Source organism: Streptomyces sp. NPDC058246, from assembly GCF_042881985.1.
Classification (GTDB): domain Bacteria; phylum Actinomycetota; class Actinomycetes; order Streptomycetales; family Streptomycetaceae; genus Streptomyces.
Genome location: NZ_JBHVWZ010000006.1, coordinates 1 through 93,058, shown reverse-complemented (window position 1 = coordinate 93,058; position 93,058 = coordinate 1). Strand labels below are relative to the sequence as shown.

Sequence of the window (93,058 nt, the reverse complement as noted above, 5' to 3'; positions counted from 1 at the left end):
GTCGGTGGGCGCACGGTGGACCGTATGCCCGTACCTCTAAGAACGCGAAGGCTTAGCGCGCGGTTGCCTGGATGGTGGCTTCGAGGGCCGCGTGCTGGATGGCCGCCAGTTCGTCGCAGCCCGCGACGGCGAGGTCGAGGAGCGCGTTGAGCTCCTTGCGGTCGAAGGGCTCCGCCTCCGCCGTGCCCTGGACCTCGACGAAGCGGCCGTCGCCGGTGCAGACGACGTTCATGTCGGTGTCGGCCTTCACGTCCTCCTCGTAGCAGAGGTCGAGGAGGGGGACTCCGCCGACGATGCCCACGGAGACGGCGCTCACGGTGCCGGTCAGTGGGCGTCGGCCCGCCTTCACCAGCTTCTTGCCCTGTGCCCAGGCGACGGCGTCGGCCAGCGCCACGTAGGCGCCCGTGATGGCCGCCGTGCGCGTGCCGCCGTCGGCCTGGAGGACGTCGCAGTCGAGGACGATGGTGTTCTCGCCGAGCGCCTTGTAGTCGATGACGGCGCGCAGGGAGCGGCCGATGAGGCGGCTGATCTCGTGCGTACGGCCGCCGATCTTGCCCCGGACCGACTCGCGGTCGCCGCGGGTGTTGGTGGCGCGCGGCAGCATGGAGTACTCGGCGGTGACCCAGCCCTCGCCGCTGCCCTTGCGCCAGCGCGGGACGCCTTCGGTGACGGAGGCGGTGCAGAAGACCTTGGTGTCGCCGAAGGAGACGAGGACGGAGCCCTCGGCGTGCTTGCTCCAGCCCCGCTGGATGGTGATGGGGCGAAGCTGTTCGGGGGTGCGGCCGTCGATTCGAGACATGCGGATGAGCCTAGCCGTATACGGGTGAGGGGCCGCCTCCGGGAAGGGAAGCGGCCCCTCAGGGGTGAGCCACGGGGTCCTCTGCGGGCCGTGACGCCTGCGAGCCGTGCGGCCTGCGGGCCGTCGGCCCGGTGAGCTCCGGCGTCAGTCGTCAGCCGGTGAGCCCCGGCGTCAGCCGGGTGAGGCCGGCGTCGGCTCGGTGAGCGTCGTGGCTCACATCATGTCTTCGATCTCCCCGGCGATCGGGTCGGCGTCCGTGCCGATGACGACCTGGATCGCGGTGCCCATCTTGACGACTCCGTGGGCGCCGGCGGCCTTCAGGGCGACCTCGTCGACCAGTGAGGGGTCGTTGACCTCGGTGCGGAGCCGGGTGATGCAGCCCTCGACCTCTTCGATGTTGTCGATGCCGCCGAGCCCGGCGACGATCTTCTCAGCCTTCGTGGCCATGTCCTACTCCCTGATCCGAACCGCTTTGTCGCAGTAACCCACAGTTGGCCCATCTTCGCGAGCGGTCATGTCGTACGTATCGAATGATGGCGATCACGACAGAGCGACCGGTCGTCAACTGGTCTACACCAGTGTGCGGGCCGTCGCCAAACCGGCCCCGTCCGGAGGACGCCGATGACCGCCGACAGCGCCCCCGCACCCGCGCGCATGCGCTGGAACAACCTGTTCCAGGGCTTGCAGAAGATGGGGCGCAGTCTTCAGCTCCCCATCGCGGTGCTGCCGGCGGCGGGCATCCTCAACCGGCTCGGCCAGCCGGACGTGTTCGGCGCGGACGGGCTCGGCTGGGACAACGTCTCCAAGGTGATGAAGGGCGCGGGCGGCGCGCTGCTGGACGGTGAGCTCGGACTGCCGCTGCTGTTCTGCGTCGGTGTGTCCATCGGTATGGCGAAGAAGGCGGACGGGTCCACGGCGCTGGCGGCGGTCGCCGGGTTCCTTGTCTACTTCGGGGTGCTGCACCAGTTCCCGGAGGGCTGCGCGCAGCAGGCGAAGGTCATCCAGAACATCGGCTGTCAGGCGCCCGACAACACCGTGGCGGCGTTCACGTACCAGAATCCGGGGGTTTTCGGCGGCATCGTCATGGGGCTGATGACCGCGTACTTCTGGCAGCGCTTCCACCGTACGAAGCTGGTGGACTGGCTCGGGTTCTTCAACGGGCGCCGGCTGGTGCCGATCATCATGTCGTTCGTGGCGATCGTGTTCGCCGCGTTGTGTCTGTGGATCTGGCCGCCGATCGGCGACGGTCTGGAGAACTTCAGCGACTGGCTGGTGAGTCTGGGCGCGTGGGGTGCGGGTGTGTTCGGTGTGGCGAACCGGGCGCTGCTGGTGATCGGTCTGCATCAGTTCCTGAACGTGCCCATCTGGTTCCAGTTCGGCAGCTTCACCAAGCCGGACGGGACCGTCGTGCACGGTGACATCAACATGTTCCTGAACGGCGACCCGAACGCGGGTCAGTTCACGTCCGGGTTCTTCCCGATCATGATGTTCGCGCTGCCGGCCGCCGCGCTGGCCATCGCGCACTGTGCGAAGCCGCATCGCCGCAAGGAGGTGGGCGGCATGATGCTCTCCGTGGCGCTGACCTCGTTCGTCACCGGTATCACGGAACCGATCGAGTACTCCTTCCTGTTCATCGCGCCGGTGCTGTACGCGATCCACGCGGTCCTCACCGGCGTCTCCATGGCGGTGACTTGGGGGCTGGGGGTCCATGACGGCTTCAGCTTCTCGGCCGGTCTGATCGACTACGTCATCAACTGGAACCTGGCGACCAAGCCGTGGGCGATCATCCCGATCGGGTTGTGCTTCGCGGTCGTGTACTACGTGATCTTCCGTTTCGCGATCACCAGGTTCGACCTCAGGACTCCGGGGCGGGAGCCGGAGGAGGAGGTCGAGGACACGACCAAGGCGTAGGCACTCCGCCGACGCCGCGACACCAGGCCCTTGGACCCATGGTTCCAGGGGCCTTTGTCGTGCCTGGAGCCGCTTCTTCCGGTTATGACTCAGGCCACAAAATTCGCGGGTTCCTTATCCAGCCTTCACCGTGCTACAACAGGTCTACACCACTGAGTGGTGTAGACCACGCCGTCCCCCAAAACCCCTTGTCCCCCGGGCGGCGCCTTGCCCACTGGAGGAAGTTGTGACCACGGCCAGCGCCGCTCCCGCGGCCGACAAGAAGAAGGGCGCCGGCGCGATGGCTGTTCTGCAGCGCATCGGCCGCAGCCTGATGCTGCCGGTCGCCGTTCTGCCCGCCGCCGCGCTGCTGGTGCGCCTCGGCAACACCGACATGCTCGGTCGCCCGTCCTTCCCCACGTTCCTTACCAAGATCGCCGGCTTCATGTCCGCCGGCGGCAACGCCATCCTCGACAACATGGCGCTGCTGTTCGCCGTGGGCATCGCGATCGGCTTCGCGAAGAAGTCGGACGGCTCGACGGCGCTGGCCGCCGTGGTGGGCTACCTGGTCTTCAAGAACGTGCTCGCCACGTTCACCGACAAGAACCTGCCGAAGGTGGCCACGGCCGTCGACGGCAAGGTGGTCATGGTCAACGCCCCGGTGGACGCGAAGGTCCTCGGCGGTGTGGTGATGGGCATCGTCGTCGCCCTGCTGTACCAGAAGTTCTACCGCACCAAGCTGCCCGACTGGGCGGGCTTCTTCGGCGGCCGCCGGCTCGTCCCGATCCTCTCCGCCTTCGCGGGCCTGCTGATCGGCATCGTCTTCGGCTACATCTGGCCGGTCCTCGGCACGGGTCTGCACAACTTCGGTGAGAAGCTGGTCAGTTCGGGCGCCGTCGGCGCCGGTATCTTCGGTGTCGCGAACCGCGCCCTGATCCCGATCGGCATGCACCACCTGCTGAACTCCTACCCGTGGTTCCAGGCGGGCGAGTACCACGGCAAGAGCGGCGACATCTCCCGCTTCCTGGCGGGCGACCCGACCGCCGGGCAGTTCATGACCGGCTTCTTCCCGATCATGATGTTCGCGCTCCCCGCCGCCTGCCTGGCGATCGTGCACTGTGCCCGCCCCGAGCGCCGCAAGGTCGTCGGCGGCATGATGTTCTCGCTCGCGCTGACGTCCTTCGTCACCGGCGTCACCGAGCCGATCGAGTTCACCTTCATGTTCATCGCGCCGGTCCTGTACGCGATCCACGCGGTGCTCACCGGTGTCTCCATGGCGCTGACCTGGGCGCTCGGCATGAAGGACGGCTTCGGCTTCTCGGCCGGCGCGGTCGACTTCGGCCTGAACCTCGGCATCGCGACCAACCCGTGGGGCCTGGTCCTGGTGGGCCTCTGTTTCGCCGCGGTCTACTACGTCGTCTTCCGCTTCGCGATCACGAAGTGGAACCTGCCGACGCCGGGCCGCGAGTCCGACGAGGAGCTCGCGGAGCTGCAGAAGGCCGAGGCCAAGTAGGCCGCACGCCGGTACGCCCGCACACGACGGGGCCCCCGGAACCAACCGACTGGTTCCGGGGGCCTTCGTGTGCGCGGGAGCGGTCGGGACTCGGGCCGGAGCGGCCGGGACTCGCGTGCGCAGAGCCGTCAGATCTCGGCCGCCGGCACTCGCGTGCGCAGAGCCGTCAGATCTCGTACGACAGCCGCGGCATCGCCAGTTCCGCCGGGCCCGAGTACGCCGCGCGGGCGTCCGCCAGGTTGACCTGGGAGTCCGTCCACGGGGGGATGTGGGTCAGGAGGAGGCGGCGGGCGCCGGCGCGGGCGGCGGTCTCGCCCGCCTCGCGGCCGTTGAGGTGGAGGTCGGGGATGTTCTCCTTGCCGTGGGTGAACGCGGCCTCGCACAGGAACAGGTCCGTGTCGCGGGCCAGTTCGTCCAGGGTCTCGGTCACGCCCGTGTCCCCGGAGTAGGTGAGAGAACGCCCCTCGTGCTCCACCCGGATGCCGTACGCCTCCACGGGGTGGCGCACCCGATCCGTGTGCACGGTGAACGGGCCGATCTCGAAGGTGCCCGGCTTGACCGTGTGGAAGTCGAAGACCTCGCTCATCGAGGAGGCGGTGGGAGTGTCCGCGTAGGCCGTGGTGAGACGGTGTTCCGTGCCCTCCGGCCCGTAGACCGGGAGCGGGTCGCAGCGGCCGCCGTCGTGGCGGTAGTAGCGCGCGACGAAGTACGCGCACATGTCGATGCAGTGGTCGGCGTGCAGATGGCTGAGGAAGATCGCGTCGAGGTCGTAGAGACCGCAGTGGCGCTGCAGCTCGCCAAGGGCACCATTGCCCATGTCGAGAAGCAGCCGGAAGCCGTCGGCCTCGACGAGGTAGCTCGAGCAGGCCGATTCCGCGGACGGGAACGACCCCGAGCAGCCGACGACGGTGAGCTTCATAAGAGCTGGAACCTCCGCGCTGGCAGGAAGTGCAGAGAGTAGATGCGGGGTGCAGATACTCGGATGCAGATACGGAAACGGGGGTCGTGCGGTCCGTCGAGCGTAAGGCGCAAAAGGGCCGGTCGCTCCTCCGCCCAGCGCCGTTGTGGGCGAACTCACCTGTGCTGTCACCGGTTCGGATGGACTTGACGGCGGCTTCGGGTGGACGTGGCGGCGGCTTGGGGTGGACATGCCGGGAGCCTTGGGCGGAAATGGCGTCAGCTCCGGGTGGACATGTCGGCAGCCTCGGGCGGAAATGGCGACGGCTTCAGGTGCACATGTCGGCAGCCTCGGGCGGAAATGGCGACGGGTTCGGATGGGCAGGGCGACGACGAGGTCGGGTGCAGCGCGGGCGGCGGGACATGCGCGCCGGTACCTTCTTTGGTATGGACACGTCCTGGTGGCTCGCGCTGGCGGCCGTCGTGCTGCTCGCGCTGGTCGCGACGCTGGTGGACGGCTGGGGGCGCCGCGGGCGCCGGCCGGCCGGGCGTACGCATCCGCCGGGGCGGCCTGGTGGGCGTCGGCGGGGTGCGCCGGGGCCGCGGGCCGCGGAGATCTGGTGGGCGAACGTTCCCTACGAGGACGCGCCGGGGACCAAGGACCGGCCGTGTCTGGTGCTGGCCGTGCGCGGGAATCGCGCCACCGTCGCGAAGATCACCAGCAAGTATCACGATGAGCGGGCCGGGGTGATTCCGTTGCCGCCGGGGGCCGTGGGTGATGCCCACGGGCGGGCCAGCTTTCTTGAGACGGATGAGCTGAGGGAGGTTCCCGTGGGGGACTTCCGGCGGCGGGTCGGGGTCGTGGACCCCGTGCTGTGGGATCAGGTGCGGTATCTGGCGGGCTGAGGGTTTTTTCGCCCCCGCCGCCCCTGCCCATTCCCGTCAACTGGGGGCTGCCGCCCCCCAGCCCCGCTTTCCGGCCTGGACGGCCTCGGCCTCGGCCTCGTCCTCAAACGCCGGACGGGCTGGAGATCGCCCCTCCGGCGTTTGAAGGCGCTACGCCCAGAGCTGCCCGTGCAGCGTCTCGATCGCTTCCTCTGTCGTCGCCGCCGTGTAGACGCCCGTCGAGAGGTACTTCCAGCCGCCGTCGGCCACGACGAAGACGATGTCGGCGCTCTCGCCCGCCTTGACGGCCTTGTTGCCGACGCCGATCGCGGCGTGCAGGGCGGCGCCCGTGGAGACGCCCGCGAAGATGCCCTCCTGCTGGAGGAGTTCCCGGGTGCGGGTCACGGCGTCGGCGGAGCCGACCGAGAAGCGGGAGGTGAGGACCGACGCGTCGTACAGCTCGGGCACGAAGCCCTCGTCGAGGTTGCGCAGGCCGTAGACGAGGTCGTCGTAGCGCGGCTCCGCGGCGACGATCTTGACGTCGGGCTTGTTCTCGCGCAGGAAGCGGCCGACGCCCATCAGGGTGCCGGTGGTGCCGAGGCCCGCGACGAAGTGGGTGATCGACGGGAGGTCGGCGAGGATCTCGGGGCCCGTCGTCGCGTAGTGCGCGCCCGCGTTGTCCGGGTTGCCGTACTGGTAGAGCATCACCCAGTCGGGGTGCTCGGCCGACAGCTCCTTGGCGACGCGGACCGCCGTGTTGGAGCCGCCCGCCGCCGGGGAGGAAATGATCCGCGCGCCCCACATGCCGAGCAGGTCACGGCGCTCCTGCGAGGTGTTCTCGGGCATCACGCACACCATGTGGTAGCCCTTGAGCTTCGCCGCCATGGCGAGGGAGATGCCGGTGTTGCCGGACGTGGGCTCCAGGATCGTGCAGCCCGGCGTCAACCGGCCGTCCTTCTCCGCCTGTTCGATCATGTGCAGGGCGGGGCGGTCCTTGACCGAGCCGGTCGGGTTGCGGTCCTCCAGCTTCGCCCAGATGCGGACGTCCGCGGACGGCGACAGCCGCGGCAGGCGCACCAGAGGGGTGTTGCCCACCGCGGCCAGCGGGGAGTCGTAGCGCATGAGAGATCAGCGGCCGATCAGACCATGCCACCGGCGACGGCCGGCAGGATCGTGACGCTGTCGCCGTCCGTCAGCTTGGTGTTGATGCCCTCGAGGAAACGGACGTCCTCGTCGTTCAGGTAGACGTTGACGAATCGGCGCAGTTCGCCGCCGTCGACGATGCGCGCCTGGATGCCCGCGTGCCGGGTCTCGAGGTCGGCGAAGAGCTCGGCGAGGGTCGCGCCGCCGCCCTCGACGGCCTTCTCGCCGCCGGTGTAGGTGCGGAGGATGGTGGGGATGCGGACCTCGATGGCCATGGTTGCGGGCTCCTGTCGGAAGGAAAGTCAGGTCGGTGGGGCGCGGCAGCGCGGTGAAGCAGAAGGCAGGGCGTACGCCGGTTGCGGAGCCGCGGCTCACGGCCGTACGGCGGCAGGGGTCAGCGCGTACAGATGGCGCTCTGCAGCCTGCACAGGTCGACGTGCAGCCGCGCCACGAGCAGCATGCCCGGCGTCTTGTCGCTCACGTCGTGGGAAACCATGGGCTCATCGTATCGATTCCCGGCACGGGTCCCGGGGTGTGATCTCGCATTCCGGACGCTTTTCGGCCGACAGGTGAGATCAGTAGGCCTCTACGACCTTGACCTCCTCCTCCGTGACCTCGCCCTCCACGATCCGGTACGAGCGGAACTGGAAGGGGCCGGCGTCGTCGGTGTCCGCGGTGGAGACGAGCACGTAGTGCGCGCCGGGCTCGTTCGCGTACGAGATGTCGGTGCGGGAGGGGTAGGCCTCGGTCGCCGTGTGGGAGTGGTAGATGATCACCGGCTCCTCGTCGCGGTCGTCCATCTCGCGGTAGAGCTTCAGCAGGTCCTGCGAGTCGAACTCGTAGAACGTGGGCGAGCGGGCCGCGTTCAGCATCGGGATGAAGCGCTCGGGGCGGCCCTCGCCCTCCGGGCCCGCGACGACGCCGCACGCCTCGTCGGGGTGGTCCTGGCGCGCGTGCGCGACGATCTGGTCGAAGAGGGCCTGGGTGATGGTCAGCATGCTCGTCAGGATAAGCAGAAGGGCTGTCCCGTACCGAAGCGTGGTACGGGACAGCCCACATGGTGAACCGGGGAGGTCGGCCGACCTCGGTCAGGAACGCCGGCCGACCTCGACCGGTGAGGTCAGCCGACCTTCTCGAGCGTCGGCTCGCGGCGCTCGGTGACCTCGGGGTTGCGTGCCTTCAGGATGGCCCAGCCGACGGCCAGGACGGCGGCCCAGCCGGCCATGACGTACAGGCAGATGCGGGAGTCGGCGTCGTATGCGATCAGGCACGTGACGAAGAGCAGGAAGACGACCGCGATCCAGCTGCACTTCGCGCCGCCCGGTGCCGGGAAGGAGGACGCGGGCAGGCGGCCCGCGTCGACCGCGCGGCGGTAGAGGATGTGGCTGATCAGGATCATCAGCCAGGTCCAGATGCCGGCCGCGGTGGCCACCGAGGTGACGTAGCCGAAGGCCTTCTCCGGGACGACGTAGTTCAGGAGCACGCCGATGCCCATGAAGAGCACGGAGACCGTGATGCCGAGAGCCGGGGTCTTCGTCGAGGAGAGCTTGTTGAAGGCCTTCGGGGCCTCGCCGTTGTCGGCCAGGGTGCGCAGCATGCGGCCGGTGGAGTACATGCCGGAGTTGCAGGAGGACAGGGCCGCGGTCAGCACCACGAAGTTGACGATGCCCGCGCCCGCCGGGATGCCGATCATCGCGAAGGCCTTCACGAACGGGCTGACTCCCGGTGCGAACTCCGTCCACTTCACGACGCAGAGGATGACCGTGAGGGCACCGACGTAGAACAGGGCGATGCGCCAGGGCAGGGTGTTGATCGCCTTGGGAAGGGTCTTCTCCGGGTTCTCGGACTCGCCCGCCGTGACGCCGACGAGCTCGACGGCGAGGTAGGCGAACATGACGCCCTGCAGGGTCATCAGGGACGAGCCGATGCCCTTGGGGAAGAAGCCGTTGAACTCCCAGAGGTTGGTGACCGACGCGGTGTCACCGGCGGCGCTGAAGCCGAAGGTGAGCACGCCGAGGCCGATCACGATCATGCCGATGAGGGCGGTGACCTTGATCATCGAGGCCCAGAACTCGATCTCGCCGAACACCTTCACCGAGATCAGGTTGGCGACGAAGAGGATGACCAGGAAGACCAGGGCCGACACCCACTGCGGGATCGACGGGAACCAGTAGTGGATGTAGATCGCGGCGGCGGTGAGCTCCGCCATGCCGGTGACCACCCACATCAGCCAGTACGTCCAGGCCGTGAAGTAGCCGAAGAACGGGCCGAGGAACTCGCGGGAGTACTCCGCGAAGGAGCCCGAGACCGGGCGGTAGAGGAGCAGCTCGCCGAGCGCCCGCATGATGAAGAAGATGATGACGCCCGCGAGGGCGTACATCAGGATGAGGCTCGGTCCCGCCTTGGCGATGTTCGCCCCGGCGTTGAGGAACAGGCCGACGCCGATGGCGCCGCCGATCGCGATCATCTGGACCTGACGGCTGCCGAGCCCGCGCTCGTACCCCTCTTCGGGGGCGTCGCCGCCCACGGCCTCACTGCCGTCGTACTGCTTGTCGACCTGCGATGAGGTCATGTTCGTGCGCCTTTCTCCATGCCGATCCGAGCCAGTCCCTTGGCTTCGGATCGGTTCCCGATCCCCCCGGATGGTGGAGCTTTGTGCCTGGCCGGCGATCCGCCGGCTCGGTGGCGCACCCGACCGGACATGGGTGGTGTCCTGTCGGGCGGTCGTGAAGATTTATCACGGCTGCAATGTTGATCGACTGGGGCTTACGTGGCACACACCACAGGAAGAACCGGACAAAAGTCTGACCGCGCCCCAAAGGGCGCGGTCATGGTGACGGGATCGTTATTCGGATTTGAGCGTCCTCTGAGCGAACACTCTGCCGGCCGCCCTGTCGCCTCATGTCCGGAAAGGCCGGGGCAAAAGGGCCCCGATCCCGGTCGTTCACGGCATCAGCGTCCCGGCCGTCACGGCATCAGCGTCTCGACGAGCGTCTCCTGGAGCCCGCCCAGCCACAGGTACGCCATCACCATCGGCTTGCGCGGGTCCTCGTCCGGGAGCCGGTAGAGGAGGTCCGTGTCCTCCTCGTCGACGACATCGAGCCGGGAGCCGATCGCCAGGCGCAGGTCGTTCAGGGTGCGCAGCCACTGCTCGGACTCCTCGGGGGACAGCTTGAGGACGCCGCCGCCGTCGCCCGCCGTGGTGAGCGAGTCGAGGGAGCGGATCACCGCGAGGGCGTTGTCGCGCTTGGCCGCGCGCAGGTCGTTCTCGGTGAAGCGGCGGAACTCGGCGGAGTACGCGCGCTGCTCCTCGGCCTGTTCGGGTGAGTCGGCCTCGACGTCAGGGCCGCTGTAGGCGTCCGGGAAGAGGCGTTGCAGCACCGGGTCGGAGGGCGGCTCGCTGGGACCCTCCGCGAACAGCTCGGCGAGCGGGTCGTCGGGGGCGTTCTCCGCGGGGCCGGGACCGATGAGCTCCAGGAGCTGGACGGCGAGGGAGCGGATGATGGAGATCTCGACCTCGTCGAGGGCGACGGCCGCGCCGCCGCCGGGGAGCGGTTCGAAGTGTCCTGGCATGGAGTGAGTTCGCTACTTCCGGTCCTGCGCCAAAGGTGCGGGCTGCTTCGGGTCCTGCCGGCCGTTTCCGGCTTCCGGGGGGCTCGGGCTACTTCCGGTCCTGCTGAAGGGTGGCCCACAGACCGTAGCCGTGCATGGCCTGTACGTCGCGTTCCATCTCCTCGCGCGTGCCGCTGGAGACCACCGCCCGGCCCTTGTGGTGGACGTCGAGCATGAGCTTGGTGGCCTTGTCCTTGGTGTAGCCGAAGTACGTCTGGAAGACATACGTCACGTAGCTCATGAGGTTGACCGGGTCGTTGTGGACGATGGTGACCCAGGGGACGTCCGGCTCGGGTACGGCGAAGACCTCCTCCGCCGACTCGGTCTTCTCGGTCTCTAGGGGTGCGGGAGCCGTCACACGGCCCATGCTGCCACCAGAGGGGGGCACCCGCACAAACGGCCCCCCACGGTCCCGGTCCCGGTAATAGGGCGGCCCCACAAATCGTCAGAGTGACGAGATGGGGGTACGATCCCGTCATGAACACAGGGGACCTCGGGCTGCCGGTGGACGTTCCGTCGACGGCGCTCTTCACGGACCAGTACGAGCTGACGATGCTGCAGGCCGCGCTGGCCGCGGGGACCGCCGAGCGGCGCTCGGTCTTCGAGGTCTTCACGCGGCGCCTGCCCGAGGGACGGCGGTACGGCGTCGTCGCGGGCACCGGACGCGTGCTCGACGCCGTAGAGAACTTCCGCTTCGACGCGGACGTCCTCGGCTTTCTGCGCGAGCGCCGGATCGTGGACGAGCCGACCCTGGACTGGCTCGCCACGTACCGCTTCGGCGGCGAGGTGTGGGGCTATCCCGAGGGCGAGGTGTACTTCCCGGGCTCGCCGATCCTGCGCGTCGAGGGCTCCTTCGCGGAGTGCGTGCTCCTGGAGACGGTGATCCTCTCCATCCTCAACCACGACTCGGCGATCGCGGCCGCCGCCTCCCGGATGTCCTCCGCCGCCGGCGACCGGCCGCTGATCGAGATGGGCGCCCGGCGCACCCATGAGCTGGCCGCGGTCGCCGCCGCCCGGGCCGCGTACGTCGGCGGCTTCACGACCACCTCCGACCTGGCCGCCGGGTTCCGCTACGGGATTCCGACGGTCGGCACCTCCGCGCACGCCTTCACCCTGCTGCACGACCATGAGCGGGACGCCTTCCAGGCCCAGGTGAACTCGCTCGGCCGGGGCACCACGCTGCTGGTCGACACCTACGACGTCGCCGAGGCCGTACGGATGGCCGTCGAGGTCGCCGGGACCGACCTCGGCGCGGTCCGCATCGACTCCGGCGACCTGCTGCTCGTCGCTCACCGGGTACGGCAGCAGCTGGACGAGCTGGGCACGACCGGGACGAAGATCATCGTGACCTCCGATCTGGACGAGTACGCGATCGCCTCGCTGGCGGCGGCGCCCGTCGACGCGTACGGCGTCGGCACCCAGCTGGTGACGGGATCCGGCCATCCGACCTGTTCCATGGTCTACAAGCTGGTCGCGCGCGCCGAGTCGGCGGACCCGAAGGCGCCGCTGGTGGCGGTGGCGAAGAAGTCCTCCGGCGGCAAGACGTCCATCGGCGGACGCAAGTGGGCCGCGCGTCGGCTCGACGAGCGGGGGGCCGCCGAGGCCGAGGTCATCGGCACCGGTCCGGTGCCGGGCGAGCTGGCCGACCGGCAGCTTCTGGTCGAGCTGATCAAGGGCGGCCAGGTCGTCGCCCGCGAGCCCCTCGACGTCGTACGCGACCGGCATGCGGCGGCCCGCGCCAATCTGCCGCTGTCGGCGACACAGCTCTCGCGCGGGGAGCCGGTGCTCCCCACCGAGTACGTCTGAGCTCCGGGGAGTACGTTCGAGATCCACGCTGTACGTCCGGGACGCGGGCGCCTCCCCCGCCCCCCTGCGAAGGGCGGCGCCCCACCGGCCCCACGGGTGCCCGCCCGTGCGGCCACGCATGAACAACCGGTGAGCGGGAATGCAACGGCAGCGTGCCCGCGCGGCCCGCGGAAGCCAAAAGCCCCCTCCCGTATCGCACTTGAAGTCTCTAGGCTCGGAAGTTCATCCGGCCGGGCCCGCACCCTCCCCCAAGTTCTCGGCTTCGCTCGAACGGGGGGGACCCCCACTGCCGACCCCATAGTCGAAGGACACCGACCATGCGCCGCGCCTTGATCGTCGTAGACGTGCAGAACGACTTCTGTGAGGGTGGCAGCCTCGCGGTGGCCGGGGGTGCCGATGTGGCCGCCGCCATCACGGAGCTGATCGGGCAGGCGCCCGCCGGCTACCGCCATGTCGTCGCGACCCGCGACCTCCACATCGCCCCCGGCGGCCACTTCGCCGACAACCCCGACTACGTCCACTCCTGGCCCGCGCACTGCGTGGCCGGCACGGAGGGCGTGGGCTTCCATCCGAACTTCGCCCCGGCGGTCGCCTCCGGCGCGATCGACGCCGTCTTCGACAAGGGCGCGTACGCGGCGGCGTACAGCGGCTTCGAGGGAGCCGACGAGAACGGCGTCTCGCTGGCCGACTGGCTGCGGGCCCGCGAGATCGACGAGGTGGACGTGGTCGGTATCGCCACGGACCACTGTGTGCGCGCGACCGCGCTCGACTCCGCCCGCGAGGGATTCCGCACGCAGGTCCTGCTCGACCTCACGGCCGGAGTGGCCGAGGAGACGACCGAGCGGGCCCTCGAGGAGCTGCGGACGGCCGGGGTGGAGCTCACGGGCAAGCCCGTCGTCTAGGGCCACCGGAGCGCCCGGCAGGCCCACGAAGCGCCCGGCAGACCCACCGGAGCACCCAGGGGCCTCCGGCGGGCCGGGCTGTGCGGGGTTGGTTATGCCTGCGCCGCCGGGCGTCTCAGCAGAGCCCTGATGGGGTGCCACAGCTCCTGGGACAGTTCGGCGACACCGTTGTCAGGGGCCGTACGCCATATGAGGCCGTCGGGGTGGTGCAGGACGGCGGTGATCTCGTCGGGGGTGGGCGGGGCCGCGTTGCCCCGCAGGTAGACGGCTCGCAGGCCCAGGTTGCGCAGGCGCGTCAGGGCGCGGGCGCGGTTCTGGGCGAGCACCAGGACCCGCACGCAGCCGCTGCCCGAGCCCGCGGGGCTGGGCAGGTTCAGTGCCACCACCACACTGCCGTTCGGCAGCTTGCAGAAACCTCCCGCGGCCATGCAGTCACATCCCCGTTTCGTCCGGTGTCAATAAGAGAGCCACAGGACGCACCTAAACACGATCGGCGGCGACCCGCCAGGGGGTCACCGCCGATACGCTTCTGACCTGCGAAAACGCTGACTACTTCACTGCGGGGCCGACCCGGAGCGAGATCGTGGAGCCGTCCTTGGCCTCCTTGACGATCTGGATCTTGGTGTTGGTGTCAGTGATCTTGACGCCGCCGGTGGGGTTCCTGTTGTCGTAGTAGTCGCTGGTGTGGTCGTTGAAGACCGACACCCCCTTCGACGACGGGATCTTCGTCGCGACGTCCGCGTTGTGCAGCGTGATGCCGTCCGTGCGGTAGAGGCTGAACGTCGAGTCGTAGGCCTGGACACGGTTGCGCTGCAGCGTGCCGTTGGACCACCACAGGGCCTTCGGGTGCGAGTCGACCGGAAGCGCGAGACCGACACCCGGGTGCTGGCTGGTGTTGTTGTCCGCCTGGGAGGTGTCCCACTTCCAGATCAACAGGCCGTTCTGGTACGGGTAGTGCTCCACCCAGTCCGGACGGGTCGTGGAGAAGCCGAAGTTGTACGGGCCGACCTTGAGGGTCTTGTCGTACGAGACGTACTGGCGGTTCTCCGCGATGTAGTACTGCGCGTAGTCCTTGGTGAAGGACGCACCGATGCGGGAGAAGCCGGTGGCCGTCCAAGCGGCGTCGGCCGACTCGGCGTTGTCCGAGAAGAGCGCCGAACCGTCGGCGGTGACGGTGATCTCGTCGGCCGCGAAGCCCTTCAGGGCCACGCCACCGTCCGTCTGGTAGCGGAAGCGGATGTCGATCTTCTTGCCCGCGTAGGCGTCGAGCGAGTACGACAGCTTCTTGTAACCGTCGACCGTGCCGGTGAGGACGGGCTTGTCGCTGCCGTCGCGCGGGATGGCGGCGCCGTCCACCGTGCCGTCGAGGGCGGTCCAGTTGGCGCCGCCGTCGGTGGAGACCTCGGTGTAGAGGTAGTCGTAGTTCGCCTCGATGTCGTACCAGCCGTCGAGGGTCAGCTTCGCCGCCGACTTGCCCGTGAGGTCCACGGAACGGGTCAGCGTGTTCTTGAGGTTGTCACCGCTGCCGCTCCACCACTGGCTGGAGCCCTGCGCCGGGGTGACGACCGTGGTGGTGACTTCCTTGTCGGGCAGCGTGACGAGCAGCGCCTGCTTGTTCCACGTGTTGTACTCGGCGACGCCCAGCTTGTGCGTGGACTGCTTGCCGGCCTTGGCGGTGTCGTAGTTGAGCCAGCCGAGCTGGAGCTTGTCCCAGGCGTTGAAGTCGCCGGGGAGGTCGCCGATGGACTCCTTGCCGGTGCCGAGCCAGGAACCGGAGGACATCAGGGTCCAGAAGCCGGTGGAGTTCTCGCCGCCGCCGCTGGTGTCGTAGTGGTCCGGCAGACCGAGGTCGTGGCCGTACTCGTGGGCGAAGACGCCGAGTCCGCCGTTCTCCGGCTGGATGGTGTAGTCGCCGACCCAGATGCCGGTGTCGCCGATCTGGGCGCCGCCGAGCTTGTTGTCGGCCGGACCCGTGGCGCCCGCGTCGGTGCCGAACGCGTACCAGCGGTGGGCCCAGATCGCGTCGGTGCCCTGGACACCGCCGCCCGCGGACTCGTCCTCGCCGGCGTGCACGATCTGGAAGTGGTCGATGTAGCCGTCGGGCTCGTTGAAGTTGCCGTCGCCGTCGAAGTCGTAGCGGTCCCACTGGTCGAAGTTGGCCAGGTCCGCCTTGATGGCCGCGTCGGTCTTGCCGGCGGCCTTCTGCTGGGCGACCCACGCGGTGACGCCGTCGCTGACGACGTTCCACACGCTCGGGCAGTTGGTCGAGCCGCAGGCGTTGTTGCCGTAACGGGCCTCGTTGTAGGGGACCTTGACCCAGTCGGCGACCGCGCCGTCGACCGAGTAGCGGCCCGAGGACTGCTTCTCGTAGAACTTCTTCATCGACTCGACGTTCTTGCCGGTGCCGAAGTAGAGGTCCTGGAAGTGCTTCTGGTTGTAGTCCGCCTGCCAGGCCGTGCTGTTGTCCTTGGCCCGGTCCGGCTCGGCTATCTGGTTGTGCAGCGGACCGGCCGTGCCGCCCGCCGAGCTGTCGGCCTTGTCGCCGAACTCGACCAGGATCGTGAAGATCTTGTCGGTCTTCTCGCGGCCGAGCTCGACGTACTTGCTGCCGCCCTTCTTGCTCTTCAGCTGGACGACCTGGGAGCCATTGCGGTCCTGGACCTTGGCGCCACCGGATATGACCTGGTTCAGGGCCTCTTGGCGCTGTGCGTCCTGGGTCTTGCTGAGCGGGCCGTCGAGGTCGTGTTCGACCTTCGTCCTGGCCGGCTGCGGATCGTGGCGCTCCACGGTCGCCGACGACGACGCGTCGTCGGCCTGCGCCACGGCGAACGTAGAGAACGTGGCGGTGGCCGCCGCGAGGGCGACGCCCACCGCGGTTGCTCTGAACGTCCATGGTCTGCTGGTCACTTGATGTCCTCCCCCGCGCCCGCTCACGCGGTGGAGGGATCCCGGTCTCGGATGGTCCGCGCGCGGTTACGCGATTCAAGTGACGACATTTGACCGGAGTTACTAAAGAAAAGACAGACCTTGACTTGAACCTGGCAAGTGCATTATGCGGAGCAGATGTTCGCCATCCGAACGCTCCGGGAGACCCTCAACGGGCGCGCTCGTCTGTCCACTTGGTGGACGTGATGACTCCGTGCGCCCCCTGTGCTTCGGCACCGTGGGTAAGGTCACGCTTACCAGTCGTTCCACTCGGGCATGCAGGCGAATAGAGTCGATTGGCGGAGCGCCGGACGTCGGTGGAAAGCCAAGCCGACACCGTTGTCTCACCCCCGATTCTTATCCGCACCTCCCCCATCGCGAGAGGCACCGGGGGGAGACCCCCACCCGAGGACACGATTGCCATGCCTCGTCCGACCGCCGCACAGCTCGCCTACGGTTCCTGCACCGTGATCTTCTCCACCCTCGCCATGCTGCTGCTGTCTCAGACGAGTTCGGGCCTGGGGATCGCGGTGATCACCCTCTCGGCGCTCGCGCTCGGACTGCTCGTCGCGCTGACGGTCCCGCTGCCGAGGCGCACGCCGTCCACCGCCGCTTCCGCGCCCGTCGTGGAGGAGCGGGTGCCGGTGCAGCGCGAGACCGCGTCCGTCTCCGCCTCCGCGGCACCCCAGCCGGTGCGCGAACCGGCCGGCCCCTGAAGCCTCGTACGCGAACCGGCCGGCCCCTCGAGACCTCGTACGCGAACCGGCGGCCCCTCGAGACCTCGTGCACGAAACCGGCGGGCCCTCGAGACCTCGTGCACGAAACCGGCGGGCCCTCGAGACCTCGTGCACGAAACCGGCGGGCCCTCGAGACCTCGTGCACGAAACCGGCGGCCCCTCGAGACCTCGTGCACGAAACCGGCGGCCCCTCGAGACCTCGTGCACGAAACCGGCGGGCCCGTGAGACACGGACCCGCCGGAAGTCGGAGCGTCGCCGCCGCCCTGACCTGCGTCAACTGGTGCTGACCACCACCGTCTTGGCCGCCTTGTCGTGCAGGCCCTGTTTGTAGGGCTTGTCGAAGAAGCTCCAACCGCCCGCGATCGCGGTCCAGATGCACGCGCAGCAGAAGGCGAACGGCAGCCACAGGACCAGCGAGCGGACCAGCATGGTCTGCACGGAAGGCGTGGCGCCGTTGGCGAGGTCGGCCACCCTCAGATGGAGCAGCTTCTTGCCCACGGTCTGGCCCGTCCTGCTCATCATCACGGTGTCGTACGCGATGTAGAGAATGGCGGCGACCACTTCCTTCCCGAAGGAGTCGCCGAACTCCATCTGGTCCGTGTTCACCGTATACGGGTGGAACCCGAACGCCCAGGACAGCAGCCACACCACGATGCCCACGAGGATCATGTCGAGGATTCTCGCCAGCACCCGTTTGCCACTGTCGGCGAGCGGGGGCATCCCGGCGAGCGGATCGCCGCCGTAGGGGCCGCCTGCGCCGTAGGGACCGCCGCCGCCGTGCGGGGGTGGCTGGCCGCCGCCGAACGGAGGCGGCTGATCCCCGTACGGCCTGTCGTAGGGGGAGCCGCCGCCCGGGGGCGGTGTGGGGCTGTCGTACGGGGAGCCGCCGCCCTCGGCGGGCGGGGGCTGCTTCTTGAACGGGTCGTCGTCCGGGGGCTGGCCCGAGCCGGGGGGCGGCGGTTCGCTGCTCATGGCCCGAGTCGACCGCGAACCTTCCGGCTCCGCATCCGGCGAGGGCCGTCCGGGGGAACCCCCGGACGGCTGCGCCGACGCCGCTACGAAGCCACTACGAGGCCGCTACGAAGGTGTGCGCCGCCTTGTCGTGCCAGCACTGGCGCCACGGCTTGTCGAACAGGCACCACAGGACGCCGATGACACCGACAGCGAGCAGGCCCGGCACGCTGTAGACGAGCCAGCGGCGCAGGGCCGCGCCGAAGGCCGGCGGTTCGTGGCCCTCGATGTCGCGCACCTCGATGCCGCACAGCTTCTTGCCGAGGGTGCGGCCCCACTTGGCGGTGGGCAGCGCGTCGTAGAGGACGCCGAAGAGGAGCAGGACGGCGAGGATGACGCCGAGGTAGCCGGTGGTCGTGCCGTCGAGCAGCCAGACCGTGACCTTCTCGCCGGACAGCTTGGCCGCGTCGATCTTCTCGTTGATGTGGTCGAGCGCCCTGGTGCCCAGCGGCACGGCGGCCGCTGCGGTGACACCGGCGAGGACGACGGTGTCCACGAGCCGTGCGGCCAGCCGCTTGCCCAGGCCCGCGGGCCTGGCCGCGGACTGCCGCCGCGCGGCCGCCTGGAAGACGTCGTCCACCGGCGGCTTCCACGGCACGACCGGCGGCTGTCCCTCGTCGGCCCCGGCCCCCGCGAGCCGGTGCACCTGCTGGGCCCAGGAGGGCTGGCCGCCCCCGGGGCCGCTGGTCATGGGGGTGGGGCCGGCCGACTGCTGGGGCACGGACGGCGTGGCGGGGGCGGAGGGAGTGGCGGGGGCGGAGGGGGCGTTGCGGGCGGCTGCGGCTGCCTGGGCTGCCTGTCCGGCGCCGAAGCCGGGTGCGGCAGCGGGTGCGCCGGACGCGCCCGCTGCCTGGCCCGTGCGCCCACCCTGCTGCGGCGTGCGCGGGGAGAGCGCACGGAAGGTCATGGTGCCCTCGGAAGGAAGGGGGTCCGGGGCGCCGGGCGTGGCGGAACCCGGCTTCGCGGGAGTGCCCGCGCCGCCAGAGCTCTCGCTCCCCGCGGGGCGCACCGGTCCCGTGGGACGCCGGAACACCACGGTGCCGCCGGACGCCGGGGGCTGCGGGCCGTTGCCGGAGTCCGCGGGCGGGATGGTCGCCGTGCCGTCCGTACGGGAGGACGTGCCGTCGGGCTGGACGACCGCGTCGCCCGGCGGGGCCGCGTGCGGCACCCGCGGGTCGGTGCCCTGGGGCTTGCCCCAGGAGACCCGGCGGTCCTGTTCGCCGCCGAAGCCGGACTGCCGGGAGCGGTCGGCGCCCCACGCGGCGGCGGGTTCGGGCCGGCTGCCGTGCTGGGCGTCGGCGGGCGACACCGGGGGCTGCGGGTCCTCGTCGAAGAAGTGCGGGCCGGTCTCCTCCGCCGGGGCGGCCGCCATGGGGGCGCCTCCCCGCTCGGGCGGAGCCGAGAGCTCGGGGGAGGGCACATGGGCGGGGCGCACGCCGGGCGGGGGCGCGAGCCCTTCGCCGTCGGACGGGGCCGGGCGGCTCGTACCCGGTACCCAGGCGGCACCGTTCCAGTACCGGACATATCCAGGAATGGAGGGGTCCGGGTAATACCCTTCGCGGGGCCTGTCGTCACCGGGGGCCGGGGTTGGGGCGCTCATGTCCGTCGTCCCGTATCTGCTCGGGGGTCTTGTTGAGGCTCCACATCTATCAGACCGGCGCACGGGTCACGGCCGCTCCCGCCGGACCCACCCCTTTCGAGCAAGGTTCCGACACCTACGGACACCGCCCGGAAAAACTTCCCGGAACCCGCGTAATGGTTCCGTGCCCACCCCCCTCTCCACTCGTACGGGCCCGCCCCAGGGCCCCGTACGCGAGAGGAAACGCACGACATGCACACCGTGGTGGAACGCGAACTCGAACTCAAACTCGTCCTGTCGCCCGAGCGCAGCATCCCCGTGCCGGCCCGGCTCAGCTACCGCACCGACGATCCGTACGCCGTCCACATCACCTTCCACATCGGCTCCGACCATCCCGTCAGCTGGACCTTCGCCCGCGAGCTGCTCGTCGAGGGGGTGTTCCGGCCGTGCGGGCACGGTGACGTGCGGGTGTGGCCGACGAAGGTCGCCGGCCGCGGCGTCGTGCTGATGGCGCTGAGTTCGCCCGACGGCGACGCGCTGCTCGAAGCGCCCGCCGCGCAGGTGTCCGCCTGGCTGGAGCGCACCCTGCGGGCGGTTCCCCCGGGCTCTGAGGCCGAGCAGCTCGGCATCGACGACGGCCTGGCCGAGCTGCTCGCTCCCACCCCGGCCGACGATCTGTGGCTGCGGGACCCCTGGCCGTCGGACGAATCCAAGGACGGCGGTGAGTGAAGCCACCCCAGCCGTCAATTGAGGAACCACAACGGTGATCGGCCGGCTTTGCGGGAGCGGCGGCGGGCCGGCCGCGAAGATGCCGGTCAGAAGAGCTTGCCCGGGTTCAGGAGCCCCAGCGGGTCGAACGCCGCCTTGATCGCGCGCTGCATCTCCACGCCCACCGGGCCGATCTCGCGCGCCAGCCACTCCTTCTTCAGGACGCCCACGCCGTGCTCGCCGGTGATCGTGCCGCCGAGTTCCAGGCCGAGGGCCATGATCTCGTCGAAGGACTCGCGGGCGCGCCGGGACTCGTCGGGGTCGCCGGCGTCGAAGCAGACGGTGGGGTGGGTGTTGCCGTCGCCTGCGTGCGCGCAGACCCCGATGGTCAGCGCGTACTTCTCGGCGACGCGCTCGATCCCGTCGAGCATGTCGCCGAGCCGGGAGCGCGGTACGCACACGTCGTCGATCATCGTCGTGCCCTTGACCGCTTCCAGCGCGGTGAGCGACAACCGCCGTGCCTGCAGGAGGAGTTCGGACTCGGCCGCGTCCTCCGCCGGGACGACCTGGGTGGCGCCGGCGGCCTCGCACAGGGCGCCGACGGCGGCGAGGTCGGCCGCCGGGTCGTGGGTGTCGAAGGCGGCGAGGAGGAGGGCCTCGGTGGTCTCCGGGAGGCCCATGTGGGCCAGGCCGTTGACGGCCTTGACCGTCGTACGGTCCATGAGTTCGAGGAGGGAGGGGACGTGTCCGCCCTCCATGATCTGGACCACGGCGTCGCAGGCGGCCCGCGCCGACCCGAACTCCGCCGCCAGGACCAGCTGCTGCGGCGGCTGCGGCCGCAGGGCCAGGATCGCCCGTACGACGATGCCGAGCGAGCCCTCCGAGCCGACGAAGAGGCGGGTGAGGTCGTACCCGGCGACTCCCTTCGCCGTACGGCGGCCGGTGGACATCAGCCGTCCGTCGGCGAGGACGACTTCGAGGCCGAGGACGTACTCGGCCGTCACCCCGTACTTCACACAGCACAGGCCGCCGGAGGCCGTGCCGATGTTGCCGCCGATCGTGCACATCTCCCAGCTGGAGGGGTCCGGCGGGTAGTACAGGCCGTGTTCGCCGACGGCGCGCGAGAGCGTGGCGTTGATGACGCCGGGCTCGACGACGGCGATCCGGTCGACCGGGTTGATCTCGAGGATCCGGTCCATCTTGACGAGGGACAGCACGATGCAGCCGTCGGAGGCGTTGGCGGCGCCGGACAGGCCGGTGCGGGCGCCCTGCGGGACGACCGGGACGCGCAGGTCGGTCGCGACGCGCATGACGTGCTGGACCTGCTCCACGGTGCGGGGAAGGACGACGACGGCCGGGCTGCCCGCCTCGCAGAAGCTCGCCATGTCGTTCGCGTAGGCGACCGTGACGTCCGGGTCGGTGAGGACGGCCTCGGCCGGCAGGCCGCTCAGCAGACGGTCCACGAGGTTGCCGGTGACCTCGTCGCGCGGGGCTTCGATACGGCTCATGATCACAGCGTCGCACTCGGGGCCATCGGTGTGAACCCCGTCCGTGGAACCCTTCGCGTGCCGTGATGTGGTCTTCGTATTGACGCACAGTGAGCGGCATGGTGATCCACGAGCGACAGCCGGTCCTCAGCGGGCTGCATCCTCAGGAGCCCCCCGGGCCGCGTCTTCCCCGCGCCGTGAAGGGCGCGCTGATCGGTGTGGTCGTGGGGGGCGTCGTCGTCGGCGGTGTGCTGGTGCTGCTGCCCCCCGTGCGGCACACCGTGGCGCCGCCGCCCGCGCCGGGCCCGGTGGCCCGGGCGATGACGGCGGTCGGGGCCGGGGTGCCCGTCGCGCTGCCCGATCTGGCGGCGCTGATCGGCGATCGCGAGGCCCATCTGCGGGCCCATCCGCGCGACGCGCAGTCGTGGGCGGTGCTCGGCGGCGCGTATGTGGAGCAGGCGCGGCGGACCGCGACGCCGGCGTACTTCCCGAAGGCCGACAAGGCGCTGCGCACCTCGCTGCAGACCACGCCGCGAGGGAACGTGGAGGCGCTGGACGGGCTGGCCGAGCTCGCCAACGCGCGGGGCGACTTCCAGGCGGCCAGGAAGTGGGGCGAGGAGGCCCTGAAGCAGGCGCCGAAGCGGTGGACGACGTATCCGCTGCTGATCGACGCGTACACCGGGCTCGGCGACTACAAGGCCACCCGCAGCACCCTCGAAAAGCTCCAGGCGCTGCACTCCGGTCCCGCGGTGAAGGCATCGGCCGCGCGCGTCTACTGGGACCGCGGCTGGCGCGAGGACGCGGCGGCCTCGATCGCCGACGCGGCGGCGGCCGCGGCGACGCCGCCCGAGCGGGCGGCCTTCCTCCAGCAGGCCGGTGAGCTGGCGTGGCAGCGCGGCGACCGGGAGCAGTCGCTGCGCTACTACGAGGCCGCGCTCGCCGCCGACCCCGACGAGCACGCGGCCCTCGCCGGGCAGGGGCGCGCGCTGGCCGCGCTGGGGCGGGTGTCGGAGGCGCTGCGCGCGTACCAGGAGGCGCTCGCCGGGCGGCCCGCGCCGCGCTACTCCCTGGAGATGGGCGAGCTGTACGAGAAGCTGGGGCTCGGCGGGGCCGCGCGTGCGCAGTACGACCTGCTGCGGGAGCGGGTGCGGCAGGCGGAGACCGGCGGCGTGGACGACGAGCTGGTCCTCGGGCTCTTCGAGGCGGACCACGGCGACCCGGAGGAGGCGGTGTGGCGGCTGCGCGCCGAGTGGAGCCGGCACCCCGGCATTCCGGTCGCGGACGCGCTCGGCTGGGCGCTGCACCGGGCCGGGCAGGACGAGGAGGGGCTCGAGTTCGCCACGAAGGCCACGGACAAGGACCACGGCGGCGGTGTGCGCAACGCGCTGTACGCCTACCACCGGGGCCAGATCGAACGTGACCTGGGGCTCGACGGCCCGGCCCGCCGGCACCTCGCCGACGCCCTGCGCGTCAACCCGTACTTCTCGCCGCTGCTCGCCCCCGTGGCGCAGGAGGCCCTGACGGCCTTGGGCGAACCCCCCGACGAGGGGCCGCCGCCGGAGGAGCCGGAGCCGGCCGTGCTGCCGGTCGCCCCCGTCGCGCCCGGCACACCGCGCACCCAGCGCCAGCCCAGTAAGCCCGTCACGCCTGCCCCGAAGCACTCGGCGGCGCGCTGATCCCCGCTTCGTGGCGCGGCCTACCCGTACTCCTTGTAGTAGACCGAGAACCTGCGGGCCCCCACCGCGCCCGAGGCGAGGCCGATGCACAGCCGGGGGCCGACGTCCCGCCGGACGGCGAGCCCTTCGGGTTCACGGTGGTCGAGGGAGTAGCCGGCCTCGGTGCGCGTCTGCTGGACCAGGGCGCCGGTGCGGATGTCGAGGCAGGAGACGTAGGCGTTGCCGTGTCCGGAGGGCGGGTTGGTGGCGTCGTCGTACGCCGTGCCGGCCAGCTGGTAGAGGAAGTCGCCGTGCAGGGCGTACCCCTGGAAGGGGATGCCGGGGTCCGGGTGGGCGCCGGTCTGCGGGAAGTCGGCGAGGTGGGCGGTGTAGTCGCCGGAGACGAAGGTGTCGAGGTCGTAGACGCGGTAGCGCGGCACGTTGTCGACGCGGTGGCGTACGGCGATCCGGCTCGTCGCCATGCAGAGGGCCGGCTGGTTGTTGGTGGAACCCGGGACCGGGCGGCGGACGTTGACCTGGTCCAGGGTGCGGGAGGCGCCGTCGGCGAAGTGGAAGCGAGTGACGCCCTGGCCGTAGCCGCCCACCGCGGCGGCCTCGGTCCAGATCCAGACGGAGCCGTCGGCCCCGTTCTGCACGCCCATGCTCACGCCGTGCCCGAAGCCGCGCAGATACATGTGGCCGAGCCGGTCGCCCTCGAAGTCGAGCTTGTTCAGGCACAGGTCGCCGGCCTCGGCGCCGCCCGTCGTGACCTGGAGGACGTACAGGTGCTCGTTCGTCTCGTCGAAGGCGAAGGACTGCGCAACCGTCGGCTCCTGGAGCGTGTCCTTCTTCCACAGCCACCGCTCGGACGGTGTGGACAGATCTATGCGCGCCACGGGCCCTCCCCCGGGTCCTGTGGGCGCCCCCGTGGCGCCCACAGGACCTGAGAGCGTCAACCGGCGTTCGCCGGTTGCACGTTCCGCGGGTCGCTCCGCTTCCTACAGGTTGCCGCGCTTCTCCTGCTCCCGCTCGATCGCCTCGAACAGGGCCTTGAAGTTGCCCTTGCCGAAGCCCATCGAGCCGTGCCGCTCGATGATCTCGAAGAAGACGGTCGGACGGTCCTGGACCGGCTTGGTGAAGATCTGCAGCAGATAGCCGTCCTCGTCGCGGTCGGCGAGGATCTTCAGCTCGCGCAGGGTGTCGACGGGGACGCGGGTGTCTCCGACCCACTCGCCGAGGGTGTCGTAGTAGGAGTCGGGGGTGTCGAGGAACTGGACGCCGCCCGCGCGCATGGTGCGTACGGTCTCGACGATGTCGTTCGTGTTCAGCGCGATGTGCTGGACGCCCGCGCCGCCGTAGAACTCCAGGTACTCGTCGATCTGGGACTTCTTCTTGGCGACGGCGGGCTCGTTGATCGGGAACTTGACCTTGAGCGTGCCGTCGGCGACGACCTTCGACATCAGCGCCGAGTACTCGGTCGCGATGTCGTCGCCCACGAACTCCTTCATGTTCGTGAAGCCCATGACCTTGTTGTAGAAGCCGACCCACTCGTTCATGCGGCCGAGCTCGACGTTGCCGACGCAGTGGTCGACGGCCTGGAAGGTGCGGCGGGCGGGCGGCTCGACGATCGGCTTCGCGGCCACGAAACCGGGCAGGTACGGGCCGTCGTAGCCCGAGCGGTCGACGAGCGTGTGGCGGGTCTCGCCGTACGTCGCGATCGCCGCGAGGACGACCGTGCCGTGCTCGTCCTTGACCTCGTACGGCTCGGCGACCGACCGGGCGCCGTGCTCGACGGCGTAGGCGTACGCGGCACGCGCGTCCGGGACCTCGATGGCGAGGTCGACGACGCCGTCGCCGTGCGCGGCCACGTGCTCGGCGAGGAAGTGGCCCCAGGGGGTGGCGGGCTTGATCACGGAGGTGAGGACGAAGCGGGCCGAGCCGTTCTCGAGGACGTACGACGCCGTCTCGCGGCTGCCGTTCTCCGGTCCGGAGTAGGCCACGAGCTGCATGCCGAAGGCCGTGGAGTAGTAGTGCGCGGCCTGCTTGGCGTTGCCGACGGCGAAGACGACCGCGTCCATTCCCTTGACCGGGAAGGGGTCGGCCTGCCGGGCGGTGTCGGGAGTGTGATGTGTGGTCTGCGTCATGGCCGCAGGCTCCCTCCGTTCCGCAAGGTGCGCAATAGTTCGTGTATCGGCTGGGCAATATGCTCAGGCGATCCCGCGTTTCGGCGGGCGTTCTGTACAGGATGACCATCCCGGAGGCCCTCGTGGCGATCGATCATCTGGACGGCCGGCTCCTCGTGCTGCTCGCCGAGGAACCGCGCATCGGCGTCCTGGAGATGTCCCGGCGGCTCGGGGTCGCGCGCGGCACCGTGCAGGCCCGGCTCGACCGGCTTCAATCGAATGGAGTCATCCGGGGGTTCGGGCCGCAGGTGGACCCGGCCGCGCTCGGCTACCCGGTCACGGCGTTCGCCACCCTCCAGATCCGGCAGGGGCAAGGAGCGGACGTGCGGGCTCACTTGACGACCGTGCCTGAGGTGCTGGAGCTGCACACGACGACCGGCAGCGGAGACATGCTCTGCCGGCTGGTGGCCCGCTCGAACGCCGATCTCCAACGTGTGATCGACCGGGTTGTCGGTTTTGATGGCATCGTCCGGGCCTCCACGGCGATCGTCATGGAGAACCCCGTTCCGCTGCGGATCATCCCGCTGGTGGAGCAGGCGGCAACCGAGCACTGAACGACGACCGGGGTGAGGTGGCGTGAACTTCTGGGAGTACCTGAGCAGCCGCCACCAGCAGCTGCTCACGGACGCCTACCAGCACGCCAGCGCGGTCTTCCAGTGCATGGTCGTCGCCACGCTCATCGGGGTGGTGATCGGCGTGATCACCTACCGGAGCGACTGGGCGGGCAGCCTCGCGACGACCTCCACGTCGACCATCCTGACGATCCCTTCGCTCGCGATGATCGGTCTGCTCATCCCGATCGTGGGCCTGGGCGTCCCGCCCACGGTGATCGCGCTGACGCTGTACGGGCTGCTGCCGATCGTGCGCAACTCGATCGTCGGTCTGCGCGGGGTCGATCCCGCGCTGGTGGACGCGGCGACGGGCATCGGGATGTCCCGCCTGGCCCGGCTGGTGCGGGTCGAGCTGCCGCTGGCCTGGCCGCCGATCCTCACCGGGATCCGGGTCTCCACGCAGATGCTGATGGGGATCGCGGCGATCGCGGCGTACGCCTCCGGGCCCGGCCTCGGCAACGAGATCTTCCGTGGCATCGGCTCCCTGGGCAGCAAGAACGCGCTCAACCAGGTGCTCGCGGGGACGCTCGGGATCATCATCCTGGCGCTGCTGTTCGACGCCGCGTACGTCCTCATCGGGCGGCTGACCATTCCGAGGGGGATCCGTGTCTGAAACGGCCGGGAAGGGCGGGAGCAGCGGAAGCGGTGGGAGCGCCGGGGGCAGCGGAAGCGCCGGGAGCGGCGGAAACGCCGGGGGCAGCGGAAGCGCCGGGAGCACAGCGGCCGCCGCGCCCGCGCACACCTCCACTACCGGCGCCACGATCGAGCTGGAGCACCTCACCAAGCGCTACCCCGGCAGCCACGACCCGGCCGTGGACAGCGTCAACATGGAGATCAAGGCGGGCGAACTCGTCGTCTTCGTGGGCCCGTCGGGGTGCGGGAAGTCGACGACGCTCAAGATGATCAACCGGCTGATCGAACCGACCAGCGGCCGCATCCGCATCGGCGGCGAGGACGTCACCGACATGGACCCGGTCAAGCTGCGCCGCAAGATCGGGTACGCGATCCAGGCCTCCGGGCTCTTCCCGCACATGACGGTCGCCCAGAACATCGCGCTCGTACCGAAGATGGTCGGCTGGCCCAAGCCGCGGATCCGGGCGCGGGTGGAGGAGATGCTGGACCTGGTCGGGCTCGACCCGGCCGAGTTCCAGGGCCGCTATCCGCGGCAGCTCTCCGGCGGTCAGCAGCAACGCGTCGGCGTGGCACGGGCGTTGGCGGCCGACCCGCCCGTCCTGCTGATGGACGAGCCGTTCGGAGCCGTCGACCCGATCACCCGCGACCATCTCCAGGACGAGCTGATCAGGCTCCAGCACGAACTGCACAAGACGATCGTCTTCGTCACCCATGACTTCGACGAGGCGATCAAACTGGGCGACCGGATCGCGGTCCTGCGCGAACGCTCGCACATCGCGCAGTTCGACACCCCGGAGGCCATCCTCACCAACCCGGCCGACGACTTCGTGTCGGGGTTCGTGGGCGCGGGGGCGGCCCTCAAGCGGCTCAATCTCACGCGCGTACGGGATGTGGAGGTCACCGACTATCCGACGGTGACCGTGGACGACCCGCTGCAATCGATCTTCAACCTGCTCCGGGCGAGCGGTACGAACGAGATCCTGCTGCTCGACAAGCGGCGCCGCCCCTACAAGTGGCTGCGGCGCGGCGATCTGATGCGCGCCAAGGGCTCGCTGGCACGCGCGGGCACGCTCGTGCACGACACGGTGACCCTGGACGCCACGCTGCGGGACGCCCTGGAGGCGGTGCTCACGGACAACACGGGCCGGGTCGCGGTCACCGGGCGGCGCGGCGAGTACATCGGCGTCGTCGACATGGAGACGCTGATGAACTCCGTGCACGAGCTCCTCGAGGCCGACCGGCTGGAGGCGATGGAGCACCAGCACGAGCTGCAGGAGGCACGCGCCCAGCAGACCCACTTCGAGCAGGAGGGCACGGGCAGCGGGGAGGCCAAGGCGTGAACGGCGGGGAAGCGGGCGACGGCGTGAGCGGGTGGGCAGCGGGCGATGGGGTGAGCGGCCGGGATGCTGGCGACCGCGTGAGCGAGTGGGCAGCGGGCGATGGGGTGAGCGGCCGGGAAGCCGGCGACGGCGTGAGCGAGTGGGAAGCCGGCGACGGCGCGAGCGGCCGGGAAGCCGGCGACGGCGTGAGCGAGTGGGAAGCCGGCGACGGCGCGAGCGGCCGGGAAGCGGGCGACGGCGTGAGCGAGTGGGAAGCCGGCGACCGCGTGAGCGGGTGGGAGGCGACGGGGTGAACACACCGCCTACGGATCAGCGGCCCGAGGGCGAGCACGACGTCAAGGGGCTCGCGTTCCGGGACGACGGCGAGGCCGAGCAGGAGGCCCCGCCGCCGGTCGTCACGCTCAAGCGCCGGATCACCTGGCAGAAACTGACCTTTCTGCCGGCCGTCCTGGTGGCCCTGCTGCTCGCGACCTGGCTCTGGTTCCAGCAGGCGAACCTCGACGCCATCTCCGAGAACGCCCTGTCGAACGGCCAGGTGTCGAAGGCCCTGTGGCAGCACGTCCAACTGACCGTGATCTCCACCTTCTTCGTGCTGATCATCGCGATCCCGCTGGGCATCCTGCTCACCCGTAAGGCGTTCCGGAAGGCCACGCCCATCGCGATGACCTTCGCCAACATGGGGCAGGCCACCCCGGCGATCGGCCTGCTGGCCCTGCTGGTCATCTGGCTCGGCACCGGCCAGAAGGCGGCCCTGATCGGCATCATCATCTACGCCGTCCTGCCGGTCCTCTCCAACACGATCGCGGGCCTGAAGGCCAACGACCCGATCCTGCTGGAGGCCGCGCGCGGCATCGGCATGTCACCGCTCGGCGTCCTGTCCCGGATCGAACTCCCGCTGGCCGTCCCGCTGATCCTCGCGGGTGTCCGCACCGCCCTGGTCCTGAACGTGGGCACGGCGACCCTCGCCACCTTCGGCGGAGGCGGCGGACTCGGCGTCCTCATCACCACCGGAATCACCACCCAGCGCATGCCGGTCCTGGTGCTCGGCTCGATCCTCACGGTGGCACTCGCGCTGCTCGTCGACTGGCTGGCCTCACTGGCGGAACTGCTGCTGCGCCCGCGCGGGTTGGAGGCGGGTTCATGAGGCGTACGTGTCTGACGCTGGCCGGGATCCTGGTGCTGGCCTCCGGCTGCGGCCTGACCAGTGGCTCCCCCATGGTCGACAACGTCAGGCCCGGCTCGATCGGGCAGGGCGAGCCGCTCAAGGGCGCCGACCTCACCGTCACCTCCAAGGAGTTCACCGAGCAGCTGATCCTCGGCGCGATCATGGGCATCGCCTTCCAGGCGGCCGGTGCGCACGTGCTCGACCGCACCGGCATCCAGGGGTCGATCGGCGCCCGCGAGGCCGTCAAGAGCGGGGACGCGGACGCCATGTACGAGTACACGGGCACGGCCTGGATCACGTACCTCGGCAACAGCAAGCCCATCCCCGACCCGCAGCAGCAGTGGCAGGCCGTGCGCGAAGCGGACCTCAAGAACGGCCTGACGTGGCTGCCGCCGTCCGCTCTCAACAACACGTACGCGCTCTCCATGAACCAGGCCAACTTCAAGAAGTACGGCACGAAGACGCTCTCCGACGTGGCCGCGCTGGCCAAGAAGGACCCCGGCGCGGTCACGCTGTGCGTCGAGAGCGAGTTCGCCAACCGGGCGGACGGACTGCCGGGCATGGAGAAGGCGTACGGCATGAGCGTGCCGGCGAAGAACATCACGCAGATGGACACCGGGATCATCTACACCCAGGTGGCCAAGGGGAGTTGCACCTACGGAGAGGTCTTCACCACCGACGGGCGCATCAAGTCGATGCACCTGGAGGTGATGCAGGACGACAAGAAGTTCTTCCCCAACTACAACGCCGCGCCCGAGATCAACTCCAAGGCCCTGAAGAAGTATCCGGCCATCGCCGAGGTCATCGACCCCGTGACGAAGAAGCTGAACAACACGGTGGCCCAGGAGCTGAACGCGAAGGTGGACGTGCAGGGACAGGACCCGCACGAGGTGGCGTTGGACTGGATGGTGGCGGAGGGGTTCGTGACGGCGGGCTGAGGCGCTGCGGGGGGACTCTCTGCAGGACGACGTCTGGACGTCTGGGCGACTGCTCGCCGATGTGGCGTACCTGTCCCCGCACCTGGCCGGGGCTCAGGCTCAGCAGCCGTCCGCACCTGGCCGGGGCTCAGCAGCCGTCCGCACCTGGCCGGGGCTCAGCAGCTGGGAACCGAGCCCTTTCCCTTCTCCAGGGACACCAGGGAGTCCACCGCCCCCTTGAGCGTGGTCACCGGGATCAGGCGGAGCCCCTTGGGGAGTTCCGACTTCGCGTCCGAGCACTCGGCCTTCGGGACCAGGAAGATCGTCGCGCCGTCGCGGCGGGCGGCCTGGGTCTTGAGGGCGACGCCCCCCACCGCGCCGACCGTGCCATCGGTGTCGATCGTCCCGGTACCCGCGATGGTGCGACCCCCCGTGAGGTCGCCCCCGCTCCCGTCGCCGTCCAGCTTGTCGACGATGCCGAGCGAGAAGAGCAGCCCGGCACTGGGGCCGCCGACGTCGGCAAGCTTGAGGGTGACCTTGACGTCCTTCTTCTCGTGGAGGTACGAGAGCGCCGCCTCGGTGGCCGAGTCCTGGGACTGCTTCATCTGCTCGGCGTTGTGCTGCTCGATCTCCTTGACGCTGTTGCCGCTCGGGTAGACCGAGTCGCGCGGCAGCACGGCCCGGTCCGTGGCGAACCAGCCGCTGAGCACGTCGCCGAGCGAGACGTGCGCGTCCGGCCCGGTCGCCTCGATCGTCGTCATCCGCAGCTGCCCCTTGGTGTCCCGGGTGGGCGCCCCGCTGATGGTGATCACCGGGTCGCCCTTGTTCTCGCCGAGGACGTTCGCCGTCATACCGGGCTGCGCCACGGAGAACGGCAGCGGCGCGAACACCGCCGTGGCGAGCAGGGCCACGACGGGAACTGCGCAGACGGCGAGGGCCTTGGGGCGCGTGAGGCGAGAGAGCACGGGATCAATCTAACGGCACCGCGCCGCGCGGCCTCCGTACAGGTCCCGCCGCGCGGTCGTGAAGCGACACGGCGCCTCCGGAAGCGGTCCGGTGCGGCGCCCGGGGTGCCCGGCCCCGCAGAGACCGTCCGCACGGACGAAGGGCTTCAGCGGGCCTCAGCCAGGCAGCGGGCCGCAGCTAGACAGCGGGCTTCAGCCAGGCAGCGGGCCTCGGCTTCAGCAGGCCACGCTTCAGCTGTCCTCAGCTACAGAGGGCTCGGCTTCAGCAGGCCTCAGCTACAGCGGGCCTCAGCCAGGCAGCGAGCCTCAGCGCAAGGCGTCCGCGACCTCGCGGGCCGCGTCCACTACGCGGGGCCCCACCCGTTCGGGGACGGCGTCGGCGAGCATCACCACGCCGACGCTTCCCTCGACCCCCGTCACGCCGATCAGGGGAGCCGCCGCCCCACTGGCCCCCGCCTCCAACTCCCCATGCGTCAGCGTGTACCCCGGCTCCCCCGCCGACGCCTGCCGGGCGGCGAGGATCGCCCGCCCCGCGGCCCCCCGATCGAGCGGATGCCGGAACCCGGCACGATAGGCGACGTGATAATCCGTCCACGTCGGCTCCACGACGGCGACGGCCAACGCCTCCGTCCCGTCGACCAGCGTGAGATGAGCGGTGGCCCCTATGTCCTCGGCCAGCGATCGCAGCGCGGGCAGCGCGGCCTCCCGTACCAGCGGATGCACCTGACGCCCCAGCCGCAGCACCCCGAGCCCGACCCGGGCGCGGCCACCCAGATCACGGCGTACGAGTGCGTGCTGCTCCAACGTGGCGAGCAACCGGTACACGACGGTCCGGTTGACACCCAGCTTGTTCGAGAGCTCGGTGACGGTCAGCCCGTGATCCGTGTCGGCGAGCAGCTTGAGGACGCGCAGTCCCCGGTCGAGCGTCTGAGAGGTCTCCGCGGTCACGACGCCCACTCCTTAGTGGTGAGGTCGACGGCCCCCTCGCGGCGGTTGCGCCACCGAGTCCCGTCGGCGACGCGCCTCAGAGGCCGCCGGTCGGCTGACCACCCGAGTTCCTCCCGGGCGGAGTCGCTACACGGCTGCGCTCCGCGGCGGCGCTGCCACGGGGCGTGTGCGTACGCGGACAGTAGCGAAGCCGGTCCGCTCAGCGGAAGTCTCCGTCCAGAATCCGGGCAGTGGCCGGTACGGACTCCTTCCCTTTGCCCCGATACGCACGGCACCCGCCACGCGGCGCGCGCTCCTCATGCACACAGCGCACATGCCAGGGCGCGCGCGGGTACGCGCGCGCCAACAACCGGAGCGGACCGGACCGGACCGCAGCGGAATGGAGCGGACCGGGCCAGAGCGGAGGGGGCGGACCGGAGCCGAGCGGACCGGAACGGAGCCGAGCGGACCGGAGCCGAGCGGGGCGGACCGGAGCCGAGCGCAGCGGACCGGAGCGGACCCGCATGGACACTCCCCGTACAGGCACAGCGCCCAGCGTCACCGCATCCGGGTGGCCCACTCCTGCACCTTGGCGATCCGCTGCCGCAGCTGCCCCGCCGTCGCCTCCGCGCTCGGCGGCCCCCCGCACACGCGCCGCAGCTCGGTGTGGATCACGCCGTGCGGCTTGCCGCTCTGGTGGACGTACGCGCCGACCATGGTGTTGAGCTGCTTCCGGAGCTCCAGCATCTCCTTGTGGGAGACCACTGGGCGCCGCTCGGCGGGGAGTTCGAGGAGGTCGGCCTCGTCGTCCGGCTTCTTGCGGCTGTGCGCGATCTGCCGCGCCTGCCGCTTCTGGAGCAGCAACTGGACCTGGTCGGGTTCGAGGAGCCCGGGAATGCCCAGGTAGTCCTGCTCCTCCTCGCTCCCCGGGTGGGCCTGCATGCCGAACTCGGCGCCGTCGTAAAGGACCCGGTCGAAGACGGCCTCGGACTCCAGCGCCTCGAAGGAGAACTGCTCCTGCTCGCCGGTGTCCTCGTCCTGCTCCCGGTTCGCCTCCTCCATCTCCTGCTCGGACTCGGCGTACGGGTCCTCCTCGCCCTCCTTCTTGGGCTTGTCGAGGACGTGGTCGCGCTCGACCTCCATCTCGTTGGCGAAGCCGAGCAGGTCGGGGACGGTCGGGAGGAAGACGGAGGCGGTCTCGCCGCGCCGCCTCGACCGTACGAAACGGCCGACGGCCTGCGCGAAGAAGAGAGGAGTGGAGATGGTGGTGGCGTACACGCCGACGGCGAGCCGCGGCACGTCGACGCCCTCGGACACCATGCGCACCGCGACCATCCACCGGTCGTCGCTGTGGCTGAACTCGTCGATGCGGTTCGAGGCGCCCGCGTCGTCGGAGAGGACGAGCGTCGCCTTCGTACCGGTGATCTCGCGGATGAGCTTGGCGTAGGCGCGGGCCGAGTCCTGGTCGGAGGCGATGACCAGGGCGCCGGCGTCCGGGATGCCCTTGCGGACCTCGGTCAGCCGTTGGTCGGCGGCGCGCAGCACGCTCGGCATCCACTCGCCGCGCGGGTCGAGCGCGGTGCGCCAGGCCTGCGAGATGGCGTCCTTGGTCATGGGCTCGCCGAGCCGGGCGGCGATCTCGTCTCCCGCCTTGGTACGCCACCGCATATTGCCGCTGTAACTCAGGAAGATGACGGGCCGCACGACTCCGTCCCCCAGAGCGGACCCGTATCCGTACGTGTAGTCGGCGGAGGACCGCCGAATCCCGTCGTTCCCCTCCTCGTAGGCGACGAAGGGGATGGGGTTGGTGTCGGACCGGAAGGGCGTACCGGTGAGCGCGAGCCGGCGGGTGGCGGGCTCGAACGCCTCCAGGCAGGCCTCGCCCCAGGACTTGGAGTCACCGGCGTGGTGGATCTCGTCGAGGATGACGAGGGTCTTGCGCTGCTCGACCCGGTTGCGGTGCAGCATGGGCCGCACGCCCACCCCCGCGTACGTCACGGCGACGCCCTGGTACTCCTTGCTGAGCGGACCCGCGCTGTACTCGGGATCCAGCTTGATCCCTATCCGCGCGGCCGCCTCCGCCCACTGCTTCTTCAGATGCTCGGTCGGCGCGACCACGGTCACCTGCTGCACGACATGGTGGTGCAGCAGCCAGGACGCGAGCGTCAGTGCGAACGTCGTCTTGCCGGCGCCGGGGGTGGCGACGGCCAGGAAGTCACGCGGCTGCTCCTGGATATACCTCTCCATCGCCCCCTGCTGCCAGGCACGCAGCTTGTTGGCGGTGCCCCAGGGGGCGCGGCCGGGGAAGGCGGGTGAGAGGTGGTGCGAGGAGGAGGCACTGGCGGCGGTGGTAGTCACGGTCTCCGTTGGTGGTCGAATGGTGGTCGAATCAAAGGGGCCGCGCGCGGCGCGTCGGGTAGGGCGGTGGCGGGAGACGGGCGGGCGGCTCGGCTACGTATGACAACCGGGCCACCCTACCGGCGCCCCGGACGCGTCAACGCGCGGACGGCACCGGCTCACCCGCGGATGGGATCCACCTCACAGAGCCCGCAGCCACCCCGCGATCACCCCGATCCCGCTCTCCTCCCCGGCCGCCACATCGATGACCAGGCCGTACGCCGCCGCCTGGTCGCAGGTCGCCCAGCGCCTCGGCCGGATCAGCGCTCCCGCAGCCGCGTCGTCACCCAGGCGCCCACCAGTGCCACCCCGGCCATCGGCAGGAACACGGCGGCGAAGGCGGCGGGGTGCGAGCCGGAGGCCGAGGCGGCAGCGTCCGTGACCGTGCCTCCGCCCAGGGCCGCGAAGGCCGCGCCGCCCGCTGCGAGCAACGCCCGAGGATGGACACCCACATCACCCCGGCCGTCCCGGACAGCAGCAGCCCGGCCGCGAAGGCCCCGATCCCCGCCGTCAGGGACGCCAGCGGCCCACCCCGGTCCGACCACTGCCCGGCCAGCACCATCCCGAACAGACTCGTCGTGAAGTACCCCGAGAACGCGAAGGCGTACGACGAGACCCCGTCGAGGTCCCGCGCCGCCACGGGCATCGCCGTCCCGACGGCCGTCGCCTCGAACGCGATCAACATCACGACGGACACGATCCCGACGCTGAGGCCCGGTAGGGCCGGCTCAGCACACCGCCCTCGGCCTCGGCCGGGACCGTCGTGACATCACGCTTCCAGGGCTGTCATGGCCGTCAGCGTAAGGGGCACAACCGACACTGGCTCCTGTCCGAAGACGGTGATCGCCTGAGCCTTTGGTCGTACGACGGCCCACGCCCAGGCGCCCCTGCCCAGGCACCCCTGGGGATTCATGAACGGCGTATGGCAGTCCCATTGCAGCCCCCGCACACCCCTTGAGCCCCACCCTCGCCCCGCCTACGGTCAACTCATCAGGTTCGGAACGAGTGAGCCGTGCCGCACCTGAGACTGGCCGTGTGCCCGAGTGGTTCAGGGACTCGCCTGCAAAGCGAGTTACGTGGGTTCGATTCCCGCCACGGCCTCAACTGCCTTGACCAGGCCAAACGAAAGGGCGGTACCCCTACCAGGGTGCCGCCCTTTGGGCCGTCCGTCCCAGTTCCCGTCTCAGCCTCTTCTCGCGGAGAGAATTCCCACGGCAACGTCTTCGGGCAGCTCGGCAACGGCAGCACCACCGACAGCTCACGCAGGCCGTGTCCGAGGGGCCTCCGATCCCGCCAAGCGCGTACTTCTCGGCTGTCGGGTAGCTCTCGTCGGCCGTGGCCGGAGGGCTCCGGTCGCGGGCAGCGGGTCAGGGGGATGTGGTCCGGCGTGCCGGGGCCACTTCGGCGATGACGGAGTCGAGGCAGGTGCCGAAGTCGGTGGTCGCGATGTGGCCGACATAGCCGTCGGGACGGATCAGGACCAGGGTGTCCTCGGTGACGCCGTACGCGTCGAGGATCGCTTCATCGGCTGCGCTCGCGGGCACGGTGGTCTTGGTGGCCGTGTGCCGGTGGAGTTCGGCGCCGTCTGCTGGCCAGTCGATGACGGGCAGGGCGGCGTCGGCCCGCTCGCCGAAGGCCAGAAGGGTGAAGTGAGAACCGCGGTACAGGTCGAAGAGGCGTGCGGACGTGCCCGGTACCAGGGAGTCCGGTGCCCGGTCCCCGACGCGCAGCTTCGTGGTCCGGGCGGCGGAGGTGGGTGCCAGAGGGCCGCCGTAGTAGGAGATGGACAGCTGCCGTTCGGCGTCGCCGCGCTTGATCTTCGACAGGCTTGGCCGCTTGAGCCCTTCGTACAGTTCGGACGAGCGGCCCAGCACCTGCGCGGCGATGGGACGACGCTCACCCTCGTAGGTGTCCAGCAGCGCTTCCGGCGCACCCGCCAGGACCTGGCCGAGCTTCCAACCCAGGTTGTAGGCGTCCTGGATCCCGGTGTTGAGGCCCTGAGCGCCGGCCGGAGTGTGGACGTGGGCGGCGTCGCCGCAGATCAGGACCCGCCCCTCGCGGTAATGCTCGGCCAGCCGCACATTGGGCCGGAACAGCGAGGACCAGGTGATGTCCCGCAGCTTCAGCGAGCCGCCGACCAAGTGGTCGAAGAGCGTGACGAGAACCCGGTCCGTCAGGTCGACGGGGTCTTCGGGACGTAGCTTGAACATGATCTGGAACTGCTCGCCGCCCGGCAGCGGACACGCACCGACGAAGCGCCGGCTCAGGTGCGGCCACACGTGCCAGCGGTCGCGCGACAGGCCGTCGACCGCACCGTCCGCGATGATCATCCGGTCGGATTCGTCGGTGGTGCCCTCGAACCGGATCCCGCAGGACTTGCGGACGGTACTGCCGCCTCCGTCGGCGCCCACCAGGTAGCGCGACCGCACTCGCTCGCCGTTGGACAGCAGCGCGGTCACCGACTGGGCGTCCTGCTCGACCTTCTCCACCCCGAGACCGAAGCCGATCCGGACCGAGTGGGCTTCCACGGCCTCGCGCAGGATCGCCGTCGTGGACGACTGAGGCAGCAGCAGGATGTCGGGGTGGGGAGTCGTGGGCTCCTCGGGGCTGGACTTCATCATGGCCGGCTTCATGGTGAACGGCCCCAGATGCACACCCATCGGTGGGTAGGGCCCGCCCGCGGCCCGGGCGGCCTCGAGAACACCGAGGTCATCGAAGACCTCCAGGGTGCGGGGCTGTACCCCCTTCGCGCGTGAGCCGGGGAAGGTGCCTTCCTCCCGGTCGACCAGCATCACCCGCATGCCGCGGCGCGCCAGGTCGAGCGTGAGCGTCAGCCCGGCCGGCCCGGCGCCCACGATCAGCACGTCAGGCACCGCACCGGTCACCGCACCCGTCTCCTTAATGGCGTTAAGTTCCATGGCGTCAGCCTGCACTTAACGCCGTTAAGCTGTCAAGCGGACGTCCACGAGATGCCGGACCCGGCAAACGCGCAAAAAGAGGGGCGGCACCCTTTCCGGGTACCGCCCCTCTTTGCGTCCGGACCACGGCGCGGGGTTTGCGTCCGGGCTACGGCGCGGGTTTGCGTCCGGGCTACGGCGCCGGGCAGGCGTCCGGTCCGCCCTTGTCGAACGCGGCCTTGGTGCAGTAAGTGATGGTCGGGTAGTAAGGGCCCATGACCGTGGCCGGGTCCTGGCCCTTCTGAATGCTCTGTACGGCGTTGTGGAAGTCCCCGGCCGGGAGCATGTTCCGCAGAAGCAGGATGCCGTTGACGTTGGTGGGTCCCCAGGAGATCCAGGTGATCTGGTGGGACGTGGTCGCCTGCGCGGGGCGGTCCTGGGGCGTGGAGACCACATAGGTGTACTTCCCGTCCTTCAGGGCCGTCTGGAAGTCAGCGGCGCAGGAGCTCGACGGGTAGGGAAGCTGCCACTGGTTCTGACACAGCGACCAGTACCTGAGTTGCGTCTTGGTGAGCACCGACTGATCGAGGCTGGTATTGGGGAACGTCGGCGCCTTACCCCGGATAACGGCAATACGGCCGGATTTGTACTCGATCGGGGTGCACAGGTATTTGTTGTACGGGTTGGGGAACAGCCCCCCGACCTTATTGGGCACGGCGAAACCCGGAGCGCTCGGAGTGGACTTCCCGCATCCTTCGAATCCTCCCGGAGGTGCGTTGCTCTTCACCAGCTGCCGTAGGAAATCGGCCAGTGGTCCGGCAGGGCCCTGCGAAGAACCGGCTGCGGGACAGGTCGCGATGTTGCTGGTGCTGCCGCCCTGGTGCTGGATCGCGAGAGTGGGAAGGGGAACGCCGCCGGTGGGATCGGACGACTGGTCCGGCACATAGATCCTCAGCGCGATGAACCCGGATCCGGAGGCGGCGCTGTTGGCGGTGGCGGCCAGGGTGTTGTGACCGGAGCCCGCTTTGACGCCACTCCGCGCGATGACGCGATACCGGTGCTGCGCGGGGTCGGTGCCGGCGTTCGCCTGACTGAAGGGGTTCTTGCTGCCGGCGCTCGGAGCGATCGCGTTGTCGGCGAGCGAGTCGATCGGCGACCCCTTGGTGTCGTACGTCGTCAGCGAAGTGAACCGGGCCGATGGATATGTTCCCTCCGCGACCAGCTGGTCCCCCTTGGCCAACTGGTACGGCATGACCCAGTAGGTGGCGTTCGTCTCGGGGAACGCGAAATTCAACCTGCTGGGACTGACCACGGCCGGCCACCCGCAGGAGACCTTGGGGACACTCGCCCCGCCCGTTCCCGCCGGGACCGCCGGGACCGCCGGGACCGCCGCATTGGCCGACGGAACGGCCAGCACGGCGAGGATGCCCACCGCGAGGGAACAGGCTCCGAGCCGTTGCCTCAAAGAGTGCATGGCTTCGAAAGAGTGCATGGCTTCGCTCCGTCCCAAGGACGCCGAAGGTGGCGGAGGCCGTGCGCTCATGGGGACGTGGAGCATTCGGCGTGCTGTAGGGGTTGAGATTCAAAACCCCGGGCCCAGCGGGCAGCCGGTGGCCCCTCACGGTTTACTGCACGTGTTTTCCGTCGCCGTTTCGGTACTGCCGTTCGGTCCGACGAGCGCCTTCCTGCCTCGCGCTCCCCTGAAAAAGGCACCCACAGAACAGTCTCACGCCGTCACCGGCGTCACGCAATGTGGCAGCGGCCGGGCACATGCTCGCTGCGTCCGCGCCGATCCGCTGTTCCATTGCCGTACCGCCTCAAGTGCGGGCCGGGGCCCAGGCGTACAGCGTTCCGCCGGCCTCGTCCTCGAATATCTCCGGCCAGTAGCGCCAGCCGTCGTCGCCGTCGAGCAGCGGGGTCGGGTCGCAGGCGACGGGGTCGATCACGGCGAGGGTTTGGGTCATGGTGGCGGCGAGTTGTCCGTAGGCGTCGCTCAGGCCGTGGGTCGCGTCGAGCGTCTTCTCGCGGTGGAGGAGCCAGAGGGTGAAGGCGAGCGTGGAGATGTCGGCGTTGAGAGGGCGGAGAGTGAGGTCCGGCTCGCTCCAGGCGAGGACCGCGCCGGTGGTGCCGTCCACGACGAGGCTCGTGTCCTCCAGGAGGTGGCCGAGGCGTATCAGGCGGTGCGCGGCGGCGGGGAGTTCGTCGGCGGTGAAGTCGCCGGGGCGCTCGTCCGCGTAGTACTCGCTGAGCGCCGGCAGCGGCACCTCCGTGTCCAGCTGGAAGAGGAGGCCGTCCTCGGGCAGGCCCGTCTCCCGCAGGAAGCGGCGCGTCGGCTCGTGCACGAGCGCGGAGGGGAAGTCGACGTCCTCGAAGCGCATGATCCCGCCCGCGCCGAACTCCTCGTCCAGCAGCCGCTTCGACAGGTCCAGGACGAGACCGTCACCGGGACCCGCGATCCGGGCCAGCGGGCGGATCAGCGCGGCCATCCGCCAGTACGGCGGCACATCCGCGCCCGCGCCCGCCCCGAAGACGGTGGACAGGCGGTCCGACGCCTCCGTGACCGCCTTCGGTCCGAACTGACCCGACGTGCCGAACCGGCCCCGGGACGTCGTCAGTTCCTCCGTGGCCGCCGCGAAGCGCAGCAGCGCCTCCAGGGAGGGGGCCAGGGGGGACAGGTCCATCAGGGCGGGGTTCCGGTGGACGTACGTCGTGGAGACCTCCCCCGTCGTGCCGTCCAGCACGATCGACTCCAGGTCCCTGTCGAGGCTCCGGAGCGCGCCTATGACGAGTTGGTCCCGCAGCTCCTCGGCGAGCCGCTCCGCGTCGCCGGCCAGGTCCGCGAGCCGTCGCAGGCCGTGCTCCCGCAGTGCGCCGAACCCCAGCAGCGCGCCGCCGGACGGCAGTCCGGGGCCCGTCAGCCATTGCCGCGTTCCCGCGTGCGTGATGTACGGATCCAGCTCGTCGTCGGACAGTGTGAACGCGCCGCCGACATCGGTGTCAGTCGTGCTCATGGCTCCCCCGCGCTGATGAACGCATCGTGCTTCCCCCGGGCGGAACACCGCGGCGTCCCGCGGCAGTTCCCCATTGACGCAGAACCATACGCCGCCCCACTGACAACGCCGGAAACACGCAGAAACAGGCCTCCCACAGCAGGGACATACGCGGCGCACGGATGGCTCTCAGGCCGTGGGCGGCTTCTCGGCGGCGCGTCTCGGCGGCGTCTCGGCGGCGTCTCGGCCGAACCCGTGTCTTCGCCCCCGCCGCCCCTACCCGTCCCGTCCCTGGTGGGCGCAGCCCTCCCCCGGACCCCCGCCTCGGCCTGAACGGCCTCGCTCTCACACGCCGGACGGGCTGGGGACAGCTGCCCCTCAGCTCAAGTACACGCCGCCCACGACGACCACCAAGGCCGCCAGGACGAACAGCAGGACCCAGAGAAGGAGCTTTCCGGCGCTGGGCGGGGGTTCGTAGCGGGGCTGGTCGGGCGTCTGGGTCGGGAGGTCGTCCGGTGGGGTCATGAGCTCGTCACCACTGCTGCCTGGGGGCGGATCGGGAGGCGGTTGACGGGGCGGCCCGTCGCCGCGCGTACGGCGGACGCGATCGCCGCCGGGGACGTCACGACCGGCACCGCGCTGACCGCCTTCGCGCCGAAGGGGGCGACGACGTCGCGCTCCTCGACCAGTTTGACGATGCGGATGTCGGGGGCGTCCAGGGAGGTGGGGAGGGCGTAGCCGGTGAGGTCGGGGTGGCGGACCAGACCACGGGCCGTGCGCAGGTTCTCCGTGAGAGCGGCGCCGACGCCCTGGGTGACGCCGGCCTCGATACGGGCCGTCAGCTGCGCCGGGTTGAGGATCCGGCCCACGTCCTGGGCGAGCGCGAGTTCCACGACCCGCACCGACCCCAGTTCGATGTCGACGTCCACCACCGCGCGGATCGCGCAGAAGGCCAGGCCCACGAAGGCGTCGCCCTGGCCCGCGGCGTCCAGCGGTTCCGTCGGGTGCGGGCGGCACTGCGCGGTCGCCCACAGCTCCTTGCCGTCCATCGCCTCGGTCACGGTCGTGGAGAGCACGCCGTCGTACGACGTGATCTTGCCGTCCGTGATCTGCAGCAGTTCCGTGGACATGCCGAACTTGTGCGCCAGCGGCTGGAGCAGTTGTGTGCGGACCATTTTCGCGGCGCGCTCCACGGCTCCGCCCGACACCCACGTGTGGCGGCCCCGGCAACTCCCGCCCGCCGGGGGCTGGTCGGTGTCGACCGGCGCCACGTGCACCTCGTCGATGCCGAGCGTCTCCTGGACGATCTGGCGGGCCAGCGTGGTGAAGCCCTGGCCGGTCTCGACGGCCGCGCAGAGCACCGTGGCGACACCGTCGTGGACCTTCACCGTGGCGGTGGACACCTCGTCCGCGCCCTCGGCACCGAGCATGTGCACCATGCCGACGCCGTAGCCGACACCACGGCGGACGGCACCGGGTTCGCCCGCGCCCTCGGGACCGCCCGGGAGCAGCCAGTCCTCCTCGGGTGTGTCCTTGGGGAGGGTGGGGAGCGGGAAGTCCCGTACGGCCTGGAGCAGTTCGGCGACCGGGGCGGGGCAGGTCACCGTCTGGCCGGTGGGGAGCACGTCCCCCGTCGCCATCGCGTTGCGCAGGCGCAGTTCCGCCGGGTCGATGCCGAGCCTCTTCGCGAGCTTGTCCATCTGGGCTTCGTAGGCGGCGCACACCTGCATCGCGCCCTCGCCGCGTACGTGGCCCGAGGGCGGGTTGTTCGTCCGCACCGCCCAGCCCTCGATGAACGCGTTGGGGACGACGTACGGGCCGCAGGCGAAGGAGACGGCGGCGGCCAGGGATTCCGCGGAGGTGTCGGCGTAGGCGCCCGCGTCCAGCAGGATCTGTGCCTCGACCTTCACCAACCTGCCCTCGGCGTCCGCGTGATGCCGGTAGCGGAGCAGGGTGGGGTGTCGGTGGGCGTGGCCCAGGAAGGACTCCTCGCGCGTCGCGGTGAGCTTCACCGGGCAGCCGGTCTTCAGGGCCAGCAGGCCGAGCGGGAGTTGGAAGCCCTGGTCCTCGCGGTCGGCGGTGGCGCCGGGGACGCCGGTGACGACGACCTTCACGCGCTCGGGTTCCAGGCCGTAGCAGGCGGCGGCCGCGTCGCGGTCGGTGTGCGGGTCGGTGGAGGCCACGTAGAGCTCGACTCCGCCGTCGGGGCGGGGCACCGCGAGACCGGCCTCGGCGCCGATGGGGGCCGGGTCCTGGCGGCCGATGCGGTACTGGCCCTCCACGACGATCTCGCCGGCCGCTTCCGGGTCGCCGTGGCGCAGCGGGATGTGCCGGATCAGGTTGCCGTCGGGGTGCAGGGGCTCGGCCTCGAAGGCCTGCTCGGGGTCGGTCACCGCGTCGAGGACTTCGTACTCGACGATGACGGCGGCCGCGGCCATCCGCGCGGTGTCCGGGTGGTCGGCGGCGACGGCCGCGATGGGCTCGCCGTGGTGGCGTACGACCTCGGAGGCGAAGACCGGGCGGTCCGCCCTGCCGCGGCCGTGCAGCGCGCTGCCGGGCACGTCCTCGTGCGTGACCACGGCGTGCACGCCGGGCATCTCGCGCGCGTGGCTGGTGTCGATGGACACGATGCGCGCGTGCGGGTGCGGCGACCTGAGCACGGCGGCCCACAGCAGGCCCTCGGCCCACAGGTCGGCCGCGTACGGGAAGGTGCCCTCCGTCTTGGCACGGGCGTCCGTGGCGGGCAGCGAGACGCCCAGCCCGTGCGGGAGGGGTTCGGGGCCGGTCTCGGATGCCGTCGGTGTCGCGGTCGCGGCTTCGTTGGTCACGCCTGGCCTCCGTCCTGGCCGTACGGCTGCTCATGCGGCGCTTGGGGGTCGTACGGGGAGTCGTACGGAGAAGTGTCCTCGTACGGGGCCTGCGGCGCGGCGGATCCGGCCGGACCGGCCGAACCGTTCGATGCCTCGTACGCCGACGCGTGGACGCCGCCCGCGCCGGGGCCGGCCTGGTGCGGGATGCGCGCCTCGTCCGCGCCGGGCGCGGCCTCGGCGGCGGCAGCGGAGTGCGCCTCGCGCTCGGCGACGACCTCGCGTACGGCGTCCAGGACCCCGCGGTAGCCGGAGCAGCGGCACAGGTTGCCGCACAGCGCCTGGCGGGCCTCCAGCTCGGTCGGCGCGGGGTTGCCCTCCAGCAGGTCGTGCACGGTCATCGCCATGCCCGGTACGCAGAAACCGCACTGCACGGCACCGCACTTGGCCAGCGCGCGCTGCACGTCGGAGGGCTGCCCGTCGGCGGCCAGGCCCTCGACGGTGCGCACCTCGCTGCCGGCGGCGGTGACGCCGGGTACCAGGCAGGAGGCCACGAGCCGGCCGTCCACCTGCACGTTGCAGGCGCCGCACTCGCCCTGCGAGCAGCCGTCCTTGGCGCCCGCGAGACCGAGCCGCTCGCGCAGGACGTAGAGCAGCGATTCGCCGATCCAGGCGTCGGTCACGGGGCGGTCGGCGCCGTTGACGCGCAGGACGTAGGAGGCGAGGGGGTGTTCGTCGCGCGGGGGCGGGGCGGGAGTGTCCGCGTCCCGCGGCTCTTCGGCGTCGTCCCCGTCGGTGGACTCCGGACGGCCCTCGGGAGCCTCGGAGGTCTCCCGGTTCCCGGGCGCCGGGTCCGGTTCGTGCGCCTCCGGAGCCTCAGCGGCCCCGGGGGCGGGCTCGACGACCGGCCCGGAAGGCTCGTGAGCGGGCTCGGCGGCCCGCTGGGCGGTCTGCGCGGGCGATTCCGTGTGCGAGTGCGCCGACGGCTCCGGGAGGGGCTCAGTGGCCGTTTTCCCGGGCTCGGCGGACCAGGCCTGTCCGATGGTCTCCGTCGCCCAGGGGGCGGCCGCGCCGCCGGGGAGCGTGGCGGGGGGCGTCCCGCCCCACTGCTCGACGAGCGCCGACGTGGTGAACTCGCCCGATTCGTCCGGAAGATCACCACCGGCCACCGGAATCGACCACTGCCCGGTCACGTCGTGCCCGGGCACGTCATGCCCGGAACGCGCCGACTGCCCGGAGGGCGACGTGTGACCGGAAGGCGCCGAGTGACCGGAATGCCCATCCTCGGCGGCGCCTTGGGCGGCAGCCTGGTTGAAGTCCCACTGCCCCGTGGCTCCCGGGTGGTACCCGAACCTGTCGCCCGGGGCTCCCTGAGCATCGCCGCCCTGGGGCGCGGCACCGTTCGGATCCGGCCACTGGACGGCCTCGGCGGGCACCCCCCAGGTCCCGGTGGCCGCCGGGTCCGTCGCGGCGGGCGTCGTGGGCGCGACCGTGATCTGCGGGGGCACGTAGCCGTGCCCGGGGGCGGCGAGCGGGCTGTCCCGGTCGGCGAGGAGGGCGTCGATGCCCCCTTCGGGGAGCTGGACGAAGGCGGTCGCGCTGTCGTCGTAGTCGCCCTGGGGCAGGGGGTCCCATCGGCCGCCGCTCCGCGGGGCGCCCTCTCCGTGCTGGTCGTCGGTCACGACAGCGCCCTCCCCAGTGCTCGTCGGGCCAGCGCGGCGACGGTGCGCCGCAGGTGCAGTACGGCGGGCGGCAGCGGTTGCACGGAGCCGTCCGCGGCGGGGACGGGGTCGGGGATGCAGGCCGCGGCGACGTACTCCCCGAAGGCGTTCAGCGCCTCGGGCACGAGCGTCCGCTCCCCGTCCCAGTCGATCAGCTGGGCGACCCACGCCTCGGCGTCCAGCGGCCGCAGCGGCATCGGCGCTATGGCGCCGACGGCGCACCGCACTCCGCGCCGCGCGGGGTCGAGGACCAGGGCCACGGAGGCGACCGCGCGCCCGGGGCCGGTGCGCCCGGTCGCTTTCAGGAAGACCTGCGGGGCGTGCAGCAGCGGCACGCGCACGTAGCCGATGAGTTCGCCGCCGCGGAGCATCTCCACGCCCGCGAGCAGGTGCGACACGGGGATCTCACGGCGGGCTCCGCCCGGCCCCGCGATGATCAACGTGGCTTCAAGGGCCGCCAGTACGGGCAGCGCGTCCCCCGTCGGGGCGGCCGAGGCGACGTTGCCGCCCAGGGTGCCCGCGTTGCGGATCTGCGGCGGTCCGGCCGCGCGCGCGGCGGCGGCCAGGGCCGGGATGAGGGCGGCGAAGTCGGGGCGGCCCATACGGGCGTGGGTGAGGCCCGCGCCGAGCAGCGCGTGGCCGTCCTGGTACTGCCAGCCGCGGATCTCGCTGATCCGGCCGAGGCCGACGAGCGCGGCGGGCCGAAGCTGTCCGGAGTTGACGGCGGCCATGAGGTCCGTGCCGCCGGCCACGGGGACGGCGGCGGGCATGGCGGCCAGAGCCGCCACCGCCTCGTCCAGCGAGGCGGGCAGCGTCACGGCCTGCGCCGCCTGCGGTGCGTGCGTGGTCAAACCGGCTGCCCCTTCCCGCTGCCCCACCTGGTCCCACCTGTGCTGCCGTACGGTACGTGCTGACAGGGCGGACGTGGCAACTCTGGCACATCTTCCCCGACCCTCGACGCGGGGGTCCGCTAGGAGGCATTCGCCCCCTCACCAGGGAGATGGTCCGTTTTCGTACGGCATCGCCGGTGAGCGCGTATTGCCACTCTTCAGTGACGCTTGGGCGCCTTTTCCCTTGTGGGGCCACGGTCCCAGGGTGAACACCCCGGGACACGCGGCTTGGGAGTCAGCTCACACGTTTGGGGGCGCCCCCTCGATAGGGCGTCCGAGCACACCCGGTCGCCTCTGCCACGGCAGCGGTCCCGCGGGCGGGCGATAGGCCACCCCGAGGGCGTCGAGTCGCCCGTAGTGGGCGGCCATCCGCCGTTCGAAGTCCGCGAAGTCCCGTTCGGCGGGGGCGGGCAGGGCGCTCCAGGCCACCTCCGCGAAGGCCGCGAGCCGCGGGTACGTCTGGTAGTCCACGCGCGCCCGGTCCTCCATCACCTCGGTCCACACATTGGCCTGAGTGCCCAGCACATGCCGCGCCTCGGCCTCGGTGAGCTGCGGCGGAACGGGCTCGAAGCGGTAGACGTCCTCCAGGGTGCGGACGTAGCCGATGGGCACCGGCTCGCTCTCGCCGGCGTCCTGGCGGTGGTCCAAGTACACCTGCTGCTCGGGGCACATGACGACGTCGTGGCCCGCGCGGGCCGCGGTGACGCCGCCCTCGTAGCCGCGCCACGAGGACACCGCCGCGCCGTCCGCGAGCCCGCCCTCCAGGATCTCGTCCCAGCCGATCAGCCGACGCCCGCGCGCGGAGAGCCAGTTGTCGAAGTGCCGGACGAACCAGGACTGCAACTCGTCCTCGTCCGCGAGCCCGAGTTCCTTGATGCGCGCCTGCGCGGCCGGTGACCGTTTCCACTGATCCTTGGCGCACTCGTCGCCGCCGATGTGCACGAACTCCGAGAAGGGCGCCGCGTCCGCCGGGAAGAGCTCCAGGAGTTCCTCGAACACCCCCTCGTAGAAGCGCAGGGTGCTGTCAGTGGGGGCGAGTACGTTTTTGGAGACGCCCCAGGTGTCCCAGACGGTCAGGGAGGTCGTGTCGATGACATCGGTGTTGCCCAGTTCCGGATACGCGGCGATGGCGGCCTGCGAGTGGCCCGGGATGTCGATTTCCGGGACGACGGCGATATGCCGGTCGGCCGCGTACGCGACGATCTCGCGGATGTCGTCCTGCGTGTAGAAGCCCCCGTGCGGCTTCTCCTCCCACAGCGGCGAGGCGCGATGGCCGAATTTCGTGCGCGCCCGCCAGGACCCGACCTCCGTCAGCCTCGGGTAGCGGTTGATCTGGACACGCCATCCCTGGTCGTCGGTGAGGTGGAAGTGGAAGACGTTGAGTTTGTGGGCGGCGAGGAGGTCGAGATGGCGGAGCACTCCGTCCTTGGGCGTGAAGTGCCGGGAGACGTCGAGCATCAGGCCGCGCCAGCGGAATCGGGGCGAGTCCTGGATGTGGGTCACGGGGAGTCGCCACTCCCCGCCCCCGATCGGAGCACGCCGGTACGCGTCCGGGCCGAGCAGTTGCCGCAGCGTCTGCGCGCCCCAGAAGAGCCCCGCGGCGCCACCGCCGACGAGGTGCACACCCTTCGGCATGACAGCCAGGCGATAGCCCTCTTCGCCCAGGTCCCCGGTGACCATCGGGTGGATCGACAGGCGGATGACGTCGTCGTCGCCCCCGTCGCCCGGCGGCAGCGGGAGGCCGGTGGCCGCGCCCAGCGTGCCGCGCAACCAGCGTTCCGTCCGCGCCGTGCCGTCGCCCGCGGCCAGTCTGGTGCCGGGCCCCAGCTCATAGAAGTGGGCACCGGAGTCCGCCACATGGCGCGGCTTCGGGATTACATCACTCACGTCAGTCCTTTACCGCTCCGCCGAGACCGGAGACCAGTCGTCGCTGTACGAGTACGAAGAAGATCAGCACCGGAATCGTCATCACCGTGGAAGCGGCCATCACGCCGCCCCAGTCCGGATCGTCCGGCTTGTAGAACACGAGGAGGGCCATCGGCAGGGTGGACTGCGAGGTGTCGCTGATGATGAAGGACTTGGCGAACAGGAAGTCGTTCCAGGCCGAGATGAAGGAAAACACGCTGGTGGCCACCAGCCCCGGGAAGACGAGGGGGAAAAGGATCTGCCAGAGGAATCGCGCGCGGCTCGCTCCGTCGATGTACGCGGCCTCCTCCAGCGCGTCCGGAACGGCCTTTACGAAACCCCGCAGCATCCAGATCGCGAAGGGCAGCGAGAAGGCGATGTGCGGCAGGATCAGCGAGCCCAGCGTGTTCAGCTGACCGACGTCCCGCATGAGGAAGAAGAGCGGGATCGTCAGGGCCTCCACGGGCACCATCTGCGCGACCAGGAACATGATCAACAGGGTGGTCCGGAAACGGAAGCGGAATCGTGTCACCGCGGTGGCCGCGAGAAACGCGATCAGCGCCGAGACGACGACCACGGAGCACGCCACCACGAGGCTGTTGAGAAAGTACCGGCCGAATTCCTGCTGCCCGAAGACCCGCCGGAAGGAATCCAGGGACGGGGCGAGCGTCCAGGGCCGGGGCTCGGTCGACTCGATCTCTCCGGCCGGTTTGAAGGCGCTGAGCACCATCCAGTAGAGGGGGAGGGCGACGACGGCCGCGATCAGCAGAGCGGACGTCTCGGCCGCGAGCCGCCACGGGCGCCGTACGACACCCTTCAGGAAGTTCGTCCTCGGGAAGTTCGCCCGCAAGAAATTCACCCTCAGGAAGTTCGCCCCCGGGAAGTTCACAGTTCCTCCCCCTGTCGGCGCAGCAGCCGCAGATACACCAGCGTGACGGCGAGCAGGATCACCAGCATCACCACGCCGATCGCCGAGCCGAGGCTGTACTGCGAGGCGGCGAACGCCTTCTGGTAGGCGTACACGTTCAGCACCAGGTTCTGTCCGGCGATGCCGCCGCCGTTCGTCATCACGTAGATCTGCGTGAAGACCTTGAAGTCCCAGATGACCGACTGGATGGTGACGACCACCAGGATCGGCCGGAGCATCGGCGCGAGCACCGAGCGCCAGATCCGCCACTGCGAGGCGCCGTCCAGAGCGGCCGCCTCCAGCACCTCGGCGGGCACGGCGCGGATCCCCGCGTACACCGTCACCATCACGAACGGGAAGGAGCACCAGACCACTTCGAGCAGGACGAGCGCGAAGGCGCTGAAGCGTCCGTACGTCCACGAGTGGTCACCGAGCCCGAGGACCCGATTGACCGGGCCGAAGTCGGGGTCGAAGAGAAGCAGCCAGACCGTCGAGCCGGTGACCGCCGGGGTCGCCCACGCCCCCAGCGCGGCGAGCATCAACGCCAGCCGGGGCACGGCCCGTACGCGCGTCAGCAGCACGGCGAGCGCACAGCCGACGGCCAGCGTGGAGACCACACAGGCCGCCGCGAACACCAGGGTGGCGAGCAGCACCTGCCAGAACTGGTCGTCGCCGAAGAGCGTCGCGTAGTTCCCGAAGCCCTCGAAGGTGGTCGGCTCGCCGCCGCTCACCTGGGCCTGGGTGTACTGCAGGACCGAGATCAGGCCGAGCTGGTAGATGGGATAGACGAGCAGGCCACCGAGGACGACGAGGGCGGGGGCGAGGTAGAGCCAGGGAGTCCAACCGGCGCGCCCGCCTGGGGAGGTGACGCGGAGAACCCCGCCGGCACGACGTCCGGGCGACCGCCGCGGGTCGACGGGCGCCGGCATCCGTGCCGGCATCCGTGTCGGCTTCCGTGTCGGCGCGGCACCGCCGCCTGCCGACGGCAGCCGGTCCACCGGCGCCCGGCCGCGCACCACCGAATCCGTCGCGCCCCGGCGGCCGGAGCCGACGACGCCGGTGTCCGGGTCCCGGCCGGCGCCAGAGCCCACACCGGTATCCGGGTCCCGGCCGGCAGCAGAACCCACACCGGTATCCGGGTCCGGGCCGGCACCAGAACCCACACCGGTGTCCGGGCCGGCGTCAGAACCCACACCGGTGTCCGGGCCGGCGTCAGAGTCCGCGTCGAGGTCGCGGCCCGGGATGTCCGCGGGGACGGGGCGGTTCTCCATCCGCTCAACCCGCGGAGCTGAACGCGTCGTTCATCTTCTTCGCCGCGTCCTTGGAGGCCGCCGCCACGTCCTTCTTGCCGCTGACGATCTCCTGGAACATCGTCGGCAGGACGAGCGAGGCGTCGATCTGGGCCCACGCGGGCGAGGCCGGGACGAACTTGGCGCCCGCGGCGAGCGTCTTGACGAAGGGCGCGACGAACGGCTCCTTGGCGGCGGCCTGCTCCCGCACATCGGTGTACGTCGGCAGGAAGCCCATGGCGTCGAAGAGTTCGCCCTGGGTCTTCTTCGACGCCAGCTGCTTCATCAGGTCGACGGCGAGCGTGCGGTGCGAGGTGCTCTTCAGTACGCCGATGTTGTTGCCGCCCGCGAACGCCGGCGCCACCGAGCCCGGCCGCACACCGGGCAGCGGCACGACGGCGTACTTGCCCTTGACCTTGCCTGCCTCGATCGCCGCGTGGCTGAAGTCGCCGCCGATGGCCATGCCCGCCTTGCCCGAGGCGAAGGCGGTCACCGTGTCGTTGCCGCCCATGCCCGCGCACTTGGCGGCCGGACAGTTGGTGTCGCCGAAGAGCGAGGTGTAGGCCTTGATGCCCTTCTGGGCGTCCGCGCTGTCGATGCTCGCGGCGTACGAACCACCCTTGCCCTGGGCGAGTTCGCCGCCGTTGGACCAGATGAAGGGCATCGCGCCGTACGTGTAGGCGCCGCCGACCGCCAGCCCGTACAGGTCGGGTCTGGCCGCGTGGATCTTCCGGGCCGTCTCGGCCAACTCCGCCTGGGTCTTGGGCGCTTCGAGGCCCAGGTCCTTGAAGACGTCGGTGCGGTAGTACAGGGCACGCACTCCGACGAAGTACGGGGCGCCGTAGATCTTCCCGTCCACCGTCACCGACTGCCGGGCCGTCGGGTCGGTGTCCTTGGCCTCGCTCCAGCCGCTGAACTCCTTGGTGACGTCGGCGAGTCCGCCGTCCTTGACGTAACCGGCGGTGTCCGTGTTGCCGTACTCGATGACGTCCGGCGCGCTCTTGGGGTCGTTGAAGGCGGCCTTGACCCGCTGGGCGCGGGTCTCCACGGGGATGTACTCGACGGTGACCTTGGTGCCTTTGTGGGCCTTTCTGAAGGTGCCGACGGCCGCGTCGACGACCTTCTGCTTCGGCGCGTTGTTGACCTCCTGGAAGAGCCAGACCCGCAGAGTGCCGGTCTTCTCGTCCTTGCCGGAGGAGGAGTTGTCGGAGGTCTGGGGGGCGCAGGCGGTGGCGACGGCAAGGGCCGCGAGGGCGGCGGCTGTTCGGGCCAGGCGGGGCGTGGGAGCAGAGAGCTTCATCGAGCATCCTCCGGTGGGGGTGCGCGTTGCAACATGCGCAATGGCGGTTTTGCTCTGCACAACACCCCGGAGGCTATGGAGTACATGAACATGCCCACAAGAGGTCTCAACCACTCTGTGACCACGGGACGCACTCCGTGCAACGGCAGCAGACGCACTCCGTGCAACGGTCAGACGTCGGCGCCCTTTTCGCGATCCTCCCGGACGCCGTCCCGGACCGCCGCCGCCAGGGGCGTGCCGATCGACGCGAGCACGAACCACCCGACCCCGCCGAGGACCAGCACCCTCCACTGCCGCTCCCCCGCGTCCCCGAGCGCCAGCAGGAGGATGCCGCCGAGGAGCACACCCGACGCGACAAGGTGCACGCGCACCAGGACGTCCGGCGCGAACACCTCGCGCAGGAACCGCTCTCCGTACCACCAGCGCACCCAGCGCCGGGCGGCCACGAGGAGCAGGCAGCCGCCGATCGGCACGACGGGCAGCGCGACCCACAGGGGAAGGGGATTCCCGGAGGAGCCCAGTCCGGCGAGCAGCATGGTGCACCCGCCGACCGCGGCCCCCCACGGAGCGAGCGCCTCCGCGGCCTTCATGCTCGCCTCACGGCCTCCGCCGCCGTACAACCGCTCGTTGGCGGCGCGCATCCCCGCCGTCCGCGCCCGCCAGGCGAGGCCGGCCCGCCGAGGGGCTCTCAAGAAGATGAGGAGGCCCAGGAACGACACAGCGCGCAGGATCTGGAAGGCGCTCTTCAGCCCGTCCGGCCAGTCCCCCACCAAGGTCAGGACGCTGAAGACCACGAACACCGCCAGCACGGCGAACCCCCATGGGCTCGGCCGCCCCGGCATCAGCAGCGCCTTGCGGCCGCCCCCGAGCTCCTTCGCCCGCCTGAGCTCCTGCCGGGCCTCGCGACCACAGCCGAGCACCTTGTTGAGGGCGGCTCCCAGCGCCCGGTGCGGCGCCGCCTCGTCCGGTACCAGCCGGACGGCGACACGCGCCGCGGCCACAGCCGCGTCCACGCGCCTCAGCAGCAGGTCCGCGTCGGCGACCGCGACCCACCCCTGCCAGTCGTCCGGCGCCAGCCGCACCGCCCGCTCCGCCAGTGGCAACGCCGCCTCCGGATCGCGGAGTTGGATCAGGACCGAGGCGGCGAGGCTCAGCTCCTCCGCGCTCTCCGGCTCCGCCCGCTCCACCAGCGCCCGGCTCTCGCGGTACTTCCGCGCCGCCGCCAGTTCCCGCGCCCGCAGCAACACCTCCACGCCCCACCCCCAGGTACGACATGACCGCGGCGCCCCTGACCTGGGGCGCCGCGGTCATGCTCGGTCTACGCGGCGTACTGCGCCGGGCGACCCGGGGGCGTTACTTCTTGTCGCCGCCCTTGCCGTCCTTGCCCTTGTCGCCACCGGCGCCCATGGACTCGTAGATCTCCTTGCACATGGGGCACACGGGGTACTTCTTCGGGTCGCGGCCCGGGACCCACACCTTGCCGCAGAGGGCCACGACGGGCGTGCCGTCGAGGGCGCTCGCCATGATCTTGTCCTTCTGGACGTAGTGGGCGAAGCGCTCGTGGTCCCCGTCGCCGTGCGACACCTGCGGCGTCGGCTCTACGAGGGTCCCCGTCCCCGTGCCTCGCTGGGGCTGGGTCTCAGGCTCAAGAGTGCTCATGAGTGCAAGGGTACTGAAGCCCACGCGCAACAGTGGAGAGAAGGGTCGTCCATGCGTCGCGGCCGTGAGTGCACGCAAGGGCCGCCGCCCTCCTCAGTTGAGCGAAGGGTCGTCGGGGTACGTCGCCACCATCGCGAGTTCGTTGCGCTGGCGGCGCAGGACCTCGCGCCAGAGCCGTTCGGGGGACGGGGAGGAGACGTCTCCGGGTTCGGACTCGACGACGTACCAGGCGCCCTCGACGAGTTCGTCCTCCAGCTGGCCTGGGCCCCAGCCGGCGTACCCGGCGAAGATTCTCAGCGAGCCCAGGGCCGAGGCGAGGAGTTCCGGCGGGGCCTCCAGGTCGACCAGGCCGATCGCGCCGTGCACGCGCCGCCAGCCGAGTGGTGCGCGCTCGCCGGACGCGCCGCCCGGGATGACCGCCACGCCCAGCGCCGAGTCCAACGACACGGGGCCGCCCTGGAAGACGACGCCGGGCTCGCCGGCCAAGTCGGCCCAGGCCTCCAGGATGTCGCTGACGTCCACCGGGGTCGGCCGGTTGAGGACGACACCGAGCGAGCCCTCCTCGTCGTGGTCGAGGAGCAGCACCACCGCGCGGTCGAAGTTCGGGTCCGCCAGGGCGGGCGTGGCCACGAGCAGCCGCCCTGTGAGCGAGGACACCTCGGTCATGCCAGACATGATCCCGCATCTTCCCCGCCCACGGGGAGCCAATACCCGTACCCGAGTGAATGCAGCTCAGGGCGCAGAGGAGCGACCCCCGCGCACGCCGTTACCGGTGACCCCGTGTGCCCGATTCGGAACGGTTCGTGTTGTGGCCAAGCTATGACGTAGCTGAGTGGCACTTGGGCTTACTGAAGGGGGGTAGGCGGCCATTACGCTTGCTCTCCGGCTCCCCGCGACAACGGCCTGCCGACCGCTTACACCTGCCCAACTCATCGGAACGCGAGATACATGACCGTCAACGACGATGTCCTGCTTGTCCACGGCGGAACCCCGCTTGAGGGCGAGATCCGTGTCCGCGGTGCGAAGAATCTCGTACCGAAAGCCATGGTCGCCGCCCTGCTGGGCAGCGCGCCGAGCCGGCTGCGCAATGTCCCCGACATCCGTGACGTGCGGGTCGTGCGCGGGCTGTTGCAGCTGCACGGTGTGACGGTCCGTCCGGGTGAGGAGCCGGGCGAGCTGGTGCTCGACCCGTCGCACGTCGAGAGCGCGAACGTCGCCGACATCGACGCCCACGCGGGTTCGTCGCGCATCCCGATCCTCTTCTGCGGCCCGCTGTTGCACCGTCTGGGCCACGCCTTCATCCCGGGCCTCGGCGGCTGCGACATCGGTGGCCGCCCCATCGACTTCCACTTCGAGGTGCTGCGGCAGTTCGGCGCGAAGATCGAGAAGCGGGCGGACGGGCAGTACCTGGAGGCCCCGCAGCGGCTGCGCGGCACGAAGATCCAGCTGCCGTACCCGTCCGTCGGCGCCACCGAGCAGGTGCTGCTGACGGCCGTTCTGGCGGAGGGCGTGACCGAACTCGCCAACGCCGCCGTGGAGCCCGAGATCGAGGACCTCATCTGCGTGCTGCAGAAGATGGGCGCGATCATCGCCATGGACACCGACCGGACGATCCGCATCACGGGTGTGGACCAGCTCGGCGGTTACACCCACGCGGCCCTGCCGGACCGCCTGGAGGCCGCCTCCTGGGCTTCCGCGGCGCTGGCGACCGAAGGCAACATCTACGTCCGCGGCGCCCAGCAGCGCTCGATGATGACGTTCCTGAACACCTACCGCAAGGTGGGCGGCGCCTTCGAGATCGACGACGAGGGCATCCGCTTCTGGCACCCGGGCAGCCAGCTCAAGTCGATCGCGCTGGAGACGGACGTCCACCCGGGCTTCCAGACCGACTGGCAGCAGCCGCTGGTCGTGGCCCTGACGCAGGCCACGGGCCTGTCCATCATCCACGAGACGGTGTACGAGTCCCGGCTCGGCTTCACCTCGGCGCTCAACCAGATGGGCGCGCACATCCAGCTCTACCGCGAGTGCCTCGGCGGCTCGGTCTGCCGCTTCGGCCAGCGCAACTTCCTGCACTCGGCCGTCGTTTCGGGCCCCACCAAGCTCCAGGGCGCCGATCTGGTCATCCCCGACCTCCGCGGCGGCTTCTCGTACCTCATCGCCGCCCTCGCGGCCCAGGGCACCTCCCGCGTCCACGGGATCGACCTCATCAACCGCGGCTACGAGAACTTCATGGACAAGCTCGTGGAGCTCGGCGCGAAGGTGGAACTGCCGGGCAAGGCGCTCGGCTGACAGCAGGCGTACGTACGACGATGGGGCGGCCCCCCTGAAAGGGGCCGCCCCATTGGCGTTGTTGCGCCTCGTACGCGTCCCGTGGCGTACAGGAACGTACAGGCGGGCCTACTTGCCCTTGGCGGCTTCCTTGAGCTTGCTGCCCGCGGAGACCTTCACGCTGTAGCCGGCCGGGATCTGGATCGGGTCGCCGGTCTGCGGGTTGCGCGCGGTGCGAGCGGCACGGTGGGTGCGCTCGAAGGTCAGGAAGCCGGGGATGGTGACCTTCTCGTCGCCCTTGGCGACGATCTCGCCGACGGTCTCGGCGAACGCGGCCAGAACGGCGTCGGCGTCCTTGCGGGTCACCTCGGCGCGGTCGGCCAGCGCGGCCACCAGCTCACTGCGGTTCATGTTGTTACTCCCGTGTTCTTCTTGCCGTTGCGGCGTGCCACGCGGCGGAGCCGCATATTGGGCACGGTGAAGCCGATGCTGCCAGGGGCCTTGGCGGTCCCCGGACCCGGGTCCGTAGCCAGACCCTCGCGCCCGAAGACGCATCCTGCCCCCACCTGCGGCGGGAAAGCCAATCCGGCACCCCCGGGAGTCACACGAACACCCTTGGGAGTCACACGGAAAGGCCCGGAGAGGCCTGGGCAGGGCTGAGCCTGGGCGCCACCCTAAAGGCGGCCCAGGCTCCGCGTTCCACGACGCGCCGGGATTCCGGGCGGTCGTGGCACCCGTCACAGCCACGGCGCACCCGCGCTCACACGGTCGCGTTGTCCGCCTCGGTCACCCCCGCCGCCTTCGCGGCGTTGCGCACCGCTCCGGCGACCGCGCCCGCGACCTTGTCGTTGAAGACGCTCGGGATGATGTAGTTCGGGTTGAGCTCGTCCTCGGTCACCACGTCCGCGAGGGCGGTCGCGGCGGCCAGCATCATCTCCGTGTTGACGGTACGCGACTGGGCGTCCAGGAGGCCACGGAAGACGCCCGGGAAGACCAGGACGTTGTTGATCTGGTTGGGGAAGTCGGAGCGGCCGGTGGCGACAACTGCCGCCGTCTGACGGGCGATTGCCGGGTCGACCTCGGGGTCGGGGTTCGCGAGCGCGAACACGATGGCGCCTTCGGCCATGGCGGCCACGTCGTCGCCGTCCAGCACGTTCGGGGCGGAGACGCCGATGAAGACATCCGCTCCGCGAACGGCTTCCTTCAAGGTGCCCGTGAGGCCCTCGGGGTTGGTGTTGTCCGCGATCCAGCGCAGCGGCGAGTCGGTGGCGGCGTCCACCAGGTCCTCGCGGTCCGCGTGCACGACGCCGTGGATGTCGGCGACGACGGCGTTCTTGACGCCGGCGGCGAGGAGCAGCTTGAGGATGGCCGTACCGGCCGCGCCCGCGCCGGACATGACGACGCGGATGTCGCCGATCGCCTTGCCCGCCACGCGCAGTGCGTTGGTCAGCGCGGCGAGTACGACGATGGCGGTGCCGTGCTGGTCGTCGTGGAAGACCGGGATGTCGAGGGCCTCGCGCAGCCGGGCCTCGATCTCGAAGCAGCGGGGCGCGGAGATGTCCTCCAGGTTGATGCCCGCGAAGCCCGGCGCGATGGCCTTCACGATCTCGACGATCGCGTCGGTGTCCTGGGTGTCCAGGCACAGCGGCCAGGCGTCGATGCCGGCGAAGCGCTTGAAGAGGGCCGCCTTGCCCTCCATGACCGGCAGGGCGGCCTTGGGACCGATGTTGCCGAGGCCCAGCACGGCCGAGCCGTCCGTCACGACCGCAACGGAGTTGCGCTTGATGGTGAGGCGGCGGGCGTCCTCGGGGTTCTCGGCGATCGCCATGCACACGCGAGCCACACCCGGGGTGTAGATCATGGACAGGTCGTCACGGTTGCGGATCGGGTGCTTGGACTGCATCTCGATCTTGCCGCCGAGGTGCATGAGGAACGTACGGTCGGAGACCTTGCCGAGGGTGACGCCCTCGATGGCGCGCAGCTGCTGGACGATCTCGTCGGCGTGCGCGGTGGAGGTCGCGGCGATGGTGACGTCGATCCGGAGCTTCTCGTGGCCGGAGGCGGTCACGTCGAGGCCGGTCACCGAGCCTCCGTGGGACTCTACGGCCGTGGTGATCTGGGAGACCGCGGTTCCGCTCGCGGGCACCTCCAGCCGGACCGTAATCGAGTAGGAGACGCTGGGCGCCGTTGCCATGGCCGACTTCCTCTGCTTTCACGTGTACTGCTGGGTCGCACTGTCTCGCGGGTATGCCGTCCGATCGTCGCACCTACCGCGGAGTACGCGGTAGCCGCCCCGAATTGCGAACGTTTTGTTCGCGGGCGGCGAGCGGTTTCGGAAAACGCCTTCCACCATACGAGATGCGGGGGGGTGAAAAAAGAGGCCCACGTCACAGGGTGACGTGGGCCTCTTCTCCGTTCAGTGACACCGACCCGCCATGCTCGCCTCGCGGCAAGTGGTCGCTCGTAGCGACGAAGGTTGGGCCCGGGGGCTTGGATCGGGCCGGTGTCACACCCAGGCTAACAAACGGATCCCGTAAGGCCATTCCCGTACCGGAAGTTCATTTCAGGGCCACCCGGTCAGTCCCCCACGGGACCGCTCCGGCCCTCAACCGGAGCGGGCCCGTTCGGGCCCGACAGGACCGGCTCGTCCGTCCGGAGAGGGTCAGTCCCTCAGGAGATCCGGCACCCCCTGCGCGTCGGGCTCGTCGCGGTCGGCCGAGACGATCGTCAGCTGCTGGGTCGCGCGGGTCAGGGCGACGTACAGGACCCGCAGGCCGGCCGGTGACTCGTCGGCGATCTCCGCGGGCGAGACGACAACCGTCGCGTCGTACTCCAGGCCCTTCGCCTCCAGGCTGCCGAGCGCCACCACCCGGTCGCCGAGCCCGGCGAGCCAGCGGGCGGCCTCCTCACGCCGGTTCATGGCGACGACGACGCCCACGGTGCCGTCCACCCGGTCGAGCAGGCGGGCGGCCTCGGCGCGCACAGTCTGCGCGAGGGACTCCCGTACGACGGCGAACCGGGGCTGGACGCCCGTGGACCGTACGGCGGACGGGGACTCGGAGCCGGGCATGGCGAGGGCGAGGACCTTCGCGGCCAGTTCGGCGATCTCGGCGGGGTTGCGGTAGTTGACGGTGAGAGTGAAACGGCGCCGCGGGCGGGTCCCGAGGGCCTCGTCACGGGCCTCGGCGGCCTCGTCCGGGTCGGACCACGAGGACTGCGCCGGGTCCCCGACGACCGTCCAGGTGGCATGCCGGCCGCGTCTGCCGATCATCCGCCACTGCATGGGCGTGAGGTCCTGCGCCTCGTCGACGATGACGTGCGCGTACTCGGTCCGCTCCTGCGCCAGCCGCTCGGCGCGCTCGCGCTGCGACTCCTCGCGCGTGGGCATCAGCTCCTCCAGACCGGTGAGCTGGTCCAGCGGGTCGAGTTCGCGCCGCTTCCTGGGCCGGGCCGGGGAGCCGAGGATGGCGTTCAGCTCGTCGAGCATGGCCACGTCGTGCACGGAGAACCCGTCCCGCTTGAGCGAGCGCGCCACCTTCCGCACCTCACCGGGGTTGAGGATCCGGCGCGCCCAGCGCCCGAGCCGCCGCTCGTCGGCCATGGCGGCCAGCACGCCTCGGGGGGTCAGCTCCGGCCACCAGGCGTCCAGGAACGCGATGAAGCCGTCCTCGGAGGCGACGTCCTCGTCGAACGACGACCGCAGCTCGGCGGCGAGCTCCGGATCCGTGTGCCGCGTCCCGGCGCCCGACTGCGCCCACAGGGCGTCGAGCAGCAGCTTGCGGGCGCGCGGGCGCAACAGATTGACCGGCGCGGTCCCGCCGAGCGCGTTGTGCTTGATCCGGTCCAGCTCGGCGGCCTCCAGTTCGAGGCGCCGCCCGAAGGCGACGACGCGGAGGCGGGTGGGCACCGTCGCGGGGCCCCGCGGCTCGGCCTCGTCACCGAAGGCGAGCTGCTCGGAGCCGCCCGGCCGCGCGCTCTCCGCGGCGGCATCGGGCCGTCCGGAGCGCGGGCGCCCGGTACCGTCCCGCCCCGAGCGCGAGGACGCGGAGCCCGCTGCGGGTTCGAGGACGCCCCGCGCCGCCCTCCGCAGCACCTTCAGCATCCGGTACGAGCCCTTGGCGCGGGCCACGGCCGGAGAGTCGTACAAGGTGGCCTCCGCGCCGCCCGTGTCCTCGGCGAGTGAACCGATCGCGCGGATGGCGACCTGACCCTCCTCGCCGAGGGACGGCAGGACGCCCTCGGTGTAGGCGACCAGGAGCGGGGTCGGGGAGACGATCAGGATGCCGCCCGCGTAGCGACGGCGGTCCTGGTAGAGGAGGTACGCGGCCCGGTGCAGGGCCACCGCCGTCTTGCCCGTGCCCGGGCCGCCCTCGACATAGGTCACGGAGGCGGCGGGGGCGCGGATCACCAGGTCCTGCTCGGCCTGGATCGACGCCACGATGTCGCGCATGGTGTGGCTGCGGGCCTGGCCGAGGGCCGCCATCAGCGCGCCGTCGCCGATCACCGGGAGCTCGCGGCCGTCGAGGGAGGCCTTCAGCTCCGGGCGCATCAGGTCGTCCTCGACACCGAGGACCTTGCGCCCCTTGGAGCGGATGACCCTGCGGCGGACCACCCGGCCCGGGTCGACCGGGGTCGAGCGGTAGAAGGGGGCCGCGGCGGGCGCCCTCCAGTCGATGACCAGGGGCGCGTAGTCGGCGTCGAGGACACCGATCCGGCCGATGTGGAGCGTCTCCGCGATGTCGGCGCTGTCGTCCTCGCGGACGGCACCCTCGGCCGGTTCCACCGCCGTGTACGCGCCATCCGGACCCTTCTTGCCGTCCTTCCCCAGGAGCAGATCGATACGGCCGAAGAGGAAGTCCTCGAACTCGTTGTTCAGGCGGTTGAGGTGAATTCCCGCCCGGAACACCTGGGCGTCGCGCTCCGCGAGCGCCCCCGGGGTCCCGACCTGACCGCGCTGGGCGGCGTCGTTCATCAGGAACTCCGCCTCGTGGATCTTCTCCTCGAGACGCCGGTACACCCGGTCCAGATGTTCCTGTTCGACGCTGATCTCCCGGTCCCGTACGGAGTCGTCCTTGACGGAGTCGTGCCGTACGGATTCATGGACCGAGTCGAGCGCGGCTTCCTGCTGAGCCTGAGCGGCCACCGGGCCCCCTTCTGACGTGCTGGGCAGCCGTCAACCGTACGCGAAGGGGGCCCCTTAAGCTACGCGCGCGCTCCGGGCTCGCTCACGCGTTCACCTCCACGAGGCGCTTCCCGTCGAACGTCATGACCTCGAAGTGGTCGATCTGGTTCGGCGAGAAGGCCGCGCCGCCGTGCACGTAGAGCGGCGCCTTCGCCTCCTCGGCCTTGGCGTTCGGGATGCCGTAGCCCCACTTCGGGACCGCCCAGGAGGTCACCGTCTCGCGCTCGCCGTTCTTGCCGACGGCGATCAGGGAGCACTTGAGCGGGCCCTTGACGTTCTTGAGCTGGAGGACCGCGTGGGTTCCCCAGTCCTTCTTCTCGACCGCGACGACGGCGTTGACCTTGGTACTCGGGTCCGTCGCCTCGACCTTGTCCGTCATGACCTCGAAGGCGGCCTTGGCGGGGCTGGTGGGGTGCGCCATCCCGGGGGCGGCCTCATTGCTGGTGCCACCGCCACTGACCGCCATGACGGTCAGCGGACCGCCGATGATCAGCGCCGCCGCGGCCGCCACCAGGTACATCCCGCGCCGGCGCTTGAGGGCGCGCCGCTCCGAGACCTCGTCGACCAGCCGTTCCGCGAGCCCTGGGCTCGGGCGCGTGGCCAGCGACTCGCCGATGGCCGGGGTACCCTGCGCGGCGGGCAGATCCGCGAGCGCGGCGAGCATCGGTTCCATCCCGGCGAGCTCGTCGAGCTGCTGGGCGCACCACTCGCAGGTGGCGAGGTGACCTTCGAAAGCGGTTGCCTCGGCGTCGTCGAGAATGCCGAGCGCGTAGGCGCCGACGGTCTCGTGGATGTTGTCACCGGGGTTCTGCTGTCCCCGTGGTCCCTGCATGGCTCCTGGACCGCCCGTTCCGTATCCCCCGTATGCGTTCATGCCGTCACCCCCCGCTCCTCCAGCGCCAGCTTCATCGAACGCAGGGCGTAGAACACCCGGGAGCGCACGGTGCCGCTGGGTATGCCGAGCGTCTCGGCCGCTTCATTGACCGTACGCCCTTTGAAGTACGTTTCGACCAGTACCTCCCTGTGAGCAGGGGTCAGGTCGTCCAGCGCGTCCGACAGTGTCATCAGCCACAACGCCTTGTCGATCTCGTCCTCCGCGGGGATGACCTCCAGCGGTGCCGGGTCCACCTCCTGCGGCCGGGCCTGCCGGCTGCGGTGGCCGTCGATGACGATGCGCCGGGCGACCGTCACCAGCCAGGGTCGTACCGAACCGGTCGCACGATTGAGCTGACCGGCGTTCTTCCAGGCACGGATGAGCGTTTCCTGCACGACGTCCTCGGCGCGCTGCCGGTCTCCGGCGACCAGCCGCAGCACATAGGCGAGCAGGGGCCCCGCGTGTTCCCGGTACAACGCACGCATCAGCTCCTCGTCGGGTTCGGTCGACGAGGACTGCTGGGACATGCGATGTCGGGCCCTTGGCCTTCGTTCATCAGCCACGGCGGAATCCTTACGCACGCCTACCTCCGGTGTCCGGGGGTTCCCCCAGTCGGTCGCTCATCACCGGGTACGTGCGGGGGCGGGCGTGTGTTCAAAGGGGTCGCACATATTTCTTGGTCGGTGTGTGAAAGGGGAGTTGAAGGGCTTTCTTGATCACTTCGGGTGACCGGGAGATCACGTAGGGGCTTGTTCGCGACGGTTCGCGTGGGCGGTCGAAGATCGCGTACGGGCTTGGCCTCCAGGGAAGACGCGAAGACCGGGTACGCGGTTGATCGCCACAGGCAACCGAAGACGGGTACGCGGTTGATCGCCACAGGCAACCGTAGATCACGCGCGGGCGAGGGCCGCCCGGCGCCGGTGCCGGGCCACGCGCTCCCGGTTGCCGCACACCTCACTGGAACACCATCGTCGGCGCCGGCCCCGGGAGGTGTCGAGATAGACGATCGGACAGTTGTCCCCCTCGCACTGCCTGAGGCTCGCCCGCGCCGTCGGGTCGGTGAGCAGTTCGAGGGCGTCCCTGGCGACGATCGAGAGCAGTTCGGCGCAGCCGGGCGGGGTGCGCAGCCTGCGGTGCAGCGAACCGTCGTCCGCACGTACGGCCCAGGGGACGGGTGGGGTGCCCAGCGCGGCCGCGTTGACCCGGGCGAGCGCCGCGTCGGCGGGCCGCAGGGCCAGCTCGCCGCGCACCAACTGTTCGATGTGGCAGCGCAGTTCGCGGAAGGCGAGCAGCCACGCCGGGTCCACCGCCGCCAGCGGTGTGCCCGCGGGGACGAGTCCCGACGCGGCGATCCAGGCGCGCAGCCGGGCCGCCGAGTCGAGCCGTTCCTCGGGGTGGGTGGTCGCCGTCAGATCCAGGCAGATTCGCCCGGAGTCGAACCGCAGCTCGTACGAGGCCGTGGCCACGCCTGATGCCATGTGCCTGTCACCGCCTTGGGGTTACCCGCCGTCGCACTCCCTGTCGTACTCCCTACAGTGCATGCACGCGCGCCCGGCCGGAAGACTCAGTACCGCTCATCTGCCGGACGCGGGACCGATCATCTGCCGGAGGCGGGGTCTCTCATCCGCGGGAGGCGGGACCTGTGATCCGCCGGAGGCGGGAGCTCTCGTCCGCCGGACGTGGGCTCGCCGGTGTAGTGGACGCGCGCTTATGGGGACGCGCGTCTGAGCGATGGCAGCCCTGCCCCGGTCCCGGTTGACTCAGGAACATGACAGACAACAGCACGGGGCGGCGTACGACCGCCGGAGGTGTACTGGGTGCGGCCACGGTCGCCATGGGCCTGATCGCCGGGGTCTTCTACATTTTCGCCTGCGACGTCATGCCGTCGCTGGCGCGCAGCGACGACCGGGTCTTCATCGAGGTGATGCAGAACATCAACGACGTGATCCAGAACCCGGTGTTCTTCCTCAGCTTCATGGGGGCACTGGTACTGACCGCGATCTCGGCGTGGCAGCTGCGCGGTGCGGGAGAGCTGCGCTGGTGGGTGTGGGCCGCGCTGGCGGCGTACGCCCTCACCTTCCTCTTCACCGTCGCCGTGAACATCCCGCTCAACAACGACCTCGCGAACGCCGGCGACCCGGCGAAGATCGCCGACCCCGCCGCCGTACGGGCGAAGTTCGAGGACACGTGGGTGGCCTGGAATGTCGTACGGGCCCTGCTCTCGACGCTCGCGCTGGCCTGCCTGGCCCGCGCGCTGGTCCTGTACGGACGGCTGGGCGGCGCTCGGGGAGCGGGGTCCTTGGAGCCGGCGGCGGGGGCGAGGGTGGGGCGGTAGGTGGGGCGGGCATAGCGGCTGGACGATCGGTGGGGGGACAGTGGCTGGCCCCACGGTCCCGGACCTGGCCCCCTGCCCGGACTTGGCGCCACGCCCCCGGACGTGACGCCACCGCCGCCTCAGATGTCCGCGTACTTCGAGTCCGCCGCCGGGTCGAGTGCGAGCCGGTAGCCGCGTTTGACCACGGTCTGGATGAGTTTGGGGGCGCCAAGTGCCGTACGGAGTCGGGCCATCGCCGTCTCGACGGCGTGTTCGTCCCGTCCGGCGCCCGGCAGGGCGCGCAGCAGCTCGGCCCGGGCCACCACCCAGCCCGGCCGCCGGGACAGGGCCCGCAGCAGCGACATCCCGGCGGGCGGCACGGGCCGCAGGGCCCCGTCCACCAGGACGGCGTGGCCGCGGATCTCCACCCGGTGCCCGGCGATGGGCAACGTCCGGGCCCGCCCGGGCAGTTCCTGACAGAGCAGCTGTACGAGGGGGCCGAGCCGAAAGCGTTCGGGCTGGACGGTGTCGATGCCCCGGGCCTGCAGCGGCAGCGCGGTGACCGGGCCGACGCAGGCGGGCAGCACGTCGTGGTGCAGGACGCCGAGGAGGTCCGGGAGCAGGCCCCGCTGCTCCGCCCGGGACAGCAGGGAGGCGGCGGCCGGCGCGCTGGTGAAGGTGAGCGCGTCCAGGCCGCGGGTGACGGCCGCGTCCAGCAGCCGGTCGACGGGCCCGATGTCCTCCGGCGGCATCCACCGGTACACCGGCACGGGTACCACCTCGGCGCCCGCGGCCCGCAGCGACTCCACGAACCCGGGCAGCGGCTCGCCGTGCAGTTGTATGGCGATACGGCGCCCTTCGACGCCCTCGTCGAGCAGCCGGTCGAGCACCTCGGCCATCGACTCGGAGGACGGCGACCACTCCTCCGTCAGCCCCGCGGCGCGTATCGACCCCTTGACCTTGGGCCCGCGGGCGAGCAACTCGACCCCCCGCAGCCGCGCGAGCAGGTCCTCGCCGAGCCCCCATCCGTCGGCGGCCTCGACCCACCCCCGGAACCCGATGGCGGTCGTGGCGACCACGACGTCCGGCGCCTGGTCGATCAACTCCTTGGTGGCGGCGAGCAGTTCGCTGTCGTCGGCGAGCGGCACGATGCGCAGGGCGGGCGCGTGCACGACGGAGGCGCCGCGCCGCTGGAGCAGCGCGGCGAGCTCGTCGGCCCGGCGGGCGGCGGTCACGCCCACGGTGAAGCCCGAGAGGGGCCCGTGCCCGTGGTCGCGGCCCGGTCGCTGCTGTTCGTCGTACATGGCTGTCGTCCCGGCTCTCGTCGGTCGCTCATGGTGCTCTCGTAATGCTCGCGTCGGTCGCTCGTGGTGCTCGCGTCGGTCGCACGTAGTGCTCGCGTCGGTGACTCGTACTGCTCTCGCAGCTCTCGTCGGTGGCTCGTACTGCTCTCGCAGCTCTCGTCGGTGGCTCATCGTTCGCTGGTATCGCTCTGCGAGTGGCCTGCTGGTGACCTGTCCCGGCGCTCTGCCCTCGTCGAATCGAGTTGTCGTGCACTGACGACCGTCCGAGCCTGTCAACGCCCCGTGACAGGCCCGGATCGGAGTGATGTCGACGGTGTTACGTCAGACCTCCGCGTAGCTGAGCTGGGGCTTCGCCTCTGCGGCAGCCGTCGCACGGGTTCGGGCCGCGGAACCGCGAAGGTATACGGCCCAGGTCACCGCGAAGCAGGCCGCGTAGAAGGCGAGGAAGGAGACGAAGGCGCCGGTGCCGGAGCCCACGCTCAGGAACGACTGGCGGAAGGCGAGGTTGATCCCGAGCCCGCCGAGCGCGCCCACCGCCCCGATGAGCCCCATGGAGGCGCCGGACAGCCGCCGCCCGTAAGCGGCCGCCTCCTCCCCACTGAGCCCCTGGGCGACGGCCTTGGCCTGGAAGATGGCGGGGATCATCCTGTACGTCGACCCGTTGCCGAGCCCGGTCAGTACGAACAGCACGATGAAGGCCGTGGTGAACAGGGGCAGCGACTTCTGTGTGGACGCGAGGACGATCACGGCGGTGGCCAGGCCCATCCCGACGAAGTTCCAGAGGGTGATCCTCGCCCCGCCGTAGCGGTCGGCGAGCCAGCCACCCACGGGCCGGATCAGCGAGCCGAGCAGCGGCCCGACGAAGGTGACGTACGCGGCCTGCAGCGGCGTACGCCCGAACTGCGTCTGCAACACCAGCCCGAAGGCGAAGCTGTACCCGATGAACGACCCGAACGTCCCGATGTAGAGGAAGGACATGATCCAGGTGTGGGGGTCGCGGACGGCCTCCTTGGCGGCGCCGGTGTCGTTCTTCACGGACGAGATGTTGTCCATGTAGAGCGCGCCGAGGACGGCGGCGACGACGATGAGCGGGATATAGATCCCCAGCAGCACACGCGGCCCTCCGCTCGCCCCGATGACCGCGAGCCCGACGAGCTGCACGACGGGCACCCCGATGTTCCCGCCACCGGCGTTGAGCCCGAGCGCCCACCCCTTCTTCCTGAGGGGGAAGAAGGAGTTGATGTTGGTCATGGAGGAGGCGAAGTTGCCGCCGCCGACACCGGCGAGCATCGCGCAGACCAGGAAGGTCCCGAACGAGGTCCCCGGCTTCATGACCACGAACGCGGCGATCGTCGGGACCAGCAGCAGGCTCGCGGCGACGACCGTCCAGTTCCGGCCGCCGAAACGGGCCACGGCGAAGGTGTACGGCACGCGCACGACCGCGCCCACGAGCGTCGCCATCGAGACGATGAAGAACTTGTCGGCCGGGGTGAGCCCGTACTCGGGCCCCATGAACAGGACCATCACGGACCACAGGGTCCAGACCGAGAACCCGATGTGCTCGGACAACACGGAGAAGAACAGATTCCGCCGGGCGACCTTCTCCCCCGACTCCTTCCAGAAGCCCTCGTCCTCCGGATCCCACTCCGCGATCCAACGGCCGCCGCGTCCCTTGCTCGGTGCGGACTCTGTACTTGGGGTTGGGGCTGGGGCTGTCATCACGCCTCCACGGTTCTCCGGTGCTCAGGTCTCGTACGACGAGTGGCTGAGTCCCGAAGGTAGGGAGGACGCGTTTCCGCGCTGTGGCTATGGGTGACTGGAAGGGAACGTTGCTCTCACTCGGCGACGGGGGCGACGGTGAGGCCGGGACAGCTGCCTATTGCTGCAGGGGCTGCCAGGTCGGTGGGGCCTGGGGCGGGGTCTGAGGCTGGGGCTGCGCCTGGGGCTGGGGCTGGGGCTGGGGCTGGCCGCCGTAGGGGTTGGGCTGCTGGTGGGGGTACGGCTGGTGGGGGTGCGGCTGCTGCCCGTAGGGCTGTTGCGGTACGGGACCGGGCTGGGCGTAGGGGCCGGGGGTGGCCGGGGCCTGCGGGGCGTAGGGGCCCGGGGCCGGCGTCTGGGGCTGGGCCTGGGGGGCGTAGGGACCCGGCGCCGGGACCTGTTGAGCGTAGGAGGAGTTCGGGGCGTAAGGGGTGTAAGGGGCGTACGCCCCCACCCCCGGCCCTTGCCCTTGCCCTTGCCCTTGCGCCTGCGCCTGCGCCTGCGCCTGCGCCTGCGCGGCGTAAGCAGTGGGGGGCAGATACCGCACCCGCCCGCCCTCTTCCGTCACCGGCATGAAGCCGGCGGCCTGCAATCGAGCCGCGAACTTGGCGTTGCGCTTGCGCGTGACGACGAAACCGATACCGAAGACGGCCAAGAGCACCACCCACACGGCCCCCGCCACGGCGAAGGCGACGGAATCCCCACCCGTCCGCACCGCGAGGACGACACACCCGACGGTGACGCCGAGGACCCCGTACAGCATCCGCTTCTCGGCGTTCTTGCCGGTGAGGTCGAAGTTGATACGGGCCTTGAGCAGCTCAAGTGCGTCGGGAACGACGGGCGGCAGCGACTCCCCGTCCGCGGCCCGCGGAAACTGCACCCAGTTCTGCGCGGCCCGCGCCTGAGCCTGCGGACTGGGATCGGGCACGATGAGCATGGTGAGCGCGTTGTTCCGCCCACTGCCCTGCCGTACATCGGCGTACTCGTACCCGAACTGCTGCGCGATGAAGGCGAGTCGGGCCAACTTCTTCACGGAGGCCATGGGGCTCGTGAGCTGAACCGCCTCCCCCGCGGCCATCAACTGGAACATCTTCCGAATCTGCCGCTTGCTCATGCCGCCCCCAACTCCCCACCGGACCCACCCGTTCACATCCGCAACCGACCCACCTTTTCACGGGCCCCCGCCCCCGCAGAACGGCAGGACGACCTGGTTTACCGTGCCTTGACCTGGCCGCGCAGGGCACAACGGTCCCCTGCCCGTCGCGCGATCGCGCCAGGCGTTGGAACCCCAGAGAGCGGAGCACCGAAGCAGGGGCGGTCGGTGGATTCAGGGACTGTCAGAGGCGAGGTAGGCACGCACCTTGCCCAGCCGAGCCGTGGGCGCCCGAAATGCGATCCCCGAGCCCTCAAGGCCCAATACCACCTCGAAGAACCCTCCACCACGGACGGCCAGCTGGATCTTCTTGGCCTCAGAAGCACCCCACCCAGTGACGTGGAGTCGCTCGACGCCCGAGAAGACGAGGTGGAACTCAAAGGCGTTGAAATCCTTTGCCTTCCATTCCTCAGGTGGATTCACAGGGAAGCTTCTGGTATCGAACCCCAAAGTCACCGAATTTTCGCGCTCATCGATGTGCACGTAGAAGAGATCGCACACATCGGGCGAGGGCGGGGCACCGTCGTACAGTCCGCCCAAGTATCCCGATGATGCGAGGAGTTGTAGCCAGTCAGCGCTCATAGAACGTCTTCTCCTCGGTTCCGGGAAGGGAGGTGTACCGTCGGGCGTCGACCTTGCTCACGAAAAGATGCCGCCCACCGTCCGATCCGTCCGCCTGGATTCTGAACGCGCTCACATGACGCACGCTCACTGACTCGTAGCAGTCGAAGCCCAGCACCACCCCACTACCGCTGACACTCACCTGCATACGCCCCTCCCTGCCCCACGGAGCCATCTCAATGACACCGACGGCCGGCGGGGCCCAATCAGTGAGGGAGATGTTCTCCACTGCCAGGAACTGGAATTGACACTGCACCGTGTCCATACCCGCGTCGATCCACTCCTGCGGAGCCGAACCGGGAAACGACGGCAAATCGACGCGCAGCGTCACCGTGGGCCCGCGCCAGTTCAGATTGATCGACCGAATCCTGACGCCGGTCAGATCCGGGACCTGCCCGTAGAGCGATTGGAGCACCTCTGGATTCGCGAAGAAACCCTCAGCGGTCATAGTAATAGTGCTCCTCGCAGCCGGGGACCTGCCCGTTGCGGGTGTCCTCGATCGGTCTCACATGAACGTGCGGGCCCTGATAACCGGGCTGGCCTGGTTCCTGGTGCCCGAACCAGTGATCCTGGAAGACTATAAGATCTTCTCCATTAGGGTGCTCGTAGATCTCTTCCGTGTAGTAAACGGCCTTGTTGTCCCTCATCAGTTGCTTGGAGCCCTGCCATGCCGGTGTCGTGGCTTGGACATAGTTGTCAGCTTCAAGAGGTTCGGCACCTTCTGGAATTCCGGCGTCTTTCAGGGCCTGTGCCTTGGCTTCCTCAAAAGTGCGCCCGACAGGTTCACCGCACCCGGGGGCGAGACCAAGGGGGTCGATCCACGTGTGGGGGTTGTGCACGTAGGTGACCGGGTTGGGGGCGGGCGCCAGCCCAAGGGGATCTGAAGTGAGGTAGCGAGCCGTTTCCGGGTCGTAGGTGCGGAAGTAGTTGTAGTGGAGGCCCGTTTCGGGATCGTAGTACTGACCTGGGAAGCGCAGCGGCGTATAGGCCGTCGCGTCGCTGTTCCAGGTCGTGGTTCCCCAGAGAGTCGCGCGGATGCGCCAGGCTATGTCGCCCGTTTCGTCGACGAGCTCGGTGGGGGTGCCGACGAGGTCGGTGACGATGGCGAAGAAGCGCTGGTCGATGACGCTTTGCGGAGCGGTCGTATCGATGATGCGTTCCGTCTGGGCCAGAGGACGTCGGCCGTCGTGATCCCAGGTGAGGATGACCCGACGGGCCTGGTTGCCGACTGTGGTGGTCTCCTCGCACAGGGTGTGACCGTCCCAGGTGAAGGAGGTCTCCTCAAGAACGGTCTCACCGTCGGCGGCAAGGCGCTGCTTCGCTGAGCGACGGCCCAGCGGGTCGTATCTGTAGCGCCAGTGGGTGCCATCGGGAGTGATGACCGAGGTGAGACGGTCCTCGGCATCCCAGGCATAGCGCCAGGTCTCGGACTTGTGGGAGAGCCGGACCTTCTGGCGCAGCACGGTGCGGCCCGAGCCATCATGCTCGTAGCGGACCCCTCCGGCACGTGCGATACGGGTGCCGACGTAGTCGCGTTGGCCCGCAGCCTCGTGGCCGGGGTGGGCGGCGGGCCAGGTCACGAAGGTCTGATTGCCCGCGTCGTCATAGGCGTAGGTCTCCGTCCACTTCTGGGCGTGGACAGCAGTGACGCGACCGACGGCATCGAGGTCAAAACGCCGGGTGCCGTTCTGTTGATCATCGATCTGGGCCAGGGCGCCGTCCAAGCGGTACGTGAACTCTCGTTGCTGAACCACCCCTCCGTCTGCGGTGAGCACGTTCTGCCCAGTGAGACGGCCCAAGGTGTCGAAGTCGTGAGCCAGGGTGACCGTCTCGCCAAAGCGGCAGGCGGTCTCCCGGCCGACCTCGTCACGCTCGAAGCTGATCGAGCGCCCTGAAGCGGCGAGTTCAGTCGAGCGGCCCGCAGCGTCGTATCTCCACGTACTGGTTGCGCCGCCAGGAGTGGTGCGGTGGGTCCGGCGGCCCAGGGCATCGTATGCGTGGCTGAGCGTACGGCCGTTGACCGTCTCCGACCGGCGCAGGCCGCGCTCGTCGACCTCCAGCGAGAGCGTGACATCCGGTCCGGCGGCGCTGACAAGTCGGCCCGAAGGGGCGTAGTCAAAGGTGGTGATCTGCCCTTCAGCGTCCTTCCGGATCATCTGTCCGAGAGAGTTGCGTTCATAACGCACTGTCTGGCCAAGGCTGTTTGTACGGCTGGCCAGGCGGCCGGCGGCGTCGTGGGTGTAGTTGCGGGCATGGCCGTCGAAATCGATCTCGGAGATGAGGCAGCCCGTGACGTCGTACTCGTAACTCCAGCTCAGGCCTATGGGGTTGACGACCCGAATGAGGCGGAGCTCGGTGTCGTGGGTGAACTCGTGGCGCACGCCATCGGGATCAGTGCGCGCAGCAACGAGGTCGAAGTGCGTGTACTCAAATGAAGTGATCGCGCCGACTGGGTCGGTGTAGTTAAGGCAGTTGCCTTCGCCGTCGTACGCCCACGATTCGATGGCGCCATCCGGGGTCGTACGCCGAAGCAGGCGGCCTTCGACTGTCCACTCCAATTCGGTTGTTGCGCCTGTCGCGTCTGTGGCGGAGACAATACGGCCAAAAGCGTTCCGTTCGTAGCGCGTGATCGCGCCCAGTGAATCGGTGACCTCCAGGACGAGTCCGGCAGCATTGCAGCGGACACGCGTGCTGCATCCGAGAGCGTCGGTGGACGACGCGAGACGCCCGGCCTTGTCGTACGAGAAGCGCGTGACGGCACCTACGGGATCTGTGATGGACGTGCGGTTGCCTCGCTCGTCGTACCCCTGTCGCCAGACGGCTCCGCCCGGCATCGTCACCACCGCAGGCCGACCCAAGTGGTGGTACTCGGTGGTGGCTTCGTGACCGTCAGGGCGCGTGATCGAGACGATGCGCCCGTTCGTGTCGTAGGTGTAGCGGGTGGTGTATCCGAGCGGGTCGGTGACGGCGGTCAACCGGTTTTCATTGTCCCAGACCTGATGGATCGTGTGGCCGAGCGAGTCCGTCTCGCGGATGAGGCGCAGTGCCTCGTTGTGCTCGTAGATGCGGGTGTGGCCGAGTGAGTCCGTCACGCGGGTGGTGCGCGTCGCGTCTTCGTAGGCGAGGGCAGAGGCCAATGCGTCGCCTGTGCCCCCGGTGGCCACCACGCGGCCGAGCTCGTCGTAGGAGTACCAGTATGTGCTGCCGTTACGGTCGGTCCACGAGGTGATGCGGCCGTCCGCGTCGTAGGTGTAACGCATAGCCAAGCCAGAGGAGTTGGCTTCCTCGGCCAGTCGTCCCGCCTCGTCGTAGGCGAAGGTGATCAGCGTGGTGCCCACGCCTCCCGGCGCACTGGGGTCGAGCAGGCGCAAACCCGTAATGCGCGAGAGGGATGGATGCCTGTCGAACGCGATGTGGTAGCCGCCCGAGTGGACCGCCGCGCCCGGGAGGTCACCCTCGTCGTAGACGAAGGTGATCCGGTTGCCGTTGCGGTCCTGTATGTACTGCAGCGGCAGGTCAACCGCCGTCTCGTCGGCTGTGGCGACCGGGCTGTGGAACACCTGCAGCAGACCGCTGTCCGGGTCGGTGACCCGGACAGCGCCGTCGGTCTCGTCGTCCCAGGACAGCGTCAGGCGCGAGCCGGCCGTCTCCGGGAGGACCGGCTCATTGGTCTCCACATCCGGCATGGGGAAGCACAGCCGGGCACCGTCCGCGGCCGCGTAAACGAATCCGTCGTCATCGGCCTGGACGCGCTGGTCGAGGGTGGAGGCCCACGACGGACCGAACCAGCCGCCCCACCGGTACGACGAGACGTGCGTCCGCTCCAGGACGAGGGGTAGCACGCCCGGCAACTGAACATCCATGCGCGATAGCGCCATGTCGCCCGTGGCCACGTCGATCGGGTCCCGTACGAATTTCTTGACGCCGTTGCGGATCGAGGCGGGCAGCTTGTTGAAGCCCGGGCGCAGCGACAACCGCTCGAAATCGGCACAGTTCAGCTTGAACGCTTTGCTGAGCTTAGCCAGTGCGCTCGGTTTGAGGGCCTTCAGGCCCTTTCCGAGCGCCTTGCCAAGCACGCCGAACCCGACACCCATCACTGCGCCCTCGGACAGGATCCCTGCCAACTTTTTCGGGTCCTTGAACGCACTGGGGTCCTCCAGGGCGGTGGCGAACGCACTGAACTTCGCACCATCCAAAGTCATTCTGGACAGCGAGGCGATCACCTTGATGTCCTTCAGCGCATTCAGCGCACGTTCCAGGCCTCGGATGACCGACAGCACCCCACGCACCGCGCTGCCGAGCGTGGTTCCTTCCTCCTCGATCCGCCCCACCAGCGCCACGACCTTGAGCGCGCGCTCGCCTGCCATCAGGTTCGAAGCCACCTCGGAGGCCCCGGCGGTCAGCACGGACAGGGCCAGGCCCGCGATCTCGTACTCGGCGATCTCCGCCAGCATCACGCCGATCTCGGAGAGCAACTCGTGGGCCTGATCAGCGAACTTGTCCAGCGCCTTGGCACCCTCGCGCAGCGAATGCGCCATGTCGGTGGCGTGCTTACGGGTCTCCTTGGCCCGCTTGTGGAACGCTTTGGCGGTCTTGCCCTCCCACACCACGTCCGCCAGCGCCCGCTCGGCGTCCACGGCCGCGTCGTCAAGCCCGGAAGCGAGGTGCCGCCACTTCTTCGCGATCTCGCGCACCCCGTCCGGGTCGACCGCTGGATCGGAGATCCCCAGGAACTCCAGCCCGCTAGCGACGCTGTCGCCGAACATGTGGTTGAACTTGTTGATGTAGTGCAGCGGATTGAGGTCGACCACGAGACGCTCAGCCCCTCTTTCCGCGCGCGGCCACAGCCAGAAGGATGTCCAACAGGTCGAAGGCGTCCGACACCTCGCCCATCAGCTTCGCCTCCGATTGCCACTCCTCATCCAGAGCGTGCGTGAGCTTGGCGAGCATATGCATGCCGTCTCGTATGTCCGCCGTCGCGCCCAGCAAAGACCCCAGCTTGCCGAGTGCCGACAGATCATTCGACTCCGCCTTGAACTCGTGCAACGGCTTCGTCGTGTGATGCGACACCTTGCGCAACGCGGTAGCCGCCTTGCCCAGCGACTCGGCTTCCTTCTTCAGGTCCGACATGCGAGCCCGCCCCCGTACCTCACCCTGTGCACATGCCAACCTGACGACCGTAGTGAGAGGGATTATGGGGTGAGTATGGCAGTCCCCAAGGGCGGGTAAAGATCGCCGAGCCGTTCGGGAAACCTGCTGTGGTCTCATGTGCCGGCATGAGCCAGTGACCGAGCCACTGCTGCAACTCGGCTGGAATCTCGTGGACCTCCACCGACTCCGCTAGGTGGAAACCCATGCCCCGTGGGTGTCGCCTGAGGTTACTGCTCGCCATGACCCGGATCTGGGATGAGGGGCGGTAGCCCAGAATCCGCACTTCTTCAACGGGCCCGTGTTGCCTGCGTGGGACTGGAGTTACAGGAGCAGAAGCGGCAGCTGGTCTAGTTTGGGGGGCCAAGCGGCGAATACCGAGGCCCGGACGTCGGTACTCGTCCACGCGCCTGCCGAACCTTCCGGGCACGCGAGGCGTCCCCGCTTGAGACGTTCTGGAGCCTTGAGGGCCCCGTCATGGTCGCGCCGCCTCCCCGGAGGGTATGGGCCCCTTGCACCGAACGAGCCCGAAGGGATGCGCACCGCCCGACGCCGCGGCCACACCACCCCGGTGCGGATGTCCGGCACACCGAACCTGAGTGAGCCGCACGCTCACGTACCGCTTGAACGGCTGCCGTCAACACCCCTTCACCGATCCGCAGGATGGCCGGCACGCGGACTTCGCGCCCGCTCGGCTGCTCCTCGAGCCCTCTGAGCCGCCAGCCATGTGCGCTGGCTGGAGCGACCTCACAGTCGACGAGTCGCCACGCGGATGCGCTGAGGGTGCGCTGCATGCGAAGGGCTGAGACTCCAGCCCAGATGTTGAGGGGGAGCGGGGTCGGTACAAGGGTGCACATGGCTATGCCAAGCATCGGGATGAAGCGGTCGTCTCCCGTAGCCGCACGCACAAGCGGGACCACGATGAGTGCGGGCCACATCACGAACAGGAGCAGGGCCTGCCGGAGGAGGCGTCGGCGTATTGCTCGGCCGGTGGGCGCGTGATTGATGGCAGGTTGCAATGCCCAGGGCAGCGGCGGTGCTGCCACAGTCAGGCTTCCTTGTCCACGGGCAGTTCCAGCGGATTGTCGAAGCTGACCATCTCCGCGATCTGATGAAGCAGCCCACGGTATTGCTCACGAAGAGCGGTGGCCATCGAACTCAGTCTGAGAGCCGCCAGGCGCTTGCCGTCCGGGTGCGGGAGGTAGGCATGGATTTGCAGGAGGGGCTGCTGAGGGAGACCGCTCTCCGCTGAAGGGGTGCGTACCGTCTCGCTGAGAGTGGCGGGACCGCAGGGCAGTTCGACGTATTCGACGTGTGTGTGACCCTCCGCAGCAGTGACGGCCCGGGCGGCGGTGACGGCGCGTGGGGCCACTGCCGTGGCGCACCAGGAGATGGTGAACAGGGAAAGGAGAGGCTGGCCTGTACCGATCTCATCCACGTCATCGCGATGCAGGCCAATCGAACAGTGGACCGTGCCAACATCACATAGTGCAACCAACAGCTTTTGCGCTGAGGCAAGTTGGGTGACGAACTGCTGGCGAGTCGTCTCGTCCGGCGCCGAGCCGAGGAGCGGAGCGAGGGCCTTGCGCAGGTGATCGGCCGATACGGAGTCGGGCGGCGCCAGGAGGAGGTCAAGGGGGGCGGCCATAAAGCCCGCCGGTTCGGCGAACCAAATGTCTGCGTCGGGATCCTTGGCGGAGTCGTCGACAACGAAGCGTGGTGCGGCGTTCATTGAGTTCCCGTCCGATTCACGCGACTCAGGAGGGGTGCGTGCCGGACACCGGGTCAGGAACCCGGGCTCCCGCACGGCGGGCCCGCTCCAGCGCGGCAGGGCTGGCGTTCCAGTCGACTGGTACGAATCGACGGTCTCGGGCGGGACGCTGGTAGAGGAGGTGCATCCGCTTGGGACCGCTGCCACCACGGCTGGGGGCAGCGACGACAGCGAGGAAACGAGGGTCTCCGGCAAACCATAGAGGTTCGATCTGGGCCTTCAGCTCGGGTTTGGTGCGGGGTCCTCCGATGCGCTTCATCCACCAGTACGTGCGCATTGAACTGAGGAAAGGCAACGGAATCCTCTCCTCAGGGTTCTCCGGGTTGGCGAACTCGAACCACATCTCATCATCTCGAGCTTTCGGATGCTTCCCCAGACCACGGGGTACGGCGGGGAGGATCTGCCAGGGATACTGCCCCAGGATGCGCTGAATGCGTGCCGGCCAGGGAATATAGAAGAGATGAAGGAACGCGCGGAAGAACGCATATAGCAAGACAGGGAAGAACAACCACCCGATCCAGCCTGGTGTCGCAACGATCAGAAAAAGCGCTCCGAACCAGCAGACAACCCAACCAACCAGGCTTACGACACTCATGGCCATGTGCTGGATCCAGGCCTGCCGGGTGGCTGGATGGTCCCACGCAGTCGAGTAGTCGTTGGGGGGCATGCGGAGGCTCTCTCTGTGCGTTGATGTTTCAGGGAAGAACATGCCGAACAATGTCGACGACTGCGCCGCCGTCGATGCCGAGCCGGCTACCGTCGATACCGGCCACGGTGCCATCCTTGATCCCGTCGTCATCGGCATCCATCAAGCTATTGACCAGACCGAAGCCGGCCGTTCCGACGCCGAGTGCGGCAGAAGTTACCTCAACCGTCTTGATGGAGCGTGCGGCCTGCGCACCTCGAATCGTAAAGGTGAGGAGGGAGTTGTCCAGGTTGGAGATGGCACGCGCTTGCTCCATGGTGGAAGTTCCGAAGCGGGCTGCCCACTGGCCGATCGTAAGGACTTCCCCCGCCTCACGGGCACTACGTAGCGCTGCCATTCCTCCTTTCCAAGCGGCACCAATCCCAGGCAGCGTGCCGACCGCATCACCACCCACTGTGACGAGATTGCTCCAGAAATCCGTGTCGAACTCACCCTTGGTGAATCCGTCCCACAGCGAGGCACGCAACGTTGGGTCATCGAACAGCCGGTACGCCAAGGCCCCCGCGCTCAGCGCCGAAGCCGTGAGCATCAGCGCCGCCACCATCGCCAGCCCCAGCGGCCCGGCGAAGATGATCGCTACCAGCCCGATGACCCCGGCCACAAAGCTGAGGATGTCCGGCAGGTTCTCGTCCAGCCAGTCGAGTGCCGAGTCGAACCAGCCCGGCTCGTGTGGTGCGAGCTTCTTCGTGGCGTCGCGGATTCTGCCGGCCCGGAGCTGGGCCTGACGCTCGTGCTCGTCAGCCAGCTTTCGGGCCTTGCCGCGGATCTTTTCCAGTGCGTCCTCGGCGTCGTCCACCGCCGTGTTCGCCTTGGTCAGGGCCTTCCGCGCGTCATCGTGCCTGGCGCCGTTCTTGTCCAGATCGGAGCGGGCGGCCGCCTCGGTGGCGTGGCCCTTCGCCCGGTCCACGGCGGCCTGCGCTTCCCGGGCGTCCTGTTCGAGTCGTGTCGCTCGACGTTGGAAGTCGTCGAGTTCGCCTTCCCAGCGGTCGAGTTGCTTGGCAGCCTTGCGGATGGAGTGCGCGGCGTTCTTCAGGTTCAGCGGCAACGGACCGCCGTCGAGCTGCTCACGGAAGGCGACGGCCGCGTCGCCCTTCCAGTAGCTGCCCTCCATGAGCCTGGTGACGAGGCCGTGCGTGTCTTCAAGGACCTTCGCGCACCCCGTGAGCTTCTTGCGCAGGCCGCGTACGGTCTCGGTGCTGCCCGGTACCGGGTTGAAACCGAGGTGTGGGTAGGCGGAGTTCGGGATGCGCGGTGCGGACTTGAGGCCTTGCGGCTTGTCACGGTCGGCTCGGGACTGCGGGTCGAGGGCCGCCCCTGAATCGCCCGGCGGGTAGGTCACTTCGAAGTCCCGCCCTTGCCCGGGGCAGCAGCCCTGGACTTCTTCAGGGCCTCCTCCAGCGCCTTGTCCACCTCGCGGTAGCTGTCCCTGCTCTTTCCGATGATCTTCGCCAGGTCCTCCGTCTGCTCACCGATCTGGTCGGTCCCGTACTTCCAGTTGTCCTGGAAGTCCTCGCAGGCGGTGTCGAGGTCATCGGTACCCAGGCCGGTGACCGTGGCGTCTTCCAACGCCTTACGCAGGCCCTTCAGCGAGTCGGTCGACCTTCTGAGCATCTTCATGAAATGCGCGAGCTCGTCACCGTCCACGACCAGCCGGTCCGCCACGTGCCCCGTCCCCTCTCCCGGTTCATCCGCACCATGGAGAGGAACGACATCGGCGATCTTTCGTGACGTCCGACGGAGTGCTCCCCCCTTTAGAGGGAGCACTTACCGGACACCACGCGCGTCGCTGTGTCAGCGGTTGACGGACTGAATCTCCTGCACCACGACGTCCTGGGTGGCCCCGAAGGTGCCCTCCGGCAGATCACGCGCCTCGGTCACGCCAGTACCGGTCCAATGGATCTTCCACGTGATCGTGGCCCTCAACTTGAACGAGCCATCACCCGACGACCGCAGATACTCCACACCACAGGGCGGGGTCTCATCCGACTTGCCCTTCGCATAGGCCTCACCGATATGGCCACTGTCGAACTCACAGACGCCGGAGGCGGGATACGTGACCGCGTCACCCGTACCCGGCTCGATCCTCAACGAGACCGGCTCCGCCGTAGTCGTCGCCGAGACACCAAGCAACGGAACCGACGCCGTGACCGACACCGGCTTGAACTTCGCCGTGTCCAACCACGCCCACGTCGGAAGATTCACCTTCGTCGTCCCCGCGGGCGCCAGCTCCACCTTCGTCGAAGGGACCCGGATCTCCGCATACGCGAGCTTCGCCAGCATCTCCGGAGTGATCGCCTCCCGGACGTCCGCCGGCGGCGCCTGCCCCTCGTCCACCCAGAAGATCGGCTTGTCGCAGTCAAGCGCGCCGGGATCACCCTCACGGCCCTTGGTGACATACGAATCCCACCAATAGCCCTTACCGGCCTTGTCCTTGTTGAAGTCCTTGTACGGATGCCCATCCACATACTTCGCGCGCTGCTCCGCGTCCCACTGATACCCCGTCGACTCCGCCCCCCAAATCGGCTCCAAATACTTCTTGAGCTGATCCGGCGTGTACTTCGGAGCGTAATAACACGCCGGCGGCGTCCAAGTCGTCGTAGACGTCACCGGCCCCGCCGACCCACCCGAACCGTTCTTCGAGAGATCAAAGACGACAGCACCCGCCGTCGCCGAAAGGGTCCCCTGGCCATCAGAATTGCCGTGCTGCTTTGTCTGGCCGACGTTGCCGTCGTCCCCACGCCCGCCTGCGTACGCCGCGCCGGGCGTCAACGCCACCATCGCCATCAGCGACACAGTTGTGGCGACCTTGGCCGTCTGCTTCACGGCTGGCATTCCTCGGCCCCCCGGTTCGAGACAATGTTCGTCGTCTGCCAGACGCCCTGGCCGTTCTTGACCAACTTGGCGTTGTAGAGCACATAGCTGTCAGCGGACGTCGGCGTGTTCTTGACCTTGTTGGTCTTTCGGTTCTTGAGGAACGACTTGCTTTCGTCAGAGCAGTAGATAACGGTCGCCGAGGTATCTCCCGAGAGGGTCACCCGGCGGTTGAAGTACCGGGTCGTGCCCACCCAGGTGTCGCTCTTGTCGAGATACCCCTGGACGTAGATAATCGCCGCGCTCAGAGCCTTGCCGGTGTTGTAGAAACCGAGCGCCTTAGTGTCCGCACTTCCCTGGAAGATCGCGTCGTCCAGGGAGTTGACACTCATAGCGTTGTCCTCGAGCACCGCGTCCTTCGTGGCGTTGCCCGTCTTCTGATCCTCGAAGACGTTCTTGACCCCCGCGGGAAACGTGATCTTGGGCCGCCCCGCACTCCCCGCCGATGCCGAGGCACTCGGCGAAGCCGACGTCTCACCCCCGCTATCCGCCCCCGCGATCTTGTCGTTCCCCTTCGAACCGCCATTGCCACCCCCACCGCACGCGGTGAGGAGTAGGGCCGCGGTCGCACCAACGGCGGCCGTAACAAGCAGACGGGGACGGCGGTTCACGGCAAGCTCCTGTGGGGCGTGGGGTTCGGGAGGGCCCGGACACGCTATCGGTGGCGTGTGTGACGACACCAGAGCGAATTACGTCAAACGTGATGGCGAATCAGGCATAACGCCACAGAAGCCAATCCAAGGGGAGGTCAGAACCTTCGATTGGGTGATGTGAGCCGTTGGAACTGTGACCGTGTTGGCCGCTGCAAAGCCGTCAGCCCCGGTGTGAACCGGCTCGCGTGGCACGCCCGTAACCCTTCGTCCTCTGCCTCCCGTTCGGCCAAAGCCGAGGGCTCCGTTTCGCCGCGATGTCCTCGATCCAGCCGAAGGCGAGGATCGTCAGGCCGATCAGGGGCCACACCAGGAGGAACATCCAGAGCATGTACGTCGTGTCGAGGGCCGCCGACGCGCTGTCGCTCTGCATGAAGGGCAGGTTGTACGCCTGGTCGATGATCGGGACCGTGGCCATGATGAGCATGTTGTGCCAGAGGTAGATGGTGACGGCTCGGTTGTTGGAGAGCGTCACCAGTTTGTCCCAGCGGGCCAGGCGGCCTGGTAGCTCCTGCCAGGACGGGGAGTACTGGAGCAGGATCACGACGAAGCCGAACGACCAGGTCGCCTGGGCCAGCGGGATGTCGTTCAAGTCCCAGCCGTCGGGACCCAGATGGCCCGACGCCCACCACAGGCCGAAGGCCATTAGGAGGGCCGAGCAGGAGATGGCCAGGTAGCGGGGGACCTTCTTCAGCACGCCCTCGTGGTGGGCGAAGCCCAGCACCCAGCAGCCGCCGAAGACCGCGAAGTCCGAGACGGCGTTGCCCGTTTCGCCGGGGATCGTCACCAGGCCCGTCCCCACCACGGCCGTGAGGGCCAACGGTGCCAGCAGCGTGGCCCAGGGCATGCGGCGGAACGCCCAGAGCAGGAGAGGAGACGCCACCACGAACCACAGGTACGCGCGCAGGTACCACAGTGGGCCCGCCGCCTGTGCCGCCCAACTGTCTTCCAGAAGGCCCGAGTTGGAGCCGATTTGCCCGGGGTAGGGAGGGGCGCCGATCGGGATGACGTAGTTGATGAGGTCGATCACGCCCCAGGTGCCGCCGTGGTCCGGGTCCTTCACCGGGTTCCAGCCGCCCGCGAACATCAGCGCCAGGACGGCCACGCCGAACGCCCAGAGGGGCGGGAGCAGTCGGCGGATCCGCCCCCTGATCACGCCCAGCGCCGGCCGGCTCAGGGAGCGCGCCATCAGCGAGCCCGCCAGCGCGAACATCACCCCCATGGAGGGGAAGAGGACCGTGAGCCAGGCCCAGCCGAAGAGGTGGTACACCACCACGCGGACCAGGGCTGTCGAGCGGAGCAGGTCCAAGTAGCGGTCTCGGCCGCCCGGTCGGCGAGGCGCCGGGGGGCGAGGCGCCGGGGGCCGAGCGGCCGGGGAGACCGAGGGCGACACCGGCACGGTCGGCGGCGACGATGTCGCACCCGCCGTATGCCCGGCCACCGGCGGCGTCGCCCCCGCCGTGTAATCGTGCGTCGTCATCCCACCGGCCTCCGATCGTTCCCGCTGTGTGCGGTCCGCTGCCGCGGGATCGATCCCGGGGCCTCCACCACGCCCGTGCGCCGCAGCTTCTGCCAGCGCAGCCGGCCTCCGGTGAGCGCGGTGATCCAGGACTGGAGCAGGACCACGTACATCAACTGCCTGTAGAGGATTTGCTGGAGGGGCAGGGAGATCAGGTGGGTCATGCGTTCCCGGTCCAGGCGGAAGGCGTACGCCGCGCACGCCGCCTGGATGGCGAGGACGCCCAGCCACGCCACGATCGTCTTCTGCGTCGGACCGAAGACGACCCCGTAGAGGAGGAATACGTCGATCAAGGGGGCCAGCAGGGGGGCCAGGACCATGAACAGGGACACCAGCGGGAGTCCCACCCGGCCGAAGCGGCCCGACGGGCCCCGTTCGATCAGGGCCCCGCGGTGCTTCCAGATCGCCTGCATCGTGCCGTACGACCAGCGGTAGCGCTGGGACCAGAGCTGCTGGACCGACTCCGGAGCCTCCGTCCAGGCCCGCGCCTTCTCCGCGTAGACGACGCGCCAGCCGTCACGGTGCAGGGCCATCGTGATGTCGGTGTCCTCGGCGAGCGTGTCGTCGCTCATGCCACCGACCCGTTCCAGGGCCGAGCGCCGGAAGGCCCCCACCGCGCCGGGAATCGTCGGCATGCAGCGCAGCAGGTCGTACATCCTGCGGTCGAGGTTGAAGCCCATCACGTACTCGATGTGCTGCCACGCACCGATGAGGGAGTCGCGGTTGCCGACCTTGGCGTTGCCGGCGACGGCGCCGACGCGGGGATCGGCGAACGGCTGGACCAGCTCGCGGACCGTCGCCGGCTCGAAGACGGTGTCGCCGTCCATCATCACGATGATGTCGTAACGGGCGTTCGCCAGACCCCTGTTGAGGGCCGCGGGCTTGCCCGCGTTGTGCTGCCGTACGACGCGTACGTTCGGCAGACGCAGGTCCTCGACGATGCGGGCCGTGCCGTCGCTCGAACCGTCGTCGATGACGATGATCTCGATGGGGTGTTCGCTCGCCATCAGGGAACGGACGGTGTTCTCGATGCATTTCGCTTCGTTGTACGCGGGGACGAGTACCGATACCGGTTCCGTGACCGGGGAAGCGGTCGGGCCCCAGTGGAAGTCCCGGCGTCTGACCCGGCGGGCGTGCACGGCGGAGAGCAGCAGCATCAGGCCGAAGCGGCTGAAGACGAGGACACCGATGACGGCGATGCCGACGACGAGGGCGTCGGTGACCTTCTCGGAGGCCTGGACCAGGTAGATCCACGCCTTGCCCTTCCACAGGTCGAGGCCGGTGACTTCGGTGTGCGCGCTGGGGGCGTCGAGGGTCTCGGTGAGGTTCTCGAACGAGTAGCCCCGGTGCTGAAGCCGGGGCACGAACGTGTCCAGCGCCTCGACGGTCTGGTGGCGGTCGCCTCCGGAGTCGTGCATCAGGACGATCGCGCCCTTGCCGCCGTGCGGGGTGGCGCGGCGGATGATCTCGTCGACGCCGGGCTTCTGCCAGTCCTCGCTGTCGGTGTTGTTGACGACGGTGATGTAGCCGCGTGTGCCGATGTACTGCGTCACGGGCCAGGACCTGTTGTCCATCGCGTCGGCGAAGGACGAGTACGGCGGGCGGAAGAGGGACGTACGGATGCCCGCGGCGCCGGCCAGTGCCAGCTGGCTCTGCGACAGCTCCCAGTCGATGCGCTTCTTGGACTGGTACGAGAGATCCGGGTGGTTGAAGGTGTGCAGGCCGACCTCGTGGCCCTCCGCCACCATGCGGTGCACCAGCGCCGGGTAGCGCGAGGCCATGGTGCCGGTGACGAAGAAGACGGCGTGCGCGTGGTGCGCCTTGAGGACGTCGAGGACCTTCGGGGTCCATGTTGGGTCCGGGCCGTCGTCGAAGGTGAGGACGAGACGGTGGCGTGGGACGCGCAGGCTGGTCGTGCGCCCGCTGCGGGTGTCGATGACCGGGCCGCCCTCGAGGATCTTCTCCGGCACCTTGTCGGTGGCCGCCTCGGGCCGGACGCGGTGGTCCGCCAGGATCTCGCTGTGTACGTAACCGCGCAGCATCAGCATCGCCATCAGGGCGACGAGGATGAGCGAGGGCAGCAGGAAACGCATGGGGAGCCGTCGGCGGCGGCCATCGGCGACCGGGCGGTGCGAACGCCGCTTCATGGGTGCGGGACGTACCGAATCCGCGGGACGTACCGAATCTGTGGGACGTATCGAGTGTGTGGGACGTGCGGGCTCCGCGGGATGCGCGGAACCATGACGACCGGTACGGGGTGCCATCAGAGGACGTTCTCCCGGGATGAGGAGCCGGATGAGGAGCCGGCGTTGCTCGGCTCTGACTCCAAGGGGCTCAGCTCGACGGGCGAGGGAGCGCCTCCGGCGACGGTTCCGGAGCCGGACCCGCCGGTGGGGGCACTCGCCGAGGGGTCGGGCGTGCTGCCGCCGCCGCTGGTGGAGGGGCTGGGCCCCGGCGAGTCGGTGACCGGCAGGGAGGGCGGTACGACGACCGGGTCCTTCGGGGTGCTGGTGCTCGGCTTCGGCTTGGTGGTGGCGGACGTCGATGGCTCGGGGCCGGTGGACGTACCCGGCTTGGCCGCGCTCCCCGAGTGACCGGGCTTCGCGCTCGCCCCCGGCGACGGCTTCGTACCGCCGCTGCCCGTCGCGCTCGCCCCCGGTGCGGCGCCGCCCGTGCCCGGCGCGGAGCCCGGCTCGGAGGGCAGCGGTGACGTCTCGACCTTGCCGGCCGGCCGGCCGTCCTGCTGGCCCGGCACCGGAAGCCAGGGCGCGCTGGAATTGCCCGACAGGAGCGTGGCGACGATGACGACGGCGTACACCGCGCAGGCGATGCCGACGAGGATGCCGAGGCGGCGGAATCTACGGCTTCGGCGGCCCGACTCGTCGACGAAGACCGGGCCGTCCGACCCTTCCTGGGCACCGGGGCTGCCCGGCGCGCCCTTGCCCTGACGGGCCGGCATGTCGCCCAACTGACAGCCGGAACCGTCGAGTTGGACGGTCACCTCGTTCGGGTCGTGCGTGTGCTCCGGGTGGTCCGGGTGCTCCCAGGAGGGCTCTTCGCCGAGGTGGCCGCGAAGCCGGGGAGCGGAAGCACGATCGAGAACTGGCGCGGCCGCCCGATCGAAGTCCGGCGCGGACTCCCCATCGAAGTCCGGCGCGAAAACGCGACCGAGGTCCGGCCACGCCTCCCGATCCAGGCCCGGCACGGAAGCACGATCGAGGTCGGGCGCAGGGCTCTGGCCTGCCCGAGGCCATGACGCCGTTCTGCCGCCGGCCTCAGGCCATACGACGGCATTGCCCGCACCCTGTGGAATCCCCTCGGCACTCGGCCGGGACTCACCAGCCCCAAGCCCTGACCCACCGGCATCCGACCGAAACCCACTGGCACCCCGCCGGAACTCGCCCGCACCCCGCCGGAACTCGCCCGCGCCCTGCCGGAACTTGCCTGCACCCGCCCGAAACCCGTCCGCATCCGGCCGCGACCCGTCCGGGCCTAACCGACCCCCGTCCGCACCCGGCCGAAAAGCGTCGGATCCTTGTCGAATCCTGTCCACGTCCGGCCGAATCTCGTCGGCTTCGTTCAACGGTGACGGATCGGCTCCGCGCCCTCTCCGCTGATCAACATCTCGTCGATCTGGTTGGGCGTCTTTCCGCCAGTTTTTTACGCGCACGTACATCCCCCCACGGGATTGTTCACGGGTGCGCGACGACTCCGGGCATTACTCACTTTTGTCGTCCGGATCGGGCCCCCACCCCATCCGAGCGCCCCCCTACCACACTGAGCCCGGGCGAATGAATGTAGCGCACGCGGGGGACGCGTGTGCTTCTGTCTCAGTTGTGACTCATCATGACGAGTGCATCGGTGGCCGGAATCCATCCCTCCGTGGGACTCCTCAACCACCCTTCCTCGCCGGCGAGTTCGACGGCGGCTCGTCGAAGGGCATCGATCCCGGGGTGCACCAGCCCCTTCCGCCACACCAGTGACACGGGTGACAGGGGAACGGGGTCGACGAGAGGCCTCAACACCGTTCCAGGCATGGCCGGAAAGTCCACCACGGCGAGGACGGGGTTCCGTTTCTTGGCCATGATCCGCCCGAACTCCTCGGCACCCATGGCCACCGGTGCGGGCGGTGCGAGTTCGATGCCGCGCCCCTCGAAGAGGTGGCGTGCCAGGTCGGTCCACTCCAGCGTCCGGGGGTTACCCGCACCGGCGTACACGCTCTCCCCCGCGAGCGCGCCCAGCGGCACCTCGTCCAGAGCCGCGAGGTGATGGTCCTCGGGCAACACGACGGCCATCGGCTCGTACCGCACGGGCTGCTGGTCGAGGCGCGCCCGCACCACCGGGTCGAGCCCCGCGAACCGTCCGAACGACGCGTCCAGCCGACCGGCGAGCATCTCCCCCGCCGCGCCGGTGAGTCCGCTCTCGAAGCGAGCCATCAGCTCGGTGTCGGGGGCGAGTTCGCGGGCCCGGTCGAGGACGCGGCCGGAGACGAGCCCCGGGGAGTTGACGTCGACGAGCAGGGGCCGCTGCTCGTGGCGGCCTCTCGCGAACGCGGCCAGCAGCGCGTCCTGCGCCTCCAGCACGCGCCGCGCGTACGGCAGCAGTCGCTCACCGTCCGACGTCAGCGTCACCTGCCGGGTCGTGCGGACGAACAGCTCCACGCCCAAGTCGCGTTCGAGCCGCCGGATGTCCCGACTCAGGGCCTGCTGAGCGACGTAGAGCCGGGTAGCGGCACGCGTGAAGTGCAGTTCCTCGGCCACGGCGAGGAAGGCACGCAGAAGCCGGGGGTCGAGGTGGGCGGGCGTGACCCCATGAGCGGACGCGGCCGTGGCCCCAAAAGCAGGCGCGACGCCGGGAGGAAGCGCGACCCCACGAGCAGACGTAGCGCCAGAAGCGGACGCGACCCCGGAATCGGGTTTGCCCCCGGAATCGGACGCGACCCCCGAATCGGACGCGACCCCGGAAGCGGACGCGACCCCGGAAGCGGACGCACCCCTCGAATCGGACGTGAGCCGTCGGTCAGACATCACGCGAACTTACAACTCAAACGCGTCAATCGCCACGGATTAGGTGTTGGACCACCCACGCCACCTCGGGCGACGGTTGATCCATGCCGCAGCACCGAACCCCGTACCACCGCCTCTTCACCACCCCCGGCGCCCGCGCCTTCACCCTCGGGAATCTGATCGCGCGTCTCCCCATGGGCATGTTCAGCGTGAGCGCGGTCATCATGATCGCGGGAGCCCGTGGCTCGTACGCGCTCGCCGGTGCCGTCACGGCAACGGGTCTCGCGGCGACGGCGGTGGTCGCCCCTTGGACCGCGCGTCTCGTCGACCGGTACGGCCAGGCACGGATCGCCGTACCCGCCACGGCGATCGCCGTGCTCGGCTCGCTCGCGCTCCTGCTGTGCGTGCGCTACGGAGCCCCGAACTGGACCCTCTTCGCGGCGTACGCGGCAACCGCCACGACCCCGAACACCGGAGGCATGTCCCGCGCCCGCTGGGCCCACCTCCTCCAGGGCGACCCGGCCGCACTGCACACCGCGAACTCCTTCGAACAGGCCGCCGACGAGCTGTGCTTCATGCTGGGCCCGGTGCTCGCGGCCTTCCTGTGCGGGACCTTCTTCCCGGAGGCGGGCACGCTGGTCGGCGGGGTCCTGCTGATGGCCGGCGTACTGATCTTCGCCGCCCAGCGTTCGACGGAGCCGCCGGCCCAGCCACGTACGACGTCCAAGTCCCCCGCCCTGGCCCCCGGAATGCCCGCGCTCCTCCTCGGTTTCCTCGCCACCGGCGCGGTCTTCGGATCGGTGGAGGTCGCCACGATCGCCTTCGCGGACGCGCGGGGGCACCGGTCGGCCGCGGGCGCGGTCCTCGCGCTCCAGGCGGCGGGCTCGTGCGCGGCGGGTCTGCTGTACGGCGCCCTGAAGCCGACCGGTCCCTCCCCCTACCTCTCGGCTCCGCTCGAGCAGGGGGCACCCCCATCAGCGCCGTCATGGCGGCGCTACCCGCTGTGCGTCGCCGCCATGACGGCGCTGATGACCCTGCCCCTCCTCGCGGCCACGCTGACGGGGTCCCTCCTCGCGCTGGCGGGCGCTTTGCTCGTCGCCGGGATGGCCACAGCGCCGACCATGATCACCGGCATGACACTCGTCCAGCACCGCACCCCCGAGGGCCGGTTGAACGAGGGCATGACCCTGGCGGTGACCGGCCTCCTCGGCGGGATCGCCTGCGGCTCGGCGATCGGTGGATGGGTGGTGGAGCACGTGTCGACAGCGGCGGGATACGTGGTGCCGGTCGCGGCCGCGGCGACCGCGCTCGCGATATCGACGGCGGGCGCGCTCCGTCACGCCGTACGCGGCGGGGCGGAGGCGACGGAGACGACGGACACGACGGAGACGACGGACACGACGGAGACGACAGAGGTGCCGGAGGCGACGGAGACGCCGGAGGTGCCGGGGGCAACGGAGGTGCCGGAGACGCCGGGGGCGACGCTGCTCGTGCCCCGGCCGAGGGAACGGTCCGGTACGGCACCGCGCACGCCGACCCCTTGAAGGATCCGTGACCATGAGCGCTTCGAGAGGAAGGGGCAGCCCCGCTCCCCCTGCGACCACGGCCTCGGCACGTCATCGGCGTCATCGGCGTCATCGGCGGGCGTACGACAAAGGCCCCGCTGCTCGATGCAGCGGGGCCTTCGCCTCACATGGGATGAGTGGAGATGGCGGGAATCGAACCCGCGTCCAACGGTGCAAAATCAGGGCTTCTCCGTGCGCAGTTCGCTGTGATTTTCTCGGCCCCGGCGATCACGCGAACAAGTCGCCGACGGGCCCAGTCACTGTTTGATTTCCTTCTGGATCCCGTGACCGGGTCCAGAAGTTTAGTTCCCTAGCTGATGCCAGGATCCGGGTCGGGAACAGCCCCGGGCTGACACTTCGCAAGTCGCTACTTAGGCAGCGAGGGCGAAGGAATCGCGCTTGGTGTTGGCGATTATTTTTTGCGACATATGGTTTACGAGATCATTGCCGCTTCCTCGACACGCTTCCCCTGCTTCAACAGCCGCTGTCGAAACCGATCATCCCCATGTTGATTTTTCAAAGGTGGATTCACTGAAAACTCGGCGAATCCGGCGCCCCGTCACCTGCGGGACTGGTCCATCGTACGTGAACAACGCGGCCGGGGGCCAGCGTATTCCCGGCGGCCGCGCGGGCTACTCGCCGCGCTGCTTACGCTTGGCCGCCGCGATCGCCCGGTCCGACTCCCGCCGGTCCTGCTTCTCACGCAGCGTCTGCCGCTTGTCGTACTCCTTCTTGCCGCGCGCGAGCGCGATCTCGGCCTTCGCGCGGCCGTCCTTGAAGTACAGGGCGAGGGGCACGATCGTGTGACCCGTCTCCTGGGACTTCGACTCCAGCTTGTCGATCTCCTCGCGGTGCAGGAGCAGCTTGCGCTTGCGGCGCACGGAGTGGTTGGTCCAGGTGCCCTGGCTGTACTCGGGGATGTGGGCGTTGTGCAGCCACGCCTCGTTCCCGTCGATCTGGACGAAGCCGTCGGCCAGCGAGGCGCGTCCCTGGCGCAGCGACTTCACCTCCGTGCCGGTGAGCACGAGCCCGGCCTCGTAGGTGTCGATGATCGCGTAGTCGTGCCGTGCCTTCTTGTTCTGCGCGACGATCTTGCGCTTGCCGTCCTTGGCCTTCGCGGGCCCCCCGCCCTGCTTGGGCTGGGACTCCTTCGGTACGTACATTCCCTTGCTCATAGTGCTGGCCATTTTCGCACTACAGGGGGCCAGGAGGGAAAGTCGATTACCAGGAACGCGAAAGCTCGGCTACGAAGGGTCCCCGAGCCCGCTCAGCACGGTCTCGGCCCGCTCCAGCGCCCCGTCGTCCGCCTCCAGGTCGGGGGTGATGCCCCGGCCGTCCACGCCGCGTCCGGAGGGGGTGCGGTAGTGCCCGACGGTCAGCTCGGCGACGGAGCCGTCGGGCAGCGGGCTCGGCATCTGGACGGAGCCCTTGCCGAAGGTCCTGGAGCCCACGACGACCGCGCGGCCACGGTCCTGGAGGGCTCCGGTGAGCAGCTCGGCCGCGCTCATCGTGCCGCCGTCGACGAGCGCGACCAGGGGTCTGGTGGTGTCGCCGCCGGGGGCGGCGTGCAGGGCGCGCTGGTCGCCGTCGACGTCATAGGTGGCGACGAGGCCGCCGTCGAGGAAGGCGGAGGCGGCGGTGACGGCCTCGGTGACCAGGCCTCCGGAGTTGCCGCGCAGGTCGAGGACGATCCCGGCGCGCCGGGGGGCCTCGTCCACCGCGGTGCGTACGGCGTCGCCGACCCCCTTGGTGAAGGCGGCGACCTTGATCACGGTGACGCCGCCCGGGAGCTTCTGCACGGTCACGGAGTCGGTGGACAGCTTGGCCCGGCGCAGTGTCCGGCTCCACGCGGCCGTGCCCCGCTCAAGGCCCAGGCGGACCCGCGTACCGGCGGGGGCGTCGTCCGCGTCGCCGCGCAGTAACGAGACGACCTCGGTGACCGGCCGGCCGTCCACCTTCTCGCCGTCGACGCTGCGCAGCCGGTCGCCCTTGCGGATCCCGGCGGTTTCCGCGGGCGAGCCGGTCTGCACTCGGGACACTTCGATACGGCCGTCGGGCTCGCGCCTGGCCCACAGTCCGACGCCGGTGTACTGGCCGTCGAGGGCCTCCTCGAACTCCTCGTACTCGCCCTGGGAGTAGACCGCGCCCCAGCGGTCGCCGCTGCGGCTGACGGCGCGCTCGGCGGCCTCCATGGGCGACTTGCCGTCGGCCATCGCCCGGGCGGCGGCCTCGCTGACGTCCTCGTGGTGGCCGGCGGACGTCGAACGGGAGGCGGTGGAAGGGGACTTCCGGTCGGCGTCGGAGAAGGACCCGGTCGCCGCACCGGCGACGAGGACGCTCGCGAACACCAATGTCAGGGCGGCCCCGCGGCGTATGCGGCGGGGCTCACAGAACGGGTCACGGCCTGACATGCCGGTGAGTCTAGGACAACGCGAAGGGCCGTACCGCCGGTTGGCAGTACGGCCCCCTTGGCATGCATCACACCTTCAGGTACTTGCGCAACGCGAAGAACGCGGCCAGCGCGGGCATCAGCAGACTCGTGGCGAGGATGAGCGGCAGCTTCGTCAACACGGCGTCCCAGCCGATGAAGTTGATCAGATTCAGCTTCTCGGACAGGGCCAGACCGTGGTCGATGATGAAGTAGCGGGCGATCAGCAGGAAGCCGCAGGCCACACCGCCGCCGATGAGCCCCGCGACCGCGGCCTCCATGATGAACGGCGCCTGGATGTAGAACCCGGAGGCGCCGACCAGGCGCATGATCCCCGTCTCACGCCGACGGCTGAACGCGGAGACGCGCACCGTGTTGACAATCAGCATCAGTGCGACGACCAGCATCATCGCCATCACCGCGCGCGCGGCCCAGTTCATGCCGTTGAGCAGCCCGAAGAGGTTGTCCAGGATGCCCTTCTGGTCCTGCACCGACTGCACGCCGTCCCGCCCGTCGAAGGCGGTCGCGATGACCTGGTACTTCTCGGGGTCCTTCAGCTTGATGCGGTACGACTCCTGCATCTGGTCCGGCGTGAGGGAGCTGGCCAGCGGGGAGTCGCCGAACTGCTCCTTGTAGTGCTTGTACGCCTGGTCCGCCGACTCGTAGCTGACCTTCTGGACGACCGTGGACATCTTGTCCAGGTCGGCGAGGATCTGCTTCTTCTGGTCGGCGGTCACCGCGCCCTTGGCGCAGTTGGGGTCGGACTCGGCATCGCTCTTGTTGCAGAGGAAGATCGAGACGTTGACCTTGTCGTACCAGTAGCCCTTCATCGTGCTCACCTGGTCGCTCATCAGGAGCGAGCCGCCGAACAGGGCGAGTGAGAGGGCGACCGAGACGACGACCGCGAAGGTCATGGTCAGATTGCGGCGGAGACCGACACCGATCTCCGACAGAACGAACTGCGCGCGCATGGCGTGTTCTTCAGACCTTTCCGTGGACGATGATCAGTGCTGGTAGCCGTAGACGCCGCGCGCCTGGTCGCGGACGAGGCGACCCTGCTCCAGCTCGATGACGCGCTTGCGCATCTGGTCCACGATGTTCTGGTCGTGCGTCGCCATCAGCACGGTCGTGCCCGTCCGGTTGATGCGGTCGAGCAGCTTCATGATGCCGACGGAGGTCTGCGGGTCGAGGTTTCCGGTCGGCTCGTCGGCGATGAGGAGCTTGGGCCGGTTCACGAAGGCTCTCGCGATGGCCACGCGCTGCTGCTCACCACCGGACAGCTCGCCGGGCATCCGGTCCTCCTTGCCCCCCAGACCGACGAGGTCGAGCACCTGGGGCACGGACTTGCGGATCTCGCCGCGCGACTTGCCGATGACCTCCTGGGCGAAGGCCACGTTCTCGGCGACCGTCTTGTTGGGCAGCAGACGGAAGTCCTGGAAGACGGTCCCCAGCTGGCGCCGCATCTGCGGCACCTTCCAGTTGGAGAGGCGCGCGAGGTCCTTGCCCAGGACGTGCACCTGGCCGTGACTGGTCCGCTCCTCGCGGAGGATCAGCCGCAGGAAGGTGGACTTTCCGGAGCCGGAGGACCCCACGAGGAACACGAACTCTCCGCGCTCGACCTCCAGGGAGACATCCCTGAGAGCGGGGCGGGTCTGTTTGGGGTAGACCTTGGAGACGTTGTCGAATCGGATCACGGATGCACCACGGGTCGCCGGGGGTAGGTGTGCGTGACCATACGCGAACCGGGTGCGCGAGCGCAGTCGCTGGTCGGGGTTGCGCGGGGCTTGTGCGCTTTTGTACGGGTCTTTGTGCGGGACTTTGTGCGCGTCTTTGTGCGGGCACCAGGACGCACCCCCGAAGACGCGCCCCGCGGGAGGCGCCCCATGGGAAGGCGGGGAACTGCGCGAGCCACCACAGCACCCCCCGCAACCGCGGGATCGACCCCGGCCGCCCCTCCGAGAGCCCCGTTTTCGGAGACTGACCCCCACAGCGCGGGGCAGGATAAGGCGAGCCGCGCCGAAACCGGCGGAACCTGGCACAGTGGAGGGGGAACGGTTGCGTCCCCCGCAGCGTTATGTAGAGCGTTGTGTACGGGGATACGGCGCAAGGAGGGCGAGCGCATGACGTACGACCGATTGGTGTGCGCGAACTGCGCGGCTCCCGTCAGCGAGGGCCGTTGCCCCGTCTGCCGCGCGAACCGTGAGCGGCTCCAGCAGGAGAGCCCTTTCGCGGGTCTGAACCCCATGGCGCTGATCGCGCTGCTGGCCGTGCTGATCGCGGCCCTGGCGTTGGTGGCCCACCAGACGGTGTGAGGTCCGTGGCGGCCGGCACGGCACACCCACCAGGTCCGCGCCCGCTGTGACGCATCCGACATGAGCATCTGACATGAGAAGGGCCCGGAGCGAGCTGCTCCGGGCCCTTCTTCACGTACGTGTCCGTCAGGCGGCGGCACCGCCGCGGCCGCCCGCGAGGCGCGGCAGCATGCGGAAGCCGATACCGCCGGCGATCATCGTGGCGGCGCCGACCAGCAGGAACGTGGTCTGACCGGCACCCGTCTCAGCCAGCTGGCCGTCGTTCTTGCCCTGGGCCGAGGTGTCCGAGCCGGTGTCGGTGAGGGCCGAGGAGCCCTGCTCCTGGGTGGAGGAGCCACCGTCGGGGTCCGTGTTGTTGTTGCCGCCGCCGGTGCCCGTGCTGCTGCTCTCCGAGGGCGCGGTGGTGGCGGTCGGGTCCTCCGTCGGCTCGGTCGGAACCTCGGTGGGCTCCGTCGGGTCGTCGGTGGGCGTCGTCTCCGTGGGCGCCGGGTCGGTGGTCGGCGGGTCGGTCGGGACCGTCTCGGTGGGCGCCGGGACCGTGGGCGGGTCCGTGGG

The 93,058-nt window shown here is 69.6% G+C and carries 81 protein-coding genes, 1 tRNA gene, 1 other RNA gene and 1 pseudogene; 19 read left to right on the top strand and 65 right to left on the bottom strand.

The window, feature by feature from the left end:
* Positions 1-52 precede the first annotated feature (52 nt).
* Complete coding sequence (gene rph / locus ACFVXA_RS11230; protein WP_383735123.1) at positions 53-799, bottom strand: ribonuclease PH; 747 nt, start codon at positions 797-799, stop codon at positions 53-55.
* Positions 800-1,012: 213 nt separating this feature from the next.
* Positions 1,013-1,246, bottom strand: a complete 234-nt coding sequence (locus ACFVXA_RS11225; protein WP_362017738.1) for a PTS glucose/sucrose transporter subunit IIB — start codon at positions 1,244-1,246, stop codon at positions 1,013-1,015.
* Between the two features lie 174 nt (positions 1,247-1,420).
* On the opposite strand from ACFVXA_RS11225, the gene ACFVXA_RS11220 reads away from it, so the two are divergent.
* Both ACFVXA_RS11220 and ACFVXA_RS11215 read left to right on the top strand, forming a co-directional pair.
* Positions 1,421-2,710, top strand: a complete 1,290-nt coding sequence (locus ACFVXA_RS11220; RefSeq protein WP_362017737.1) for a PTS transporter subunit EIIC — start codon at positions 1,421-1,423, stop codon at positions 2,708-2,710.
* Positions 2,711-2,936: 226 nt separating this feature from the next.
* On the top strand, positions 2,937-4,202 hold the full coding sequence (locus ACFVXA_RS11215; protein ID WP_362017736.1) for a PTS transporter subunit EIIC: 1,266 nt from the start codon (positions 2,937-2,939) through the stop codon (positions 4,200-4,202).
* Between the two features lie 166 nt (positions 4,203-4,368).
* Here the strand turns inward: ACFVXA_RS11215 and ACFVXA_RS11210 are convergent, their stop codons facing one another.
* Complete coding sequence (locus ACFVXA_RS11210; RefSeq protein ID WP_383735127.1) at positions 4,369-5,121, bottom strand: MBL fold metallo-hydrolase; 753 nt, start codon at positions 5,119-5,121, stop codon at positions 4,369-4,371.
* A 425-nt stretch (positions 5,122-5,546) separates the two neighbouring features.
* On the opposite strand from ACFVXA_RS11210, the gene ACFVXA_RS11205 reads away from it, so the two are divergent.
* Entirely contained in the window at positions 5,547-6,005 is a 459-nt protein-coding gene (locus tag ACFVXA_RS11205; protein WP_362017734.1) for a type II toxin-antitoxin system PemK/MazF family toxin, read from the top strand.
* Positions 6,006-6,155: 150 nt separating this feature from the next.
* Here ACFVXA_RS11205 and ACFVXA_RS11200 read toward each other — a convergent pair whose 3' ends face one another.
* The 7 genes from ACFVXA_RS11200 to clpS all read right to left on the bottom strand — a co-directional run bounded on the left by ACFVXA_RS11200 (position 6,156) and on the right by clpS (position 11,106).
* Positions 6,156-7,106: a cysteine synthase gene (locus ACFVXA_RS11200; RefSeq protein ID WP_362017733.1), complete on the bottom strand. Its 951-nt coding sequence runs from the start codon at positions 7,104-7,106 to the stop codon at positions 6,156-6,158.
* 17 nt (positions 7,107-7,123) lie between these two features.
* A complete protein-coding gene (locus ACFVXA_RS11195) occupies positions 7,124-7,402 on the bottom strand; it encodes a MoaD/ThiS family protein (RefSeq protein ID WP_362017732.1) in 279 nt (92 codons plus the stop codon).
* A gap of 119 nt (positions 7,403-7,521) precedes the next feature.
* Positions 7,522-7,623, bottom strand: coding sequence for a putative leader peptide (locus tag ACFVXA_RS11190; RefSeq protein WP_313904860.1), 102 nt, complete (start codon positions 7,621-7,623; stop codon positions 7,522-7,524).
* A 79-nt stretch (positions 7,624-7,702) separates the two neighbouring features.
* A complete protein-coding gene (locus ACFVXA_RS11185) occupies positions 7,703-8,125 on the bottom strand; it encodes a M67 family metallopeptidase (protein ID WP_362017731.1) in 423 nt (140 codons plus the stop codon).
* Between the two features lie 122 nt (positions 8,126-8,247).
* Complete coding sequence (locus ACFVXA_RS11180; protein ID WP_362017730.1) at positions 8,248-9,699, bottom strand: amino acid permease; 1,452 nt, start codon at positions 9,697-9,699, stop codon at positions 8,248-8,250.
* A gap of 395 nt (positions 9,700-10,094) precedes the next feature.
* Complete coding sequence (locus ACFVXA_RS11175; protein ID WP_362017729.1) at positions 10,095-10,700, bottom strand: DUF2017 domain-containing protein; 606 nt, start codon at positions 10,698-10,700, stop codon at positions 10,095-10,097.
* A gap of 88 nt (positions 10,701-10,788) precedes the next feature.
* Positions 10,789-11,106, bottom strand: coding sequence for an ATP-dependent Clp protease adapter ClpS (gene clpS, locus ACFVXA_RS11170; RefSeq protein ID WP_148008615.1), 318 nt, complete (start codon positions 11,104-11,106; stop codon positions 10,789-10,791).
* 110 nt (positions 11,107-11,216) lie between these two features.
* Here clpS and ACFVXA_RS11165 point away from each other — a divergent pair, with 110 nt between their 5' ends.
* Positions 11,217-12,545, top strand: coding sequence for a nicotinate phosphoribosyltransferase (locus ACFVXA_RS11165; protein ID WP_390024704.1), 1,329 nt, complete (start codon positions 11,217-11,219; stop codon positions 12,543-12,545).
* A gap of 317 nt (positions 12,546-12,862) precedes the next feature.
* A complete protein-coding gene (locus tag ACFVXA_RS11160; protein WP_362017727.1) occupies positions 12,863-13,447 on the top strand; it encodes an isochorismatase family protein in 585 nt (194 codons plus the stop codon).
* A gap of 92 nt (positions 13,448-13,539) precedes the next feature.
* Here ACFVXA_RS11160 and ACFVXA_RS11155 read toward each other — a convergent pair whose 3' ends face one another.
* On the bottom strand, positions 13,540-13,875 hold the full coding sequence (locus ACFVXA_RS11155) for a hypothetical protein (protein WP_362017726.1): 336 nt from the start codon (positions 13,873-13,875) through the stop codon (positions 13,540-13,542).
* Positions 13,876-13,996: 121 nt separating this feature from the next.
* The gene (locus ACFVXA_RS11150) at positions 13,997-16,354 is read right to left on the bottom strand and encodes an immune inhibitor A domain-containing protein (protein WP_383735134.1); all 2,358 of its coding nucleotides are present in this window, start codon (positions 16,352-16,354) and stop codon (positions 13,997-13,999) included.
* Between the two features lie 440 nt (positions 16,355-16,794).
* Between ACFVXA_RS11150 and ACFVXA_RS11145 the strand changes: the two genes are divergently transcribed.
* The gene (locus ACFVXA_RS11145) at positions 16,795-17,088 is read left to right on the top strand and encodes a hypothetical protein (protein ID WP_362017724.1); all 294 of its coding nucleotides are present in this window, start codon (positions 16,795-16,797) and stop codon (positions 17,086-17,088) included.
* Positions 17,089-17,383: 295 nt separating this feature from the next.
* Here ACFVXA_RS11145 and ACFVXA_RS11140 read toward each other — a convergent pair whose 3' ends face one another.
* Entirely contained in the window at positions 17,384-18,082 is a 699-nt protein-coding gene (locus tag ACFVXA_RS11140; protein ID WP_384017362.1) for an RDD family protein, read from the bottom strand.
* Positions 18,083-18,176: 94 nt separating this feature from the next.
* The gene (locus tag ACFVXA_RS11135; protein ID WP_390024702.1) at positions 18,177-19,721 is read right to left on the bottom strand and encodes an RDD family protein; all 1,545 of its coding nucleotides are present in this window, start codon (positions 19,719-19,721) and stop codon (positions 18,177-18,179) included.
* A gap of 231 nt (positions 19,722-19,952) precedes the next feature.
* On the opposite strand from ACFVXA_RS11135, the gene ACFVXA_RS11130 reads away from it, so the two are divergent.
* Positions 19,953-20,429 (top strand): SsgA family sporulation/cell division regulator, encoded by a 477-nt coding sequence (locus ACFVXA_RS11130; protein WP_362017721.1) that lies wholly within the window; start codon positions 19,953-19,955, stop codon positions 20,427-20,429.
* An 86-nt stretch (positions 20,430-20,515) separates the two neighbouring features.
* Here the strand turns inward: ACFVXA_RS11130 and ACFVXA_RS11125 are convergent, their stop codons facing one another.
* The gene (locus ACFVXA_RS11125) at positions 20,516-21,922 is read right to left on the bottom strand and encodes an FAD-binding oxidoreductase (protein WP_390024700.1); all 1,407 of its coding nucleotides are present in this window, start codon (positions 21,920-21,922) and stop codon (positions 20,516-20,518) included.
* Positions 21,923-22,014: 92 nt separating this feature from the next.
* Here ACFVXA_RS11125 and ACFVXA_RS11120 point away from each other — a divergent pair, with 92 nt between their 5' ends.
* Entirely contained in the window at positions 22,015-23,571 is a 1,557-nt protein-coding gene (locus ACFVXA_RS11120; protein WP_362017719.1) for a tetratricopeptide repeat protein, read from the top strand.
* Between the two features lie 20 nt (positions 23,572-23,591).
* On the opposite strand, the gene ACFVXA_RS11115 is transcribed toward ACFVXA_RS11120, so the two are convergent.
* Complete coding sequence (locus ACFVXA_RS11115) at positions 23,592-24,446, bottom strand: Teichoic acid biosynthesis protein C (Precursor) (RefSeq protein ID WP_362017718.1); 855 nt, start codon at positions 24,444-24,446, stop codon at positions 23,592-23,594.
* A gap of 102 nt (positions 24,447-24,548) precedes the next feature.
* Positions 24,549-25,694, bottom strand: coding sequence for a 4-hydroxyphenylpyruvate dioxygenase (gene hppD, locus ACFVXA_RS11110; RefSeq protein ID WP_362017717.1), 1,146 nt, complete (start codon positions 25,692-25,694; stop codon positions 24,549-24,551).
* A gap of 122 nt (positions 25,695-25,816) precedes the next feature.
* Here hppD and ACFVXA_RS11105 point away from each other — a divergent pair, with 122 nt between their 5' ends.
* The 6 genes from ACFVXA_RS11105 (at position 25,817) to ACFVXA_RS11080 (ending at position 30,420) form a co-directional block, all read left to right on the top strand.
* Positions 25,817-26,287 carry an Lrp/AsnC family transcriptional regulator gene (locus tag ACFVXA_RS11105; RefSeq protein ID WP_362017912.1) on the top strand — a complete coding sequence of 157 codons (471 nt, stop codon included), beginning with the start codon at positions 25,817-25,819 and terminating at the stop codon, positions 26,285-26,287.
* A 22-nt stretch (positions 26,288-26,309) separates the two neighbouring features.
* Positions 26,310-26,957: an ABC transporter permease gene (locus ACFVXA_RS11100; protein WP_362017716.1), complete on the top strand. Its 648-nt coding sequence runs from the start codon at positions 26,310-26,312 to the stop codon at positions 26,955-26,957.
* Positions 26,958-27,105: 148 nt separating this feature from the next.
* Positions 27,106-28,317, top strand: a complete 1,212-nt coding sequence (locus tag ACFVXA_RS11095) for a betaine/proline/choline family ABC transporter ATP-binding protein (RefSeq protein WP_383735263.1) — start codon at positions 27,106-27,108, stop codon at positions 28,315-28,317.
* Entirely contained in the window at positions 28,314-28,610 is a 297-nt protein-coding gene (locus ACFVXA_RS11090) for a hypothetical protein (protein WP_390024698.1), read from the top strand. The genes ACFVXA_RS11095 and ACFVXA_RS11090 overlap by 4 nt, the downstream gene beginning before the upstream one ends.
* Positions 28,607-29,461 (top strand): ABC transporter permease, encoded by an 855-nt coding sequence (locus ACFVXA_RS11085; RefSeq protein ID WP_389747521.1) that lies wholly within the window; start codon positions 28,607-28,609, stop codon positions 29,459-29,461. The genes ACFVXA_RS11090 and ACFVXA_RS11085 overlap by 4 nt, the downstream gene beginning before the upstream one ends.
* Positions 29,458-30,420: a glycine betaine ABC transporter substrate-binding protein gene (locus ACFVXA_RS11080; protein ID WP_390024696.1), complete on the top strand. Its 963-nt coding sequence runs from the start codon at positions 29,458-29,460 to the stop codon at positions 30,418-30,420. Before ACFVXA_RS11085 ends, ACFVXA_RS11080 begins: the two co-directional genes overlap by 4 nt.
* A 155-nt stretch (positions 30,421-30,575) precedes the next feature.
* Here the strand turns inward: ACFVXA_RS11080 and ACFVXA_RS11075 are convergent, their stop codons facing one another.
* The 5 genes and pseudogenes from ACFVXA_RS11075 to ACFVXA_RS11055 all read right to left on the bottom strand — a co-directional run.
* Positions 30,576-31,364 carry a S16 family serine protease gene (locus ACFVXA_RS11075; RefSeq protein ID WP_362017712.1) on the bottom strand — a complete coding sequence of 263 codons (789 nt, stop codon included), beginning with the start codon at positions 31,362-31,364 and terminating at the stop codon, positions 30,576-30,578.
* Between the two features lie 306 nt (positions 31,365-31,670).
* Complete coding sequence (locus tag ACFVXA_RS11070) at positions 31,671-32,312, bottom strand: helix-turn-helix domain-containing protein (protein ID WP_362017711.1); 642 nt, start codon at positions 32,310-32,312, stop codon at positions 31,671-31,673.
* 537 nt (positions 32,313-32,849) lie between these two features.
* A complete protein-coding gene (locus ACFVXA_RS11065) occupies positions 32,850-34,649 on the bottom strand; it encodes a DEAD/DEAH box helicase (RefSeq protein ID WP_362017710.1) in 1,800 nt (599 codons plus the stop codon).
* Positions 34,650-34,948: 299 nt separating this feature from the next.
* Positions 34,949-35,119, bottom strand: coding sequence for a hypothetical protein (locus tag ACFVXA_RS11060; RefSeq protein ID WP_384396280.1), 171 nt, complete (start codon positions 35,117-35,119; stop codon positions 34,949-34,951).
* A pseudogene (locus ACFVXA_RS11055) lies at positions 35,110-35,423 on the bottom strand (MFS transporter); the annotation flags it as partial. The gene ACFVXA_RS11060 and the pseudogene ACFVXA_RS11055, both read right to left, overlap by 10 nt.
* Before the next feature lie 294 nt (positions 35,424-35,717).
* On the opposite strand from ACFVXA_RS11055, the gene ACFVXA_RS11050 reads away from it, so the two are divergent.
* Positions 35,718-35,789, top strand: a tRNA-Cys gene (locus tag ACFVXA_RS11050).
* Between the two features lie 266 nt (positions 35,790-36,055).
* Here the strand turns inward: ACFVXA_RS11050 and ACFVXA_RS11045 are convergent.
* The 14 genes from ACFVXA_RS11045 to ACFVXA_RS10980 all read right to left on the bottom strand — a co-directional run bounded on the left by ACFVXA_RS11045 (position 36,056) and on the right by ACFVXA_RS10980 (position 53,719).
* The gene (locus ACFVXA_RS11045; RefSeq protein WP_390024694.1) at positions 36,056-37,606 is read right to left on the bottom strand and encodes an FAD-dependent monooxygenase; all 1,551 of its coding nucleotides are present in this window, start codon (positions 37,604-37,606) and stop codon (positions 36,056-36,058) included.
* Positions 37,607-37,778: 172 nt separating this feature from the next.
* Positions 37,779-39,077, bottom strand: a complete 1,299-nt coding sequence (locus tag ACFVXA_RS11040; RefSeq protein ID WP_390024692.1) for a hypothetical protein — start codon at positions 39,075-39,077, stop codon at positions 37,779-37,781.
* Between the two features lie 325 nt (positions 39,078-39,402).
* On the bottom strand, positions 39,403-40,596 hold the full coding sequence (locus ACFVXA_RS11035; protein ID WP_390024690.1) for an SUKH-4 family immunity protein: 1,194 nt from the start codon (positions 40,594-40,596) through the stop codon (positions 39,403-39,405).
* A gap of 357 nt (positions 40,597-40,953) precedes the next feature.
* Positions 40,954-41,100, bottom strand: coding sequence for a hypothetical protein (locus ACFVXA_RS11030; RefSeq protein WP_362017702.1), 147 nt, complete (start codon positions 41,098-41,100; stop codon positions 40,954-40,956).
* Positions 41,097-43,403 carry a xanthine dehydrogenase family protein molybdopterin-binding subunit gene (locus ACFVXA_RS11025; protein ID WP_389747512.1) on the bottom strand — a complete coding sequence of 769 codons (2,307 nt, stop codon included), beginning with the start codon at positions 43,401-43,403 and terminating at the stop codon, positions 41,097-41,099. Before ACFVXA_RS11025 ends, ACFVXA_RS11030 begins: the two co-directional genes overlap by 4 nt.
* Positions 43,400-45,064 (bottom strand): 2Fe-2S iron-sulfur cluster-binding protein, encoded by a 1,665-nt coding sequence (locus tag ACFVXA_RS11020; RefSeq protein WP_390024688.1) that lies wholly within the window; start codon positions 45,062-45,064, stop codon positions 43,400-43,402. The genes ACFVXA_RS11025 and ACFVXA_RS11020 overlap by 4 nt, the downstream gene beginning before the upstream one ends.
* Positions 45,061-45,954 carry an FAD binding domain-containing protein gene (locus tag ACFVXA_RS11015; protein ID WP_362017699.1) on the bottom strand — a complete coding sequence of 298 codons (894 nt, stop codon included), beginning with the start codon at positions 45,952-45,954 and terminating at the stop codon, positions 45,061-45,063. The genes ACFVXA_RS11020 and ACFVXA_RS11015 overlap by 4 nt, the downstream gene beginning before the upstream one ends.
* Before the next feature lie 279 nt (positions 45,955-46,233).
* On the bottom strand, positions 46,234-47,880 hold the full coding sequence (locus ACFVXA_RS11010; RefSeq protein WP_389464471.1) for a beta-N-acetylhexosaminidase: 1,647 nt from the start codon (positions 47,878-47,880) through the stop codon (positions 46,234-46,236).
* 1 nt (position 47,881) lies between these two features.
* A complete protein-coding gene (locus ACFVXA_RS11005; protein WP_383735175.1) occupies positions 47,882-48,748 on the bottom strand; it encodes a carbohydrate ABC transporter permease in 867 nt (288 codons plus the stop codon).
* Positions 48,749-48,783: 35 nt separating this feature from the next.
* Positions 48,784-49,746, bottom strand: coding sequence for a sugar ABC transporter permease (locus tag ACFVXA_RS11000; RefSeq protein ID WP_362017910.1), 963 nt, complete (start codon positions 49,744-49,746; stop codon positions 48,784-48,786).
* 334 nt (positions 49,747-50,080) lie between these two features.
* A complete protein-coding gene (locus ACFVXA_RS10995) occupies positions 50,081-51,394 on the bottom strand; it encodes an extracellular solute-binding protein (protein WP_390024686.1) in 1,314 nt (437 codons plus the stop codon).
* Positions 51,395-51,564: 170 nt separating this feature from the next.
* On the bottom strand, positions 51,565-52,647 hold the full coding sequence (locus ACFVXA_RS10990) for a hypothetical protein (protein WP_390024684.1): 1,083 nt from the start codon (positions 52,645-52,647) through the stop codon (positions 51,565-51,567).
* A gap of 100 nt (positions 52,648-52,747) precedes the next feature.
* Positions 52,748-53,053, bottom strand: coding sequence for a DUF3039 domain-containing protein (locus tag ACFVXA_RS10985; protein ID WP_362017694.1), 306 nt, complete (start codon positions 53,051-53,053; stop codon positions 52,748-52,750).
* Between the two features lie 93 nt (positions 53,054-53,146).
* Complete coding sequence (locus tag ACFVXA_RS10980) at positions 53,147-53,719, bottom strand: YqgE/AlgH family protein (protein ID WP_362017693.1); 573 nt, start codon at positions 53,717-53,719, stop codon at positions 53,147-53,149.
* A gap of 282 nt (positions 53,720-54,001) precedes the next feature.
* Between ACFVXA_RS10980 and murA the strand changes: the two genes are divergently transcribed.
* Entirely contained in the window at positions 54,002-55,342 is a 1,341-nt protein-coding gene (gene murA / locus ACFVXA_RS10975) for a UDP-N-acetylglucosamine 1-carboxyvinyltransferase (protein ID WP_362017692.1), read from the top strand.
* A 108-nt stretch (positions 55,343-55,450) separates the two neighbouring features.
* Here the strand turns inward: murA and ACFVXA_RS10970 are convergent, their stop codons facing one another.
* The 6 genes from ACFVXA_RS10970 to ACFVXA_RS10945 all read right to left on the bottom strand — a co-directional run bounded on the left by ACFVXA_RS10970 (position 55,451) and on the right by ACFVXA_RS10945 (position 62,855).
* A complete protein-coding gene (locus tag ACFVXA_RS10970) occupies positions 55,451-55,732 on the bottom strand; it encodes an HU family DNA-binding protein (protein WP_007382399.1) in 282 nt (93 codons plus the stop codon).
* A gap of 349 nt (positions 55,733-56,081) precedes the next feature.
* Positions 56,082-57,515, bottom strand: a complete 1,434-nt coding sequence (locus tag ACFVXA_RS10965) for an NAD-dependent malic enzyme (protein WP_362017691.1) — start codon at positions 57,513-57,515, stop codon at positions 56,082-56,084.
* A 468-nt stretch (positions 57,516-57,983) separates the two neighbouring features.
* Entirely contained in the window at positions 57,984-60,464 is a 2,481-nt protein-coding gene (locus ACFVXA_RS10960; protein WP_390024682.1) for a HelD family protein, read from the bottom strand.
* A gap of 82 nt (positions 60,465-60,546) precedes the next feature.
* Positions 60,547-61,335: a zf-HC2 domain-containing protein gene (locus tag ACFVXA_RS10955; RefSeq protein WP_362017689.1), complete on the bottom strand. Its 789-nt coding sequence runs from the start codon at positions 61,333-61,335 to the stop codon at positions 60,547-60,549.
* A 38-nt stretch (positions 61,336-61,373) separates the two neighbouring features.
* On the bottom strand, positions 61,374-61,904 hold the full coding sequence (locus ACFVXA_RS10950; RefSeq protein ID WP_362017688.1) for a sigma-70 family RNA polymerase sigma factor: 531 nt from the start codon (positions 61,902-61,904) through the stop codon (positions 61,374-61,376).
* A 363-nt stretch (positions 61,905-62,267) separates the two neighbouring features.
* The gene (locus ACFVXA_RS10945) at positions 62,268-62,855 is read right to left on the bottom strand and encodes an ABATE domain-containing protein (RefSeq protein WP_362017687.1); all 588 of its coding nucleotides are present in this window, start codon (positions 62,853-62,855) and stop codon (positions 62,268-62,270) included.
* Between the two features lie 290 nt (positions 62,856-63,145).
* On the opposite strand from ACFVXA_RS10945, the gene ACFVXA_RS10940 reads away from it, so the two are divergent.
* Positions 63,146-63,712: a DUF1772 domain-containing protein gene (locus tag ACFVXA_RS10940; RefSeq protein WP_384395962.1), complete on the top strand. Its 567-nt coding sequence runs from the start codon at positions 63,146-63,148 to the stop codon at positions 63,710-63,712.
* Between the two features lie 119 nt (positions 63,713-63,831).
* Here the strand turns inward: ACFVXA_RS10940 and ACFVXA_RS10935 are convergent, their stop codons facing one another.
* The 17 genes from ACFVXA_RS10935 to ACFVXA_RS10855 all read right to left on the bottom strand — a co-directional run bounded on the left by ACFVXA_RS10935 (position 63,832) and on the right by ACFVXA_RS10855 (position 85,970).
* Positions 63,832-64,995, bottom strand: a complete 1,164-nt coding sequence (locus tag ACFVXA_RS10935) for a uroporphyrinogen-III synthase (protein ID WP_362017685.1) — start codon at positions 64,993-64,995, stop codon at positions 63,832-63,834.
* A gap of 321 nt (positions 64,996-65,316) precedes the next feature.
* Positions 65,317-66,714, bottom strand: coding sequence for a nitrate/nitrite transporter (locus ACFVXA_RS10930; protein WP_383902617.1), 1,398 nt, complete (start codon positions 66,712-66,714; stop codon positions 65,317-65,319).
* Between the two features lie 157 nt (positions 66,715-66,871).
* Entirely contained in the window at positions 66,872-67,867 is a 996-nt protein-coding gene (locus ACFVXA_RS10925) for a hypothetical protein (RefSeq protein ID WP_390024680.1), read from the bottom strand.
* A gap of 213 nt (positions 67,868-68,080) precedes the next feature.
* Positions 68,081-68,488 carry an Imm50 family immunity protein gene (locus tag ACFVXA_RS10920; RefSeq protein WP_384395953.1) on the bottom strand — a complete coding sequence of 136 codons (408 nt, stop codon included), beginning with the start codon at positions 68,486-68,488 and terminating at the stop codon, positions 68,081-68,083.
* Positions 68,478-68,975 carry an Imm50 family immunity protein gene (locus ACFVXA_RS10915; RefSeq protein ID WP_384395950.1) on the bottom strand — a complete coding sequence of 166 codons (498 nt, stop codon included), beginning with the start codon at positions 68,973-68,975 and terminating at the stop codon, positions 68,478-68,480. The genes ACFVXA_RS10920 and ACFVXA_RS10915 overlap by 11 nt, the downstream gene beginning before the upstream one ends.
* Positions 68,965-73,338, bottom strand: a complete 4,374-nt coding sequence (locus ACFVXA_RS10910; protein WP_390024678.1) for a DUF6531 domain-containing protein — start codon at positions 73,336-73,338, stop codon at positions 68,965-68,967. Before ACFVXA_RS10910 ends, ACFVXA_RS10915 begins: the two co-directional genes overlap by 11 nt.
* A gap of 7 nt (positions 73,339-73,345) precedes the next feature.
* The gene (locus ACFVXA_RS10905) at positions 73,346-73,657 is read right to left on the bottom strand and encodes a hypothetical protein (RefSeq protein WP_383735199.1); all 312 of its coding nucleotides are present in this window, start codon (positions 73,655-73,657) and stop codon (positions 73,346-73,348) included.
* 1,066 nt (positions 73,658-74,723) lie between these two features.
* Complete coding sequence (locus tag ACFVXA_RS10900; RefSeq protein WP_384395944.1) at positions 74,724-75,407, bottom strand: hypothetical protein; 684 nt, start codon at positions 75,405-75,407, stop codon at positions 74,724-74,726.
* Between the two features lie 25 nt (positions 75,408-75,432).
* Positions 75,433-76,113 (bottom strand): hypothetical protein, encoded by a 681-nt coding sequence (locus tag ACFVXA_RS10895; protein ID WP_383735203.1) that lies wholly within the window; start codon positions 76,111-76,113, stop codon positions 75,433-75,435.
* Between the two features lie 28 nt (positions 76,114-76,141).
* The gene (locus tag ACFVXA_RS10890; RefSeq protein ID WP_384395941.1) at positions 76,142-77,491 is read right to left on the bottom strand and encodes a hypothetical protein; all 1,350 of its coding nucleotides are present in this window, start codon (positions 77,489-77,491) and stop codon (positions 76,142-76,144) included.
* Positions 77,488-77,769 carry a hypothetical protein gene (locus tag ACFVXA_RS10885; protein ID WP_390024676.1) on the bottom strand — a complete coding sequence of 94 codons (282 nt, stop codon included), beginning with the start codon at positions 77,767-77,769 and terminating at the stop codon, positions 77,488-77,490. Before ACFVXA_RS10885 ends, ACFVXA_RS10890 begins: the two co-directional genes overlap by 4 nt.
* 174 nt (positions 77,770-77,943) lie before the next feature.
* On the bottom strand, positions 77,944-78,984 hold the full coding sequence (locus ACFVXA_RS10880) for a hypothetical protein (RefSeq protein WP_390024674.1): 1,041 nt from the start codon (positions 78,982-78,984) through the stop codon (positions 77,944-77,946).
* Entirely contained in the window at positions 78,972-79,634 is a 663-nt protein-coding gene (locus tag ACFVXA_RS10875) for a hypothetical protein (protein ID WP_390024672.1), read from the bottom strand. The genes ACFVXA_RS10880 and ACFVXA_RS10875 overlap by 13 nt, the downstream gene beginning before the upstream one ends.
* Before the next feature lie 202 nt (positions 79,635-79,836).
* A complete protein-coding gene (locus ACFVXA_RS10870; protein ID WP_390024670.1) occupies positions 79,837-81,153 on the bottom strand; it encodes an acyltransferase in 1,317 nt (438 codons plus the stop codon).
* Positions 81,150-83,339 (bottom strand): glycosyltransferase, encoded by a 2,190-nt coding sequence (locus tag ACFVXA_RS10865; protein ID WP_390024668.1) that lies wholly within the window; start codon positions 83,337-83,339, stop codon positions 81,150-81,152. The genes ACFVXA_RS10870 and ACFVXA_RS10865 overlap by 4 nt, the downstream gene beginning before the upstream one ends.
* Before the next feature lie 116 nt (positions 83,340-83,455).
* Entirely contained in the window at positions 83,456-84,397 is a 942-nt protein-coding gene (locus tag ACFVXA_RS10860) for a hypothetical protein (protein WP_390024666.1), read from the bottom strand.
* Positions 84,398-85,022: 625 nt separating this feature from the next.
* On the bottom strand, positions 85,023-85,970 hold the full coding sequence (locus ACFVXA_RS10855; RefSeq protein ID WP_384017505.1) for a LysR family transcriptional regulator: 948 nt from the start codon (positions 85,968-85,970) through the stop codon (positions 85,023-85,025).
* Between the two features lie 332 nt (positions 85,971-86,302).
* On the opposite strand from ACFVXA_RS10855, the gene ACFVXA_RS10850 reads away from it, so the two are divergent.
* On the top strand, positions 86,303-87,742 hold the full coding sequence (locus tag ACFVXA_RS10850) for an MFS transporter (RefSeq protein ID WP_390024664.1): 1,440 nt from the start codon (positions 86,303-86,305) through the stop codon (positions 87,740-87,742).
* A 156-nt stretch (positions 87,743-87,898) separates the two neighbouring features.
* On the opposite strand, the gene ssrA is transcribed toward ACFVXA_RS10850, so the two are convergent.
* From ssrA to ftsE, 5 genes are all read right to left on the bottom strand, one after another.
* Positions 87,899-88,268, bottom strand: a transfer-messenger RNA (tmRNA) gene (gene ssrA, locus ACFVXA_RS10845).
* Positions 88,269-88,395: 127 nt separating this feature from the next.
* Entirely contained in the window at positions 88,396-88,926 is a 531-nt protein-coding gene (smpB, locus tag ACFVXA_RS10840) for an SsrA-binding protein SmpB (RefSeq protein ID WP_362017908.1), read from the bottom strand.
* Between the two features lie 81 nt (positions 88,927-89,007).
* Positions 89,008-90,174, bottom strand: a complete 1,167-nt coding sequence (locus tag ACFVXA_RS10835) for a S41 family peptidase (RefSeq protein WP_384017438.1) — start codon at positions 90,172-90,174, stop codon at positions 89,008-89,010.
* Between the two features lie 67 nt (positions 90,175-90,241).
* Positions 90,242-91,162, bottom strand: coding sequence for a permease-like cell division protein FtsX (ftsX, locus tag ACFVXA_RS10830; protein ID WP_362017669.1), 921 nt, complete (start codon positions 91,160-91,162; stop codon positions 90,242-90,244).
* 33 nt (positions 91,163-91,195) lie between these two features.
* Complete coding sequence (ftsE, locus tag ACFVXA_RS10825; RefSeq protein ID WP_266759363.1) at positions 91,196-91,885, bottom strand: cell division ATP-binding protein FtsE; 690 nt, start codon at positions 91,883-91,885, stop codon at positions 91,196-91,198.
* A 426-nt stretch (positions 91,886-92,311) separates the two neighbouring features.
* Between ftsE and ACFVXA_RS10820 the strand changes: the two genes are divergently transcribed.
* On the top strand, positions 92,312-92,503 hold the full coding sequence (locus ACFVXA_RS10820) for a hypothetical protein (protein ID WP_028805018.1): 192 nt from the start codon (positions 92,312-92,314) through the stop codon (positions 92,501-92,503).
* A gap of 126 nt (positions 92,504-92,629) precedes the next feature.
* Here the strand turns inward: ACFVXA_RS10820 and ACFVXA_RS10815 are convergent.
* On the bottom strand, positions 92,630-93,058 hold a 429-nt coding region (locus ACFVXA_RS10815; RefSeq protein WP_390024662.1), incomplete at its 5' end, for a hypothetical protein.

What these genes read in the sequence shown, in the direction of transcription:
- rph (WP_383735123.1), bottom strand. Translation starts at nt 799, where the DNA reads ATGTCTCGAATCGACGGCCGCACCCCCGAACAGCTTCGCCCCATCACC.
- ACFVXA_RS11225 (WP_362017738.1), bottom strand. Translation starts at nt 1,246, where the DNA reads ATGGCCACGAAGGCTGAGAAGATCGTCGCCGGGCTCGGCGGCATCGAC.
- ACFVXA_RS11220 (WP_362017737.1), top strand. Translation starts at nt 1,421, where the DNA reads ATGACCGCCGACAGCGCCCCCGCACCCGCGCGCATGCGCTGGAACAAC.
- ACFVXA_RS11210 (WP_383735127.1), bottom strand. Translation starts at nt 5,121, where the DNA reads ATGAAGCTCACCGTCGTCGGCTGCTCGGGGTCGTTCCCGTCCGCGGAA.
- ACFVXA_RS11205 (WP_362017734.1), top strand. Translation starts at nt 5,547, where the DNA reads ATGGACACGTCCTGGTGGCTCGCGCTGGCGGCCGTCGTGCTGCTCGCG.
- ACFVXA_RS11200 (WP_362017733.1), bottom strand. Translation starts at nt 7,106, where the DNA reads ATGCGCTACGACTCCCCGCTGGCCGCGGTGGGCAACACCCCTCTGGTG.
- ACFVXA_RS11195 (WP_362017732.1), bottom strand. Translation starts at nt 7,402, where the DNA reads ATGGCCATCGAGGTCCGCATCCCCACCATCCTCCGCACCTACACCGGC.
- ACFVXA_RS11190 (WP_313904860.1), bottom strand. Translation starts at nt 7,623, where the DNA reads ATGGTTTCCCACGACGTGAGCGACAAGACGCCGGGCATGCTGCTCGTG.
- ACFVXA_RS11185 (WP_362017731.1), bottom strand. Translation starts at nt 8,125, where the DNA reads ATGCTGACCATCACCCAGGCCCTCTTCGACCAGATCGTCGCGCACGCG.
- ACFVXA_RS11180 (WP_362017730.1), bottom strand. Translation starts at nt 9,699, where the DNA reads ATGACCTCATCGCAGGTCGACAAGCAGTACGACGGCAGTGAGGCCGTG.
- ACFVXA_RS11175 (WP_362017729.1), bottom strand. Translation starts at nt 10,700, where the DNA reads ATGCCAGGACACTTCGAACCGCTCCCCGGCGGCGGCGCGGCCGTCGCC.
- clpS (WP_148008615.1), bottom strand. Translation starts at nt 11,106, where the DNA reads ATGGGCCGTGTGACGGCTCCCGCACCCCTAGAGACCGAGAAGACCGAG.
- ACFVXA_RS11165 (WP_390024704.1), top strand. Translation starts at nt 11,217, where the DNA reads ATGAACACAGGGGACCTCGGGCTGCCGGTGGACGTTCCGTCGACGGCG.
- ACFVXA_RS11160 (WP_362017727.1), top strand. Translation starts at nt 12,863, where the DNA reads ATGCGCCGCGCCTTGATCGTCGTAGACGTGCAGAACGACTTCTGTGAG.
- ACFVXA_RS11155 (WP_362017726.1), bottom strand. Translation starts at nt 13,875, where the DNA reads ATGGCCGCGGGAGGTTTCTGCAAGCTGCCGAACGGCAGTGTGGTGGTG.
- ACFVXA_RS11145 (WP_362017724.1), top strand. Translation starts at nt 16,795, where the DNA reads ATGCCTCGTCCGACCGCCGCACAGCTCGCCTACGGTTCCTGCACCGTG.
- ACFVXA_RS11140 (WP_384017362.1), bottom strand. Translation starts at nt 18,082, where the DNA reads ATGAGCAGCGAACCGCCGCCCCCCGGCTCGGGCCAGCCCCCGGACGAC.
- ACFVXA_RS11135 (WP_390024702.1), bottom strand. Translation starts at nt 19,721, where the DNA reads ATGAGCGCCCCAACCCCGGCCCCCGGTGACGACAGGCCCCGCGAAGGG.
- ACFVXA_RS11130 (WP_362017721.1), top strand. Translation starts at nt 19,953, where the DNA reads ATGCACACCGTGGTGGAACGCGAACTCGAACTCAAACTCGTCCTGTCG.
- ACFVXA_RS11120 (WP_362017719.1), top strand. Translation starts at nt 22,015, where the DNA reads ATGGTGATCCACGAGCGACAGCCGGTCCTCAGCGGGCTGCATCCTCAG.
- hppD (WP_362017717.1), bottom strand. Translation starts at nt 25,694, where the DNA reads ATGACGCAGACCACACATCACACTCCCGACACCGCCCGGCAGGCCGAC.
- ACFVXA_RS11080 (WP_390024696.1), top strand. Translation starts at nt 29,458, where the DNA reads ATGAGGCGTACGTGTCTGACGCTGGCCGGGATCCTGGTGCTGGCCTCC.
- ACFVXA_RS11045 (WP_390024694.1), bottom strand. Translation starts at nt 37,606, where the DNA reads ATGGAACTTAACGCCATTAAGGAGACGGGTGCGGTGACCGGTGCGGTG.
- ACFVXA_RS11040 (WP_390024692.1), bottom strand. Translation starts at nt 39,077, where the DNA reads ATGCACTCTTTCGAAGCCATGCACTCTTTGAGGCAACGGCTCGGAGCC.
- ACFVXA_RS11035 (WP_390024690.1), bottom strand. Translation starts at nt 40,596, where the DNA reads ATGAGCACGACTGACACCGATGTCGGCGGCGCGTTCACACTGTCCGAC.
- ACFVXA_RS11030 (WP_362017702.1), bottom strand. Translation starts at nt 41,100, where the DNA reads ATGACCCCACCGGACGACCTCCCGACCCAGACGCCCGACCAGCCCCGC.
- ACFVXA_RS11000 (WP_362017910.1), bottom strand. Translation starts at nt 49,746, where the DNA reads ATGCCGGCACGGATGCCGGCGCCCGTCGACCCGCGGCGGTCGCCCGGA.
- ACFVXA_RS10995 (WP_390024686.1), bottom strand. Translation starts at nt 51,394, where the DNA reads ATGAAGCTCTCTGCTCCCACGCCCCGCCTGGCCCGAACAGCCGCCGCC.
- ACFVXA_RS10985 (WP_362017694.1), bottom strand. Translation starts at nt 53,053, where the DNA reads ATGAGCACTCTTGAGCCTGAGACCCAGCCCCAGCGAGGCACGGGGACG.
- ACFVXA_RS10980 (WP_362017693.1), bottom strand. Translation starts at nt 53,719, where the DNA reads ATGACCGAGGTGTCCTCGCTCACAGGGCGGCTGCTCGTGGCCACGCCC.
- murA (WP_362017692.1), top strand. Translation starts at nt 54,002, where the DNA reads ATGACCGTCAACGACGATGTCCTGCTTGTCCACGGCGGAACCCCGCTT.
- ACFVXA_RS10970 (WP_007382399.1), bottom strand. Translation starts at nt 55,732, where the DNA reads ATGAACCGCAGTGAGCTGGTGGCCGCGCTGGCCGACCGCGCCGAGGTG.
- ACFVXA_RS10965 (WP_362017691.1), bottom strand. Translation starts at nt 57,515, where the DNA reads ATGGCAACGGCGCCCAGCGTCTCCTACTCGATTACGGTCCGGCTGGAG.
- ACFVXA_RS10955 (WP_362017689.1), bottom strand. Translation starts at nt 61,335, where the DNA reads ATGCAGGGACCACGGGGACAGCAGAACCCCGGTGACAACATCCACGAG.
- ACFVXA_RS10950 (WP_362017688.1), bottom strand. Translation starts at nt 61,904, where the DNA reads ATGTCCCAGCAGTCCTCGTCGACCGAACCCGACGAGGAGCTGATGCGT.
- ACFVXA_RS10945 (WP_362017687.1), bottom strand. Translation starts at nt 62,855, where the DNA reads ATGGCATCAGGCGTGGCCACGGCCTCGTACGAGCTGCGGTTCGACTCC.
- ACFVXA_RS10940 (WP_384395962.1), top strand. Translation starts at nt 63,146, where the DNA reads ATGACAGACAACAGCACGGGGCGGCGTACGACCGCCGGAGGTGTACTG.
- ACFVXA_RS10935 (WP_362017685.1), bottom strand. Translation starts at nt 64,995, where the DNA reads ATGTACGACGAACAGCAGCGACCGGGCCGCGACCACGGGCACGGGCCC.
- ACFVXA_RS10930 (WP_383902617.1), bottom strand. Translation starts at nt 66,714, where the DNA reads ATGACAGCCCCAGCCCCAACCCCAAGTACAGAGTCCGCACCGAGCAAG.
- ACFVXA_RS10925 (WP_390024680.1), bottom strand. Translation starts at nt 67,867, where the DNA reads ATGAGCAAGCGGCAGATTCGGAAGATGTTCCAGTTGATGGCCGCGGGG.
- ACFVXA_RS10920 (WP_384395953.1), bottom strand. Translation starts at nt 68,488, where the DNA reads ATGAGCGCTGACTGGCTACAACTCCTCGCATCATCGGGATACTTGGGC.
- ACFVXA_RS10915 (WP_384395950.1), bottom strand. Translation starts at nt 68,975, where the DNA reads ATGACCGCTGAGGGTTTCTTCGCGAATCCAGAGGTGCTCCAATCGCTC.
- ACFVXA_RS10905 (WP_383735199.1), bottom strand. Translation starts at nt 73,657, where the DNA reads ATGTCGGACCTGAAGAAGGAAGCCGAGTCGCTGGGCAAGGCGGCTACC.
- ACFVXA_RS10900 (WP_384395944.1), bottom strand. Translation starts at nt 75,407, where the DNA reads ATGAACGCCGCACCACGCTTCGTTGTCGACGACTCCGCCAAGGATCCC.
- ACFVXA_RS10895 (WP_383735203.1), bottom strand. Translation starts at nt 76,113, where the DNA reads ATGCCCCCCAACGACTACTCGACTGCGTGGGACCATCCAGCCACCCGG.
- ACFVXA_RS10885 (WP_390024676.1), bottom strand. Translation starts at nt 77,769, where the DNA reads ATGAAGATGCTCAGAAGGTCGACCGACTCGCTGAAGGGCCTGCGTAAG.
- ACFVXA_RS10880 (WP_390024674.1), bottom strand. Translation starts at nt 78,984, where the DNA reads ATGCCAGCCGTGAAGCAGACGGCCAAGGTCGCCACAACTGTGTCGCTG.
- ACFVXA_RS10870 (WP_390024670.1), bottom strand. Translation starts at nt 81,153, where the DNA reads ATGACGACGCACGATTACACGGCGGGGGCGACGCCGCCGGTGGCCGGG.
- ACFVXA_RS10865 (WP_390024668.1), bottom strand. Translation starts at nt 83,339, where the DNA reads ATGAAGCGGCGTTCGCACCGCCCGGTCGCCGATGGCCGCCGCCGACGG.
- ACFVXA_RS10850 (WP_390024664.1), top strand. Translation starts at nt 86,303, where the DNA reads ATGCCGCAGCACCGAACCCCGTACCACCGCCTCTTCACCACCCCCGGC.
- smpB (WP_362017908.1), bottom strand. Translation starts at nt 88,926, where the DNA reads ATGTACGTACCGAAGGAGTCCCAGCCCAAGCAGGGCGGGGGGCCCGCG.
- ACFVXA_RS10835 (WP_384017438.1), bottom strand. Translation starts at nt 90,174, where the DNA reads ATGTCAGGCCGTGACCCGTTCTGTGAGCCCCGCCGCATACGCCGCGGG.
- ftsX (WP_362017669.1), bottom strand. Translation starts at nt 91,162, where the DNA reads ATGCGCGCGCAGTTCGTTCTGTCGGAGATCGGTGTCGGTCTCCGCCGC.
- ACFVXA_RS10820 (WP_028805018.1), top strand. Translation starts at nt 92,312, where the DNA reads ATGACGTACGACCGATTGGTGTGCGCGAACTGCGCGGCTCCCGTCAGC.